A 115,343-nucleotide genomic window follows, 5' to 3' on the forward strand; every position below is an offset into this window, starting at 1 on the left:
TACACGAGGCCAGGTGCTGACTCAATTTTTAATTGAATCGATGACACTGACCTTCATAGGCGGTATACTCGGGATTTTGCTTGGCTGGGGAACATCGACAGTGGTCAGTTTTTTTGCCGGTTGGCCATCCTTAGTGTCTTGGCAAGTGGTCTTAGGCGGAGTATTGTTTTCGATGGTTATTGGTGTAGTCTTTGGACTTCTTCCAGCAAATAAGGCTTCTAAACTTGACCCGATAGATTCCCTGAGATATGAATAAGGAAAGATTAGAAAACTAGATCAAGGGTCTACACGAAGGTGTAGGCTTTTTCCTGTTATTGCCGTATAGTTATCTGTTTGCAGATTATGGGTAATGTGATAATATAATTACAGGAATATTCAGATAATTATTTGTGAAAAGTTTGAATTAGAATAATAGTAATTGAAGGAGTCGAGATGAGCATGGAGAGACTAAGTGTAGAGAGCAAAGGTTATTTTGGAGAGTTTGGCGGAAGTTTTGTTCCCGAGGATTTGCAAGTGGTAATGAACGAATTAGAAGAGCAATTTAATCGTTATAAGGATGACCCTGAATTTATAGCGGAATTCAAATACTACTTAAAAGAATATGTAGGCAGGGAGAATCCATTAACGTTTGCAGAAAATTTAACCAAACAAAATCAAGGGGCAAAAATATATCTGAAACGAGAAGATTTAAACCATACGGGCGCACACAAAATTAATAATGCCATTGGCCAGATTCTTTTAGCAAAACGAATGGGTGCCAAGCGAATTATCGCTGAAACGGGAGCAGGACAGCATGGTGTGGCCACAGCAACCGCATGTGCCATGTTTGGGATGGAATGCATTATTTATATGGGTAAACTAGATACGGAACGCCAAGCGCTCAATGTCTTCCGAATGGAATTATTAGGTGCGAAAGTTGTCCCTGTTGATAAAGGCCAGGGGCGTTTAAAGGATGCTGTAGATGAAGCTTTGGGTGATTTGGTGCAAAACTATAAAAATACCTTTTATTTATTAGGGTCTGCCGTAGGACCACATCCTTATCCGACAATGGTCAAGCACTTCCAGGCAATTATCAGCGAGGAATCGAAACAGCAGATCATTGAAAAGGAAGGAAAGCTTCCAACAGCGGTGATTGCGTGTGCTGGAGGTGGCAGCAATGCCATTGGTGCTTTTGCCCATTATATTGACGAAAAAGGCGTGCGCTTAATTGGGGTCGAACCAGCTGAGGCACCAACTTTGACGGAAGGAATTCCAGCGGTGATTCATGGCTTTAAATGTTTAACATTACTTGATGAAAACGGAGAGCCAAAACCAACGTACTCGATTGCTGCAGGGCTGGATTATCCAGGTGTTGGTCCTGAGCACAGCCATTTGAAAACTAGTGGGCGAGCAGAGTATGTTACAGTGACTGGGCAAGAAGCCCTAGAGGCATTTTTATTGTTAAGCAAGACGGAAGGAATAATCCCAGCGTTAGAAAGTTCTCATGCCGTCGCATATGCTATTAAGCTTGCGAAAGAATTATCTAACGAAGATGTACTAATTGTTAACTTATCAGGACGCGGTGATAAGGATGTTGAGCAAGTATTTAAGATGTTGAAAAAATAATAAAATTGATAAGGACAAGTCGATAAATGGCTCGTCCTTTTGTGTTTTTTCGAGGGGGAAGCAGTCCTTTACTTCACAGGCGTAATGGTGCCTGACACCATGTAAAGAGCCGCTCGTATAAATTATCAATTTGTACGAGTGGCTCTTTTTAGTATCGGGGGTTTAGAGAATGTTTCTCGGGTTAATTGAATATATTTTAAACACAAACAATCTATGGAATTTAGCTTAAAAAGGGGACATGTATGATAAGGAGCAAAATGAACTTTTATATTGACTTAAGCAGAGCAGGGGCAAGTTCTTTTTATAAACGGCTATTATTTATTTTTTTGGGTGCTACACTTGTGTCCTTATCCTTACAATTATTTTTGGTAGAAAATCATGTGATTGATGGAGGAATCATTGGCATAAGTATCCTACTTGCTCATATTACAAAAGAAGAAATAGGGTTGTTTTTGTTGGTATTAAACACCCCTTTTTTCCTCCTTGCATATCGGTTTCTGGGAAGAAGGTTTCTTTTGCTCAGCTTATTTGCCATCCTCATTCTTTCGTTTGAAACCTCTATATTCGATTCACTTCCAGTCCTCACCACCAATCCACTTCTAGTAATTGTCCTTGGCGGAATAAGTTTAGGACTGGGTGTCGGCATAACGATTCGATTCGGTGGATGTTTTGATGGAACAGAAGTGATAGCTATCTTATTTAGTAAACATTCTCCTTTTTCGATTGGACAAATTATCTTGTTATTTAATGTATTCATTTTCGGTAGTTCCATTTTCATCTTTGGGTTAAGTGAGGCCATTTACTCTTTAGCAACCTTTCTTATAGCCTATCGAACGATTGATCTCTCTATTCAGATCCAGTAATATGCACTTTCTGCTAGTTGGCTGACTTTCTATAGAAGAAGTCATTCACTTTGCGAAGGATAACCTTGCACCTTACTAGGAGCCAAAAGAAGTTGAAATCCTTGCTGAATTACCAAAATCATCTGTAGGGAAATTGCTTAGAAGAGTACTTCGAGATAAAGAGATTGCTAAGGTAAAAGCTTAAAGTAGGCAGCATGTCTTATTTTATGAAAAATGCCCATTCAGTTAGTGAATGGGCATTTTTTTTAATCATTATTGATTTTCTAAAAATTCTACTACTCTTTCATTTACTAAGTCATTTGCCTCGGTTACATAAATGTGGCCAGCACCTTTAATTGTCAAAAATTCAGCATTCGGAATTTTCTCTGCTAAGGTTACCCCATTTTGATAGGGAACCAATTTATCTTCATCTCCATGAATAACCAAGACAGGACATTTGATTTGGTCAATCTCGTTGGAGGTATCGTGAGCTAAGCAGGCTTGAAGCTGAAGAATATAGGCGTAAGGGAGAACAGGTATCTCTATTCTTCTTTGTATGTCCTCAGCTACTAATTCCCGTTGGTTTTCTATAAATGATTGACTGTATAGGATTGGAGCGGTAGCCCAAGCCATTTCTTCGGGTGTTGCAACAGCAGAACCCCTTGAAAGCATCAGCATTGAGACTTCTGCACTAGGTTGGACATGAGTCACGCCCCCAGAGGTTGTACAACCTAAGACAAGAGAACGGACCCTTGAAGGATACAATAGTGCTAATCTTTGGGCAATCATCCCACCCATAGAAATGCCATAGATGTGGGCTGATTCTACTCCGGCAGCATCCAAGACGCATATAGCATCTTCAGCCATTTTCTCGATTGAAAAGGGGGAATTTGGTTTGTCACTAAGACCTGTCCCGCGATTATCAAAAATAATTACTTTAAAGTGCTCACTGAGAGCAGGGAGAGTCCTGAACCAAGATTTAGAATTTAGTGATAACCCCATTATTAAAAGCAATGGTTCACCCTCTCCGTGAACCTCATAATAAAGATTGATACCATTCCCAGTAGCTATTGGCATTAATTCAATCCTCCTTTTTTAAAAGTAACGGTAAATTATATGATAATTTAACTAAGGAAAGAACATGGAAGAAGGGAGGAAAAATCCGGTACTAGCTGGGGAGTACCTGCTCTAGACATGTCTGAAGATAAATGGGACAAGGTAATGGATATCAACTTAAAAGCGGTTTTCCAATTTTTACTGGCTGTTGGAAAAATTATGGTCCAGCACTATTTTTAGCCTCAAATGCTTCTAACTATGTTTATGGCCATGTACTAGTTGTTGACGGCTGGACAACTGCCAGTGTACAGTGAAATAAGTAGATACTGACACTGACTAGTTAATTAAGAGGGATGTACATGGAGTCCACACATCAAGATAGAGATTCGTTTTATAAAAAAATAGAAACAGAAATGAATAAGAGAATCCATGCCTGCACAAATAATAGAAAATTCACCATTGCATTTGGAAATGCTATGGAAGCACATGTGAAGCAGTTAAAAATTCGCAAAAGATTAATAACCAGAAGGTTAAATCAGCTTGGCCTGGCAAATAAAGATGAAATAAGTGCTATTTCTGTAAGAATCGTAGATTATGAGGAAAAGTTAGATCTTTTAGATGAATCCATTTATTGGATGAACAAAAGACAGAAAGAGAATCGGAACAAGCTAAAAATGATTCGTGAATCATGGGGAGCCTTGCAAGCCATTTTGGAAAAGGAAGCAGGGGAAATCCACACTTGTAAACTAAAAAGCTTGGAAGAAGAGTTAATAGAGTTAAAACAATTATTTGAATTGAATTTGGAGGAGAATAAACATGACGAATAAAACTAAAAAAGTATTAGAATTAGAAAATCAAGAAGTAGAGGTTGACGAGGAACAAGATGCTTCAAGCTTAGATCTTCTTTGGAAGTTAGGATTTAAAGAATTAGATGCTTGGGAAGATTGCTTAAATAAACGAGATACACTTTTTTGGGAAGCATTCAAGAACTACGTGGAAAAGCTTAAACAGAATCAGGAAAATGCCCTCACCATTTCTGCGCAATTTGGGTTGGAACTGAAAGAGTGGGAGAAGGCAGCGCGCGAAGAATTACTTATGACAACTACTCCACTACAGCAGTTCTTTCCTGTGAAATCATATGAAGAAATTAACAAAGTTGTTGAGGACATTCAAAATAAAACAGCTCATTTATTATTAACCCCAACTCAAGCATTAATAACAGGACAATTAGATGCCTTAGATAAATATGTAGAAACCGTTGAACAGTATATCGCTTATCGAAAAAATGGCAGAGAAAAATATATTGAGAGTGTTAAGCAAACAAGCAATGTTTTATATGAAAATCAAAAAGTATTTGTAAATATGTTTGCTAAGCAAGTAAAATCTGCGATTATGCCATTTCAAAATTATATGAAGAACGTCAACGAGCAATCTAAATAATGAAAATATAGGAGTGGAAGTAATGTCGGATAAAGAAACTTACGATCCATTTGAATCTTTTTATAAGCTTAGTCTTTTATGGGAAAAATATATAAATGACTTTATCTATCATTGGACGGATAACAAGGATTTCATAAAAATGTCTAATACCGGAACGGAAATTAATTCTCGCTATCTTGAGGCACTCAAAAAGAATCAGGAAACACTTGCGAGTGTATTAAATCTACCAACGAAAAATGATATTGCTAACGTTGTAACCTTAACGGTCCAAGCCGAGGAAAAAATTGAGGCTCTTGAGGGACAAATCTGGGGTTTGCAGGATTCCATGAAGTCACAAACGAGAGAAATCGAGAGCGTTGTGGAAATTTCAAAAGAAATTATTAAATTAACAAAGCAGCTTAAAACAGAGTTAGTAAAAACAAAAAAAGAGCAAATAGAGACCAAAGAATTAAAGGCCGAACTCCAAGAAATGAAGTTTGAGTTAATGAAATTAACTAACTTTAAAGAAGAGTTTGAGTCATTAAAAGGTCTTCTTGAAAAGGACAAAGAAGTGGCACCAGACTTAGCCGGATCAGGGACATCGAAATAAAATGAAAGGGAGGGGTGAGCTTGGCAACAGAAGCACCGTTCAAGGGGAGCATTCCAGAATTTGATTTTCAAAAAGAAATGGACCGCTGGGCGAATGTGGTTAAACTTTTATCTGAACCTGAACCCAAGGTTGGTCAGACTCCAAGGACGAAAGTATGGAGAAAGAATAAATCAGTTTTATGGCATTACCCTGCCCGACAGAAAAAGTATGAGATTCCATTATTTTTTGTGTATTCGCTTTTTAATAAACCATACATTTTAGATATTGACCCAAAGAAAAGTGTGATAAAAAACTTAACTGAAATGGGCTATGAAGTGTATTTATTGGATTGGGGTACACCAGGCTATGAAGACAAAAAGATTGGTATCGATACTTATGTCGAGAAATATTTAAAAACGGCTGTTAAGAGGGCAATTCGCCATTCTGAAGCGGAGGAAATTACACTCTTTGGATATTGTTTAGGCGGTACGATTGCCTCTATCTACGCATCTGTAGCCGAAGAACCAATAAGAAATTTAATCGTAGCTACGGTTCCTATTGATTTCAGTACGTTTGTGGGGCCAGAAAAATGGGTAGAAGGTCTTGAAAATGGAGATTTTAACATCGATCATTTTCTGGATGTTTATGGGGTTGTTCCCCCTAAATATGTGGAATTGATGTTTAGAGCTATTGGATCGCCAATCTATTTTACCAATTATACCATGCTCTTAAATAGGGCCCACGATCACCGTTATGTTGAAAAATGGCGTCGGATGAATAAATGGACACTTGATCAAGTACCTTTTGCTGGGGAGGCCTTTAAACAATTTGTAAATGAATTAGTTAAAGGTAACAAGCTGGTTAAAGGGGAGTTAATGGTTGGAAATAAACCGGCCGATTTGAAAAATATTCGTGCCAATCTATTCGTAGTCTCAGGGTCTAGAGACAATTTAGTTTTAGAAGAGCAAAGTAAACCAATTATGGATTTAGTATCGAGTGAAGACAAAACGTATGTTTGTGTTGAATCAGGGCATGTTGGTCTTGCATTAACTGGTTTATTTGCAGGAATTGTTGATCAATGGGCATCTAGTCGTTCCAATCCTCTTTCTTAAATATAGTGTGGGGAAAGGAAAATATATTTTTCAGTAGGGCAGGTTAGGAGAGGAAGGTTGATCCCTCTACTCCTAACTTGCTCTTTTATGTTTGTTTAAAAATGTTCTCAGAACTTTGTTGAATTCATCCTTTGCCTCCAATTTAGCAACATGGCCAGTGTTCCTGAAAATGACAAACTCAGAGTGACGAATTTGTTTATGCATTAAGTACTGAATCCAAACAGGAATAACTGAATCGTATTGACCGCCAATAATTAAGGTTGGCACTTTAATCTGTGGGAGTAAGGTTAAGTTATTTACTTGTAAACAAGCCTCCATGGATTTAAAAAAGAATTTACGGTTTGGTTTGTAAAATTTGGAGAAGGTCTCGATATTTTCCTTGCTCCATGAATAAAGACAAACCTTCGCAGACCTTTCTGTGACCGCTTCAGGAGATTTATTTTCTCCTAGGGCTTTCCTGAAATTAATAATAAGCTTTCCGAGTAGCTTTGGAGCATAATGGAAAGTACTCACTAACATCAAAGATTGACACATTCCAGGTGCTTGACGATAAATTTCTTGTGCAACCATTCCCCCCATTGATAACCCGCATATGTGTGCACTTTCAATTCCCAGCTCTTTTAATAAATTAATAACATCATAGGCAAAGTTTTGTATAGATATCTCCCCAGGTGCAGTGTAATCTCCATGTCCCCGTAAATCAGGGATGATTAAGTCATACTGATTCGCAAATTCATACTGATTTGCCCATCCCTCCTTTACTTCACCTAGACCGTGAATAAAAACTAAAGGCTCACCTGCACCAAGCCGCAAATAAGGAACTCCGGAGTAACTTTTGAATATTTCACTCAACATTCATTCCTCCTAGTTGTATAATAACAACTGTTATTTCCAATATTTGAATGGTGTAAACGGGTATAAAAGTATGATTATTTTATTATATATGTAATTGTGGGAAAATATTACATATGGGTGTAAAGCACATATATCAGATTTCCTTGTCTCAATTGAAAACCATGGTCGAGTTTAAAGAGGAGAAAGTTTTTAGCTAAATTGGTGTTGTATTGGAGTAAAACTAGGCAGTTTTGAGTTATGATAAAAAGAATAAGGATGTTAAGTGAAAATGAGGTTCCCTAATGATAAAAAAGTATCTGACATTTCAAAAAAATAATGGAATTGCTCCGTATATTTGGACGGTTCTTGGCATTTTACCGTTTTACTTTATTTTTCAATCCCCCTCAACCATTGAAATAGTTGTGGGGATATTACTCACATTATTGTTCTTTATTCTTTACCGAATCGCGTTTATTTCTAAAGGCTGGCCTGTCTATTTATGGACGTTGATTCTGATTGGGATTTCTATCACTGCAACGAGTCTTTTCAGCTATGTTTATTTTGCTTTTTTTCTTGCTTATTTTATCGGCAATATTAAAGAAAGAATTGCCTTTTTAACTTTGTATTTTATTCATTTGTTTAGTACATCAGTTTCCATTAACTTCAGTATTGTCATGCAAGAAAAATTATTTCTTCAGCAATTGCCCTTTGTCATTATCATCTGGATTAGTGTCATCCTCCTCCCGTTTAGCATCCATAACAGGAAGGAAAGAGGTCAGTTAGAAGAAAAGTTACTGGATGCAAACAAACGGATTTCAGAGTTAGTTAAAATAGAGGAAAGGCAGCGGATCGCTCGGGACCTTCATGATACTCTCGGACAAAAGCTTTCACTTATTGGGTTGAAAACGGATTTGGCCCGAAAGTTAATTTCAAAGGATCCGGATCAAGCACGAAATGAATTAAAGGATGTGCAGCAAACAGCCCGAACCGCATTAAGTGAGGTACGTAAGATGGTATCATCAATGCGTGGAATCCGCCTAAGGGACGAAATTGTCCGTGTAGAACAAATCCTTCACGCAGCTGAAATTAATTTTAGCAGTGAAGGAGATTTCACTCCAGCAAAAGTTACGCTGCTAACAGAGAACATTCTAAGCATGTGTATGAAAGAAGCCGTAAATAATGTTGTCAAACACAGTGGTGCGAAATCTTGCTGCATAACCATTATTCAATCAATGCAGGAATTGGTAATGACCATTCGCGATGATGGAGTTTTTAAGTGTGAGAAAGAGACGATGCAAGGAGGCCATGGGCTGATTGGCATGAAAGAGCGCTTGGAATTTATTAATGGGAGTCTAGAAATTGTAACAAAAGAAGGAACCACATTAATCATAAAAGTACCAAACGATGTTAAACCAGGGATGGAAAAGGAGGAGAAAAATGATTAAAATCGTGATTGCTGAAGATCAACAAATGCTATTAGGCGCTTTTGGTTCACTTCTTAACTTGGAAGAAGACATGGAAGTGGTTGGAAAGGCATCAAACGGTGAAGAGGCCGTATCACTGGTAAAAAAATTCCAGCCTGATGTCTGTATTATGGATATCGAAATGCCTGGTAAGAGCGGTCTAGAGGCAGCAGAAGAACTAAAGGGCCTAGGCTGTAAAGTAATCATATTAACTACTTTTGCCAGAACCGGTTACTTTCAACGAGCGTTGAAAGCAGGTGTGAACGGGTATTTGTTAAAAGACAGTCCAAGTGAAGAGCTGGCAAGTTCTATCCGTAGTGTAATGTCAGGAAGACGAATTTATGCACCAGAACTTATGGATGATGTGTATGGCGAGGAAAATCCATTAACAGACAGGGAAAAAGAAGTGTTGGAGCTCGTTGCAGATGGTAAAAATACAAAGGAAATCGCAGAAGAGCTTAGTATCAAGACAGGAACGGTTAGAAACTACATCTCAATTATCCTCGACAAACTTGAAGTAAAAAACCGTATCGAGGCGATTACTCAATCCAAAGAAAAAGGCTGGTTTAAATAAGGAGTGAGTGAACGGTGTCAGGCACCGTTCATTTTTTGTTTCTTCATGGAAGACCCAATCCATTACCAAAAAGCAGCTAGGCTTCAGCTGCCGTTTGGTACTTATCAATAAAACCTTTGATATAATCAAAAACTTCTCTAGGACGTTCTTCAGGAAGGGCGTGTCCAGAATCTTTTAAAACAATGAGTTCTGAGTTGGTTAAATCCTTATTTAACTTCTCACCAATATTAAGGGGCATTGATTTATCATGATCCCCCCATAGTAATAAACAAGGTGTTTTTATTTGGTTAAGAATTTGGGCAGGCAAGTCTCCTTCGCGATCACGAATCATCCTTGTAAGAGCTACAAAAATTTCATCTGTTAAAAACGGTTGTAAGTAACCGTTAATCATTTCATCATTAATGATGGCGTGATTATAAAGTGCGTCCTGAAGATTCTTCTTTACCCCCGTCCGTGCAAACCAATATTTTACGAAAAGATGAAAATAGGGTAAATAACTTGTAATAATCAAAGGCAATTTAGAGCGTTTGAGATAAGATGAACTGCAGAGAAGTATAGCTTTGTCCGCGAGCTCTGGCATCATATGGAGGATATTTAAGACTATTTGTCCCCCCATAGAATGACCAATAAACGTCATTTTTTTAAGCCCTAATGATTCCGTAAGATTGATTACTGTTTGGGCTAAATTCTTGTAGGAATATACATAGCGGTTACATTTAGCGCTTTTCCCAAATGGGGGAAGGTCAATAGAAAGAACCTGGTACTCCTTTTTCAATAAAGAAATTAAATGGCGAAATGTGAAGGTGGAAGAAAGGAAGCCATGTAATAAAACAAACGTTTTTTCAGATGTTTGATTAGGATAAAACTCATAATAAACATTAATGTTATTTACTGATTGATAACCTGCTAAGACAGTTTGTTCCATCAAGATCTCTCACCGACTCCGTTAATAAAATAGATGAGTATAATGTTCCCTAAATATCGGTACATACACAAAAAATATTGCCAAAAAGAAAAACCCATAAATATCAGCAATTTATATAAATTTCAAAATAACAGTACAAACCACCTATAAGAATCTGATAAAATTTAATAAAAATGGTTATTTTTGGTGCCGCATCCATCCGTCGTGGACAAATGGAGAGAGTGTCTTTTTGTGGTGCCTGACACCAAATTAGGGGGGAACTTGGGTTGTCAATTATTGAAGCGTTTGATGTGGATAAGGCTTTTAATGGGCGTGATATTTTAAAGGGAGTTTCTTTTTCGATTAAGGAAGGTAGTATTATTGGGCTCCTTGGACCAAATGGAGCCGGGAAAACAACGATGATTCGTTTGTTAAATGGAGTAATTAATGCTACCAGCGGTAAGATGAAGGTAATGGGATATGATCCACAAACAGAGGGCGATGAAATCAGAAAGAGGGCGGGGATTGTAACGGAGAGTGCCGCTTTGTACCATGACATGAGTGCCTGGGACAATCTGGTCTTTTTTTCTAAAATCTATAATGCTTATGACCCAAAGCGTATCACTCATCTGCTGGAGCAATTTGAAATGATTGAGAAGAAGGACCAATTGGTGGGCACGTTTTCAACGGGGATGAAAAAAAGAATTACTCTTGCCAAGGCGTTGCTACATAAACCTACCCTTTTGTTCCTGGATGAACCCACAAATGGGTTAGACCCTGAAGGGATAAACGATGTGATTCATTACCTAAAAAAAGTAAATAAGGAAGAAAAGATCACGATTGTCATCTGTTCACATGTCTTGCATCAATTGGAGACTATTTGTGATACTTTCCTGTTTTTAAAAGATGGTCAAATCGTTGAGAAGGGAACTAGAAGCGAATTAGAGGATCGATATTTAACAGATGTTACTCTATTGGTTGAAACTGGTCTCTTGCCAATCGACTCCAATACATATAGGGGCTTTACTTACATTAGAAAAGATCGGCATAATATCGAGTTTAATCTTCCCTCAAAAAATGAAATTCCAGGTCTACTCAAGAGTATTCTGAGCGAAACGTGGATCCATTCGTGTGAAATTACCAATAGAAGTTTGGAGTCATTATATTTTAAAATAAGGGGTGAAAAGCATGAATAAGAGCATTATTGCGACCGTCGCTCAAAAAGATATTAAGAACACTTTTTCTTCCAAAAAGATATGGGTACCAATGATCATCCTTCCTTTATTTCTATGCATTTTACTCCCTGCAATATTTGCTTATGTTGGTCTAAATACAGAATTGATTGGGGAATCCTCAAAGGATCTAGAAAAACCAATCAATGCCATCATCAAGAACTTTCCGAATGAAGAGTTAAGAAATACCCTAGCTGAACTGCCAACACGTGGTTACAAATCGGTTTATTTTTTCTTAAACTTTATGATTATCCCGTTTTTCTTAATGACTGCTATCATCAATTCTATGGTCACTTCGTCGAACAGCTTTGCAGGGGAGAAGGAAAGAAACACATTGGAAACATTATTATTCGCTCCAATCACTGTTTCTGAATTGTTTTTTGGCAAGGTGATTGCTTCCTTTATCCCTACTATTCTCATAACGTTTGTGGCTTTTTTACTTAATGCCGTGATTGTAAATCTAATTACTTATCGAATTTTTAATGAAATTTTATTTTTGAATTCAACCTGGATGCTTTTAATGTTTTGGGTGATTCCAGCCTTAGTGATTTTTAATATTGTTTTGAATGTGCTAGTTTCCGCTAGAGTAAAATCTTTTCAAGAAGCTCAACAATTTGGAGGAATTATGGTTTTACCAGTAGTCGGCCTTATTATCAGCCAAGTTAGTGGGCTTTTCTTCTTAAGTCCACTAACCTTATTCTTAATTGGAGTAGGTTTACTGATTGCCAATGGCCTCTTGCTTAAACTAATCACCAAATTCAACCAAAGAAACACCCTATTTGAAAGCCAAATCCACTAAAATCCAAAATGTCTGCCCAAGGCGGACATTTGTCCTTTTGTGGTGCCTGACACCAATTATTCTTTTTTAAACATTTTTGCAAAATTTTTTTATTATTTTAAATAAAAATGTTTGAATTTTTAGAAAACTAACTGTATAATTAGAAAAAACGTAAGGAGTTGATTTCCATGGAAAAGAAATTACTTAATTCACCACAACATTCGGATGAGAATACAGATGCTGTTGTTGCAGAAATGTTTCTAAATAATGCCCTGCTAGAGTTTAGAAGGGAGAAAATCCGCAAGGAAATCGACCACACATTACTACACGGGGATAAGGAGTTATTCCTAAAATTAACAGAAGAGCTAAAAAAGATTTCTTAAGTTATCGATTAACGGGATTCCATTCTTTAAAAAAGAAGCCTATCCAATATACATGGATGGGCTTCTTTCTGTTTACATATAAATAGGTGTCCTTGAATAAAATCTAATTTTTATAAATGTTTCAATAAACAAGGAACCAATCCAATTGGATAGGTTCCTTTATTGGGGAATTCCTCACAAGTGATCATCTCAGTTATTATCGTCATCGCCGCTATGTCTGTTTTGATGAGCGCCGTCATCAGCTTTATTATCGTCATCACCGCTGTGTCTATTTTGATGAGTACCGTCATCCGCTTTGGTATCATCATCGCCGCTATGTCTATTTTGATGAGTACCGTCATCGGCTTTGTTATCGTCATCGCCGTTATCATCATCGCGCTCAACTCTAACTACTTTTCCGGATTCAGCATCGATCCTTACCTCTGCTTCACCCGTGCTCGTGTTTAGCTCAACTTTATATTCCATTCTACCATGCTCTAATTCTTGTTCAATTTCAACTACTGTTCCATTTACTTCACTAATTGCAATCTCTCTTGCTTTTTCCGCCGTAATAAAATTAGGATTAGTTGCTGCTGTACTTTTGCTGTCATCAGTTTCCACTTTAATAGTTGTTTTGCCTTGGTCATTTCCATTAACATTTGTACTTATTTTTTTATCTTCCTGATGGATAGAATCCTCAGCTCGTGTATCATTTTTTGAAGCCCCCACTGCAACGGCCCCGCCCAAGATTAATAACCCAGATAATGCACCAACAATAAATTTATTTTTCATTAAAAATTCCTCCTTTGTGTTTGTTTACTACACTTATAGAATATCCAGTGAAGATTAGAGCAAAAGGGGGAAAAACATTAGAAATTAATGAGAATTATCATTAGTGTAAACTATCTGTTCTTTACTTTAGTCATCGTCTTCCTTTTTATCGTCTTTGCCGCGTTGTTTAGAATCATCATTCTTTTCATCATCATCATCATCACTGCTGCGATCGTCCCATGAAACGGACATTACATTGCCTGTAATGGAATGTATTTGTACAATTGCTTCTCTATCATCCTGAGTCTCAACTTCGACAAGGTAGTAGGTTTGTTCGCCTTTTGTTTCCAGCCAAATATGTTCCACAATCCCATTCACTTGTTTCTTTGCAATATTGCGGGCCTCTTCCTCAGTAAGTCTCTTAGTGGAAGAAGTATTATTTTGTGTAGTAGTTGAGGAGAGAATCTCTCCAGTATGAGCATCCACTGTGAGTGTAGTTTGATTATTTCCTTCTTTTACGACTGCCTTGTAAATCGTTTCGTCCTCGCTGGTTATTTTTTCAAATGATGTAATCGTTCCTTTTACCTTGGCTAATATGATTTTTCTAATTTCATCTTCTGATTTAAATGTAACCTCTGGTTGATTAAGAGGTGGAGACTTCGTTTCTTTTTTGACAAATGACAGAACTTTTCCAGAAATCGCATTTAGTTCGATCTGATAAATAGTATCCTTTTTCTCTAAATCTATATGGTATTGCTGGTCAGTTAACTTAATTTGAATAACTGTTCCCTGATAGCGGTCCTGGACAAGCTTTTGTGCTGCCTGTTTTGATAGAATTTCAGCCGATGCTTCGGTCGGGCCGAACATTTGCCAACTAAAATAAATGAGAAAGGCAAAAATAAGAAAGCCAATTATCATCCAGAACCCAGTTTTTTTCTTCATGTTTTCACCTCACCACGTTAAGTACATTTATTTTCTAATATGAAGATTAGAAAATGCTGAGAAATGGATTAATTTTTATTAGTTTTAATGAAAAGAGTTGCCGTGGTTCCAACTCCTTCTTCACTTTCAAGGTGAATTCTGATACCAATGGCATCAGCAATTTCCTTTGCTAATGATAAGCCAAGTCCAGAACCGCCTTTTTTTCTATTTCTTGCTTTATCAACACGGTAAAAACGGTCAAAGACCTTTGGCAGTTCATCTTTTTGGACGCCGATTCCCTTGTCGGCTACACTTATAAATGCCTCATCATGCTTTATTCCTAAAATAACTGTAATGGCATCATCACTATATTTCCGTGCATTATCAAGAAAGATATACAGCAGCTGCTTTAGTTTCTTTTCATCCGTAACAACCGTTTTCTGTAAATTGTTTTTCTGCTGAAGATGTATTTCTCTATTATAAGCACTTTGAAAGGCCTTAACCGTTTGCAGCATAAAATCGCTAAGATTAAGCTCTGACATTTGGATATTCCACTGCTCGTGATGCTTAGCCAACAGTAACAGCTGTTCAGTCATGTCTTTCATGCGAACTGCTTCGGAATGAATCGCTTCAATCGATTCGGCAAAAAGCTCCGGTTCCTTTAATCCTCTCCGCTTTAAAAGACTTGCATAGCTCTCAATAATGGTTAAGGGGGTTTTAAATTCATGGGACGCATTCGAAACAAACTGTTTTTGTTTTTCGTAATTTGTTTCAAGTAAATCGATCATATGGTTAAAGGTTTCTCCCATTTGATAAAGTTCGTCCTTTGATTTTCCATCAAGCGTCAGCCTCTTGAAGCGGCCGCTCTGTCTAATTTCTTTCATGGTCTTAATCATGGATGTAACAGGGTTGGTAATCAGTTTACTGAGAATCCGGCTGGAAACAACTACAGGAATTAGTGCCAGAAGTGTCACCAAAATCAAGACAAGCCTCAGAATTTTTAAGTTATCAGTTGCCGGTTGAATGCTTTTAGTCACTTGAAGATTTGCGACACTTCCATCTAGTAAAATAATAGGCATAGACTCAAATGTATATGACTTTTTTTGAAAAACAATAAAAGTACTAACTTCCCCTTGATGAAACTTGGCTTTTCTTCCGATTAAAGCTTGCTCTGTGGGGCTTGTGACTGTTGATAAGGGTTTGTTATTTTCTGTGACAAATTGGATCATTCCATTGATAGGGACGTAAGAACGTAATAGTTCTCCCTCAGAAATGGAACCAAGTGATTTCCCAATATCATTTGTCGTTTTTTCCATTTCCTTTGCGGAGGTGTTTAATTCACTGTTGAGAATTAATTTGTTAAAGGTGTAATAAACAGATAGATTCATCACTATTAATAAGGCGGCAAATAACACGGCAGTATAAAAATTTATTTTATTGCTAAGTTTCATTTAGCTTCCTTTAAGACATACCCGACACCACGGACGGTATGGATTAATGCGGGCTTATTCTGCTGTTCTAATTTTTTTCTGACATATCGAATATAAACATCGACTACATTTGTGTCACCGATAAAGTCATATCCCCAAACAGCTTCCAAAATTTGATCTCGGTTTAATACTTGCCGCTTATTTGTTAACAAATAAACCAACAAATCGAACTCTCTAGGAGTTAATTCAATTTCATCTTCTCCACGAAAAACTTCCCTGGTTTTTGGATTTATTTTTAGGTCAGCAAATGTTAATAAACTCTCGTCTTCCTGAGGCTGTTCTACAGCTTTCACCCTTAAAGCAGCACGGACCCGCGCTAATACCTCTTCAATTTGAAAGGGCTTTGTTATATAATCATTTGCCCCATAATCCAGTCCTGACACTTTATCCTCAACCGAGCTTTTGGCAGTAAGTAAAAGAACAGGTGTGATTTGGTCGTTTACCCGTATCCGCCTGAGTAGTTCAATTCCGCTAATTCCAGGCAGCATGACATCAAGTAATACTAAATCCCATTTCCCCTTCTTGTATGCTTCAAATGCTTCAAGACCATCCATTACCTTTGTTACCACATATCCTTCGTACTCAAGTTCGATCTCAAGAAGCCGAGCGATCTTTTCTTCATCTTCAACCACTAGAATGGTTTCCTTTTTCATAGTGAGCCCCCTTAGAAATTGAATATTACTAATTTATTACACTTTTCCACAGCCAGTTAATAAATTCCTTTAATGATTGAAAAAAATATCGACCTGCAACCTCACAACAAGAGTGGTGCCTGACACCCTTTTCAAGTATGATAAAAAAAGAGAAAAGTTAAGGAGTGAATTGGTTGACACAACTTCATTTATACTGTAAAAAAATTCCTTTTACTTATTCAAGGTTTTTCAGTCAATATCGTGTACTGGCTGAGAAATACACCCATCATGTGCTGTTGGAAAGCGGCCGCGGCGGGCGCTACAGCATTGCTGCATTTCAGCCTGAGGCGATAATAAAAGGGAAAAACCATATGCTTGAAATTCAAAATGAAAATGGTACCGAGAAACAGGAAGGGAATCCATTACACTTATTGATGGAATATATGAACCGGTATCATGTCGATAAAATAGAAGGTCTTCCTAGTTTCCTGGGAGGTGCAATTGGTTACATAAGCTATGATTATGCTAGGTACATTGAAGTTCTTCCTGATCTTGCAACAGATGATTTACAAATACCGGAAATCTACTTTTATATTGTGAAAGAATGGTTTGTCTTTGATCATAAAGAAGAGATTTTGTGGCTTATGTTTTTAGCTGAAAATGACCAGGGGATGGAGGAGAAAATTTCCTTATGGGAAAAACAATGGATTCAAGATACCCCCTCCATTCAAACAAAAAAGCCTAGAGAAAGTAACTATAATAATCTAGAGGTTTCAATGACAGAAGATGAATTTATTCAGGCTGTTATCAAGATTCAAGAATATATTGGACAAGGCGATGTATTTCAGGTGAACCTTGCCGTCCGCCAATCAAAACCGATTGAAGTAGAAGCGCTTGAAGTTTATGAAGAATTAAGGTCCTTAAATCCATCTCCATATATGGCCTATCTACATACACCAGACTTTCAACTCGTCAGTGGGTCCCCTGAACTTCTCGTCAAAAAAGATGGACAAGAAGTAAGTACACGTCCGATTGCTGGTACCCGCTCTAGAGGCAAGAATCACAATGAAGACATCCAACTCGCCAATGAATTAATTGAAAATGAAAAAGAGCGTGCGGAACATGTGATGTTAGTGGATTTAGAGCGAAATGATCTTGGGAGGGTATGTAAGTATGGGACTGTCGAGGTCAATGAATTTATGGTCATTGAAAAGTATTCCCATGTCATGCATATTGTCTCCAATGTAAGAGGAGAATTAGCGGAAGACAAATCAAGCTTTGATATCATTGATTCTGTTTTCCCAGGAGGGACCATAACTGGCGCACCTAAAGTTCGTACAATGGAAATAATCGAGGAACTTGAGCCCGTTCAAAGAGGAGTGTACACCGGTTCTCTGGGCTGGATTGATTTTAGCGGCGATTTAGAATTAAACATTATTATCCGCACCATGCTTGTTAAAGATGGGATGGCACATGTGCAAGCGGGGGCAGGAATCGTTATTGATTCTAATCCAAAGCATGAGTACAAAGAATCGATGAAAAAAGCAGCGGCATTATGGAAAGCGAAAGAAATGGCAGAGGAGGTAGAGCAATGATATTTATGATAGATAATTACGATTCCTTTACCTTTAATTTAGTGCAATATTTAGGTGAATTGGGAGAAGAATTAGTGGTTAAGCGAAATAATCAAACGTCGATTGAAGAGATTACAGAACTACAGCCTGAATTCTTAATGGTGTCTCCAGGGCCATGCAGTCCAAATGAAGCGGGAATCAGCTTGGATGCGATTCAAGCATTCGCAGGGAAAATCCCAATATTCGGTGTGTGCCTAGGCCAGCAAGCAATTGCTCAGGCTTTTAATGGAGATGTTATTCGCGCGGAAAGGCTGATGCACGGGAAAACATCCGATATGTATCATGACGGAAAGACAATTTTTCGAGGATTGCCAAACCCTTTTCCGGCTACTCGATACCATTCATTAATAGTCAAACGAGAGACTTTGCCTGAATGCTTTGAGATTTCCGCATGGACAAAAGAAGGAGAAATTATGGCCATTCGTCATAAAGAGTTACCGATTGAAGGAGTCCAGTTTCACCCCGAATCTATTTTAACAACATCGGGAAAAGAGTTGTTACGTAACTTCGTCCATCACTATAAAAATATTGCTATTCAAAAGGGTTATTAAAAATGTTTATCCATTTAAACGGACAGTTTTTATCAAAAGAAGAGGCGATGATTTCCCCGTTTGATCATGGTTTTTTATATGGAATGGGGTTATTTGAAACCTTCCGGATTTATGAAGGACATCCCTTCCTGCTAGATGACCATTTAGAGCGTCTTAATCAAGGATTAGAGGTTCTAAACATCAGCTATCGTTTTGAGCGTGATGAAACGAATAAAATCCTGCAAGAATTATTAAAAGTAAACAGTTTGACCAATGCTTATCTAAGGCTAAATGTCTCGGCTGGTATAGGGGATATTGGTTTGCAAGTGGAGCCATATACTAACCCAAATATTCTTTTTTTGTCTAAACCATTACCTCAGGCAGAGGGATTAACAGAAAAAAAGGCAATCTTATTGGAACTGAAACGAAACAGTCCCGAAGGAAATGAACGTTTGAAGTCTCATCATTTTATGAACAATATCTTGGCAAAAAGAGAAATCGGACATACTGCAGATATAGAAGGGATTTTCCTAAATGAGGAAGGATACTTAGCAGAAGGGATTGTCTCTAATATCTTTTGGGTAAAAGGAAATGTCGTATATACCCCATCCGTACAAACTGGGATTTTAAATGGGATTACACGTCAGTTTGTTAGCGAATTAGCAACGAAACATAATCTGATTGTAGAAGAGGGGCTTTATTCCTTAGAACACAGCTTTGAGGCCGATGAGATGTTTGTCACTAATTCCATTCAAGAGATCGTCCCCATTTCTACATTTGAAGGACATGAATTTCCTGGTAAACGAGGCCAAATAGTTCAACTATTGCATCGTGAATATCGCCATTATTGTAAAAGTCTGTGGTCAAAGCATGGATTAAGGAGTGAATAACCTTGAAAGAAAAAATACTCGCTGAAATCCAAAAAATTGAAGAGCAATATGAAGTAAAAGTCTGTCTTGCCGTCGAATCTGGGAGCAGAGCATGGGGATTTCCATCCAAGGATAGTGATTACGATGTTCGGTTTATTTATGTCCACAAAAAGGACTGGTATTTGAGCATTGACCAAAAGCGAGAAGTGATCGAACTTCCAATAAATGATCTCCTTGATATCAATGGATGGGAAATACGAAAGGCCCTCAAACTGTTTAGAAAATCTAATCCACCACTGATGGAGTGGCTCCATTCGGGAATAGTGTATTATCAAGCCTTTTCCTTAGTAGATAAATTGAAAGCAATCCAGAATCAAGTGTTCTTACCACAATCCGCTCTCTATCATTACTTAAATATGGCAAAAGGCAATTTTCGTGATTATCTCCGTGGAGATCATGTGAAAATTAAAAAGTACTTTTATGTCCTTAGACCCGTTTTAGCTTGTATATGGATTGAAAGATACAATACAGTCCCGCCCATTGAATTTCAAACATTGGTAGAAGAGCTTCTTGATGAGGGGCAACTAAAGCAGGAAATCCTTACCTTGCTTGAAAGGAAAATCAGCGGCGATGAACTCAACCTTGAGCCGAAGGTTAATGCCATAAATGACTTTTTAGAAAAAGAAATCAATCGGCTTGAGGAATATACGAAAACCCTTAAAGTATCCAAAGCGGATATGACCCCAGTCTTGGATGATCTATTCCGAGATATTCTTGATGAGGTTTGGGCATAACCACCTCAGAATAAAAAAATGAATTACTTTGTGAGTCACTTTATATCAAAAGTGGCTTTTTGTTTTATATAATTATTAGCGGAATAATTGTGAGAGGTATAAAAATTCATAATTTCTGCAAATTTTTGTTGTAGAATACCTTTTGAAATAAAAATTTTTAGGAGGTAAATATGAAAAGTGAAAAATTGGTGGTAGGATTTGTTTTTTTGATCTTAATGCTAATGTTGTCTGCCTGTGCTAACAATAGTAATGAGAAGGGTTCTGATGATAATAAAAAAATGGACCATAATAGTACGGATATGGAACATATGGAACACTCAAGTTCAGGTGAGATTCCTAATGGTTTAAAGGAAAAAGCGAATCCAACCTATAAAGTGGGAAGTCAAGCTATTATCAATGCTGACCATATGGAAGGTATGAATAAGGCTAAAGCAACAATAGTGGGAGCCTATGAAACAACAGCCTACGCCGTTACCTATACTCCAACTACAGGTGGAGAAAAAGTGAAAAACCATAAATGGGTGATTCAAGAAGAAATTAAGAATGCTGGTAGTACATCATTAAAACCTGGAACGGAAGTTATCTTAGAAGCAGACCACATGGAAGGTATGAAGGGTGCCACCGGTACAATTAATTCAGCAGAACAAACAACTGTATATATGATTGACTACACTCCGCTTGATGGTGGAGAAAAGGTTACAAATCATAAATGGGTAACAGAAAGTGAACTTTCAACCAAATAAAAGGTATATATATTGATTTAAGGTGATCAAATGTACAGTATTTTAAGTCAATTTAGCTCGCTCGTAAGTAAACCGTTTACCAATATAGCCTATAGTTTAGAAGCATGGCCAATAGTCTTTGCGTTTATTTTAGGACTTATTGGGGCTCTTGCACCTTGTCAGCTAACTGGTAATATTAGTGCTGTAACTCTTTATGGAAACCGTTCTATTCAAAAGAAAATCGCTTGGAAGGATGTTAGCTTTTTCACTTTCGGAAAAATAGTAGCATTTTCTTTATTAGGTATTTTGGTGTGGTTACTAGGAAGGGAATTTGAACAAAATCTTACTTTATATTTTCCGTGGCTTCGGAAGATAATGGGGCCTTTATTAGTTTTTGTTGGCCTGTTTATGATGGGTTTTATCAAATTAACAGGAACTTTAAATCTATTAAAGGGATTAAATGTATACAAGAGTGAAAATCCATTCGGCTCTTTTATGTTAGGATTTAGTTTTTCATTAGCATTCTGTCCGACTATGTTTGTACTTTTCTTTGTCACCTTAATGCCTGTCGTATTGTCTAGTACTTATGGGTTTATTCTGCCCCCAATATTTGCAGTTGGAACCGCTATTCCACTATTGATTTTTATTTTTATCATCTGGTTCTTAGGTGGTAGTGGAGTGATAATGAAAAAAGGGAGAAAGTTTGGGATGGTGATACAAAAGATTGCTGGGATTCTGATGTTTCTCTTAGGAATTTTTGATACATTAACTTATTGGTCATTATAACAATAACAACAAAAAAACAACGAATGATTCATCGTTGTTTTTTTGTCATGAATAATTTCTAGTATTTGAAAATAGTGCTGGTACCAAATCTAAGGTTTTGATGAAGAGTGTGGCGAAAAATGACTAATTGGATCCTATATAAAAATATTCAAAAATCAAAACTAGGCAAATGTCCATCTTGCTCTAATGATTGCTCTTGTAGTGGGGGGAATTGCAAATGCAAATAGCATAATAAAAAATTAACATTTACATAGGGTAGGTGGGTATGGTAATATATAATTAAAGGAAAGATAATTATTAATAACCATCTTTCCAGTTCATGAAGTTATTGATAAGTTAATAACCACTATCTAAAGGCTTATAAAAAAATAAGTAATATGAAAGGGAGTTTATAAAATGGAAAAATTAACACTGAAGGTTCAAGGAATGTCATACGGACATTGTGTGAAAGCGGTAGAAGGAAGTGTCGGTGCTCTTAAGGGGGTTACTTCTGTAAAAGTTGATTTAAAAGCAGCACAAGTGGATGTTGAATTTAATAACCAAGAGGTTACATTAGATAAGATTAAAGAAACCATTGATGATCAAGGATACGATGTGAAATAAATAGTGAAAAGACGTGCTAGTTGATAGCACGTTCTTTTTACAAAGAAATATACCTCTATAGGGTATGAGGAGATGGCTTTAATGAGTCAAAATTTTAAGGAAAGCAATTTGAAAATAAGTGGAATGACCTGTGCGGCTTGTGCTACGAGGATTGAAAAAGGTCTAAGAAAATTAGACGGAATAGAAACTGCAAATGTTAATCTAGCCTTAGAGAGTTCGAATGTTAAATATAATCCAGAAAAAATCGATCTAAGAGAAATTGAAAAAAAAATCAAGGATCTAGGTTATGATGTTATAAATGATAAAAGTGATACAGGTGATCACCGGCAAAAGGAAATAGATAAACAATCCGGGAAGTTTATTTTTTCAGCAATCCTTTCTTTCCCACTATTATGGGCAATGGTTGGTCACTTTTCATTCACATCATTTTTATGGGTTCCAAAAATGTTTATGAATCCATGGGTGCAATTTGCACTGGCTACTCCGGTACAGTTTTTAATCGGGAAACAATTTTATGTTGGAGCCTATAAAGCATTGAAAAATAAAAGTGCCAATATGGATGTTCTTGTTGCTTTAGGTACATCAGCCGCATATTTTTATAGTTTGTATCTATCTGTACTTACTCTTGGAAGTATGGCGCATTCAGTAGAACTTTATTATGAAACAAGTTCTATTCTTATTACCTTAATTATTCTCGGGAAGCTTTTTGAAGCAAAGGCAAAAGGGCGTTCATCTGAAGCGATTAAGAAACTTATGGGTCTGCAAGCAAGGACAGCAACTATTGAAAGGTTGGGAATTGAACAGCAAGTTCCTATTGAAGAAGTTAAGGTTGGCAACATTCTGCATATTAAGCCTGGTGAGAAGATTCCAGTAGATGGAAAAATAGTAGAAGGTACATCAGCAATTGATGAGTCGATGCTTACAGGTGAAAGTGTCCCGGTTGATAAAAAAATAGGTGATGAAGTTATTGGTGCGACAATTAATAAAAATGGATTTTTAAAAGTGGAAGCAACAAAAGTAGGAAGAGATACGGCTTTAGCTCAAATTATTAAGGTAGTGGAGGAAGCACAAGGTTCAAAGGCTCCTATTCAACGCCTTGCGGACCAGATTTCTGGAGTGTTTGTCCCTATTGTTGTGGCTCTTGCTGTAATAGCATTCATAGTTTGGTATGTATGGGTAACACCTGGTGATTTTGCTAATGCTCTTGAAAAGATGATTGCTGTCCTTGTTATTGCCTGTCCATGTGCGCTGGGTTTGGCAACGCCGACTTCGATTATGGCTGGTTCAGGTCGTTCTGCCGAATACGGAATTCTGTTTAAAGGCGGCGAACATTTAGAAATGACACATAAAATTTCTACTGTTGTTTTGGATAAAACCGGTACAGTAACAAACGGAGCACCTGTTTTAACAGATGTTTTCACAAATCAAAATCAATCAGAGGAAGAATTCCTATCACTAGTTGGCTCAGCAGAAAAACAATCAGAGCATCCACTAGCACAAGCAATCGTTCAAGGTATTAAAGATAAGGGGATATCTTTAAAGAATGTAACGGAATTTGAAGCGATTCCTGGATTTGGTATAAAAGCAAAAGTGGATGGAAAAGAGTTGTTAGTTGGAACAAGGCAGTTAATGAGTAAGTTTAATGTACCTGTCGAAAATGCTTATGATCAGATGAGTGAATTAGAAAGGGGTGGGAAAACAGCGATGCTTGCTACTATAGATGGCCAATATGCAGGTATGGTGGCTGTGGCGGATACAATTAAAGAGACATCCAAAACAGCTATCGACCGCCTTAAGAATATGGGGATTGAAGTAATTATGATTACAGGCGATAATCAACAGACCGCAAAAGCAATTGCAGCCCAAGTGGGTATCGACACTGTCATTGCTGAGGTCCTTCCTGAAGGCAAGGCAGATGAAATAAAGAAATTACAGGCAGTAGGTAAGAAAGTTGTAATGGTCGGGGATGGAATCAATGACGCCCCAGCCCTTGCAGTTGCAGATATTGGAATGGCTATTGGAACCGGAACAGATGTTGCAATGGAAGCAGCAGATATAACGCTAATTCGAGGGGATTTAAATAGTATTGCTGATGCCATATTTATGAGTAAAAAAACAATCCGTAATATTAAGCAAAATCTATTTTGGGCGCTTGCCTATAATACACTTGGTATTCCAATCGCTGCTCTTGGATTCCTTGCTCCATGGCTTGCTGGTGCAGCAATGGCGTTCAGTTCAGTTTCTGTTGTTCTCAATGCATTACGTTTACAAAAAGTAAAATTATAAAGGAGAGCCATTTTGGCTCTTCTTTTTTTTCTATTAAAGCTAAAGTGATGAAAAATTGAGGTCAGATTTTACAAATCTATGAACAAATGAATAGAAAATCAATACTCCATATTATCTCCAATAAAAACGCATACAATCTGCAAATTTCCCCATTACATTAAACATATGAACATTAGATGCATAAATAACTTTTTGGAGGTGGAAAAATGAAGAATTTATTTTTATTTATATTTGCATTAGCATTTATCCTTTCATTCGATGTAACGGCATTTGCAGATGAGGGGCATTCTCACTGCCCCGATATTAAACAAGCAACAGAGAGATTATTCCTTTAGATCTTGCTGGACATCTGGCTCATAACCTTTTCCACATCTTCACTGAAGGTAAGGCAGTATGGTTTAATTCAATTAGATTATTTGGAGTAGATTCAACTCCATCAAGTTTAAGTCTCGCCTCAACTTCAACCGTACAAATGATTCAGTATCTAGTGATATTAATCGGGTTGGTAGGTACTTGTTATGTTGTGTACAGAATGGGTAGAGGTAAAATGACATCTTTTAAAGCTATGCTGCCATATTACGTACTAATGACGGTACTAGCAATCACTAATATTTATTTATTCTCCTTACCTATGATGCATAGGGTTTGATGTAGATAAAATATGAACCAAAATGGGGACGGGATTAATTAAAATCTGTGCAGAAGTTTTAGTTAATCCCTTCCCTTTTATGATTATTACTTGAAAACCCAACTTTCTAATGATAATTATTAATAAAAATCCCTCAATTTCTGTAAAAGTTCAACAATTATTCACAAGTTGGTCAGATAAAGATATTGTTATTAACCCTATTTATCATTATCATAGTATCGACAGTAGAAACTATTTTGCTTAAAGCTATAATTTAATTATTACAACAACGATTTTGATAAAGGGAGTGAGGGTTTGCGAACAAAACAGAATGCCAGTACATTACTAATAATCCTTGCCCTGTTTCTATTTTTATTTCCGTCTATTTCTTCAGCGCACGCCTACATAAAAAAATCTACACCATTGGAAAATGAAACAGTAGAAAAAGCACCGACCGAGGTAACGATAAAATTTGATGAATCAATCCAACCGGCCTTTAACTCCATTAAGGTGTTTGATTCGGAAGGTAATCGAGTCGATAAAAACAATGGGCAAATTGATCCAAAACAACCATCCATATTAAAAAGCGGATTAAAGAAGGATCTTCCCAATGGATCCTATCGAATAAAGTGGAAGGTGGTTTCAAGTGATGGCCATCCTGTCGAAGGAGTCATTCCATTTCAGGTTGGTGATGAAGGTCAAAATTCAGCTGCTTCCAATAAGGTAACAAAGGGTTACAAACCCAAGGCCGATCTAATCGTCATTCGTTGGCTTCAATATATTAGTAATGCCTGTTATGTCGGTCTAATCTTTTTTTATATGATGGTCATGCCCAAGAAGTTAAGGGAGATAGAATCAGTTGACAAGAAGTTCCGGAAGCTAATTAGTGCAAGTCTAACACTCCTATTCTTTAGCATCCTGTTAAGTCTGCCATTACAGGCAACGATTGAATCTGGTTTTCCATGGAGTGAAGTGTTCAGCTTTACATTATTAGAAAATATCTTAACGAACACGAATTATGGTCATTCATGGATTATGCAAATTGCCCTCCTCATTACTCTTGCTCTCCTTACCACTTTCATCGGGATGGCCGAGAGTACGAAACGAATCATTTTGTGGGCTTGTTTTATTTTAGGAAATGCCTTGCTATGGACAAAGTCTATGACTAGTCATGCCGCTTCACAACCGAATCAATCTTTAACGATTGCGATGGATTTTCTTCATTTATTTGCCGCATCGATATGGATTGGAAGTTTAGTTGGTTTTGTGGGCTATCTATCATTACGGAAAAATACAGATTTAAAACAAGATTATCTAAGAATGATAAAAAACTTCTCCAAATGGGGATTAATTATAGTTCTTCTCTTAACCTTTACAGGAATATATAGCAGCCTATTATATATTCCTAACCTTACAGCTCTGGTTCAAACAAACTATGGACAGGTATTAATAGGTAAAGTTAGTTTATTTGTCCTAATGGTTGTGCTTGCTGGGGTGAATTTTCTTAAAGGAAAAAAGGGAACTGCAAAGGGATTAGGGAGACCATTAAAGGGTGAACTTTTGATGGGTCTAATCATTCTTATTCTTTCTGTCGTGTTAACCAATTTACCAACAGCCATGCAGTCGCCGGGGCCGTTCAAGGAAACCAATAGAATAAATGTAGGCAAGCAAATTACACTGAAAGCAACCCCAAATATAATTGGAACGAATTTATTTGAAGTTACATTAAAAGACAAAGCAGGACAGCCTATCAAAGATATTGAACAATTACACCTAACGTTTACAATGCTCGAAATGGATATGGGAAAAGAAACAGTTAACTTAGCAAAAACGGCTGAAGGAAAGTACGAAGTGAAAGGGTTACATTTTACCATGGCTGGAGAGTGGAACGTACATGTACACGTTTTAACAAAGTCATTAGAAAGTATCGATACAGATTTCAACGTTTTAGTGGGAAGTCAATAAAAACATCTGAGGAGAGTTAATAATGAAAAAAATGATTGGCAGAATTTCAAAAGTATTTATTCCAGCAGTAATCAGCTTATTTTTCTTTTCAAGTATGGCAAGTGCTCATGTAACAGTGATGCCAAAAACATCTTCTACAGGGGCTTGGGAAACTTATACATTAAAGGTGCCAGTAGAAAAAGATGTAGCTACTACGAAAGTAACTGTCAAAGCACCAGCAGGTGTTGAAGTTATGTCTTATCAACCCGTTCCAGGCTGGACCTATTCATCTGAAAAGGATGCTAGTGGAAAAGTAAAAACATTCACCTTTGAAGCGACCGGGGAAGGGATTTTAAGTGGTCAATTCCAACAATTTGTATTTGTAGCGAAAAACCCTGAAAAGGCAACCAAAGCTGCTTGGGATGCTTTTCAATATTACAAGGATGGCAGTATAGTCGAATGGACAGGAGAAGAAGGGTCTGATTCACCCCATTCTATTACAGATATTGTAACAGCTTCCACCACGGATCAACATAGCAGTCAAACAACAGAACATAGTGATAAGACACAGTCAAAAGATAAGGAGAAAACGAAAACAGAAGTGACTAAAAAGAAAACGGAAACATCCACATCTTTATCACTAATTTTATCGGGATTAGCAGCGTTGCTTTCCTTCGCTGCACTGATTATCGCAATCCGAAAAAAATAAAACGTAAATAGAAGATGCCGTGTGCATCTTCTATTTTTTATAATGTTAAAATATGGTGGCTTCGTGGTCTTATTTATAGGGCAATACCTTGAGTTCGGCTATTTTTCCTTTTGATCGTTTCTACTAATGCTTTAAATAGTTTTAGTGAATGATGGAAAATTGGACTTTGAATGAATGTATAAAGGAAAGTAGCAATAAACACGGGTCCTCCTAATAATAAACCAATCAACAATACGAAGCTTTCTACAATAATGCGTGCTTGACTAACTGATAACTTAGTTTTATCAGAGATGGATAGCATAAAGCCATCACGAGGACCAGCACCGATTCCTGCTGCGACATACATCCCGCCGCCGACCCCTGTAATCATGATTCCACAGAGAAGAATGAGGTAATCAACCCAAGTACCCGTTGCTTTTGGAAGAATATCTAACCAGAGAAAAAAGTCCATGATAGGTCCAATACATAAGGCATTAAGGATGGTACCAATGCTAATATAACTCCTTGCTACAAAAAAGGAAATGATAATGAGGATCAACCCGCATATAACTCCCCAAGTTCCAATGGTTAATCCAAAATGTTGAAATAGAGCAACATTAAGTACCTCCCAAGGATGTAGTCCCACATATTTTACCTTAACAGCAATTGCATTTCCTAAGCCAAAAAAGGTTAGTCCCGCAAAAAATAATAAATACTGAACCAACTTCATCTTTCAGTTACCTCCACAAAACGTTCTGTTTTCTGAAAATTAAAACCTATCTTAAGATTCTAAAGTATGATGTGATAATAATCAATGATTAATTAGGGATATAGAATTGAATTCATTAGATTGATATAATTTAAATATGGTAGAATAGTTGAAATTTTTCATAGGATAGAGGGGATATCTATGCATCTCGTTGCATCAGAAAAAGTAAAAAAAATGTCGGCTAGTATTTTTCAAGAGGTAGCGAATCGAAAACTAAAAGCAATCAAAGCTGGTAAGGATGTCATTGATTTAAGTGTAGGAAGTCCAGATTTTCCACCGCCTTCATTTGTTGTGGATACATTGATCGATTCCGCCAGTGACTCAAGCAAATATGGCTACACCCTGACAGGGATACCTGAATTTAATCACGCGGTAAGTTATTTTTATAAGCAAAGATATGCGGTTGACCTTAACCCAGGGTCTGAAGTATTGCAGTTGATGGGGTCTCAGGATGGTCTAGCTCATTTGGCTACGGCTATCATTAATCCTGGTGATTATGTATTGGTACCAGATCCCGGATATCCTATCTATGAGGCAAGTGTAAATATTGCAGGCGGGATTATCTATCCGATGCCGTTATTAGCAGAAAACAAGTTTCTACCAATGCTTGAGGAAATCCCGTTAGATGTGTTAGATAAAACAAAAATGATGATAATCAGTTATCCTGGTAACCCTGTAACAGCTTTAGCGGATCAGTCATTTTTTGAAAAGGTAGTTGACTTTGCTAAGCATCACAATATTTTGGTTGTTCATGATTTTGCGTATTCTGAGTTAATTTTCGATGGGAATCCACAACTTAGTTTCATGTCTGTCCCTGGGGCAAGGGAGATTGGAATTGAATTTAATTCCCTTTCGAAAACTTTTAATATGGCTGGATGCCGGATTGGTTATGTCGTTGGCAATGAGCAAGCCATTGACATCTTGGCTTCATTTAAATCCCATATTGATTATGGAGTCTTTTATCCGATCCAAAAAGCAGCAGAAAGGGCGTTAACTTCAGATTTTGCTTTTCTTAAAACACAGGTGAATGAATATGAACTCCGTCGCGATGTGTTGATTTCTGGGCTTGAAAAAAGCGGTTGGCAAGTGGCTAAGTCTCCGGCAACCATGTTTGTGTGGGCAAGAATCCCTGCAGGCTGGAAATCCCGTGAGTTTGCCTTTGAATTGATTGACCAAGCTGGAGTGGCTGTCATTCCTGGTGATGCGTTTGGAAACCAAGGTGAAGGCTATGTTCGGATTGCAATGGTACAACCACCAGAACGACTCTCCCAAGCGGCTGAACGAATTCATGAATTCCTATTGGAATATTCAAGAAATAAGTAAAAAGCTAATATCATCTGTGATGGGGATATTTTTGGCAAAATGCTTCTGGCCTCTTCTATAAATAATAAATTCTACATATATTTTTTAAAAGACCTTCTGTTGCAAGAGGGTCTTTTACTTTGAAAATGAAAGAGGGATAAAATGCTAAGCGATTTACAACATTTAGAATTAGATATCCCGATTGAAGTGATTTGGGACTTTATTCGAGACGAAAACAATTGGGCACCGCTTGTACCTGGTTATATTCAACATGAAAAGATAAATGAACGTCAAATCAGTTGGGAATTTAAGAGCGATCTTGGCGTAATGAAAAAAAAGGTTAGTTTATTAATAGATATTAAAGAGTGGAATGAACCATCAAGGGTATCTTTTGAATTAAGACGTTCAAATGAAAAACATTTAGGTGAGGGTTATTTTGAAGCAAAAGCTTTAAATAAAAATAAAACTCGTGTAACGGGCTTTCTAGAAATCAATGCATCAGGACCGATGGGATCATTAGCTAATTCCCTTTTCAAAAAAGCACTCCAAAAATCGGATGATGAGGTAGCGTCAGTCATATCTACTAAGTTAGAAGAATTTCATCGCAGGTAAAAAAATTAAGATAAACTTAAGCAACCAATGATAAAGTTAGTCCAAATTCCACTATCACCCAAGATAGAGGACAGGAGGATTAACGATGAAACAATTAAAACCAAACAAAGTCCTAAATGTAATGCTTGTTATTTCACTGGTATGGGTGGGAGCTGAGTCATCCATACCATCTGCCTATGCTGAAACGAACCCTACAACAGTTCAAGAAAACCAACTAGCGAGCACTCTTTCAAAATTAGAAATTGAAGGAATGGAGCTCGATCAGAAATTCACTGAAAATTTATTTGAATATACTGCCACAGTTGGCAACGAGATTGAAAATATAAATTTATTAGTAGATAGCTCTAATACAGATTCATCGATTACGATCAACGGTCAGGAAATTGTCAATGGGACAACAGGGACTTATGCGCTTCAAACAGGTGAAAATAAGTTTATTTTATCTGTAAATAATGGAACTGGTTCATCAAATACCTATACCTTGACTGTAATAAGAGAGAAAAATGCGAATAATTTCTTGCAAAGTATTGAACTATCAAAAGGTGAGTTATCACCCAAATTTTCTACAGAAGTTAATGACTATAAGGTTAATGTTCCAAATGAAGTTCCTGCCATTACAGTTAAACCGACAGCGATAGAAGCAACATCAACAATAAAGGTGAATTCTACTATAGCAGGGAAAGATGGAGTGGATGTTTCGCTTCCCGTTGGTCAGTCAGATATCATTATCACGGTAACAGCTGAAAATGGCACGAATAAGATATATACCATCCAAGTTACAAGAGCGAAGGCTTCGGAAGATAAGACAGTGGAAGATAAGCCAGTGGAAGTCAAAGCACCTGCAGCAAATCAGAACAATAATCCAGTTTCTATACAGCCAAGTACAAGAACAAATAATCGACCTAATTCTGTACAGCCAACATCCCAACAGCAAAGTTCCTTAAATACTGAAAAAGTAAGTAAAGCATTACTTTCTTCACTGTCAGTGTCTGAAGGAACATATGACAGCGCGTTTACAAGCGATGAGTTTACGTACCATGTGACGGTTTCAAGTGATGTGGATGAAATAACACTAGAGCCGATTGCAAAATATAGCAGTTCTGAAATATTGATTGAAGGCGGCACGAGCAAAATAATTAAACTGGAAAATGACAAGAAAACAATTATTTCTGTCGTCGTTAAGTACGATGATGATGATCGAAAGACATATGTGCTTGTGTTTGATAGAGAATCTTAAAATAAATAACACTTTAGATACACCTAAAAAACCTGCATATCGCAGGTTTTTTTCGTATAATTGAAAATTTATAAAAAAAAAAGAAAACTTATTTTTAACACGTCCTATAAAATTGTGGTATATTAATAAATAAAAAATTTAGCGAATTCTGAGATTAAAGGAAGGTGGCATTATGACAACAGAAGTAAAAGTAAATGACAGCAGTCTTCCGTTGCGGCGTGATGTAAAATTACTGGGTAAAATGTTAGGAGATATTCTAATTAATCACAGTGGTTCTGCATTATTTGATAAAGTGGAAAAAATACGTTTAATGTGTAAAACATTAAGAGAAAATTTTGATCAATCAATTTATGATGCCTTAAAAGAAGAAATTTCTAGTCTAGATGCTCCGATGAGGAAACAAGTTATTCGAGCATTCTCAATGTATTTTCATTTGATTAATGCAGCGGAACAGAACCATCGCATGCGTAGAAGAAGACAGTACCAACTTCAAGAGGAAACGGTTGTCCAACCTGCTTCGATTGAAAGTGCGATTCTTTTGCTTAAAGAGAAGGATATTGAAGAAGATGTCATTCAAGATACCTTAAATACTTTATCTCTGGAGCTTGTAATTACAGCTCACCCAACAGAGGCAACGAAACGGTCCATACTTGAAATTCAGCAGCGAATTGCTGAAATTCTTAAAAGTCTCGATCACCCTTTATTAACAAGTAGAGAAAGAAAAAAGCTTGAAGAAAGTTTGTTTAATGAAGTTTCAATACTTTGGCAAACCGATGAATTACGACAAAACAAGCCTACTGTTATAGACGAAGTTCGAAATGGTTTGTATTATTTTGATCAAACTCTTTTCGAAGTTCTGCCAGAAATTCATCAAGAAGTGGCTGAGGGTTTAGAAAAGAACTTCACAAATACACAATGGGAAGTTCCTAATTTCTTGCGTTTTGGTTCATGGATTGGTGGGGACCGGGATGGAAATCCAAACGTTACACATGATGTCACTTGGGAGACATTGAAAAAACAAAGAAGACTCGTCTTAAAAAAATATAAAAAAGCTTTAGTGGAATTAATGAAACGATACAGTCATTCCACTTCAAGGGTAGAGGTAAGTAATGATCTTCTTACATTAATTGAGCAAGAAGATACATACTTAACTGATGACCAAAAATGGCCAAATAAAGGTGAAGCATACCGCCGAGCATTTGCAATTATTATTGAACGTGTAAAACAAGTAGGTAAAACGGACTTAGGCTATAAATCTGCCGATGAATTATTAGAAGACTTGAATGTGATTAAAAGGAGTTTGAAAAAGCACCATCCATCAGCTCATGAATTAAAGATTATTCAAAAGCTGATCAGACAAGTACAATTATTTGGGTTTCATTTAGCTACACTCGATATTCGAAATCATAGCGGCGAACATGAAGCAGCCATGACAGAAATATTGCGCAAAGTCAGTATCACCGAAAATTATGCGGATCTGTCTGAAGAAGAAAAACTAAAAATATTGCAAAATATCTTATTAGATCCTCGTCCACTGTTATTACTAAATGAAGACTACTCTGCGGAAACACAGGAAATGATTAAAGTGTTCCAAACGATTAAGAAGGCACACGAAGAATTCGGAAGGCGGGCTATTTCCGTTTATCTTGTGAGCATGACAAAATCTCCAAGTGATTTGCTTGAGGTACTTGTGTTTGCGAAAGAGGCTGGGATTTATCGCCTTCACGCAGATGGCACTTTAGAAAGTCATTTACATGTGGCTCCATTACTGGAAACAATCGACGATTTAACAGCTGGACCAAAAATAATGGAAACACTTTTCGAGATGCCTGTCTATCGTAATCATTTGCAAATATTGGGGGACCAGCAGGAAATCATGCTTGGCTACTCAGACGGAAGCAAAGATGGTGGTACCTTGACAGCAAACTGGAAACTATATAAGGCTCAAATTGAAATTCATGAAATGGCGAAAAGGTACCAAATCGGCCTAAAGTTCTTCCATGGCCGTGGTGGTTCGTTAGGCCGTGGCGGCGGTCCATTAAATAAAAGTATCCTGTCGCAGCCGGCTGAAACGATTGGAGATGGTGTCAAAATTACCGAGCAAGGTGAAGTTTTGTCTTCAAGATATTTGCTTGAGGATATTGCCTACCGTAGTTTAGAGCAAGCAACCTCCACGTTACTTTTAGCCGTTGCACATATATCTAAAGAAGCAGAGCAAGGTTATCAACGTGATCCAATTTGGGTTGAGACGATTGAAGAAATCTCAAGCTTAGCCTTAACAAAATATCAATCATTGGTGTTTGGTGATCCAGATTTCCTTACCTATTTCACTGAAGCAACACCACTAAGAGAGCTCGGGGACTTAAACATCGGCTCTAGACCGATGAGCAGAAAAAATCAAGGACGATTTGAAGATTTACGGGCTATTCCTTGGGTATTCGCTTGGACGCAAAGCCGCCAACTGCTTCCTGCATGGTATGCAGCCGGAACTGGTTTAGCAGGTTTTGCAGAAAAGGGAGAACAAAATTTGAATATTCTCCAGGATATGTATGAAAAATGGCCGTTTTTCCAATCAACGATTGATAATTTACAAATGGCATTAATGAAAGCAGACATTACGACGGCCAGAGAATATTTATCACTTGTTGAAGACCAAACGATTGCTGAAAGAATATTTACTAATATTCTTGAAGAATTTGAAAGAACCAAAGAAATTCTTCTTAGAATTACAGGAGATAAAGAATTGCTTGATCATACACCAAATATTAAGGATTCAGTATATAGAAGAAATCCATATGTCGATCCGTTAAACTTTTTACAAGTAGAGTTAATAAAAGAACTGCGAAATCAAGGTGGATCTAACGAAGACCTATTAATTGAGGTTTTGCTAACCATCAGTGGAATATCAGCTGGATTACGGAATACTGGTTGATTTATAAAAGTAAGCCATAAATTCTTTTTCAAAAAGGATTTATGGCTTTTTTATTTAGGTGGAAATTTATGAAAAATTTATGAAAAATTTATGAAAAATTTATGAATTCTTTAAAAATGAATGGTTACTCATTCATTTTTACGCTAAATTCGACATTTTTCGATTTATCCAACGTGCTATATTTTAACCAGAAGAGAGAAGGAGTGAAATTCCACGTAATTATAAGGAGATACAAGTCTATTTTTAGTTAAATCAATGAAAAAGGAATGAACTTGGAGGGAATATTACATGGCAGTTGAAGAAAAGGTAGTACATGAAAAACATCTAATCATTTCAATAATCGATACGTTAGCAAATAATGCAGTGAAAGCACTTGGCGAATTCCGTACTTATAACCAAGAGATGGTTGATGAAATTGTCAAACAAATGGCTCTTACTGCACTTCAAAATCATAAGAATCTTGCAAAATTGGCTATAAATGAAACAAGAAGAGGGGTTTATGAAGATAAGGTATTCAAAAATATGTTTGCGACTGAGTTCATTTATAACAATATTAGAGACATGAAAACAGTGGGTGTAATCAACAAAAACGAAAATGAAGGAATGGTAGAGATTGCTGAGCCAGTAGGGGTGATTGCTGCTGTTATACCAATAACAAATCCAACCTCTACTGTGATCTTTAAATCATTGATTTCACTTAAAACAAGGAACCCAATTATTTTTGCGTTCCCGCAGTTTGGTCAAAAATGTTGTACGGAGACGGCGATATTACTGAAGGAAGCAGCCATTAGGGCAGGTGCACCAGAGAATTGCATACAGTGGATTGAAGTCCCTTCACATGAAGCGTTTCAGACCTTAATGAAGCATCCAAAGGTTTCTCTCATTCTAGCAACGGGTGGGCCAAATCTAGTAAAGGCAGCTTACAGTTCAGGTAAACCCACACTTGGAGTTGGTGCAGGTAATGTACCTTGTTATATTGAAAAAACAGCTAATATCAAACGGGCTGTTAACGACATTATCCTGTCGAAAACTTTTGATAACGGGATGATCTGTGCTTCTGAACAGGCATTAATTATTGATCAGGAGATTTATGATGAAGTGAAACAGGAAATGATTATAAATAATTGTTATTTCCTTAATGAAGAAGAACGATTAATGGTGGAGAAGGTTGCCATTTTTGAAAAAACGAATACCATTAATCATTTAATTGTCGGGTTACCTGCCACAATGATTGCCAAATTGGCAGAGGTGAATGTTCCTGAAAATACCAAGATTCTTATTGCAGAAATAGAGGGTGTAGGGCCAAAATATGCGCTCTCATGTGAAAAATTAAGTCCGATTCTTGCCTGTTACAAGGTTAATAGTTTTGCAGAGGGTATGCAAATTGCTGAAGAAACCTTGGAATATGGTGGTCTTGGGCATTCAGCATCTATTCATACCGCAGACCAATGTTTAGTAGATTTGTTTGCACTACGTATGAAGGCAGGGCGAATCATGGTCAATACACCATCGACACATGGTGCAATCGGGGATATTTATAATACATCATTACCGTCATTAACAATCGGATGTGGTACTTATGGAGGGAACTCTGTGTCACAAAATGTAGGAGCACAAAATCTCATAAATATTAAAAAGGTGGCAAAAAGAAGAACATTTACCCAGTGGTTTAAAGTACCATCGCAAATTTTCTTTGAAAAAAATTCAATCCAAATACTCGCGTCTATTCCAGGAATGTCAAAGGCATTCATTGTCACAAGCAATAGTGCTGTCAAAAATGGCTATGTAGACAAGGTTGTTTACTATCTAAACAAGAATCATAGTACAATCCAATTTGAAACATTCTCCGAAATTGAGCCTGATCCTTCCATTGATACTGTAATAATTGGTGCAGAGCGGATGAGAAGATTTCAGCCAGATTGTATTATCGCTCTTGGAGGAGGCTCTGTGATGGATGCCGCAAAAGCGATGTGGCTATTTTACGAACATCCAGAAACTGATTTTCATAGCTTAACACAAAAATTCTTTGATCCTAATAAAAGAGTTGTTAAATTCCCAACTCTACGTGGTAAAGCAAAATTTGTTGCGATTCCAACAACATCCGGAACGGCTTCAGAGGTCACAGCCTTCTCTGTTATTTCAGATAATAAAACAAATATAAAATATCCACTTGCGGATTTCCAATTGACACCGGATGTAGCCATTATCGATCCACAGTTTGTTATGACGGTTCCGAAGCATGTTACTGCTGACACCGGGATGGATGTGTTGACACACGCGATTGAATCGTATGTTTCCGTATTGGCCAATGACTTTACAGATGGACTTGCATTAAAAGCCATTCAACTTGTCTTTAAGTATTTGCCCATAGCTTACCGAGATGGAAGTAATGAACTTGCCCGTGAAAAAATGCACAATGCTTCTACAATAGCAGGGATGGCTTTTGCCAATTCCTTCCTTGGAATTAACCATAGCCTTGCTCATGTTTTAGGGGCTGAATTTAATATTCCACATGGACGCGCCAATGCGATTCTTTTACCTCATGTAATCCGTTACAATGCTGCCAAACCAAATAAGTTCATGACATACCCTAAATATGAAAGTTTCATAGCCGATGAACGGTATGCGGAAATTGCTAAAATGCTTGGGCTTCCTGCGGGTACGACAGAGGAAGGTATTGAAAGCCTAGTCCAAGCAATTATTAAATTAACGAAGGAACTAGAAATCCCGATGAGTATTGAAGCATGCGGAGTCGGTAAAGAAGTATTTGAAAGTAAAGTAGACGTTCTCGCAGAACGTGCATTTGACGATCAGGATACGATTGCAAATCCAAAACAACCATTTATAGGCGAACTTGCAGAAATTTATCGTCAGGCCTTTAGTGGTATATAAAAAGGAAGAAATAAAAAGTTCATGAAAAGGATGCGAGTAGGATGTCTGAGAAAAGAGAAATTGAAAAAGAACAAGAACCTATCCTTGAAACCATTAATAAGGAGGCTGAACAAATTAGAGAAAAAGAGGTGAGCGATTCACAACTATCAAGCCTAGACATTCTCTGGACCAATGCATTTCATGAATTAGACGAATGGGCCAAGCGTGCAGACTTCCGAGATGAGGTATTTCTAAAAGAGGCCATGTTTTTTGCGGATAACATCCAGAGGAATCAAGAAAACATAAAAGATATGGAAGAGAAATTTAATAAGGAATTTACTAAATGGGAAAGGACCGCAAGAGAGGAATTTTTGATGTCCACCACTAGTCTGCAGCATTTCTTTCCACTTAGGTCATACGAAGAAATCAATGCCAAGATAGATCAGATTCAAAAAAGAATCACATCGATTCTAAGTACACCTTGCCAAGTTATTAGCAAAAATCAAGCAATGGATAAATATCTTGAAACGATTGAGCAGTATGTGGCTCTTAGGAAAAAAGGCAGGAAGCAATATATCAAGGCTGTTAAACAAGTTGGAAACCTAATCTTTGAAAATCAAAAAGGCTTTGTCAATCTATTTGCACGACAAATTAAACCGTTGATTTTTCCATTTAATAAATACTTGGAGAAAGAAGTAGAGATTACAAATTCCTAAATAAGGAGGCAAAAAGCATATGACAAAGGATAAAACCAATGATCCATTGCAAGGATTTAGACGAATAAGTGAATTGTGGGAACGACAATTGAATGGCATGCTATACATGATGACTGACAATAATGAATTCGTTCGACTTCTTAAGGTTGGGACAGACAGTCATGCAAGATATATGGAGCGGTTAAGAAAGAACCAAGAACTCATAGCGAGTGTAATAAATATTCCAACCAAAAAAGATATTGCAAATGTAGCAAAATTATCTCTTCAAACCGAAGAAAAAATTGATATTTTAGAAGAACAGGTTTGGAATTTACAGGATAGTTTAGAATCCTTAAATAAGGGAAACGTAGCAATGTTTCAAGAAATGGTGACGATTATAAAACAGATGAAGGCTGAATCAGCTTTCATTCAAACAGAGTTTCAAAATTTAAGACAAGAAATCTCTCAATTAACAGAGATTAAACAGGAACTTGCCGCCTTGAAAAATCTTGTGCAGCCAAAGCAGACAAAAGACAGGGAAAATGTGCTTGTTCTGACTGGTGCTGGCAGTGAGGATGGAAGGGGCTGAGAATGATGATTGCTAATGCACTAGGAAATATTTCATTAGTTGATTTGAAAAAGGAATCTTTAAGATGGGAACAAGTCTATAAAGTCTTAACAGAACCGAAACCAGATATTGTTTCAACACCGAGAGAAATTGTTTGGAAAAAAAATAAATCAACATTATTTTTTCATCCTGCTAAAGAAAAAATATATCAAATCCCTGTGTTTTTAGTCTATTCACTGCTAAATAAATCGTATATTTTAGATGTCGGGGAAGGAAGTAGTGTAGTAGGAGGATTAGCGGAAAGAGGATATGATGTTTACTTCCTTGATTGGGGTTCTCCTGGTTATGAAGATAGTGATATCACTCTTGATAATTATATCCTTGATTATTTGGAAAATGGAGTCAAACGTGCGTTACGGCATTCCGGTGCAAAAGAAATATCGATGATTGGCTATTGTTTAGGAGGTACAATTGCCGCTATTTTTACCTCACTAACAAACTTGCCTATTAAGAATTTAGTTCTTGCAACGGTACCAATTGATTTCAGTATAGGAATCGTTCCTGATAAATGGTTAAAAGGACTTCAAAAAGGGACAATTAATTTTGATCGATTGTCTGAGGTTTATGGTGTGATTCCATCTGAAATCATGTATGGAATGTTTAGAGGACTTTCACCCGTCTACGTAAGTCCATGGGTAAACCTGATCTCCCGTGCACATGATGGTGAATATGTTGAAAAATGGCGGCGGATGGACAGGTGGACAAAAGACTCCGCATCATTTTCAGGGGCTGCTTTCAAACAGCTATTTAATGATTTCTATAAAGATAACAAACTCCTAAAAGGAGAGCTTACAATTGGCGGCAAGAAAGTAGATTTAAAAAATATCCATTGTTCATTCTTTGTCTTCTCAACATCACGAGATACTTTGATACTAGAGAAACAAAGCCTCCCTGTTATTGACATGGTTTCCAGTGAAGATAAAACGTACGAAGTATTTGAAGGTGGACATGTTTCTCTAGCCTTAACCGGAAAGTTTGCCATTTTTGCGGACAAATGGCTCTGCTCACGATCACAAGAAATTTAGGAATTTCTTTGTTAAGAGAGGAAAAGGTAATAGCAGGAAAGAACTCCCATCCTTCCTGCTATTACAAGTTATGAAGCAGTTTTTTGTTGAGTTAGGAAAGTCCTTAAGAGTTTATTAAACCGGTCTTTTGCCTCCAATTTGGCCAGATGGCCGGTATTTCTCATAATGATAAACTCTGAATGTGGAATCAACTTGTGCATCCAAGCCTGAATCCAAACAGGCAAGACGGAGTCGTATTGACCTCCAACAATAAGGGTCGGAACATCTACCCTCGGTAATAACGATAAATTATTTACCTCAAAACATGCTACTAATGAGTCAGCAAATATCTGAGGTTTTGGTTGGAAAAACTTATTGAATTTTTCAAGCGTGTCCTTATTCCACGAATAAAGTGCCATTCGTGCAGCATAATAAGAGTGCTCTTTCATGTATGAAATCTGCTGGAGAAGTTCTTTTCTTGGTTCAAATAATACACATTTCAGTTTCTTAGGAAAATAATGAAATGAACTAATTAACAGGAGAGTGCGGCAGCGTTCAGGTGCCTGTCGGTAAATCTCCTGTGCAACTGCACCACCCATTGACAGACCCAAAATATGAGCGCTTTCAATTTTTAATTCCGCTAATAACCCGAGTATATCTAAGGCAAAGTTTTTTATTGATATTCCTTCCGTCTTACGGCATTCTCCATGACCACGTAAGTCAGGGATGATTAACTCATACTGATCAGCCAATTCAAATTGGTCTTCCCACCCTTCTTTTACTTCACCTAATCCATGGATCAAGACCAACGGATCGCCTGTACCTAAATGTATATAAGGTACTCCCAATTCACTAATTCTTGCTTTTTCCATTTCACACCACCTTTTTAGTATTATTTGTCTATTGTCAAATAGAGGGAAGTGTAGACACCAACTTTTTAACTTTTACTCATAAATATTTGTTGAGTTGACAAAAAATTACTCATAGGTGTAAAATACATATATATAGAATGAGGTGATGAAGATATGGTGAATCAGGACAATCAAACGATTAATCCATCAAAAAATTTTGTGCTGCCATTTATTTTATTGCTTCTTAGCAGGGTGTCACTTCATGGGTATGAACTTAGCCAGAAGCTAGAGGCATTCGGGTTTAAGACGCTTGACCAGGGGAATTTATACAGACTGTTAAGACAACTAGAAAAGGACGAGCTTCTATCTTCAGAATGGGATACAAATGGGAGCGGTCCTGCTAAAAGAAAATATTCAATAACCCACGCCGGAGTTACATACTTAAAGGGTTACGCCAATCAATTAGAAACATATCAATCGTTATTAGATCAATTTTTCAACATGTATACCAGTTTCTTTGAGCTCTACATTCCTTCGTTCCATAAGAAGGATACAATAGAGAAAGACAATAATAAAAAGAGGAGGAAAGACGATGGCACAGAAGAAAAGTGAAACGGTTCAGGCTACTAAAGAAACAAATGTACCAACAGTAGAAGAATCGATGGCCGTAGGATCATTTGTAAACACATTTTGGGATCAATTTGAGCTTTCAAGTGAAAGGGCAAAACAGTTTCGGGAGAATAGAGAAGATGCATACATTAGTGCATTAAAAGAGGTCATTAATTTTAATAAACAATTTAGAAAATCAGTTGCGAGTTTGTATCAACAGTCGAAAAAAACAAATAAGGAAATGGTTTCTGAACTAATGCAGCAATTCTCATTCGGTAAAGAAGAAATCAAGGATGATTTACCAATGAACGAGAGAGAAGAACTTAAAAAACAGATTTTAGATGTTTCTGGACAAATTGAGAAATTAGCATTAACACCAATTAAATCAGTTTTCCATATAGTTGACCAGTTGGAAGATAATTTTGAAAAAAATGCAGAATCAAGTGTTGCAATTGGTCGTGACCAGAGTAATGCATGGCAAAAGGTTGGGAAGGAATATATTAAATTAGCAAGAGATACTCATTTAAACATTATTGATCGAAGCAAAGATAGTCTTAAAGAATTTGTTAAGATGCAGTAGCTACTATTTATCAATTTCTAAGGAGAATCAACTGCATTGAGTAAAATAAGTATCCATTGCATTTCATAAGAACCACAATCTCTTTTCTTAAAATTATAGAGATTGTGGTTCTTTTTATTTGTTGAAGGAATTCAAATATAGAATTATTATACATTTAATTGACTTATAACCAATAATTGCCATTGAAATATAAATGTAATAATAATATTACTCATTTGACAAAGATAGTTGATATACTTTTAGTTGGGACAAAATAAGATGATATTGGAAAGTTTGTATGAAGATTGACCTACATAATTAGATCTCATAGATTTGTGAATTGGTAATTACATAGGATTTTTGTCGTGTTACCTAGAAATTAAAATACATAATTCGTCTTAGATGCTTGATGTCTATTTTAAGAAGGCAGGGGAACCAATTTGAAAAAGAAGATAATCGCACTATGTACGACCATTATTATGGGACTCGGGAGTGTTTTCTCTAGTCCAGAAGTATATGCGAAGGAAAATAAACTTAAAAGTGTCCAGGATCAGCGATCAGGTCTTCAAACAGATATTTCAAAAGCAAATATAGAAATTTTTCAAGTCCAAGATGAATTAATTAAACTAGTTGAACAAATTAACAGAGTTGAGCAAGCCATTAAAGATAATAATAAAATGATTGTTCAAACAGAGGAAAACGTAAAAGCCTCACAGTCCCAAGTGAGGGATCTTCAGGAAGAAATAACAACCATTCAAGAGAGAATTAATAAACGCAATGAAATAATAAAAAAACGTGCCTTATCGCTTCAAGAAAGTGGTGGTCAGGTTAGCTATATACACGTTTTTCTAGGTTCTTCAAGCTTTAGTGATTTTGTAGAAAGACTTGGTGCGGTTGCTTCTATGGTGGAAGCAGACCAAGATCTAGTTAAACAGTATAAAGAGGATCAGAAAGAAGTCCAAACTAAACAATCTTCAGTAATGAAAAAGTTAACCGAATTGCAAAATATGAAAACGGAACTTTTAGGGATGCAAGAACAAATATTAGAACAAAAAGAGCAAAATGACGCTTTAAAAGCAGAACTTAAGATGAAAGAGCAGGAAAAACTTTCTGAGAAAGCAGATTTACAACAGAAAGATGGGACACTAGCAATAAAAGAAGCGCTATTATTAAACGAAGCCCAAAATTCTAAGGGGACGGATAAGAATAATGAAACCGTAAATGTGAATGTTCCTTTACCTACAACCACCAATGAAACCATTAATGTGGTCATTCAAGCTGGAGAAAAATATATTGGGAACTCCGTTTATGTATTTGGAGGGGGAAGAAACTCTTATGATGTCGCCCATGGTAGATTTGATTGTTCGGGATTTGTTGCGTGGGCTTTTAGACAGGCTGGAATTAAAGTGGGCGCTCATACAGATCTCCTAAAAAATACTGGATCAAGAGTTACCCTGAGTGAAGCACGTCCTGGAGATCTAGTATTCTTTGACACTTATAAAATTGATGGACATGTAGGGATTTACCTTGGCGGAGGTAAATTCATTGGTTCTCAAAGTTCAACCGGAATTGCCGTTGCAGATTTAACGCAAGGATTTTACAAAAAGAAGTTTAATGGGCGTGTTATGAGAATCATAAACGACTAACAATATAAAGAAAAAACACTGAATGTGGCAATACTTTAACGCCGCATTTTTCCTTTGGAAAAAAATACATGAAACTAATTTTTGAACGCCTGCGTTAATAATAATGGAGTGTAAACTGGAATTTAAAAAATATTGCATTGTTATTGTTTAATGAGTAAAATGGATGAGTTATAAATTTAATCACTTACAATACTTTTGCAACAAGGTTAGGAGATTGTCAGAAATGGAACTACTTATGATTATTAAAGCTATTATTCTAGGGCTGGTAGAAGGATTAACCGAATTTGCACCAGTATCATCTACTGGGCACATGATTATCGTGGATGATATGTGGCTGCAATCCGAAAAGTTTTTAACACAGCATGGAGCAAACACATTTAAAGTCGTTATCCAACTTGGTTCCATATTGGCGGTTGTTGTCACCTTTAAAGATCGCTTTATTGATTTATTAGGGTTAGGGCGCTTCAAAAAACAAGCAGATTCAGGAGAAGGACAAGGCCGTCTAAAGCTTTCTCAAGTAATTGTGGGATTAATACCTGCCGGTGTACTAGGCGTCCTTTTTAACGACTATATTGATGAGCACTTATTTTCAACTGCAACTGTTTTAATTGGCTTAGTTATTGGGGCGATTCTAATGATTCTTGCTGATATTTTAGGTCCAAAACGTCCGAAAGTGCAAACAGTTGATCAAATTACTTATAAGCAAGCATTCACTGTCGGTTTGTTTCAATGCTTTTCACTTTGGCCAGGATTCTCTCGTTCAGGGTCAACGATCTCAGGAGGAGTTCTGATGGGGATGAGTCACCGTGCTGCCGCTGATTTTACCTTTATTATGGCTGTACCAATCATGGCCGGCGCTAGTTTTCTCTCTTTATTAAAGAATTGGGAATATATGACCTTGGATGCCCTCCCCATTTTTATTGCAGGATTTATTAGTGCCTTTATTTTTGCTCTTTTGTCTATACGCTTTTTCCTAAAGCTTATTAACAAAATAAGATTATTACCATTTGCCATTTATCGTATTGTGCTGGCAATCATGCTTTATTTCATATTCTTCTAAAATTGGCCTATAGAATGAATAAACTGGCAGTGGGAAACGTATCGTTTCTCCACTGCTGTTTTTTTGTATATATACTCAAATAGATTATGATAAATCCGGAAAGTCACTGATGATCCCTTCTACATGGAAACTTTTAAGCGTCTTTAAGTCATTCTTCTTATTAACAGTCCAAATCATTGTTTTAAAGCCATGGTGGTGAATTCTTTTAATCATCCGCTTATTCACCATGGTTATTTTGGGATTTACATACGACACATAGCTAGAAAATGACTTTAAATTCTTATTCGAAATCATCTTCACACCGGCGTTTTTAACCAAAATGCCAATTGGAATGGTGGGCAGAAGGTCATGAAACCGTTTAAGTGCACTACGGTCAAAGGATTGAACAATAATTTGCTTGTCAACGGATGTTAACTCTCTTTTTTTCAGTTCCTCCGCAAGTTTTTCCTCCATTAAGGGATAGAGTGAGGGTTTTTTTAATTCAATTAAAAAGCCAATTTTCCCAGCAAACTCCTCAAATACTTCAGAGAGAGATGGAATCTTCTCACCCGCAAAATTACAATGAAACCAACTTCCTGCATCAAGACTTTGAATTTCTTGTAAAGTAAAATCCTTTACTTTCCCTTTCCCATTCGTTGTCCTGTTAACGGTTGGATCATGTATCACAACTAATTCACGGTCTTTTGTCATCTGAATGTCAAGCTCGAGGTAGTCGACACCTAATTCTACGGCTTTCCTAAAGGATGAAATTGTATTCTCTGGACAGTAGCCTGCCGCACCTCTATGACCAATTTTCAAAGGGGAGTTTTCTTTCTTTTTCTCACAAAACCGTGTTATTGCTCGTAATATTATCATGATAAATATTAATAAAAGCGTAGCAGCATTCCTCAAGTTGGGGCCCCAATCTATATTTATTTGTGAACATGGTATGAAAAATAGAAAAGAATGTCAATTGGGAGAGGATAAAATTGTAAAAAATTTTTTTCTGAAGGCTAATATCCTTTAGTGTACTTGATTTTTTACTTAATTATGGGCTTCTTCTTTTTTTTTTAAACTGGGTAATTTGGATATGTGTCTATCGCACATTTTTAACCAAGTGAATAGGATATATGGAATTAAGAAAAGGAGGTAATGTAAATGTCAGGTGCAGCTGGTGGCTACGGCGGCGGATTTGCCCTATTAGTCGTTTTATTTATTTTGTTAATCATTATTGGGGCTTCATGGTGCTATTAAGAAATTGACTTAGATAAAAAGGAGGTCATGAAAAATGTTTGGTTATGGATATGGCGGATGCGGATACGGATATGGCGGATGCGGTTACGGCGGCGGATTTGCTTTAATCGTAGTATTATTTATCCTCTTGATTATTGTCGGTGCAGCTTGCTTTAGATAATACTATAAAAAAGAAGGCCCGCTTGTTTAATCAAGCGGGTTTTCATCTGAAAAAGCTCGTTTCCATTTACTAAAAGCATCTAATTCAGTGGAGATTTTCTTTACCGTAAAGCCAATTAGAGCTGCATCATCAAGGATGCCAAGACCAATAATGAAATCTGGTACTAAGTCAAGTGGTGAAACAAAGTAAAGAAGGGTACCAATGACAGAAAGAATTGTGCTGGGTGAGACATTTTTATATTCACCTTTTGAATAGGCTTTAACTAATTCAAAAAATAATTGCAATTTTTCCCAAACTTCTCCTAAACTTCCTTTTTTCTCATTTGCCATTTTTATTGCTTTGTTAAGCAATCCCTCTGTTTTTTGCGGGTTGCGAAGGTATTCTTTTGCTTCATTAGAATATTTATGCTGCTCTTTTTCAAAAATCTTAGTTTTACCGAACAATTCATTCACTTCCTTTTTGTGAAGTCCATGCTTAGTTTACCACCAAATGAAAAAAACATTAGATGATTCATCATAAATGAAAACCAGGTGCCCTCTTAGCAGCACCTGGTTTTCGTAGGTTATATTTATACTAAGACCATATTATCACTTATGGTTGCCGGTGTTCCCCAAACTATTTCTTCAATCTCAGAGCCTTCAAGTGTTTCTTTCTTTAATAATGCATCGACTAATTGTTGATACTGATATTGATGGTTATTAATAAGACTCTCTGCTTTTTGTAAAGCTTTTTCAAATAGCTCTTGCATCTTTTCTTCTTTATCTTGTTTATTGAAGGTCAATGTAAATCCTTCTTGAAGCATACCGGTATCTACCATTTGTTCGATAATTTGTTTTGCTTGCTGAACGTCGCCACTTACGCCGATGCTGTGTTCCCCTAATTGCATTCTCTCAGCAACCCCGCCAGCTAATACCATTGCGACGCGCTCTAACAAGTCACTGGTTGTAGATAAATGCAATTCTTTTGGAATTGGTGCAACATACCCGAGCGCCTCACCACGAGGGATAATAGTTGCTTTTCTTACTGAACCCGGCTTCGTTAACGATGCTACAATGGCATGACCGGCTTCATGAATGGCGACCCTTCGTTTTGTATCATAATCTTGTAAAGACCGGGAAGTGCTCCCTAAAATCGTTCGATCAAGGGCATAGTCAATGTCTTCCTTTTGTATCATTTCTTGGCCGTTCCGAACAGCTCTTCTACTTGCTGTTTCGAAAAGCGATTGGAGTTCCGCACCTGAAAAGCCTGAAGTACTTTCTGCTAATTCATCTAATTGTGCAAGAGCATCCTTGTCAAATGATTTATCTTTAGCATGTATTTCAATAATCTCTCTTCTTCCTTTTGTATCTGGAAGTGGTACATGGAAAGAGAAGTCGATTCTTCCTGGACGAAGGAAGGCTTCATCCAACATGTCTTTTCTATTTGTGGCAGCAATAAAAAGAATGCCATCATTTGAATGTCCGCCATCAAGTTGCACAAGTAATTCTGTTAAGGTTTTTTCGGCTTCCTCACCGCCATGTGCCTTTCTTTTTGCAGCTAAAGCATCGACCTCATCAATGAATATAACGGCAGGACCTTGTTTTCTGGCTGCTTTGAACAATGAGCGAACTCGGCTTGCCCCGACTCCAATAAACATTTCATTAAAGGACGAACCGCTTGCTGAAAAGAAAGCCGCCTTTAATTCATGGGCAATGGCTTGGGCCAGTAAAGTTTTACCAGTACCTGGCGGACCGTATAACAGAATTCCTTTTGGTGGTTTAATACCTAATTTGGAAGCTCGCTCCGGTTCCTTCAACGTCGAGAGTGTTTGTAAGATTTCTTCCTTCATTTCATCTCCGAGGCCACCTACATCTGTAAAACTAATGGAGGGAAGGATTTGGGACTTGGATACACTATTTTTCATTGAATTATTTAATCCAAAGCCGCCCTTTGTTTTTTGAAGCGAGAATGCTGCCCCAGCCAACAGAAGTATAACGCCGCCTAATATCCATTTTCCATATTTACTGCTCTTTGAATATGAGTATTCGATATTATATTTAACAACCAACCTATCTACCATTTGGCTGTTTGGTGGGACATGGGAAAGATATACTGTTTCACCGGCATGAATATAAAGACTTCCATCGGGTTTTTCAGTTATACTAACAGTTTTTCCTTGTTGGGCTTGAATGGTTTTCTCAACAGAAGAGAATGGTATAGCTACTTCATTATTGGTAGTTTGAATAATCCAGACGATTCCTGCAATAACTAATATTAACGCTGCTATGAGCGGAATAAACTTAGAAACTTTTTTTATACTTGGCTTCAATTTTCTTCATCTCCTTCAACAGAGTTCTACTCTATTATAAAGGGGTTTCCAGAAAAATGGATGTGGGAATCGTTGGGAAACGAAAATGCCTGCATCAAAAAAAAACCAGCACGATTTTTTATAAATGTGCTGGTGTGGTTTATAAAAGCTACGATAATAATCGAAGATGTGGAATGATTGGCAGTAATACACTTTGAGCAATTGCCCCAATACTGGCACCGATACAGGATGCTTTATTCCATTTAAAAACATGAACTTTTTCATCTTGTCCTTCAAACAAGAATAATAATTGGGCATCTTCTTCAGCGATTCCCATTTTTTTATAAGAAATCTTGTTTTCGTTGAGGATAATTTCAAAGGCTTTATGCAATAAATTCAGGGTCTGCTGATCGATTTTAGTAATATCCAAGTCATGTACCTCCGATGTGTTATGTACTCACGGTACTTATTTTTCATCATTACCGCTTTCTTTCATTATATTCTTTATGCTCTCCGGGTTAAAGAAATATTGCAAAGTTTCCGTTTGAGAGATAAGATTGAAGTTATGGACAAAAATTTTTATTGTCAAAAGAGAGGAAAACGAAATGGGTAACAATTTTAAAGAAGATGTATTGTCACGCCGGACATTTGCGATTATTTCCCACCCAGATGCCGGAAAAACTACGCTAACTGAAAAATTATTATTATTCGGAGGCGCTATTCGAGATGCGGGAACTGTAAAAGCGAAAAAAACAGGAAAGTTTGCAACTAGTGACTGGATGGAGATTGAAAAGCAACGGGGAATTTCCGTTACCTCCAGTGTCATGCAATTTGACTATGAAGGATTCCGAGTTAACATTTTGGATACTCCTGGACACCAAGATTTCAGTGAAGATACGTATCGGACATTGATGGCTGTAGATAGTGCTGTAATGATCGTTGATGCTGCCAAGGGGATAGAGGCACAAACACTCAAACTATTTAAAGTATGCCGGATGCGCGGGATTCCTATTTTCACATTTATGAATAAGCTCGATCGCCAGGGCAAGCCCCCCCTTGAACTGTTAGCAGAATTAGAAGAGGTTCTTGGCATAGAATCATACCCGATGAACTGGCCGATTGGGATGGGGAAAGAATTCCTTGGAATTTATGACCGTTTTAACAATCGAGTGGAACAGTTCCGTGTAAATGAGGATGACCGTTTTATACCTTTAAATGATGACGGAGAAATTGCTGGTGACCATCCGCTAAAAGATTCCGGACTTTATGATCAAACGCTAGATGAAATTATGCTTCTCAACGAAGCGGGGAATGAGTTTTCACCTGAAAGAATTGCTGCAGGTAACTTGACACCAGTATTTTTTGGAAGTGCGTTAACAGCCTTTGGAGTTCAAACATTTTTAGAGTCATACTTAAAGTTTGCTCCGCCGCCAATGGCGCGCAATTCATCCATTGGAGAAATTGATCCGTTAGGGGAACAATTTTCAGGTTTTGTGTTTAAGATTCAAGCAAATATGAATCCTGCACACCGAGATAGGATTGCCTTTGTACGTGTGTGTTCTGGGAAATTTGAGCGGGGAATGACAGTGAATATTCCGCGTTTGAATAAACAAATCAAGCTGTCTCAATCAACATCATTTATGGCAGAAGAACGGAATACAGTCGATGAAGCGGTAAGTGGAGATATTATCGGGTTATACGACACAGGCACATATCAAATTGGTGATACTTTAACTACTGGAAAGAATGATTTTCAATATGAAAGACTGCCGCAATTTACTCCAGAATTGTATGTCAGGGTTTCAGCTAAAAACGTCATGAAGCAGAAGTCCTTTTATAAAGGAATTCAGCAACTGGTTCAAGAAGGAGCCATTCAGCTATATAAGACAGTTAAAATGGACGATTATTTATTAGGTGCCGTGGGTCAATTACAATTTGAAGTGTTTGAGCATCGGATGAGAAATGAATATAATGCCGAGGTTTTAATGGAAAGAATGGGTTCAAAAATTGCTCGGTGGGTTGATAGTGAAACGGTTGATGAAAATTTATCGAGTTCTCGTTCAATGTTAGTTAAAGACAGATATGATCATTATGTATTTTTGTTTGAAAATGACTTTGCTCTCAGATGGTTTCAAGAGAAAAATCCATCGGTTAAACTTTATAATCCAATGGACCAACATGATTAAGATTGGTGGCGGAATAGAATCCGTCACTTTTTTTCTTTTATTAAAACTGAAAATTCAAACTAATTACCCATGGACGAATCTTTTCTTAGGACTTTACAATGATTACAATCGTCTTGATAAAGACTAAGGAGGAGATAAGTTGGAAAAAGGCTTCTTTTTTACTGGGTTTCCTGGGTTCATATGTAATCAATTGATTCGCGAAGTATTAAAAAGCAAACAATTGAATGTTTCTGTTTTTGTCCTAGTCCTGCCTGATATTGTTGAAAGAGCAAAAAAAGAATCGGAGGCTATAATAGCGGAATTTGGGTTAGATGAGTCCACCTTCAACATTATTGTTGGAGATATAAGAAAATCGTATCTTGCTATTACAGAACAAGAACAAGAAGTTTTACAACACAGGGTTACCCATGTGTTTCATCTAGCAGCCATTTATGATTTAGCCGTTCCAAGAGAAATTGCTCAAAAAGTGAATGTTAACGGAACAGAAAACGTAAATGAATGGGTACAAAGATTACCAAACATAGAAAGATATATTTATTTTAGTACTGCCTATGTGGTCGGAAATAGAGAAGGTACTCTTTATGAAACGGAACTTATCAAACCAACGAGTTTTAAAAATCACTATGAACAAACAAAATATGAAGCAGAAGTTTTGGTGGAAACTTTAAAAAAAGAAGTACCTGTTACCATCATTCGCCCGGGGATTGTCAAAGGCCATTCCGATACGGGAGAAACCATTAAATTTGATGGTCCCTATTTTATTATGAACTTCTTAGATCGGTTAAAATTTCTCCCTCTCATCCCTCGACTAGGAAAAGGTGAAGCCTATGTGAACCTAGTTCCAATAGATTATATTATTCAAGCCACTACGTATTTAAGCCAATTAGACAAAGCTGCTGGAAAGACGTACCATCTAACAGACCCTCATCCCTATCGTGCTTCAGAAATATATGAAATCATGATGCAAGAAATGCTAAACAAACAGCCAAAAGGAATGATACCATTAACTCTAGGAAAATGGTTCCTTTCAATTAAATCGATTCGCAAATATCTAGGAGTAGAGAAAGAAGCATTGGATTACTTTACTTGGAAAGGACAATTCGACTGCACACAAGCGGTCGCAGATTTAAGGGAATCGGGGATTGCCTGTCCTGACTTTAAAGATGGGATTGAACCCATGACATCATTTTATTTACAACAAAAAAATAACCCAACTTTTCAAATTAATATTTTATAACAGGGGTGATGACTGATGGATGCCATTCAAGAAAAGCTTAAAATAATTGCCCCAGCAACAGGAGAGCAGTTGGGGGAAATTCCTGAAACACCTGTTAGCGAAGTCGATATCTTTTATCATAGGAGTAAAACAGCGTTTAAGCAGTGGAGTAATCTGACGATGTCTGAAAGAGGGATTTACCTATTAAAACTTAAAGATATTATCGTAGAGCAGATGGAAGAGATAGCAAAAACAATCGCTGCGGACACTGGAAAAGTGGTAACGGAGGCTTTAATAGCTGATATCATGCCAACCCTTGACAGTATTGATCAGATAATAAAGCATGGGGAGAAAATTTTACAGCGTCAAGAAGTAAAAACGCCTCTTTTATTGATAGGTAAGAAATCATTTATTGAATACATGCCGAGGGGAGTGGTTTTGGTAATTTCGCCATGGAATTATCCATTCCAATTGGCGATGGTCCCGATGCTTAGTGCTTTGGCCTCAGGGAACACAGTGATAATAAAACCATCAGAAGTAACTCCACTGGTAGGCAAATGTATGGAGGAACTTTTTGCTAAAGCAGGCTTTCCTATGGTAGTTGTTCAAGTTGCACATGGTGGAAAAGAGATAGGGGCAGCTTTTACAAATGGGAAACCAGATTATATCTTCTTTACAGGGTCTGTCCGAACTGGGAAAATCATTCAACAAGTTGCTGCAAAACATCTTATTCCAACAACGCTAGAACTTGGTGGTAAGGATCCAATGATTGTATTTGCAGACGCTCATTTGGAACGTGCGGCAAAAGGGGCAGTGTGGGCTGCATTTACTAACAGTGGTCAAGTATGTATGAGTGCAGAAAGGCTGTATGTTGAAAAGTCAATTTATCCTAAGTTTCTATCCCTATTAAAAAAAGAGATTTTAACCTTAAAACAGGGGACCGATGAAGATGACGATGTCGGTTCGATGACCTTCCCGGCTCAAATAGAAATCGTAAAGGATCAGTTAGAGGATGCATTGAGGAAAGGCGCAAGACTAGAGACCGGTCTATTGCCTGAGAAATGGGATAGTGGAATGTTTTTACCGCTAATGGTAGTTACAAATGTGAACCATGAAATGAAAATAATCCAGGAAGAATCCTTTGGACCTCTTCTGCCGGTCATTCCATTTGAGAGTGAAGATGAAGTAATTAGTCTTGCAAATGATACGGTTTATGGATTAAATGCAAGCGTTTGGTCAAATGATCATGTAAAAGCGAGAAGAGTATCCTCTAAACTCGTATCAGGGGCAGTGGTTATAAATGACGCAATTATTAGTATTGCCAATCATGGCCTTCCCTTTGGAGGGGCAAAACAAAGTGGAATCGGCAGGTACCATGGGGATGCTGGGTTAAGAATTTTTTGCCATGAAAAAGCCATTGTCGAGGACACCGGCCGGAAAAAAAGTGAAATTCATTGGTATCCTTATCAAGGAAAATTCCCATTATTTCTTCAACTTTTTAAAAGTTATTTCCAAACCAATCGAAACTGGATTAAATTTTCACAAACCTACCTACGCATCCTCAAAAAGAATTAAGTTGGGAAAAATAATTGAATATCCGCTATTTTTTGGCATAGATGGATAAACTAAGTTAAGTTATTTTTAGCTTGAAAAATATGCCATGAGAAGCGGGACTGTACGATGAAAAAGATGAACAAACTTGAAGCTGTTTTTTGGAATATTGCTTTTCCTGGTTTTAGTCAATTGTTAATGGGTCAATATATCAAAGGAATATTGTTTGTTGCATTAGAAGTAATGATCAATGCAAATAGTCACTTTAATTCGGCAATAATGTATAGTTTCTTAGGAGAAATTAACAATGCAGAGAAGGTACTTAATTATCAATGGCTTATGTTTTACCCGTGTGTCTATTTGTTTTCCTTGTGGGATGGTTATCGTTCAGCTATGTCTGAAAATGAAAAATACTCGTTTTTTCCGTTTGTCTTCGGTGCCTATTTTGTTACTGTAGGATTAATGGTATCACCTAAGGTTACAATTTTTCAAATTCATCCTGGTCCAGTCTTTTTACCGATGCTGTTTTTAATTCCTGGATTGCTGATTGGTTTTTTAATTAAATTTTTATTTTCTTTAAAGCTTAAAAATTAAAATTACTTATAAAAAGCTTCAAATCAGGATATTCTGGTTTGAAGCTTTTTATTGGGAAAATTTTTAAAAAATGAACCCCCACAAATTGCTGGAGATGTAACGTAATTATGTAGTGAAAATAAGCTTTTTATACATTGGGAACAAGATAAAAGGAAGTGGTATGGGAAATAAAAAATATAAATCGAGGAAAAAGAAAAATATATAAGCGCTATAACAATAAACAGGAAAAGATAGCCATTGTTGGGGCTATTTTTTAAAAATGCTTAACCCCAAAAAAGTCCAAGATAACACTCGTATGTTATAATTGGTCGAATAGAGGTGAGCATATGCTAGGTTTATTGTTTATGGCCAAAAAGAAAAAGAAGAACACCTTGGAAGAAACGGTTCTTCTGATTCAACAAGGTGACCATGACTTACTTGACGAAATTATTAATTCCTACAAACCATTTATAGCTAAAACAGTATCTTCTGTATGCAAACGATATATCTATGAAACCGATGATGAATTTAGTATTGGTCTCATCGCATTCAATGAAGCGATAGAGAAATATTCAACAGAGCGTGGGAACTCCTTATTGAGTTTTTCCGAAGTCATTATCAAAAGAAGAGTAATTGATTATATTCGTAAGCAATCCAAAAATCAACATTTAAGTTTTGACTTAACCAATGATACTAACGAAGAAGAAACAGCTGGAACAATTATTGTTAACGAACTCTCATTAGATGATTACCAAAAAAAGAATGATGAACAATTAAGAAAGGATGAGATTGTTCACTTTCAGAAATTATTAACTACTTTTGATTTAAGTTTTTCTGACTTAGTTGAGAATTCACCTAAGCATGTCGATGCGCGCAAAAACGCAATTATAGCTGCAAAATTGTTAGTAGAAAACGTAGAATTAAAAGAAATGTTATTTACTAATAAACGTCTTCCCATTAAACAATTAGAGAAAATGGTAGATGTCAGCAGAAAGACGATTGAACGAAATAGGAAATATATAATTGCCATTGCACTTATTTTATCTAGTGATTATGTTTATATGAAAGATTATATAAAGGGGGTGCTAGACACATGAAAAAGGGAATTATAATGGAAATAGATGAAGAATTCCTAACGCTTATGACCCCTGAAGGTGAGTTTTTGCATACCAGAAGGCAAAATCAGCCCTATGCAATTGGGGAAGAAATTCACTTTTTTCCAATAGATCGTGTTAAAAGTTCAAATCCTTTTAGTTGGTTTAATAGCATTTTTAAATTTAAACCGGTTTTGGTGCTAGTGGCTGTGTTCGTTATTTTGCTAGGCTCATTTTTCCCTATGTATCAAAGTAATAAAGCATATGCCTATATGTCCATTGATGTTAATCCAAGTATCGAACTTGGTGTGAATAAGAAGATGCAGGTTGTTGAGATTACAGGATTTAACAAGGACGGTAAAAAGATTGTCTCGCATCTGACTAACTGGAAAAAGAAAAATGTTTCTGATTTAACACAAACGATTTTAGCTGAAATGAATAAAGAAGGTTATTTGAGTACAAATGATCACGTTATCATATCCACAGCTCGAACCAAAAGTCCGGAAGAAAATGTGGAAAAGGAACTTAAAGCGAACATTGAGGAGATTAGAGCATCAATTGAAAAGCAAAATGCTGAACCAACAGTTGTTAACGCCTCAAAAGAGGAATTAGTAGAGGCTCATAAACGTGGTATTACTACTGGTAAAAACTACTATACCGAAACCAAAACTGCCTCTAAAGAAACTAGTGATGTGAAAACAAAATATAAAAAGGAACAAACTGCTAGTAAAGCTAAACAATTGAAACCTGATGACTCTACTCCTTCAGGAGCAATAAAAAAACGAACAGAAACTAAGGCCCTTCAAAATAAGGTATTTGCAGAAAATAAAAGGCAATCAGAAAAGAAATGGATAAATGGAAAATTTACTCCACCCGGACAATTGAAAAAGATAGATGAAAAGCAAATAAAGCAAAAACAAGAGCGCTCTAAAAAACAGAATAATAATCAAAAAGAAAATAAGGAAGAGAACAAAAAATCATCGAACCAAGAAAAGTCTAAAGGGAAAGACAGTCATAGAGATCCCGGCAAAGAAAAAAAGACAGAGAACAAAAAATCATCGAACCAAGAAAAGTCTAAAGGGAAAGACAGTCATAGAGATCCCGGCAATGAAAAAAAGGCAGAGAACAAAAAATCATCGAACCAAGAAAAGTCTAAAGAGAAAGACAGTTATAGTAATCCCGGCAATAATAACAATGAAAACCAGTGGAAAAATAAAGAAAAAGAAATAGTGAAACATGATGACAAAAAAAGTAAAAAATCTTCTGGAAAACATAAGAGTAATCAGAAGGATAAATAAAGTCCGGAAATCATTCCGGACTTTTTCCATATCTATGAAGTTATTGTTGTTGTCCTGATAATTGTGCTTGTGCTTGTTGGACAAGGCGTTTTGTAATTTCCCCGCCTACAGATCCATTTGCTCTTGAAACTGTATCTGACCCTAAATTGACTCCAAATTCTTGGGCAATTTCGTATTTAACTTGATCTAAATATTGTTCAATCCCAGGTACTAACAACTTGTTACTGCTATTAGCCATATAAATCAGCTCCTTTATTTTCAATACAGAGATAATTTTACCTCTGTATAGGTATTATTAATTTATTTTGTTGTTTTATAAGTGGAAATGTTTTTCGTTATTGGATATAAATTTATGAAAAACAAAAAAAGAGCCAAACGGCTCTTTCCGACTATGCCTTCACTGCCTCTAATAAGAGGTCAACGATGTGAACACCTCTCATTTTCTCAGAGAGTCCTTCCTTTTCAATCCCAACCTTTACTTGTAATAGGCAGCCTGGGTTAGCAGTTACAATTGTGGTAGCATGGGCATTTTTTGCTTGGACCATTTTGTAATCAAGCATTTTCATCGACATTTCTGATTCGATAATATTATATATGCCTGCCGAACCACAGCAACGGTCTGCATCTTTCATTTCAACATATTCTGTACCTTTAATTGATTGCAGAAGGAGCCTAGGTGCAGATGCAGTTTTCATCACATTCCTTAAATGACAAGAATCCTGATAAGTAATTATCTGAGATGGAAGTTCTAATTTTACTCTTTCATGGAACTTAACTGAAACTAAAATTTCTGACACATCTTGAATTTTTTCTGTAAATTTCTTTGCTCGTTCACTCCACACTGGGTCTTCCTTTAATAAGTGATTATAACCAAGTAAGAATGCGCCACAACCGCCGGCATTCGTAATGATAAAATCAACATTTAAATCCTCAAAGGCTTTGATATTTCTCTTGGCAAGATCTTTTGAGCCACCCTTTTCACCATAATGACCGTGCAGGGCACCACAACATGTTTGCTCCTCAGGAATAACAATTTCACAGCCAGCTAGCTGTAGTAATTTGATGGTAGCATCATTTGTTTTCATAAACATGGAGTCCATCAAACAGCCGCTAAAGAAGGCAACTCGGTGTGTTTGTTTTCCAATTGGTTCTGCATGAACCGGTCTATTTTTCAGTTCTTTCATCGTTGATACTGGAGGTAGTACTTTTTCCATTAGGGTTAGATGCTCAGGCAAAATACCTAAAAATCCAATTTTTCTTGCCATAGTTTGTAAACCAGATCGTTGGTAAAACCCAATTAGCCCTGTCACATTTTTCATTCGCTTTGGATGTGGGAATAATCCTTCGAAAACAGTTTTTCTAACGATACTAGTCGATAATGAGTACTTCTTATTCTGACTGACAATATCACGTGCTTCTTCGAGCAAATGGCCATACTTTACTCCAGATGGGCAAACAGTTTCACATGCCACGCAGCCGAGACATAGGTTAAGTGAACGCTCAAAATCTTCATCTGGTTCAATTAAACCATCTGTAACAGCCTTCATTAAGGCGATTCTGCCTCGCGGTGAATGTGATTCTTTATAGCCTGACTCAATATATGTGGGGCACGCAGGTAAACAAAAGCCGCAGCGCATGCAATTTAATAATTCATCTTCATTCATTCTCACTTTAAACTGTTCTTGGATGATTTCTTTTTCTTTCACAGTTGTCATTTTGAAACCACCACGCGGTTATTGTCTTCTGTGGCTAACACTGTTCCTTGGCCGGAAACTACTACGCGCTTTCTATAACTTTTAGCAAAAACCTTTCCAGGATTCATAATATTATTTGGATCCAATGCAAGTTTGATTGCTTTCATAACAGCGATACCTTCCTTACCGAGTTTCCATTCTAGATATGGTGCTTTCATAACACCGACTCCATGCTCACCTGTAATGGTTCCGCCAAGTTCAACTGCTTTTTCAAAGATTTCGGCAAATGCCATCTCTACACGTTCCATTTCTTCGTGATTTCTGGCATCCGTGGGGCATGTAGGATGGAGATTTCCATCACCTGCATGGCCAAAAGTACAAATTTGCAGATTGTATTTGTCAGCAATGTAATTGATCGCGTTCACCATTTTCGCTAGTTCTGACCTAGGGACAGTAGCATCTTCAAGTACAGTAGTTGGCTTGAGTCGTGCAAGTGCAGAAAGAGCTGTGCGCCTTGCAGCAGCTAAGGCTAACGCTTCTTCTTCTGAAGATGCTACTTGCACAGAGACGGCACCTTCCTGCTCACAAACCTTGATGATTTTTTCAATATCACGTTCAACGACTTCAGGTGAACCATCTTGTTCGATTAATAGAACTGCTTGAACGTCAGTAGGTAAACCAATTTGAGAATAGTCTTCGACTACCCTAATCGTAGGTTGGTCTAAGAACTCAAGTGTGATAGGAATAATTTTATTTGCGATAATTTTAGAAACGGATTTGGCCGCAGCTTCTAAATCTTGATACAAGGCTAGCATCGTTTTCTTGGTTTCAGGCATAGGGATAAGCTTTAAAATCGCTTCAGTGATGATTCCAAGAGTTCCCTCCGAGCCCACCATTAAACGAGTTAGGTCATAACCCGCGACATCCTTTGCTAGTTTTCCACCTGTTTTGACGATATCCCCGTTTGGCATGACAACTTCAAGACCAATCACATAATCCCTGGTGACCCCATATTTAAGTCCACGTAATCCACCAGAGTTTTCATTAATAGCTCCACCAATCGTGGCAATTTTCATTGAACCTGGATCAGGTGGATAAAAAAGTCCTTTTGCTGAAGCAGCATTAGCTACATCGAGACAAATGACCCCAGGTTGGACAGTAATCGTTAAATTTTCTTCATCTAAATCAACAATTTTGTTCATGTGCTTGAAAAGAACAACTACGCCACCTTCAGTCGGGCATGTACCTCCACAAAGATTTGTCCCAGAACCTCGTGGTACGATTGGAACTTTATATTCATTACATACCTTAACAACTTCAGAGACTTCCTTTGTATTCCTTGGGCTGACAACCGCATCTGGCATTGCCTGCAAATTTGGTGTTGAATCATAGGAATAAACAAGTCTTTCGGTTTTGGCATCATCAAAATTTTCCATTGAAACAATGCTGATTAATTTGTCTTTTACTACTTTGGAAAGCATTCGGTTTCCCCCATTCACTGAATACGCTTACAAGTTAAAAGATTTTATGTCCTAAATTAAGTATAAAAAAAACAGGCGACTGCCTGCTATGGATAAACATCTAAAAAATCTCAATAATATTTTTAAATTTTTGTTTGTTCATCCAAAAAGAGAATTCCTAGATAGAGCGTAACTAAATCATGAATATTATTAGGGGTTAATTGTGTTAATTCCTCAACTTTTTTTAAACGGTAGTGGAGGGTATTGATATGTATATGTAATGTATTAGACGTATTCTTTAGCGAATGATTTTGCTTAAATAATTCTTTTATGGTTTCTAACAGTTCTGTTTCTTTTAAAAGGGGTCCAATGGTTCTTAAAATAAAATCAGCTTTGGTTTTGGGATTTATTTCTTCAGAAATCATTTCAAGTGTCAAATCTTCATCGAAGATAATTGAGGCATTTATCTTTGCTATTTTCAAGGATCTTTCGGCTTGTCGATAGGAATTACTGATTTCCTGGGAATCCGCTGCCTGACCAACACCAGCAATCGCTTGAATCCCAAAATTGTTTGTCAAGAATTGAAAAAATTGCTTTAAACGTCTATCAATACTTTCCCGTGTCGGCTGATTAGAGCAATTTATGAGTAATACCATCCTATCGTTGCCGGACCTGGCAACAACTTCTTTTGTATTTTGCTGAAACCTATTAAAAATTGTTGTCCAACTATCTCTGGATAGTGGTGCGTTTACCCCGATAAATTCAATAATTACAACCATTCTTTTGACTGCTATGTCAATTGATAGAAGCTTAGCTCTGTCTAAGAAAGAGTTATTCCACTCTTTGTCTTGGACCCAATCCATTATGAATGATTCTACTGCTCGGGTATGCCATTCAAACTGTTCAGCATAATAATTTTCACTAATAAGGAGTTCAGTCATTTTTCGGATTACTTCACCAAAGGGGGTAACTTTATTTGGTTCGCCAGTAATTCCAATTACTCCTATCACATCATGTTGAAAGAAGATCGGTAAATTAATCCCAGCCTTTACACCAGATAACTTTAATTGGTCTTCATGTGTAATAATCATCCTTCGTTTTTGTTGTAATGCGATCAATGCTCCTTCATGGAAAGACCCTACTCTACCGAGGTCTGTACTTGCAATGATATAGCCTTCCGTGTTTACAACAATAATATCTTCACCAATTAACTTATGGACTTCTTTGACAATTTTTTCAGCTAATTCAGGTAATATCAAGGGTGACACCTCCAGGAACAACTGCTTATATTATAGCAGTGTTTGTCTGCAGGTTGTTTGGTAAAAAAAATACTCTGGATGTATCACCCAGAGTTTGGTAGAAATTATGAACTTAATCGCTTCCTTGACTTACATCTTTTGAAGGGTGCATAAAAGGATATGCTTGCGGTTTCTTTTTACTTTCCAATAACTCACGGTTTTCACTTGTGTTCCAGCCAATATCATTAGTCGGATGAACCCATTCATCTCCCGCCATAATCGAAGGATCGGTATCCTTTGTCCAGTTTTCTAAAGGAGAATTAGGAGAGGCATAAATACTGTCACCAATTGTAACACCATGTTTATTAACAAAGGGAGGTTCCATTTTTATTCCAGTACCCTCAAAGCTAGGGGCACTGATTTGATGAGGCATCGTTTCATTCAAGCTCACTGGTTCGGCGGAATGTGCATTTTTCGCTTTTTTCATTTTCAAATCACTCCTGTTTTTTCTTTATTTTCTGCGAGTAGGGCAAATTTATTTATGAAAAAAAAGGAAAGGAATGATTACCTTTAGTTTGTTCAAAACTATGGTAGTAAGGTTACACTAATTTCAGGGAGGATTATTTGATGGCAAAACGTAAAGCAGAATTTGATGCAGTGGAAAAATATACAAAAACACCTCATAAAAATGTTCAGGAAAGTGAATTTTCAGCAGAATTTACTGATAATAACAATGCGATTAGATTTCAAAATCGAAATTCAAAATTAGGGAAAAAGGGAAGAGGTTAATGAAAAGCCGCCGTAAAACCCCACCACGTATTCCTACTGAAGAATTCAGCATCGAATTTGGAGATGTTAACGGCACAAAATTATATGATATTTTGCAGGTGACACAACAAGAGAAGAAAAATAATAAAAAGAAATAAGCCGGCAACGCCGGCTTGTTATTTTTCTAAATATGAAAAGATAAGTGTTCGACTGTTCATAGGGTCAAAATAAGCTAATAGACAGGAGGGGTGTTTAGAAATTTCCCCAGTTGTTTGGAACTCTAATAAATCAAAAGAGAGTTCTTCAAGCATCGTATGTTTATATAGCTCTTTTTCATCGAGACCAAGTTCAACAAACGAATGTCCTAAAATAGATGGGTGTTCGGAAATTTGCTTGTAAATTTGTGTTCTTTTTTCCTTATTAAAGCTTGCTTCCCACCAAGGTTTCCTCGGTTTGAATTTGTGCTTCAAGAGGTAATCATATTTCATCAGCCCGACAATAACATCAAGGTCGGCAACATCCCGGTGTTCTAAAAAGGCAAGCAGTCTTCGAAATAGGTCTTCTAGTTGATGACCAATTCTGGACCAGCCTTGGCTTTCCCAGAAAGAACCAAATTCTTGAAAGAAGTCAAACGGTGAAGGAAATACATTGGTTATTAAATATTCCACAGTAGCATCCATCCGATGGTCATTCCAGTACTTTTCCAACACATCCTCAACCTGCTTAATTCTAACGATATCGTCGAACGAGAGGACATTGTTGCTTAAGATTTCATAGGGAGAATGATCCATGTATATATATTTGTGGTCATCTGCCCGAAGCCTTACTCCCGTTCCTCTGAGCATTTTTAGAAAACCTAATTGCAGCTCTTCCGGACGGAGCTCAAATACATCATTGAAAGTCTTTCGAAAAGAAGCGTAATCTTCTTCAGGTAAACCAGCGATTAAATCAAGATGCTGGTCGATTTTTCTACCTGACTTTACCATTGAGACTGTTCGTGTCAGTTTCGAAAAATTTTGTTTTCGCATCACGAGTTCATTGGTAAAGTCATTGGTGGATTGAACACCGATTTCAAAGCGGAAAAGACCTTTGGGTGCCTCTTGATTAAGAAATTCAATTACTTCAGGACGCATGATATCTGCTGTAATTTCAAACTGAAAGACGGTTCCAGGGAGATGTTCATCTATTAAGAAACGAAACATTTCCATTGCATAACTCCTGCTAATATTAAAGGTACGATCGACAAACTTTATTGTTTTTGCCCCATTAGCCATTAAATAGCGTATTTCTTCTTTAATTTTTTCACGATCAAAGTAGCGGACACCCACCTCAATCGATGACAAGCAGAATTGGCAGCTGAATGGACACCCACGGCTAGTCTCAATATAGGTGACCCGTTTGCCTAAATTGGCGATATCTTCAGGGAAACGATAGGGTGAAGGTAATTCCTTTAGGTCCAACTTATTCATTTGGGGAGTAATGACAATTTGCTGATTCTCACGTAAGGCAATTCCAGGTACTTTTTTAAAGTTATGATTATTTTGGATTGCAGTTAGCAATTGTTTAAAGGTTTGTTCACCTTCACCCATAACAATAAAGTCCACCTCAGGTACTTTTTCCATCCATTCACGTGTGTCATAAGTAACCTCAGGTCCGCCTAGAACAATAATTAGCGAAGGGTCCACTTTTTTTAACAGATTCACCACTTTAATGGTTTCTTCGATGTTCCAGATATAGCAGCTAAATCCAATCACATTCGGTTTTTGTTGATAAAGATCTGTCACAATATTTAGGACGGGGTCCTTGATGGTATATTCTTTGATTTGTATATTAAAATCTGGTGATGCATATGCTTTTAAATAGCGAATCGCTAAGTTCGTATGAATAAACTTAGCATTCAAGGTTGAACAAATAACATTCATATAAAAACTCCTTTGCAAAAATGAAAACAATATTTTATTATAGCCTAGTTTAGACAAAAAAAGAAGCAAACCATACAAAAGACCCAAGCCGGTTTGGCATGGGTCTTAACTAATAAAATTATTAAGGAATCATAAAACTGAGGAAATGACTCTGAACAAAGGTCATAATTCCAATAATAATCACTAGGAAGAAACTGTGTTTGACAGTAAAGCGGAACAATTCGGATTCCTTTCCTGCAAGACCAACAGCGGCGCAGGCAACGGCTATTGATTGTGGTGAAATCATTTTTCCGGTTACTCCGCCTGAAGAGTTAGCTGCCAGAGCTAATACCGGATCCATACCAATGGATGTTGCTGTGATTTTTTGCAGGTTACCGAATAATAAGTTTGCAGAAGTATCAGAACCAGTAATGAACACACCAAGCCAGCCAAGGAAAGGTGAGAAAAACGGAAATAGTAATGAACCTGTTTTGGCAAGTGTCATTCCAAGAGTAGTACTCATTCCAGATGCATTCGTAACATAGGCAAAACCAACAACTGCGGCGATTGTAATGACTGGATATTTTAATTCATTAATTGTTTCGCCAAAGGTAATAGCCCAATTTTTCCAGGAGATGCCGACAATGAATTTTGTTAAAATCGCCGCAATTAAGATCGCTGTACCTGCTGCTCCAAGAAGTTCCAATTTATAAATTGCTGGGATAGGAGCCCCAGCGGTGTTAATGATTTTATTATTTATTAATGGCACATTTGGAATATATGTAAGTGCATGCCCAATCGAATTAACTGCTTTTAAGATGGCGTTTGCACCCTCATAATGACCAGTTAATGCAAGCTTAACGGTAGGCATACCCCATAATGTAATAATTGCTGTTAACAATAAGAAAGGGGACCAGGCCTTGAAAATTTGTCCACCCGTATGCATTACATCTTGTGTTTTAAGTTTTCTTGCTGATGTAGCAGCAAGTTCTTGCTCAGAGGCAAATCGGAAGATTGTTTTTGGCTTCCAGAATTTTAAGAAGATTGCAAGTGCAAATAAGGAAACTAAAGCTGATAAGATATCGGGAAGTTCTGGTCCCATAAAGTTAGAGGTAAAATATTGAGTCCCAGCAAATGCTACTCCTGATACAAGAATTGCTGGCATGACTTCTTTTGTTTTCTTCCAGCCTGCCATGATAAATACTAGATAGAATGGGATAAAGGCTGATAGAAATGGCAATTGGCGGCCTACCATTTTGGAAATCTCCGTTGCTGCAATACCAGTGGGTCCTTCCATGGCAATAATCGGTGCACCAATCGCTCCGAATGCAACAGGTGCAGTATTAGCAATAAGACAAAGCCCTGCAGCATATAAAGGATTAAATCCTAAACCCACTAAAAGCGCTGCGGAAATGGCAACAGGTGCACCAAAACCTGCGGCACCTTCAAGAAAGGCTCCAAAGGAAAACGCTACCAATAATGCTTGTAAACGGCGGTCCTCCGTAATAGAAACAACAGAAGTTCGAATAATATCAAATTGTCCTGTCTTTACAGTAAGTTTATAGAGGAATACTGATGTAATGATAATCCAGCCAATGGGCAGCATACCATATACAGCACCTTGTGAGGCAGACATAAATGCCATTCCTGCAGGCATTTTATAGGCAAAAATGGCAATCAATAAGGCTATAGCTAGTGTAGATACCCCTGCAAGATAGCCCTTCATCCGTTTAATTGCTAAAGCCCAGAAAAAGTAAAGAATTGGAATTAGTGCAACAACAGCAGATAATGCGAGATTATCTCCCACTGCTGTAAAATTTTGAGTAAATGTCATAACAGCTTAATCCCCCCGAATTAGCTTTTTTTGATTTTTCTCCAAGTAATAATGTCTACCCTCCTTTAAATAAGCAATCGCTTACAAGTGGTGACTAGGTCATCAGATGACTAGATGTCTCCTGCTTCTAAAATGAATTATAGGGACGAAATGGAAGAAATTCAATCTTTTTTTAAAAAATTTGCATTATTAAATATTATTATGTAGCAAATAGTAGAATATTGTTTACATTGATGAAGTAGATTACATATGCAGATTTTTGTAAAAACTGTATAATAAAGATGCGTCTGAGAATTGAATGCTTGTTAGGGGCTGGGCCGGTGAATTATAAAAAAATAAAACCAAAAAAGATATATGAGGAAGTAGCAGAGGTCATTTATGAAATGATTCGGACAGGTCAGGTTAAACCTGGAGAAAAACTTGATTCGGTCCAACAGTTGGCAGAAAATTTTCAAGTAGGCCGCTCTGCCATCCGTGAAGCGTTAACATCGCTCAGAGCGATGGGTCTCGTTGAAATGAAGCAAGGTGAAGGTACTTATGTAAAGGAATTTGAACCGGAGCAAATCACCTTTCCACTATCAACAGCTATTTTAATGAACCAAGAAGACATTGCTCAATTATTAGAGGTTCGTAAGATTATTGAAATTGGTACGGCAGCAGCTGCTGCTAAAAAAAGAACGAGTCAACATTTAGCAATGATGGAGGAAGCACTTGAAGAAATGAGGAATGCTCAAGGGAATGAAACACTTGGCGAAAAAGCTGATCTTCAATTTCATCTTGCTCTTGCTGATGCCGCGCAAAACCCTTTGTTGCTTAGCTTGATGAATCATGTTTCTGGATTAATGGAAGAAACCATGAAAGAAACAAGACGTGTTTGGCTTTTTTCAAAACAAACCACAGTGGAACGTCTTTATGATGAACACAAGGATATATTTGAAGCTATAAAAGAGCAAGATGAAGAAAAAGCTAGGAAGTTTATGCTTGTGCACCTAGAAAACGTTGAAGCTGTATTACAAAAATATTTTCAATCTGCGAATTTTACAAGTTAACTTACTGTACATTGACTCCCAAAAACATGCACCCTCCAAACTAATTTGGAACGCATGTTTTTTAAAATTTTCTTTTTTTTGCTGGAAGCACTTTCAATAGGGACTACTTTTATTGTAGTATGAATGATATAAAAATCTATTTCTTTTTTTTATTCAGTCGTCAGATGACCAGTTCATCAGTAAAACATATGAAAATCTGAAATGTAGGAGAGGAAGACAATCATGAAGGTTACACTTTTTGCAACTTGTATTGTAGATATGTTCCAAAGTAATGTAGGAAAGGCTACCGTCGAACTCCTTGAGAGGCTCGGTTGTGAAATTGATTTTCCTGAATCGCAAGTTTGTTGCGGGCAGCCGTCATATAATAGTGGTTATGTGAAAGAAACAAAAGAAGCTATGAAACGGATGATAGACACATTTATCGATGCTGAATACATAGTCTCTCCATCAGGTTCCTGCATAACCATGTTCCATGAATATCAGCATATTTTTAAGGGAGACCCCGTTTGGGAACCAAAGGCAAAAAAACTTGCTGAAAAGTCATTTGAACTTACGCAATTTATTGTTGATGTCTTGAAAATTGAGGATGTCGGTGCCCGTTTTGAAGGAAGTGTAACCTATCATACCTCCTGTCACATGACAAGATTGTTAGGTGTGAAGAAAGCTCCGATGATTCTATTAAGTAATGTAAAAGGGCTGAAGTTTACTGAATTGCCTGGGAAGGAACAATGTTGTGGTTTTGGGGGGACTTTTGCAGTAAAAATGGCCCAAATTTCAGAGCAGATGGTGGATGAAAAAGTCCGTCATGTGGAAGAAACTGGTGCTGAGTATCTAATCGGCGCCGATGTAGCCTGCTTGATGAATATCGGCGGAAGAATTGATAGAGTTGGTAAGCCAATCAAGGTAATGCATATTGCTGAGGTATTAAATAGCCGTTGATGTTTTTAGCATTCGAGTTTAATAAATTTTAATAAGGATGGAGGAATTAATGATGGCAATGAAGATTAGCACGGATCAATTTAAAGAACGTGTTGATAAAGGAATTCATGATGACTTCATGCGCGGTGCCGTTGCTGGAGCACAGGACGGTATGGGTGTAAAAAGAAGAGTCGCCGCTGAGGAACTAGGAAACTGGGAAGAATGGCGCTCGCATGGGGAAGAAATCCGACAACATGTACTGGAAAACTTGGATTATTATTTAGAGCAATTAAGTGAGAATGTTGCCAAGCGTGGCGGACATGTATTTTTTGCACAAACTAAGGAAGAAGCAAATGAATATATCCAAGGAATTGTAAAAAAGAAGGAAGCCAAGAAAATTGTTAAATCGAAATCGATGGTAACTGAGGAGATCAGTTTAAATGCAATGTTGGAGAAAGAAGGCTGTGAGGTTATTGAAACAGACCTTGGCGAATACATTCTTCAAATTGATGATCATGATCCACCTTCTCATATAGTTGTACCTGCGTTGCATAAAAATAAAGAGCAAATTCGTGATGTGTTTACGGAGAGGTTAGGTTACACAAAAACATCAAAACCAGAAGAATTAGCTTGGCATGCCCGTGAGATGCTTCGCAAGGAATACCTATCAGCGGATATCGGAATTACTGGCTGTAACTTTGCTGTAGCCGAAACAGGATCTTTTAGCCTAGTTACGAACGAAGGAAATGCTGATTTAGTAACAGCATTACCTAAAACACAAATTACAGTTATGGGAATGGAAAGACTGGTTCCAACCTTTGAAGAGATGGAAGTTTTAGTTAGCTTACTAACGAGAAGTGCGGTAGGTCAGAAATTAACCAGCTATATTACTGTGTTAACAGGACCACGAGAAGCATTGGATGTCGATGGCCCAGAGGAATTTCACCTTGTCATTGTTGATAATGGAAGATCCAAGATACTTGGCGGGGAATTCCAGTCTGTTTTGCAGTGTATCCGCTGTGCTGCCTGTATTAACGTATGCCCCGTTTATCGACATGTGGGCGGACACTCATACGGGTCTATTTATTCCGGCCCAATCGGTGCAGTCCTATCTCCATTATTAGGCGGATACGACGAATTTAAAGAGCTCCCATACGCTTCAACACTATGTGGTGCTTGCACAGAAGTATGTCCAGTAAAAATACCGTTACATAACCTTCTACATAAACACCGAGAAGTCATTGTCGAAAAAGAAGGAAAAGCACCAATATCCGAAAAACTATTAATGAAGGCTTTTGGATTAGGGGCAGCCTCTCCAATTATGTATAAGATAGGATCTAAGATGGCACCCGCTGCCATGAACCCTTTTACAGTGGGTGAGAAGATTACTAAAGGACCAGGTCCATTGAAGGCTTGGACAGATATTCGTGATTTTCCGGCACCAAATAAAGAGCGATTCAGAGATTGGTTTAAAAACCGTGAAAAAGGAGGCAAATAATCATGGTTGGGACGATTCACAATCGAGATAAATTTCTAAACCAAATAGCGGGCCGTCTGGGGCGGCCACGTATTTCCTCTCCGGTTGAAAGGCCGACCTGGAAATTCCAGCCCCAATATGAAGTATTGAAGGATGCTACACAAGATGAATTGTTAGAGGTACTTAAAGAGCAATGTAAAAAAATTCATACAAGCCTCTATGTAACTGATAGAAAAGATTTATCTTCAGTCCTTAATGAAGTAGTTTCAGGCTTTGGCGGCGGTCCGATTGTAACTTGGAAAGATGAACGCTTTTCCATGTGGGGACTAGATGCCCTTTTAAAGAAGGAATGGCCAACACAGAATATAGAAGTTTACGAGTGGAATCATAGCAAGGGGAAACAAAACATTGCAAAAGCTGAAAAGGCCAATGTGGGGATTACTATTAGTGAAATAACACTAGCTGAATCCGGAACGGTCGTATTGTTTAGCGATGAGAATAAGGGAAGAACTGTTAGTTTTCTACCTGTAACTTATATCGCACTTATACCGAAAAGTACACTAGTACCGCGGATTACGCAAGCATCTCAAAAGATGCGGGAGATTCATAAGAAAACTGGTCATGTTGCTTCATGCATCAATTTTATTACTGGACCGAGTAACTCTGCCGATATTGAATTGAATCTTGTCGTTGGAGTGCATGGACCAGTAAAGGCATCGTATATTGTTATTAATGATTTATAAATATTTTTAGAGGTCTGTACCATAATCGGGTGCAGGCTTTTTTTATACAATTCTGTTATACAACAATTTTGAAGCTGTTATATAATTAAAAACTATCTTAAAAATCATATATACTAGCTTTTATTTAATAATAAATTTATGTGTTATAAAAATTTTTTCTCTGTGTTTGACTTTTATCACAGATTAATAAAAATATTCGTTTTACAATAGTTGAGGGAAAGAAATTTTATTATACGAGATGTCTAGCTACAGCGCCTAGGGGCTCGGGGTCATAAGCCAATCCGTCGAGAAGGTCAAAGATCAACCTTCCCGCCGGCTCGTCTTATGCCTGTCGCCCCTGGTCAAGGCGCTTTCGCTTTTCAAGTTAGGGAGGGACATTATGTCTATTTTACCGAAAAAAAATGAACTGGGATTTTTTGAAATTCGTCTTGAATCAATTGGCGGGTTAGGTGCTAACCTAGCTGGAAAAATGTTGGCGGAGGCAGGGGTTTTAAGCCTGGGCTTGAAAGGATCCAATTTTTCATCCTACGGGTCAGAAAAAAAGGGCTCTCCAGTAAAGAGTTTTATCCGCTTCTGTGAACCAGCTGTGGAAATTAGAGACCATAGTCCAATTGAACAGCCACATATTGTTGGAGTTTTCCATGAAGCCTTATATAGAACGGTAGATGTTGTTAGCGGATTAAATGCTGATGGAATCGTTCTCGTTAATACAGCGAGGGAATTTGATGAAGTAAAAAAAGATTTACAATTAGAATACGGAACACTTGCCATAATAGATGCTCTATCCATTGCCGTTGAGGAAAAAACGAAAGTAAATACAGCCATGCTAGGTGCACTATATCGCATTTGTGACTTTTTAGATCCAGAATCAATGAGAGATGTAATTAGGAAAACGTTCACAAAGAAATATCCTCATCTTGTTGAACCAAATATTCGTACATTTGACCGAGGTTATAATGAGGTTCAATTTAAAACATACCAAGTACCAGCCGAGGCGGAAGGTAAATCTTTTACACGCCCGTTGCCATTACTTGGATACATGACCCAGGAAATTGGTGGGGTCATGGTTTCACAAGCTAATAGTATTTTTAAAGATTTAAGCGGTTCACGCCAAGGATTCCTTCCAGAATTCCAACAAGAGAAATGTATTAACTGTGCTGCATGTGATAATGTTTGTCCGGACTTTTGTTTTGTTTGGGAAGAAGGAGAAGATAAGCGAGGCAGAAAACAAATGTTCCTTAAAGGTATTGATTATCAATACTGCAAAGGCTGCCTAAAATGCGTGGAAGCCTGTCCAACAGATGCACTTGGTGATCTTCGTGAATTGCTTGGGTATGCAGATGACCACCGCGTTAAGCAAAACTTTCCGTATATTGCAGGAGGGGTCCAATAATGTCTATTTTAGAAGATAAATTAACAGCAAAAAGTATAGCAGAACAAATTTCTACTTTTGAATCAGGGAATGAGATGGCTGCAATGGCCGCAGCACAAATCAATTATCATATTATGGGGTACTTCCCAATTACACCGTCCACTGAGGTTGCTCAATTTTTAGATCAAATGAAAACACGTGGAGAACATGATATTAAGCTGATTCCTGCAGATGGTGAGCACGGTTCCGCTGGGATTTGCTATGGTGCAGCAGCAACAGGTGCACGGGTAATTAATGCAACAAGTGCAAATGGATTCTTGTATATGCTTGAGCAAATGCCAGTCCAATCAGGTACTCGTTTTCCAATGGTTATGAATCTTGTTACGCGTGCTGTCAGTGGTCCATTAGATATTCGCGGTGATCACTCAGACTTATATTACGCTTTAAATACGGGCTGGGTAATATTAACAGCAAAAACACCGCAAGCTGTTTATGATATGAATATTATGGCATTAAAAATTGCGGAACATTCTAAAGTCCGTTTACCTGTTATTGTTGCTTATGATGGATTCTTTACTTCCCATCAAAAGCGCCGGGTTGAATTCTTCAAGGATTGCAGTGTTGTGCAGCAATTTGTAGGTGAGTGCCCAACAGATTACAACTTTATCAGGGATTTAAGTAAACCAGTAACGATTGGTGCGCATATGAGCGGGGATGATTTCCTCAATAATCACTTCCAACAGTCAGAAGCAATGTATAATGCTGGTGAGGTATTTAAAGAAGTAGCTGAAGAATACGCTAAGCTTTCGGGAAGAGAATATCCTGTACTAGATTTATATAAAATGGAGGATGCAGAAGTAGCTTTATTTCTATTAAACTCTGCTGCAGAATCTGCTAAAGATGTTGTGGATCAACTTCGTGAAAAAGGAATAAAGGCTGGTGTGATCAGCCCGAATATTATTCGTCCATTCCCAGCAAAAGAAATTCGCGAAGCTCTTAAGAATGTAAAATCATTATTAATTGGGGAACGCGCGGATTCCTATGGAGCCAATGGTCCTAACCTTACACATGAAGTGAAATCTGCACTTCAAGATGACAAAGACAACAAGACGATTGTGTTAAGTCGCGTTTTTGGACTTGGCGGTAAGGATTTCTATGCAAGTGATGCAGAGGCTTTCTTCGATATGGCATTGGATACACTGGAAAAAGGCTATGCCGAAAAGCCATTTGATTACTATGGACATGTCCCTGGCAATCCTGAGAAAATTCTTAAGCCAGTCATTTTACCACAACATGGTGATGTCTTTAAAACCGGATTAATCGATGTGAGAATGGATGAAGAAACAAATAAATTAAAAGTGAAAATTCCACCACTTCGGGCCTTAACTGGTAAACCAAAACGAATTGCATCAGGTCATGGTGCATGTCCAGGCTGCGGAATTTTTGCTGGTCTTGAGTTGTTCTTTAAAGGAATTGAGGGTGACATCGTTACTCTATTCCAAACAGGCTGTGCGTATGTAACAACTACATCCTATCCAAGCACATCCCATAAGCAAACAATGATGCATAATTTATTCCAAAACGGTGCTGCAACATTATCAGGTACTGTTGAAGCGTTCATGGAATTAAAACGCCGCGGTGAAATTCAGGTATCCGATGATGCTACATTTGTGATGATTACTGGCGATGGCGGAATGGATATCGGTATGGGATCAGCTATCGGTACAGCTCTTCGTGGTCATAAGCTAATTATGCTTGAATATGATAATGAGGGCTACATGAATACCGGCTCACAGATGTCTTATTCCACGCCAATAGGTCATATGACAAGTACTTCAGGTGTAGGAAAAACACAGCGCGGTAAGGCTTTCCATCATAAAGATACAGCACAAATAATGGCTGCTACGAATATTCCATATGTATTTACTGGTTCCGAGGCATTCCCTCAGGACTTAGTGAAAAAGGGTGCAAAAGCACAATGGTATGCACAAAATGTAGGAACAGTTTATGGGAAAATTCTCATTACATGCCCGCTTAACTGGAAATCCGATGACCGTTTTGGCACAACCATTGTGGAGGCTGCGGTAAACTCTTGTTTCTTCCCGCTTTATGAAGTCGAACAGGGTGTTACAACAATCACTTACAATCCAGAAGAAAAGAATAAACGAATTCCACTCTCGGATTGGTTAAAGTATATGGGTAAAACCAAACACCTTCTAAAAGAAGAGAACAAGCCAATGTTAGAAGAGTTTGAAGCTGAAGTTGAGAAAAGATGGCTGCGTCTAAAAGCAAAAGATGAAAATCCAATGTTGTAAATAGAAGAGCCTATAAAAAACACTTCCTTTGGGGAGTGTTTTTTATAATTATTGACATGGCTAATCTAATTTGATATATATCTAATTAGATGATTGTTGAATAATTAAAAAAGCGAGGTAGGACATTGATCCAGTTAGATAAAATCGTATCTTTTTATAAAACAATGGGAGACCCTACAAGAATTCGGATTGTGGCCATATTGGCGAAAGGTCCACTCCATGGTCAGGCGATTGCTGGAAAGCTTGGCTTGTCTGCTCCAACGATTACACATCATTTAAAGAAATTACGGGAAATTCATGTTGTTTATGACAGAAGAGTCAAGAACACTATCTACTTTTACCTAAATGAATCACTGATAAATCAGCAGGCAAAGGTGTTTACAGAACTGTTAGAAAAAAAGGGAGAGGAGTTGGATGAAATGGTTGAGTCCAGTCTCGAGAGACAAAAAATCATCGAAAATTTCTTTACGAAAACCGGGAAACTAAAAAATATTCCAGCACAACGAAAAAAGAAATTAATCGTATTTGAACACTTGATACGCGGGTTAAAAATGGGTGAAAAGTACGAAGAAAAACAATTAAATGAGTTTATAAAACAATTCCATGACGACTATGCAACCATTCGCCGGGAATTTATCATAAATCACTATATGTTTCGTGAAAATGGTATTTATGAACTAAATCCAGAAGAAATGTGGGCAAAAATTGACTAGAAAAGCAATCCGAAGTGGATTGCTTTTCTTAGCTATACTAGCTCTTTTACAGTTACGATAAATGATGTTAGGTCCTTAATTTCTTTTCGTTGTTTAATAAGGATTTTTCCGAGCTCTATCGTTTTTTGTTTAGCAGTGATTCTGGTTTGCTCGTCCTTAATCCCATCTAAATCTGCAACATGAGCAAGTCCAATGGTTCTTCTGATTAATTCACAACCGGCAAACCCAAGGGAATCCTCAAAATACTTTGTTAAATGGAAATTTAAGAATGAAGAAGTTTTTACTGCAGCCTCTTTATTTTCTGTATTCCATAGAAGTGTATATTGTTCTTCAAATACATTCCATACCGTTTCAATGTGATGGATGAAAAGGTCACGTTTTTCATCATTCACAATTACTTGAAAGAGTAAATTCGCAAATACTTGACCGATATCAAAGCCAGCAGGTCCGTAGAAAGCAAATTCAGGGTCAATTACCTTTGTTTCAGAATTACCAGCAAACACACTTCCAGTATGTAAATCACCATGCAGGAGGGCTTCAGCCTCTGTTAAAAAGCATTTCTTCAAGACATTTACATGAAACTTTAGTTCATCGTCATGCCAAAGAGCTTCGACCGCGGGACGGAGACTATCTTCAAATTCGTTTGTATCTGCATCAATAAAAGGGTCGGTAAAAATCAAATCCTCGGTGATTTTGCATAATTCTGGATTTATAAATTGGCGGACACGTTCTTTTTTTACTCCAGGGCCTAATCCGTAATCCGAGGTGTAGAATAATGTCTTAGCCAGATATTCCCCCAAATGTTTAGCAATTAATGGATAGGTTTCACCCTTAATAAAGCCAGTTCTAGCAATCAAAAGATGGGAAAGATCCTCCATAATAGTTACAGCAAGTACATCATCGGTGAATAATACTTTAGGAACATAATCAGGAGAGATTTGCCCGAATATTTTTAAGGCATCTGCTTCAATCTTTGCTCTTTTCAGTGTTAATGGCCAACTTTCACCAACTACTTTTGCATAGGGGAGAGCTTGTTTGATAATAATACTTTTTCCTTTCAAATCTTCAACAATATGAAAAACAAGATTGAGATTTCCGTCGCCAATCTCTTTGCAGGAGAGTTTAGCATGCGCTGGAAAAATATTTAATTCAAGTGCAAGTTCAACAGCACTCTCGTTTGTTAAGGGTTGATATGTTTTCTGTTTTAGTAGACTCATAATGGATCCTCCTTGTTTTTTGGAGGCTTGATCGTGCACTCTGGCACAAAAAAGCCTCTTTCTCATTTGAAAGAGGCTCGGGAAGACAGTTAGTCTATCGCACCTCTCATCTCTCAGAAAGATAATCCTTCTGTTGGAATTAGCACCGTGCCTTACGGGGATTACTAAGCGCTAAAGCGCTCTATTATCCAATGGGTTTAAGGTCGGTTGCTGGGCTTCAAAGGGCCAAATCCCTCAGCCAGCTCATGATAAGAGAATATTTATTTAACTGGTAAAAATCATATCAACAATAAAATAATATTGTCAATATTTTTTGAAAATTAATTATAGTATTCTGGTTTTCTATCTGTGAAAATAGGGATTTGTTTGCGAATCTCTTTGACTAAGTCCATCTCAATTTCAGCTGATAAAATTTCTTCGCTTTCACCAGCTTCCGCGATCACCTCACCCCATGGATCGATAACCAACGAATGTCCTGCGAAATGGTTATTTGGGTCATGACCGGAACGATTACAGGCGATGACGAAACATTGATTTTCAATTGCTCTTGCTATTAATAGGGCTCTCCAATGAGACAAGCGCGGCGCAGGCCATTCAGCTACTACAAACAGTGCTTCAGCCCCTTCTGATGTATGTGCACGAATCCACTCAGGAAAGCGAATGTCATAACAAATGGTCCCTGCAAATTTATTATTTTCAAATTGAAAAAGTCCTTTTTGCGATCCTGCTTCTAAATAAACATGCTCATCCATTAGCTTAAACAGGTGAAGTTTACTGTACTGGTGAACAAGTTCACCCTCCTTATTGACGATGAGCAAGGTATTTTTTATACCGTTTTCTTCCCGGTTAGCTACAGATCCGCCAACAAAATTCACTTGGTATCTTTTTGCTGCCTTTTGAAGGAATTCAATTGTCTTACCAGCATGATTATCAGAAATTTCATTAAGACGAGTTAAGTCATACCCCGTTGTCCACAGCTCTGGTAGAACAATGATATCGGGCTGGTCAGCTGCAGCCTTTTCAATGAGTCTTTCAGCAGATTGATAGTTTTTATTTGGATCACCAAAAGCAATATCCATTTGTAAACATGAAATTTTTAATTTCACGAATCTTCACCTCGTTTGAACTTTCAGAATTTAATCTTTACAAGCTGTTATAAAAGTTATATCATTTGTGACTAGAATTTAACAATAGAATAACTTTTAATAAATTATTAAAGCAGGTGAGAACCATGAAACAATTTCCATCATCAGAACTATTAAACAGTCTTCCTAAGCAGTTTTTTGCTTCACTTGTTAAAAAAGTCGGCGAATATATTTCACAGGGGTATGATGTGATTAATTTAGGGCAAGGAAACCCAGATCAGCCAACACCAGCACATATCGTAGCAAAACTTCAGGAAGCCGCAGTGAATCCTTTAAATCACAAATATTCTCCCTTCCAGGGGCACAGTTATTTAAAACAGGCTGTGGCTGATTTTTACTTAAGGGAATATGATGTAACCATTGATCCGAATAAAGAAGTGGCCATCTTGTTTGGTGGTAAAGCGGGTCTTGTCGAAATTCCCCAGTGCTTATTAAATCCAGGCGATACCGTCCTCGTACCCGATCCAGGCTACCCGGATTATTTGTCAGGGGTTGCACTTGCAAAAGCCGAAATGGTTACGATGCCGCTAAGGGAGGAAAATAATTTTCTACCGGATTATGGTGAGTTGAATGGGGATGTTTTAGATAGAGCAAAATTAATGTTCCTCAATTATCCTAATAATCCAACTGGTGCGGTAGCTACTCATGAATTTTTTGAAGAGACAATCAAACTGGCGAGTGAACATGATATTTGTATAGTCCATGATTTTGCTTATGGTGCCATTGGGTTTGATGGAAAGAAACCAGTGAGTTTCCTGCAGTCTCAAGGAGCAAAGGAAGTTGGAATTGAAATTTATACATTATCAAAAACTTATAATATGGCAGGCTGGCGTGTTGGTTTTGCGATTGGGAATGAGAGCGTCATTTCCGCTATTGAACTTTTACAAGACCATTTGTATGTCAGTTTATTTGGAGCCGTTCAAGAAGCTGCTGCAGAGGCATTAACGGCATCTCAAGATTGTGTAAAGGAATTAAACGAGTTGTATGAGCGAAGAAGGAATGTTTTGATTGATGGGCTTCGTTCCTTAGGTTGGAATGTCAACGCACCAAAGGGATCCTTTTTCGCGTGGCTTAAAGTTCCTGAAGGCTATTCCTCTACGGAATTTGCCAATATTCTCCTTGAACAGGCCCATATTATGGTTGCACCTGGAATTGGATTTGGTGAATCTGGAGAGGGGTATGTTCGGGTGGGATTACTTTCAACAGAAGAACGATTAGCCGAAGCCGTCGAAAGAATTAGTCGTTTAGAAATATTCAGTTAAATCGATTGACATTTTATTTTTTTCTTGCGATAATGCAAATTAAAGTTAAACACATTAATAACTTAATAAAATACGAATCGTTTTCTTATCAAGAGCAGGCGGAGGGAAAAGCCCAATGAAGCCCGGCAACCGACTTAAATCTAGTTTTAAGCACGGTGCTAATTCTTGCAGCAACAAGGCTGATAGATGAGAAGATGTTAGTTTGCGGCTAACCTCTTCTTTGTTGAAGAGGTTTTTTATGTTTGAATAAAAGGAAGTGTTTTTATAATGACTGAAATTATTGCTACATATCTACTAAATAACGAAAAGAAACCATCCAATAAGGCAGAAGAAATTGCCCTTGGATTGACAGTTGGGTCATGGACGAATCTGCCTGAATTAGAACAAAACCAATTGCGTAAACATAAAGGAAGAGTCGTTTCAGTCGAAGCGAATCCCACAGTAACAGAGGAGCAAGCAACGATTAAAATTGCCTATCCAACAATAAATTTTTCTAATGATATTCCCGCTATATTAACCACCGTTTTCGGTAAACTTTCATTGGATGGAAAAATCAAATTACTTGATTTGCAATTTGATGAGGGATTAAAGAGGCAGTTCCCTGGTCCAAGATTTGGGATTGATGGACTAAGGGAGAAATTAAACGTTAATAATCGACCATTATTAATGAGTATCTTTAAAGGTGTGCTCGGGAAAGACCTCACGTTTTTAGTCGAACAGTTAAAACAACAAGCCCTTGGTGGTGTTGATTTGGTGAAGGATGATGAAATCCTATTTGAAAATGAATTAACACCATTTGAAAAAAGAATTATCGAAGGGAAAAAAGCACTGCAAGAAGTATATGACCAAACAGGACACCGCACTTTATATGCTGTAAACCTAACAGGCAGAACTTCGCAGCTGAAAGAAAAAGCAAAAAGGGCTGCTGAGCTGGGAGCAGATCTCTTATTATTCAATGTTTTTTCCTATGGGTTAGATGTGCTTCAGGAATTAAGAGAGGATGATGAGATTGCATTGCCGCTAATGGCACATCCTGCTTTCAGTGGTGCAATTGCATCATCTCCTGTGTATGGAGTTTCCTATTCATTATTACTTGGTAAACTGCTTCGATATGCCGGTGCTGATTTGTCATTGTTCCCATCGCCGTACGGGACAGTTGCATTAGAAAAACCCAAGGCACTGTCGATTGCTAATGAATTAACAAGTGAGGACAGCTTTAAAAAGTCCTTCCCAGTGCCATCAGCTGGAATTCACCCTGGCTTAGTTCCATTGTTAATAGGTGATTTTGGTATTGACTCGTTCATTAATGCAGGCGGTGGAGTACATGGCCATCCAGACGGTGCCCGTGGCGGCGGTCTTGCATTCCGACAAGCGATTGAAACTAATCTCCAGGGCAAGTTATTGGCTGAAGGGGCTGAAAACTATCCTGAACTAAAACTAGCACTAAAGCTATGGGGAAATGCAGAGGTAACAGTATGACAAAACCTGTAATCTTTTGTGACTTTGATGGAACCGTAACGGAAAGTGATAACATCATCCGAATGATGGAAGAATTTGCTCCTCAGGGATGGGAAGACATTAAAGATCAAATTCTCACTCGCCAGATTTCCATTAATGAGGGAGTAGGAAAATTATTCTCCTTATTACCTAGTCAATTGGAGGGAGAGTTGACTGCATTTGCAATTGAGCATGCAAAAATCCGCCCAGGATTTAAAGAATTTGTAGAATTTGCGCATAAAGAAGAGATTCCTTTATATATTGTAAGCGGTGGGATTGACTTTTTTGTTAATCCAATATTAGAGAAGTTTGGACCATTTGATGGTATTTATTGTAATGAATCTGATTTTTCAGGTGAGAGAATTAAAATTCTTTGGCCGAATGAATGCGATTCGTTATGTGACAATAATTGTGGCTGCTGTAAGCCGAGTATTATTCGAAAGCTAAACCATGAAAACGATAGTTTCAAAATTGTCATTGGAGATTCAGTCACAGATCTTGAGGCAGCGAAACATGCTGACTTTGTATTAGCAAGAGATTTACTGCAGGAGAAATGTGAGGAATGGGGCATTAATCATCGAGGATTTAGTACGTTCTTCGAATGTATCGAGGAAATTAAAAAAAGAATTGAGGTGGGGGAACTAAAATGTTAAAGGAAAGATGGAATGAATTAGCAGATGTAAAAGATGAACTTGCAAATCGGGACTGGTTTATGGGTACGAGCGGTAATCTAGCGATAAAAGTAAGTGATCATCCACACCAATTTTTGGTGACAGCTAGTGGTAAGGATAAGCGGAAACGTACGGATGAAGATTTTTTACTTGTTGATGAGTTTGGTCACCCTGTCGAAGAAACACATTTGAAACCCTCAGCAGAGACACTTCTTCATGTTGAAATCTATCGTAAAACGAACGCTGGATGCAGTCTTCATGTTCATACAATTGACAATAATGTTATATCAGAAATATATGGTGATCAAGGTGAGGTCACCTTTAAAGGACAAGAACTAATCAAAGCATTTGACATGTGGGAAGAGGATGCAACATTAAAAATACCGATCATTCGCAATTATGCACATATCCCGACACTTGCGGCTAAATTTTCTGAACATATTTCAGGAGATACAGGTGCAGTGTTAATACGCAACCATGGAATTACGGTATGGGGGAGAACTGCTTTTGAAGCGAAAAAAATCCTTGAAGCTTCTGAGTTTTTATTTCGATATCAGTTACGCTTATTAGAACATAAACCATATCAATTATTAAAGTAGTATAACCTACAAAAGTGGAAAGGAAGAATAAAAATGGCATATATTACATTTCAAAACAAAGAAGATGAAATTCACGAACAAGGAAGGGTAGCAAGTTTCCTTGAATCACAAGAAGTTATTTATGAAAATTGGGATATTAGCAAACTCCCATCTGAACTGGTAGAAAAGTATCTGTTGAGTGAAGAAGAAAAACAAGAAATTCTAAGTGCTTTTGCTGAAGAAATCTCAGATATCTCTGCTAGACGAGGTTATAAAGCACAGGATGTCATTTCCTTGTCAGAAAATACTCCGAATTTGGATGTCTTGCTGACAAATTTTAAAAACGAACATCATCATACAGATGATGAAGTTCGTTTTATTGTCAGTGGTCACGGTGTATTTGTCATCCAAGGAAAAGATGGTGAGTTCTTTGAGGTACATCTAAATCCTGGCGACTTGATTTCTGTCCCGGAAAATACGAGACACTATTTTACCTTAGAAGAAGACAGAAAAGTTGTCGCAGTTAGAATCTTTGTAACCTCTGAAGGATGGGTTCCGATTTACGAGAGATTAGAAGTTCAATAATAGTAAGAGAAAAACTGGCTGTCGTTAACCGCAGCCAGTTTGATTGTCAAGAAGTGTATTTTTCTTGGCAATTTTTTTTATCAGGATTTAATAATTGATTGTTTCTGCGAATGGGCCTGTTGATTTCCGCTCCGGGCACTCGCTTTCCGCGGGGAGGTCCGGGAGCCTCCTCGGCGCTTTGGCGCCTGCGGGGTCTCCCGTGACCTCTCTATCCCGCAGGAGTCGAGTGCCCTCCGCTCCAATCAACAGGGTGTCAAATCAACCCAAGTATTGCCACACACTTTTGCTCCTCTTTCTTTATTTGTTGCAATCTTTATTATATTTTTGCAGGCTACAATATGGAGAACCTATTCATTCATCGCTAAAAACATATTCCTATTCACTTTGGTTAGATTCGTTTGGCTTAAACATTGAATTCTTAATATTTATTGAGTTGCAGACCTTTATTGATACACATGTTGATTGGAGCGGAAGGTGCGAAGACTCCTGCGGGAGTACGGGGCAGGTGAGACCCCGCAGGAGCGCAGCGACGAGGAGGCTCGCCGTCACGCCCGCGGAAAGCGAAGCACCTGGAGCGCAAATCAACAGACTTGTCGCAAAGCCCTAAAGAAAAAAGATAATACTGGAATAGGGCTTCTGTGAAAAATGGGGAATTTTGTCGCAAAATCGATATATTCCATGAGGAAATTGTCGAAAAACAAAAGAAATAGAATGTTTTGTCTACTTTTGCGAATGTGTTTACTTTTATCAAAATTCTTGTCATAATTCATCAAGTAGTCTAAATTTTAGTGGTTTACAGTAATTGGGTAATAGGTAGGGGGATACACATGTACGAGCATTGTAATAACCATAATGAAATGATTGAAAAGATAAAGGAAAAAAGACAACTAATGATTAATAGTGCCAACTCACTTGGGTTTACGAGTGAAGTAACGATCAAATATAGTCAAGAGCTGGATGAATTAATAAACGAGTATCAAAAGGCCATGAAAGGATCCTCCAGGCCAAATGATGAAATCAAGTTTGCTTTTAAACAGATGATTATGATTTGGCCTAAAATATTGGTTTAATAACAATTCGAAAAAATCCATATCGATTTGGCCCCGTTTAAAATCCTATGAAAAAATATCAATAATGTACACCATGACCAGCAGTCCCATGATAAATGCATAGGTGGACACCCGCTCATTTCCGTCTCCATGGCTTTCAGGTATTAATTCCTTATAAATGATAAAGAGCATAGCTCCGGCTGCAAAAGAAAGCCCATAGGGTACAAGACCCTGAACATAGGATGTCAAAAAATATCCTAATAATGATGTAACGATTTCAATGGCTCCCGTTAAGGTCGCTATAATGAAGGCCTTCCACTTACTAATCCGCTGATTAATTAAAAATAAGGCGACAAGAAGGCCTTCCGGTGCATTTTGAAATCCAATTGCCAGAGCGATAAGATTTCCAGTATCGCCCTGCTCCGATGCGTAGCTGACGCCAACTGACAATCCTTCAGGAATATTATGCAGAGTAATCGCAGAAATAATTAAAAGAGCTTTCTCGTCAAATTGAATTCCAGTTTTGTTATGCTGTAAGTCTATATGAGGAATATTTTTTTCTAATAGAGTCAGCGTCCATACTCCAAGACAGATTCCTACAAAAAGTGATGCAAATCCACCGTATTTCAATGCCTCAGGGATCAAACCTATCGTAGAAGCTGCCATCATAATACCAGCACTAAAGGCTAATAAAACATCCTTCCAACGATGTGTAATAGAATGTTGAATAAAAAGAATGATTAGTGCACCTGCCCCAGTAGATAGCGCCGAAAGTACACTGCCAATAATAACCTCATTCATCACATATTTCCTTCCTAATCCAATAATCCAAAACAAGACATCTACAAAATTAGACATGAACTGTGATTTTTATCATTGTTTATATCTAAATATTTCATATAGTTATATTAGTACTATTTATCAAATATTTACATCACGATTAACTACATATCTTACCACAACTTGTCATAACTTCAAATTGTTAATACTTTTAACACTACCTCTTAGATACAGCACAAAGATTTGTTTGGAATCTTTTAATCATCACTAGTTTAAGTAAAATCCAGTAAGAAAATTAGAAATCTATCATTGTTTGGTACTATGCTTCTGTTGCGATACATATATCGTTAATAAAAGCATTTTTCAACCATAAGGGAGCAAACGCTTTCACTAATTCTAGAGATCATATGGAGGAGGGAAATTCCTACATGCATATTGTCGTATGTGTCAAACAAGTACCCGATACAAAAATTATTAAAATCAACCCAAAAACGAACACACTCGACCGCCGCAGTGCACCTGCCATCTTGAACCCTTACGATGCCCATGCTGTTCAGGAAGCGGTAAAAATCAAGGAAAAAACTGGGGGGACCATTTCCGTTTTATCAATGGGTCCGCCGCAAGCGACTGATATCATTAAAAAAAGTGTAGAAATAGGTGCAGATAAAGGATATCTCATTTCAGACCGTGCCTTTGCAGGCGCAGATACACTGGCAACTAGTTACGCTCTTTCAAAAGCATTAGAAAAAATCAATAAAGAACACCCAGTAGATATGATTATTTGTGGAAAGCATGCAATCGATGGTGATACAGGACAAGTTGGGCCCGGAATCGCAAGAAGAATGGATATCCCGCCAATAACCAATGTAATTGAAGTGTCTGAGGTCAATCAGAAAGAAAAGACAGTACTGATAAAACGAAAATTAACAAACGGCTATGAGTTAATTCAGTCAGAAATACCTTGCTTATTAACAGTTGAAAAAGAGATTAATGAGATTGAGTATTCACCAATGCCCAACATGATTAAAGCTGCAAGGTATGAACCTACTATATGGGCAGTAAGTGACTTTGAAAATGTTGAACGTTCGCAGCTCGGACTAAAAGGATCACCAACAATTGTAGGGAAAATGTTTACACCGCCTCGTCCAGAAGGTGGAAAGAGACTAGAAGGTGCTGCCGATGAGCAGGTTAAGCAACTTATGGACCTTTTGATGGAGAAGAAGGACCTATTAACAATCCAGACAGCTAAATAATAAGTTGCAATTTTTTGTCAAGGGGGGAATTTAACATGAATCTAGACGATTATCGTGGAGTCTGGGTATTCATTGAACAAAATGATGGTAGGGTCGAAGGCGTTTCTCTAGAATTACTAGGTGCCGGAAGAAAGTTAGCGGATAAATTACAGGTCCCATTAGCTGGCTTTTTACTTGGTCATGAAATAAAACCATTGGAGAATAAAATCATTTCCTATGGCGCAGATATTGTGTATATGGTTGATCATCCTGTTTTAAAGAATTATCGTACAGAATCATATATGAAGGGCGTAATGTTCCTCGCTGAAAAATACAAACCAGAGATAATTCTTTACGGTGCAACCCCTAACGGGAAAGATTTAGCAAGTGCTGTAGCTACAGATTTAAATACAGGTTTAACGGCAGATACAACCATGCTAGACGTGGATATTGATAATAGATTGCTAGAAGCAAGCAGACCTGCCTTTGGCGGTAATATTATGGCAACTATCCTTTGTAAAAAACATCGACCGCAAATGGCAACAGTGAGACCAAAAGTAATGAAGGCATTAGAACCAGAGTCAGGGAGAACAGGCAAAATCATTGAGGAAAAAATATCACTTCAAGAAGAAGATATGCGTACAAAGGTATTGCAAATTGTGAATGACGTAACAAATAAAGTCAATTTAGCCGATGCCCATGTCATCGTCTGTGGTGGAAAAGGATTGGGGGATTTGCAAAACTTCCAGCTACTTTATGAATTTGCAGAGACAATTGGAGCAACCGTTGGTGGAACACGTGATGTTGTTGAAGCTGGCTGGCTCCCGCATCACCTTCAAATTGGTCAAACAGGTGAAACAGTTACTCCAAAAATTTATTTTGCCGTTGCCTTATCTGGAGCCATTCAGCATGTTGTTGGTATGAAAAATTCTGATTTAATTATTGCGATTAACAAAGATCCCAATGCACCTATTTTTGATGTTGCGACATATGGAATCGTTGGAGATGCCCTGGAAATCATTCCAAAATTAATCGAACAATTTAAGCAGCTAAGATCTGTAAAAGGCGGTGAAATGAGTTATGTCTGAAAAATTTGATGTGATTGTCGTTGGTGCTGGACCAGCAGGTACTTCATGTGCGCTCACCTGTGCAAAAAGTGGACTAAGCGTTTTACTACTTGAAAGAGGGGAATACCCTGGGGCTAAAAACGTAATGGGCGGGGTTTTGTACCGTAAGCAAATGGAAGAATTAGTTCCTGAATTTTGGAAGGAAGCACCTCTGGAACGACCAGTTATTGAACAGCGTTTTTGGATGATGGATAAAGAATCTGTTGTTCAATTTGGTTACAAAGGTCTCGAATGGGGTAAAGAACCATATAATAATTTTACAGTCTTACGCGCACAGTTTGACCAATGGTTTGCCAAAAAGGCAGTAGATGCAGGTGCCCTCCTTATAAATGAAACGGTAGTAACTGAATGTATAGTTGAAAACGGCAAGGTCGTTGGAGTTCGTACTGACCGTCCAAATGGTGAGGTGTATGCGAATGTCGTTGTGCTTGCAGACGGGGTTAACTCGCTCCTTTCAAAACAGTTAGGCTTCCACAAAGAATTTCGACCAGATGAAGTTGCTTTAACAGTAATGGAAGTGATTAATTTACCAAAAGAAAAAATAAATGATCGTTTTAATTTGGAAGATAATCAAGGGTGTACGATTGAAATCTTTGGTGATTCAACAAAAGGAAACCTCGGAACAGCGTTTGTATACACCAATAAAGAAAGCTTAAATATTGGGGTAGGTACAACACTATCGAGTATGATCAAGGCGAAAATAAAGCCATATGAGCTCCTAGACTACTTAAAAACTCATCCCATGGTAAAACCAATGCTCGCTGGGGGAGAATCTGCTGAATATCTTGCCCATCTTATACCAGAAGGCGGCTACCGTTCCGTTCCTAAAGTGGCTGGAAATGGAGTTATTGTCGTTGGAGATGCAGCACAGCTGGTCAATGCGATTCATCGTGAAGGTTCGAACATGGCGATGTCATCTGGAAAAATGGCAGCAGAAGCTGTAGTCCAGGCACATAGTCGTGGAGATTTCAGTGAATCAAGCTTAAATAGCTATCGTGAGGCACTGAATAGTAGTTTCATAATGAAAGATTTAGAGAAATATAAGGATGCTGCACATACCTTTGAGAAATATCCACAATATTTTAATGAATATGTTCCAATGATGAATAAAGCCATGAGCAAATTCTTTACCGTTGATGGAACACCAAAGCGGGAAAAACAAAAACAAATCATGAAGAGTGTGACATCCGAACGTGGAACTATACGCGTGATACAAGATATTTATCGAGCTTGGAAGGCGGTGAAATAATGTCAACGAAAAATATCGAGGAAAAACAGTATCTCCTCCGTTTTAAATGTGATACAAAATCTCATTTGACCGTACTGGATCATGACGTCTGCATGACAAAATGTCCCGATAAACTTTGTACAGTATTTTGCCCTGCTGAGGTTTATAAGTGGGAAGGAACACGCATGCAGGTAGGCTATGAGGGCTGCCATGAATGCGGAAGCTGCCGGATTGGCTGCCCATATCAAAATATTAAATGGGAATACCCTAAAGGCGGACATGGAATTGTATTTAGGTTAGCCTAAGTTTCAAATGAAAAAGTGCTGTCTGCAACATGCAAACAGCACTTTTTTTATGTAGATTTTTCATTTTTACTATATGTGGGTTATTTCACAAATGAGGGTAAAAAGAAGGTGAAGCAGATGGTAATTTGTTAGGGGTTAGCTTATTTTCTCTAAAAGCGTTGCTGAAGAAAGTCTATCGTTTTTGCCTGCTGTAACTAGAGATGATGCAAATGCGTTTGCATGATCAATTAACTCCATATTTGGAGAACAATAATATGGATTTTTCCAATTGAAGTCTCCTTCACAATCAGCAGGGTATATACTTACTTTCCAATGAAAAAATATTTTTGTCTGTGGGAGTTGAACCCCTTCTACGGCAATCAGCCAATGGGTTGAAGGTGAGTTCGCATAGTATGCACTGGATTCCTGTAAGGCAATTTGGTCATTTACACCAATGGGGATTAGTGCCTTTTGATAAAAGTCGTGATAATTTGGGGTTTTCATTTCTTTTCCCTCCCTAATATTTGTCTACCTCTATTATATGAAACATTTAATCTTTTTTTGTGTGATAAATGTTAAAATTATTAAAAAAATTAGTGAGCTTTCATTAAACTGACAAAATTTCATTAATTGATTCACAATTTTGCAAAAATGTGAGCAAAGTCACTACATTGACTACTGGTTGATTTTATACTTGTACCAATAAAAGTGATTGAGGTGATTGTTGATGAGTGGCTGTATGAGTGCGTTTGGAGGCATGCCCCAAGCTGAACTAAGTAAAGGACTTAAGCAATTAAAAGGTGAACACCCTCCGTTATTAAAGCAATTAAATGATATGTACGAGTTAACACAAAAAATTGATCAAGAAATTGATATTGAGGCTAATTTTTCCGCATTAATTACCATCGTAAAGGAATTTAAGGCGGCATTAGACCCCCATTCAGAAAGAGAAGAAGGCGTTCTTTTTCCGATGATGGGTGTTTATATAGGAACAACATCAGGACCTATTGCTGTAATGGAGTATGAGCATGACCAAGCGAAATCCAAAATTGGAGAATTTCTTACGAATGCAGGAAGTGAACCGGGGGCCATTGAAGAAAAGAAACAAGCAGCACAACTAGTTCAAAGTGCTTACTTTATCTTAACAGAGCATTTCTCCAAAGAGGAAAATGTTTTATTCCCAATGGCGGAAAGAATGCTTACCGACGAGGAAAAGGAAGAATTATTTCAAAAAATCCAGGAAATATAAAAGGATGGGCTCCGTGCCCATCCTTTTATATTTCCTGCCTATTCCAATCCAAAATCTTTTTATCGGTCGGAAGAAGGAAAGCTATTATACCAAGTAATGGCAGCACTCCGAGCCATCGTATCATTGATTGCAGTCCAATCCAGTCTGCAATATAACCAAGGCCCACAGAACCAATTGCCCCCATTCCAAATGCAAGGCCAACTGTTAATCCTGACATCGTCCCAATTTTACCTGGGACTAATTCTTGAGCGTATACTACCGTAACTGAGAAACTAGTCATTAAGATAAATCCAGTCATAATCAGGAAAATAAACGCCAGAGTGGGCGGTGCATATGGAATTAAAATAGAAAAGGGAACGGTCGCTAACATTGAGATAGAAATGATGGTTTTCTTTCCAAAACGATCTGAAAGTGGACCTCCGAAAAAAGTACCGACTGCGCCCGAAACTAAAAAAGCGAAGAGGAAGAGCTGAGACTGTTTAATCGTTAAGGAATATTCCTTAATTGCATAAAAAGTATAAAAATTTGTAATCCCAGAAGTATACCAAGTTCTTGCAAAGATTAATAACAGAATAAAAACTAATGTAGTTTTTACTTCTTTCGTTAACCCTGTATTCGTTCCTGCACTAGATTTCTTTTTCTTTACTACATTTGGAGAAACTAATAATCTCTGATTATACCAATTAGCGATATAGACCAATAAGATTACCGCAAGTGCAGCTACAACCGTAAACCAGGAAGCCCCAATTTGCCCCAGTGGAACTAATATTAACGCTGTAATTAAAGGGGCTAATGCCTGCCCTGTGTTACCGCCGACCTGATATATTGATTGAGCCAATCCACGGCGATTTCCCGCTGCCATATAGGCAACTCTAGAACCTTCTGGATGAAATACTGCTGACCCAAGACCGATGAAAAGAACTGATAGTACGATCAATCCAAAGCTTGAAGCAAATCCTAATCCAAGAATACCGACTAAAGTGAAAGTGAGCCCAACCGGCAGTGCATAGGGCAATGGTTTTTTGTCGGTAAAAAATCCAACAATAGGTTGCATAACGGACGAAACCATATTTAAGGAAAAAGCAATTATCCCAAGTTGAGTGAAACTCAGTCCCATTGATTTTTCCAGAATAGGAAACATTGCAGGGACGACAGCCTGAATGGCGTCATTTAATAAATGGCATAATCCAATAATAAATAAAATTTTATACATGGTTGCTTCAGAAGTATTGGGTGTGCGTGATGGTAAAACTGCTTGTTGACTCATAAACATCCCTTCTTTATTAAAGTAGTTAGTAAATATTTGCTAACCTTATTTTACTATCGAATGAAGGAAATAAGAAATATTAATTCTTTATTCAATAAAAATTCTTATCTCTTCTTTGTTGGGTAAATTGACAACTCGTCAAAAATTTTTTATAATAATCTTGAAATCAAGATATTTATAAGATCCGGTCTCTTATATAGATAAAATTATTTTATAATATAGGCTGTGTTATTTTTGGCACTCTGTTGATTGGAGTGGAGGGCACGAAGACTCCTGCGGGAGTACGGGGCAGGGGAGACCCCGCAGGAGCAAAGCGACGAGGAGGCTCCCCGGCACGCCCGTGGAAAGCGAAGTGCCTGGAACGGAAGTCAACAGACAAGTTTAACACAGACAATAATTAAAGGATGAGTTTTTTATGGAAAATAATTCAACTGCTAATTCATTAAAGCTTTTTATCGTCCTTTCAAGAGCATATAAAGCTATTAACGAACATGTAAATAAAGTAATCCAGGCTAACGGGTTAAACCCTACGGAATTTGCCGTTCTGGAACTTCTGTATCATAAGGGTGACCAGCCCATGCAGCAAATTGGCGGGAAAATCTTGCTTGCAAGTGGGAGTATAACTTACGTGGTCGACAAGCTAGAACAAAAAGGGATGTTAAGAAGAATTGCCTGTCCGAAAGATCGCCGTGTCACTTACGCACAAATCACAGAAGACGGGAAAAAATTTATTCAGGATATTTTCCCTGAACATGCAGAGCAAATCAATAATCTCATGTCATCGCTTGGTGAATCTGAAAAACTAGAGGCGATTGACTTGTTAAAAAAACTGGGAATCCCTGCTGGTAAATTCTAATACGGCCATTTGGTCGTATTTTTTTTGTTGTCAGGAATGTTAGCCGATAGTATATAATATAATTAGGTTGGAATATTTTACAAAGGGGTTGTTTCGATGGGGTTTGAAAACTATACATACATACGACCAAATTTAGAAGAAGTAACAGAAAACTTTAATTCTGCAATTGAGAATTTGAAAAATGCAGCTACACTAGAAGAACAAAACGCGGTAATGAATGAAATTAATAAACTAAGAAATGACTTAGGGACTATGTTTAACCTTTGTTATATCCGTCATTCAATTGACACGAATGATGAATTTTACAAGGAAGAACAGGATTATATGGATGAAATTCAACCTGAAGTTGAAGGGTTAGTGACAAAGTATTATCAAGTACTGGTTGATTCTAAGTTCCGGCCTCAACTAGAAGCAAAATGGGGGAAACAGCTTTTTGCCCTTGCCGAAGGACAGTTGAAGACATTCAAACCGGAAATTGTTCCTTTACTTCAGAAAGAAAATCGGTTGTCAACCGAATATACGAAGCTAATGGCATCTGCAAAGATTGATTTCGAAGGGGAAGAAAGAACTCTAGCCCAATTAGAGCCGTTCGCTCAATCAACTGACAGAGAAATGAGAAAAAGAGCAAATGAAGCGAAATTTGGCTTTATGGTTGAACATGAAGCAGAGTTTGATCGCATTTTTGATGACCTTGTTAAAGTAAGGACTGAAATCGCTCAGAAACTTGGTTTTAAGAACTTTGTTGAACTTGGTTATTATCGAATGATGAGAACCGATTACAATGCAGAAATGGTTGCCAATTTCCGTAATCAAGTTAAGGAATATATTGTTCCAATTGCAACAAAATTAAAGGTGCGCCAACAGGAAAGAATCGGTCTCGATAAGCTTAAATATTACGACGAATCTTTTAATTTTCAAACTGGAAACGCCACTCCAAAGGGCACTCCGGAATGGATTATTGAAAATGGGCAGCAAATGTATGAGGACCTTTCACAAGAAACTGGAGCATTTTTTCAATTTATGCAAGAAAATAATTTGATGGATCTTGTGGCGAAGAAGGGAAAAGCCGGCGGTGGCTATTGTACTTTTATTGAAAATTATAAAGCACCTTTCATTTTTTCAAATTTCAACGGTACATCTGGAGATATTGATGTTCTAACACATGAGGCTGGTCATGCATTCCAAGTTTATTCGAGTCGTCAATTTGAGATTCCTGAATATGCTTGGCCAACATACGAGGCATGTGAAATTCATTCAATGAGTATGGAATTTTTCACTTGGCCATGGATGGATTTGTTCTTTAAGGAAGACACCGATAAGTACAAGTTTTCTCATCTAAGTGATGCCCTGTTATTCCTGCCTTATGGGGTTTCCGTTGATGAATTCCAACATTGGGTCTATGAAAACCCAGAAGCTACACCAAAAGAGCGAAAGCTTCAATGGCGTGAAATTGAGAAAAAGTACTTACCTCATAAAGATTACGACGGAAATGAATACCTAGAAAATGGCGGCTTCTGGCAGCGTCAAGGCCATATCTATAATTCACCGTTTTACTACATTGATTATACACTTGCGCAAATTTGTGCCTTTCAATTCTGGAAGCGCTCCAGAGATAATCAAGAGGAAGCATGGGCAGACTATGTGAAGCTATGCAAATTAGGCGGTAGTATGTCATTTACTAAGTTAGTTGAAGCGGCGAATTTAATCTCGCCATTTGAGGCTGGTTGTGTGGAATCGGTAGTGGGTGTGATTGAAAATTGGTTAAACTCTGTAGATGATAAAAATCTATAAATAAAAAAAGCGAAGCCAGTCTAGAATTTCTAGAATGGCCTCGCTTTTATTTATTTAACCACAGTAACATGAGAAACAACTTTTAGCTCATCTTCTTCAACAATAGCAGTTAATCTTGTAACCTCTGGCTGCTCTAAGATAAAATCCGCTATTTTATCTTCAAGCTGCTCTTGGATGACACGGCGGAGAGGGCGTGCCCCGAAAGCTGGATGGTATCCAAGCCTTGCAAGTTTTTCTCTTGCTTCTTGGGTCACCGTTAATTCAATCTTTTGTTCCGTAAGCGTTTCTTGTAATTCATTAATCATTAAATCGACAATATAAAGGATATGCTCTTTGCCTAGTGAATTAAACTCAATGATACTGTCGAAGCGATTCAAGAATTCAGGTTTAAAGAAAGTGCCAAGTGAGTCAAGGATACTAGCTTCTTCAATCGCCTCGTTTGTACCGAATCCAACATGGACGGTCTTGTGGCCCACGCCAGCATTGCTTGTCATAATGATTACGGAATCCTTAAAGCTGACAATTCTTCCTTGACTATCCGTCAGGCGCCCATCCTCAAGAATTTGCAGGAAAAGATGTTGAACATCTGGATGTGCCTTTTCAATTTCATCTAATAGAATAATGTTGTAAGGGTTTCTGCGTACTTTTTCTGTTAGCTGTCCTGCTTCTTCGTGACCTACATAGCCAGGAGGTGAGCCAATCAATTTAGAGATACTATGTTTTTCCATGTATTCACTCATATCAAGGCGAATCATCGAATCCTTAGAGCCAAATAGTTCTACGGCAAGTGTTTTAGTTAATTCTGTTTTACCAACTCCGGTTGGTCCAACAAATAAGAAGGAACCGATTGGACGATGTTTTGATTTTAAGCCGGCACGACTGCGTCTAATTGCTTTAGCTACTTTTTTTGCAGCTGTTTCCTGGCCGATAACCTTAGATTTTAGATTCTCTTCTAAAGATTTCATTTTTAACTGTTCATCTTGTTGTAGCTTTCCAACTGGAATACCTGTTTTTTCTTCGATGATTTCTTGGATATGAGATACATCCACAAGGGGTCTCTCCATACCTGAAACCATATTTAATGCTTTTTCAATTTTGGCTTCTTCATCGCGAAGAGTAGCTGCCTTTTCATAATTCTCGTTTTTCAGTGCCTCTTCTTTTTCAACACCAATCTCTTTTAAGCGCTGTTCAATTTGTTCATTGTTTTGATAATCTGAAATAAGATTTAATTTTGAACCAGCTTCATCCAGCAAATCAATGGCCTTGTCAGGTAAGAAGCGGTCCTGGATATATCGATGTGACAATTGAACACAGGCAAGAATCGCTTGATCGGAATAGGTCACTTGGTGATAATCTTCATATTTCTTTTGTATCCCTTTTAAAATATCAATTGCAGCCTCTGGTGTTGGTTCAAGAACTTGAACGGGCTGGAAGCGTCGTTCTAAAGCGGAATCTTTTTCGATTTGTCGATACTCTTTAAGTGTGGTTGCACCAACCACTTGAAGCTCACCGCGGGCCAGGGCAGGTTTTAAGATATTTCCTGCATCCATTGAACCCTCAGCGGAGCCAGCACCGACAAGTAGGTGAATTTCATCGATGAAAAGAATAATATTTTTCCGGGCTTGTAATTCTGAAATGAGTTGTTTCATTCTCTCTTCAAATTGACCGCGGATTCCTGTATTGGCAACAAGGGAAGCGACGTCCAATAAATATACCTCTTTATTACGTAATTTGCCGGGAACATCTCCTTCTGCAATCTTCTGTGCAAGACCCTCAGCAATCGCCGTTTTTCCGACTCCTGGTTCACCAATTAATACTGGATTATTCTTATTCCGTCTATTTAGAATTTCGATGACACGCTTTACTTCTCCATCGCGGCCAATAACAGGATCAATTAAACCTGCTTTGGCCATTTGAGTTAAATTTCGTCCAAATTGATCAATAAAACCACTATGTCCGCTTTTTCTCCCAGGTTGTGTAACAGGTTGACTGCTGTCATCCTTACCAGGGGTTGTATTAGACATGAAAAAGTTTTCAAATGGGAAACCTTGGAAATTGCTTATATTTTGACCAAATCCGGCTCCAAGGGTTTGCGTTTCTTTTAAATAACATTCATGACAGAGTTTGATTTCCTTACGCTGTCCATTAATTATCATGTTTAATTGTATGTTTGCATTATTCTCATTACATTGTTGACAAAGCATAAGTAAATACCCTCCTATTAAAAAATTAAATTTTATAGTTTGACTTTGACTATATTTGACCTTATGACGATAGTATACTCTGACCTTTTTTGACTTTCAAGTGATTTGTTTTGGTAATGCTTTCTAATTAAGGAAAAAAGCTCGTCTTTGTTTGTCCTTATCATCATATATTGATGATAAGGAGGAGATGATGTGAAGAGGGAATGGACACAAGCATTTCAAATAGCTGCAGTCTATGTAGGGACTGTAGTAGGGGCTGGCTTCGCCACGGGAAAAGAAATCGTTGAATTTTTTTCACGGTTTGGTTTCTTTGGCTTAATAAGTATAATAATGAGCGGATATCTCTTTATTTCATTGGGGTCGAAACTAATGAGAATGGCTGCACATATAAATGCAAAATCCTATCAAGAGTTTAATGAGTATTTATTTGGCAAATGGCCAAGTCGTGTCATTAATATCTTTATGCTTTTTATGCTTCTTGGAGTTAGTGCAGTTATGCTTTCAGGAGCCGGGGCCGTGTTTGAGGAACAGTTAGGTTTGCCGAAAGCAGCCGGCGTTTTCTTGACCATTTTTTTATCCTTTTTGGTCATGTTAGTTGGAACAAAAGGTCTTTTTGCAGTTAATACGTTTGTTGTTCCTCTTATGATAACTTTCAGCCTAATATTAATGCTCTTTTCAGTGCAAATGCCCCACTTTATAGATAAATTGCTATTTATTCCGCATGCGGATGATGGCTGGAGGAGTGTCATCGCCCCATTTTCGTATGTTGCATTAAATCTTGGTCTATCTCAAGCAGTTTTAGTGCCAATTGCTACTGAAGTGAAGGATGATTGGACGATTAAATGGGGAGGAATTCTTGGAGGGGCTGCTTTAACTATAATCTTAATTGCCAGTCATTTTTCGTTAATCATGCTCCCTAGTTTAGAAATATATAACATCCCAATGGCCATTGTCATGAAAAATTTAGCTCCTTTTTTATTTTGGATTTTTGTTCTCGTTATTTATGGAGAAATTTTCACCTCTGTGATTGGAAATGTCTTTGGACTCGATCGGCAGTTAAAACAATACTCGTCTATTCCGACAATCCTATCTGTAACGCTCATTTTTGTTGTTTCTTATCTGATCAGCCTTGTAAATTATGGTACGCTGCTCTCCTATTTATATCCTTTATTTGGGTATATTTGCATGATTTTTTTTGTTTTACTTTGGATAAAGCCATTACCAACAAGTGTCAGAAAATAAAAAAAGCAGTTGTTCAGGAGAGCAACTGCTTTTTAATGCAAAGGTAAGAAAATAAACATCATCAAGTCAAAAATGATATGAGAAACAATCACCAAAGGCATGCTCTTTTTCCATAGATACAGATATCCCCAAACTACACCAGAAATAAAGGCCGCAAGAACTAATAAAAATGAGCCTGCATAAATATGGACGGAAGCGTACAGGATTGACGCTACCAAAATACTGAACCCTGGCTTAAACATCTTGCTCAATCTTTTTTGAATAAAACCTCGCCAGAAAAGTTCTTCTCCTGGGGCTGCAACTAATACAAGGGCAAGATATTGCCAAAATATTGTAGGAGCAAACCATTTATATAGGTTCTTAAGACTTGTATCATAGGGTAGATGCAGTATCTTCATTCCACGGATCCCAAGCCAAAAGATACTATATAATATTAAACCAGTTAGTGCCCCAAGAAAAATATACTGAATAAGGGATAAGTTATCATCCACCTCTTCTTGAAACATAGCATAAGCGATTAAGATTAGAATCGAACCAGCAAAAATATACCAAAAGATCGCTTTATCATGAAATGAAAAAAATAAAAGTATATGTGCAATAATTAAACCAATCAATATGCGCGGGTCTTGGAAGAATTTCTTCATTACGCGATCTCCTTTTTAGAAAACATAAAATTTATTTTATCAAATAAGTTTTTCAAATGGAAATCATTACATCTCTAATTTTACTGTTTCGTTAGGTTAGAACATAAAGAATAGAAAAAAATAAAAAAGGAAGGGAGTGAATGAATTGAGCAAATCAAAAAGTGAACAAGAAAGAGAATGGACAGTCCGGAAACAAGATCAAAATCCACATGGAAAAGTAAAAACAAAAAAGCAATTGGCAAATGAAGCTGGAAAGGGCCAATAACTAAGGTCAAAAAAGAAAAGGCAGCCTTAATGAGGACTGCCTTTTCTAGTATTCTATTATTTTAATAAGCGCTTTCTTTTATAACTTTATAGTTTTTGTGATTGACAACAGTTCGCTGATCCAATTCTAAATCACGATAATTATCCATAACTGTTAGGTCGACAATGACAGAATTTTCATTTACCTTTTCAACAATCCCTTTCAAGCCACCACGGAATTCTATGATATTTCCAACTTCTGCTTTTCTCATAATGTCTCTCTCCTTTGCCTCAAAAACTATAAATAAAATCCAGTTAAATAACAGTTTGCACTACTTTTTTCGTTTCGTAAAGCCTTTTATTTGACAATTATGTTAATTCTTTATTAACAATATAATTATATGAGAAAAAAGGCAACAAAAGAATCGGAAACGCTTTCAATTATCGTGAAAGAAATTTACAATGTTGGCTTAAGGAAATGCGGTTGCGCTAAAATAAAACTAGGTAAAGGTGGTGTTTGGAATGACGGAAGAAATGATTACAGATATTTTGGATCGCCTTATGACAGGAGAACTTTCAGAGTATTATGTCACTAACGATCAGTTTATGGAATTTCGTCAGGTGCTGGTGAAAAGAACAGATTTTAAGCATTTCCGCGGGATTGGTCAAAGGGGCGGAGATGTATTGTATCAATATCTAAAAGAACCAAGAAGTTAATGACTAACTCAGAAGAACTCTTAATAAGGGAGTTCTTCTTCTATATATCAATAAAAATTTGGATAATTAAAAAGCTGTCGAAATTATGTTGAAGGTTTTTGGTTGTTTTATTAAAATTTGATTGTTTTTGACAGATTTGTGACATAAAATATAAATTAGCTTTTTCAGTTGTTTGAATAGCAAGAAAATGATATTCTATCAATTGTATGAACCAAAACATTATCATCAGAGTAAATAATCATTACATGTTTGTTTCTTTTTTGGAAAAAATAGCTGAAAAGAGATGATTTTACTCTTTAGTTAGTTATCGATTTAGTTGACTAAATGATGAGAAATGTTTATTTTTAATGAAGCAAGTTTGAATCTTATATAAATACTAAAGGAGTTTGATTAGCATGTCAGAAAAGCAATTTAAAATAGTCGCAGAAACAGGAATTCACGCTAGACCAGCAACTTTATTAGTCCAAACAGCAAGCAGATTTGATTCTGAGATTCATTTAGAATATAAAGGTAAAAAAGTTAACTTAAAATCAATTATGGGCGTTATGTCTCTAGGTGTTGGCCAAGGAGCTGATATTACCATTTCAGCAGAAGGAAACGATGCAAACGATGCATTAAATAGCCTTGAAGAGACATTGAAAAAAGAAGGATTGGCAGAATAATGACTTTTTTACAGGGAATAGCCGCATCAAACGGGATTGCTATTGCAAAAGCATACCGTCTTGTTGAGCCAGATTTATCTTTTGAATCTAGAACAATTGATGATGCTGCTGCAGAGGTTGACCGTTTCCGCATGGCAATAGAGAAATCTAAAACAGAACTCGAAGCAATTCGTGACCGTGCCAAAGTAGAGCTTGGAGCTGATAAAGCAGCGATTTTTGAAGCACATCTACTTGTATTAAGTGACCCTGAATTAAATTCACCCATTGAAGATAAAATTCAGTCTGAAAAAGTAAATGCTGAATCTGCATTAAAGGAAACAGCAGATATGTTCATTATGATGTTTGAACAGATGGATAATGAATATATGAAAGAACGTGCAGCAGATATTCGTGATGTAACGAAGCGTGTATTAGCTCATCTATTAGGTGTGCAGCTTGTTAATCCAAGTATGATTGCTGAAGAAGTGATTATTGTAGCTGAAGACTTAACGCCTTCCGACACAGCACAATTAAACAGACAATTTGTCTTAGGATTCACAACAAACATTGGTGGACGTACCTCACATTCAGCCATCATGGCTCGTTCAATGGAAATTCCAGCGGTAGTTGGAACCAAGGCAGCGACAGAGGAAATCAATAATGGAGATCTTGTCATTGTTGATGGACTAAAGGGCGAGGTACATATTAACCCAACACCTGAGCTTGTTGAACAGTACCGTAAAATTCATAACGAATACGAAGTTCAAAAAGCCGAATGGGCCAAGCTTGTCAATGAACCAACTGTAACAAATGATGATCACCATGTTGAATTAGTAGCCAATATAGGAACTCCAAAGGATTTAAAAGGAGTTATTGAAAATGGCGGTGAGGGTGTAGGTCTTTATCGGACTGAATTCCTCTATATGGGAAGAGATCAACTACCAACAGAAGAAGAACAGTTTGAATCCTACAAGGCTGTTTTAGAGGGTTTAAATGGTAAGCCAGTGGTTGTTCGTACCCTAGATATCGGTGGAGATAAGGAACTTCCTTATTTGGATCTACCAAAGGAAATGAATCCATTTTTAGGCTTCCGGGCAATTCGCTTATGTTTAGAAGAGCAAGGCATCTTCCGAACTCAGCTTAGAGCACTGCTACGTGCTAGCAACTATGGAAACTTAAAAATCATGTTCCCAATGATTGCAACTCTAGATGAGTTCCGTGCTGCCAAAACGATTCTTGAAGAAGAAAAGCAAAAACTACTTGCAGAAGGTCAGAAAGTTGCCGAAGGTATTGAACTTGGTATTATGGTTGAAATCCCGTCAACGGCTATCTTAGCGGATCAATTTGCAAAAGAAGTAGACTTCTTTAGTATCGGTACAAATGATTTAATTCAATATACAATGGCTGCAGACCGAATGAATCAGCGTGTTTCTTACTTGTACCAGCCATATAGCCCATCCATTTTACGATTAGTAAAAATGGTTATTGATGCATCACATGCACAAGGAAAATGGACAGGTATGTGTGGGGAAATGGCAGGAGATGAAACAGCCATTCCAGTTCTCATCGGACTTGGACTTGATGAATTTTCAATGAGTGCTACATCCATCTTAAAAGCTCGTTCTCAAATCAGGAATTTGAAAAAATCTGATATGGAAAAGCTTGCCCAAGAAGTTTTAAATATGCAAACAACTGATCAGGTTATCGAAGCAGTTAATGCTGCTACAAAGTAAATATTAGAAACGGAAAGACCGGCTAATGATTAGCCGGTCTTTTTGTGAATCATGCCTATATTTTTTTGATTTTTCATATTATTTATCTTTTTTATTATCGATTTTTGAGTATAATAACAAGTGAAACCTAATACCTATTTTTTGACAGTTCTTTTGAATGATTAATAGACAAAAATAGGAAAGTTATTAGGTGAAAATTGTACATAATATAGTAGTAATGGTGGAGGTGAAAGGAAATATGGAACAAAAACCTGTACATTATGATGGAAGTTCACAACTAGGTCAAGCAACAAATGAGACATTGGTTAATGAACCATTCCAAATGACTGATGAAATGAGAAGTAATATTGGTCGAAACCCTTACTCCCTAGATACAAATGAATAAATGATGTAAGAAAAAGGATTTGTCTTCGGGCAAATCCTTTTTGATTATTTTCCTACCTTTTAACTGATAATAATATTGTCATTATTCAAATGAAAGGTGGAGTATGAATGGTACGCGTTTTGTATATCACGGCACATCCTCACAATGAAACACAGTCCTATAGTATGGCAGTAGGGAAGGCTTTTATTGATAGCTATAAACAAGTTAATTCCGGTGATGAGGTTATACATCTAGATTTGTATAAAGAAAATATACCTCATATTGATGCTGATGTTTTTAGCGGCTGGGGGAAGCTCCGTTCCGGTCAAGGCTTTGATGAACTAACAGGAGAAGAAAAGCAAAAAGTCAGCCGTCTTAACGAGTTAAGTGAGCAGTTTGTAGGTGCAGATAAATATGTATTTGTCACGCCTTTATGGAACTTCTCGTTTCCACCCATTATGAAGGCTTATCTTGATTCAGTAGCAGTTGCAGGAAAGACTTTTAAATATACGGAAAAGGGTCCAATAGGACTATTGACGGATAAAAAAGCCTTGCATATACAAGCAAGAGGTGGATTTTACTCAGAGGGGCCTGCTGCGGAGATGGAAATGGGACACCGTTATATTAATGTGATGATGAGTTTCTTTGGAGTTCCTTCCCTTGAAGGGTTGTTTGTAGAAGGTCATAATGCCGTGCCTGACAAGGCACAAGAAATTAAAGAAAATGCAATTGCAAGAGCAAAAGATTTGGCACATACCTTTTAAAAGTATCTCTAGTTTGTGGATAAGAGGCAGAATAAATCTGTCTCTTTTTTATGAACTTTTACCAAGTATTCCCTCGATTTATCCTGTATACTAGTAGTAGATTTATGAAGGAGGAATCGAACACGATGGAGTTGAATTTAACTGGTAAAACAGCTTTGGTTGTTGCTTCTAGCCAGGGTCTAGGGTTTGCAATAGCTGAACGTTTAGTAAAAGAGGGAGCAAATGTTATGATTTCTGGACGTGAGGAGGAAAAGCTGAGACAGAAAGCAAGTCAGCTTGAATCTATCGGTATAGGAAAAGTAGCCTACCAAAAAACTGACATAATGAATGTTAAGGATATTAATCAGTTGGTAAAAGTAACCTCAGATACATTTCAAAGAATTGATTTGCTAGTAAACAATGCTGGAGGTCCTCCAGCAGGTTCGTTTGAAGAATTAACAGATGAAGAATGGCAGAATTCCTTTGAATTGAATTTATTATCCTACGTTCGAATGATTCGTGCAGCATTGCCCTATTTAAAACAACAAGGCGGGAAAATTCTTAATATCGCATCTACTTCAATTAAAGAACCGATTCCGGGATTAATTCTTTCAAACACTTTCCGGACTGGTATTGTTGGACTTTCAAAGACACTAGCGTCGGAGTTAGCACCATATAATATTTTAATTAATACCATTGCACCTGGTCGAATTGCAACGGACCGCGTGAATCATTTAGATCAAGTAAACGCAGATAAATTAGGGGTTGACAGGGAAACAGTTGCATTAAAGGCTAAAGAAGGAATTCCCTTAAAGAGATACGGAACTCCTGAGGAATTTGCAAATGTTGCGGCATTCCTGTTATCTGATGCTAATTCCTATATGACAGGCAGTTCATTTTTAGTAGATGGAGGGATGATCAAAGCAATCTAGAAACAAAGTTTTTTCCTATATTAACCTTTCTTTACGTTTATTACCGATGTATTTTGGCTATGGTAAAAATATTAAGGGAGTGTTATTACATGCTGAAAAATATTCGATTAATGACTGTTTTGCTCTTGGTTCTATGTGGGTCCATGCTAATGAGTGGCTGTGGTTTACTTTTTTCCAATGAATTAATTGTCAATCGTTATGCAGATGCTTTGTTGACAAAAAATAATGAATTACAGTTCCGTTTTCGAATTAACAATGAAATATTATCAGGGCAGCAATTATATAAAGTGAAAGTGACTATTCATGATGATAAACTAGCAGCCGCAATTGGTAAAAGAGAAATAGTTTACGGCGAAGATCAAGTGTTAAACGGTGAATATTTAGAAGTAAAAGGAAAAAGCGAAAAATATATTTTTATGGACCCGCTTCCTCTAAAAGAAGATTTACATATTCATGAGCTTAAAAACATGATTGAAAAGGATAATGCCGTTTCAATTGAAGTATTTAATAATCAAGAAGTATTCGGCCGTGCCTATCTAACAAACTTTTCATCAGAGTTGTAAATTATGATTATGTTGGAATGAAAAAGGACAAAATAAAGTTGTGCATAATATTGGAGATGGAGCACAAAGACCGGAGCGATTGGGACGCTCCGGTTTTTTTTTGGCAAATTATTAATGTAAAATGCTAAAATAAATAAGAAAATTAACATGAGAGGGATGATGATGTTGCTTACACCAGAAGATACGGTAATTGGTTTTATTGGTACTGGGGTCATGGGAAAAAGTATGGCAGGGCATTTATTAAATGCTGGATACTCCTTAGTTGTTTATTCAAGGACAAAGGAAAAAGCACAAGAACTACTAGATCAAGGTGCAGAGTGGGCAGCAACACCCAAAGTGGTGGCTGAAAAGGCATCGGTAACATTTACAATGGTAGGTTATCCAACCGATGTGGAGGAAATATACTTAGATGAAGATGGCTTAATCTATAATGGAAATCCAGGTAGTTACTTTATCGATATGACAACCTCCTCCCCTTCACTTGCGCATAGAATTTATGAGGAAGCAAAGAAAAAAGGTATTCAGGCTATAGATGCACCAGTATCTGGTGGAGATGTGGGAGCGAAAGAAGCTAAGCTCTCAATCATGGCCGGAGGTGAAAAGGAAGCTTTTGAAGCAGTGCGGCCTATTTTAGAACTGCTAGGAACTAACGTAGTTTATCAAGGTAAACCAGGTGCAGGTCAGCATACAAAAATGTGCAATCAAATTGCAATTGCTTCAAATATGATGGGTGTCTGTGAAGCGATTATTTATGCTGAAAAAGCAGGTCTGGACCCTGAAAATGTCCTTAAAAGTATAACCACGGGAGCTGCTGGCAGCTGGTCGTTGAGTAATCTTGCTCCAAGAATGTTAGCAGGAAATTTTGAACCTGGTTTTTACATAAAGCATTTTATTAAGGATATGAAAATCGCGATAGATGAAGCGGAACGAATGGAGATGGAAGTACCAGGCCTCTCCTTAGCGAAGTCTTTATATGATCAATTAGCTGAAAGAGGCGAAGAAAATAGCGGCACACAAGCACTTTATAAATATTGGATGGCTAAATAGTTAATGAATAAATTCCTCCTCTCTTCTTGAAACTATAAGAGAAACCTTGAATTAGGAGGAATTGAAAATGGCTAAACGGACAAAAAAGAATGACGCGAAACAAAAAAACAAAAAGGGGTTTGATTCTGCAGTAGCAAACGAGGAATTCGCGACTGAGATAGGTTCAGCAGCGGCAAATCAAGCTCATAAAGAAAAGGCAAAAAAAGAAAAGGCACCTAAAAATGATGGGAAATACAAAGGGCAGTAATACTTACATCTTAAGACCCTCACATTTAATGTGAGGGTCTTAAATTTTCCCTATTTCAAGTTTTTTAAAAAGTGTTCTAGCCGGTTTAAGCCAAGCTCTAATAATTCCATCGAACAAGCAAACGATAAACGGAAATAGCCTTCTCCATATTCTGAAAAAGCACTGCCTGGAACAACAGCTACTTTTGTTTCTTGAACAAGCTTAAGGCAGAAATCAAAGCTGCTTAAGGAAATGGTTTCAGGGATTTTTATAAAGAAATAAAAAGCACCATCTGGCTTGATTACATCAAGTCCCATAGCAGATAAACGCTTGAAGACATATTCTCTTCTTTTTAAATATTCCTTTTTCATCACAAGCGCATCATCAATACCTGTTGTTAATGCTGCATAGGCTGCCTTCTGAGCAATGGAAGTGGCACAAGAAATATTATATTGATGAACCTTTAAAATATGTTTTGCGATGCTATCAGGTGCAAATAAAAGGCCGATCCTCCAGCCCGTCATTGAATGGGATTTTGATAAACCATTAATGAGGATGGTTTGTTCCTTTAGAAAGGCAGCAATTGACTTATGTGGCTGATCATAGGTAAGCTCGCTGTATATCTCATCTGCCAGGATAAAGATATTTTTATTCTTAAGATAATCTGCTATTTCTCTTAATTCTGATTCTGAGAGACTCACTCCCGTTGGGTTAGAAGGGTAGGGAAGTACAATACAGCGGGTTTTCTCAGTAATAAAGGGTTTAATCATTTCTAAAGTAAAGCGAAACTGATTTTGTCGAATATCGACATGGACTGCGGTGGCTCCCATCATATTAATAATTGGTTCATAACCAGGATAAATCGGCCCCGGTAGTAGAACTTCAGAACCTTCTGTTAAAATAGTCCGAAAAGCAATGTCGATTGCCTCGCTTGCCCCAGCAGTAACAATAACCTCTGATTCAGGTTTATAATTCAAGCCATATTTAATTTTAACGAAATTACAAGCAGCTTCCCTTAATTCTATCGTTCCTGCATTATGGGTGTAAGAAGTGAAGTTTTGCTTTATCGCATCAATACCGGCCACTTTCACATGCTCTGGAGTAGGAAAATCAGGCTGCCCAATCGTAAAGGAAATTAAGTCATCCACATCAGCTACCATATTGAAAAACTTTCTAATTCCGGAGATTTCGATATTTTTTACGCGTTGATTGATTAAATGCTCCAACATTGTCCATCCTTCCGAGTGAGGCTCAATTTCTTTTTATGTATAAAATGATTATAGACTATTTTCGGGTGAAGATTCTACCAAACAGGAATGAAAAAAAAACGATCTGAGCTCTCAGACCGTTTTTATGGGTGGGGGTGTTTATAACAAATTATTGTGTCTTAGTAGCCATATTCCCAGTCAACTTCGTCCTCGTGCCAAAATACAGGGGACACAGAACCAAAGTTAACAAATTTATCTTCGAGTTTGCAATGACATTGTTCGCAGCCACACTGTTCTTTAATCTCTTCATAAATAGAGTGATCTACATCTTCAATAAATGTAACCTTTTGTTCCTGAAAAAGAATCGCAGTTCCTTTCATTGGTTAAGCACCTCTTTGAATGATTTATCTTATAACTGTATTGTAAAACTGCTGTGAATACGCGTCTATATTTTAGTGATATTGTTCACAAAATCATCACGAAGCTGTTGCGAAAAAGGACAGATTTTCAAAATGAAAAAGCCAGGAGACCTGGCTTCAAGAGTATCTTTCACCTAATTTTTTGAAAATGGGCTTTTGATATGTTTTGCTCTTTTTATTTTTCGGTGGCATTTGATCGAGATTTGAGATACCAGTATAAAGTTGAAGTAATGCTTTTGCTGAATTAAGGGAAAGTGTTGCTTTTGGATTTCTTACTCGTTCGTCTAATTTCCCAAAATGAGGTAGATTAAGAAAGTCAGTTTTCGTTGGAGGCATATGGAATGTGTACCTTCCACATTCAACTAGCACGTCGGATTGCTGTTGACTATTTCGCGGATTTTCAGAAAAATGGAGACCCACTTTTTTCGCTTTACCTTCGATAATTAATTTCTTTAGTGTTTCCTGTTTTAATTTGTACAATAATTTGGGATTAGGTGCAGTTTTGGCATGGCGATTCACAATAAAGATAGCTTGTGCGAGGTTGTCGATGGTTAGATTTAAATTGATTAGGGGGCCTTTCTGATCACGATTCAAAATATGTTCTCCTTTCAGTTGTATAAAACATTTATATTATACCTTTTTTATAAAGAAAAAGGAATATAACGTTAATTTCATTGTAAAATATAAATAATCGAATGTACAAACATTATTGTAAAAAATAAGACCTTTTTATAATTTAAAAAACTCCTAAGCTAAAATTGAGAAGGAGTTTTTCTTTGCTTACTTTTCGGGTTTAAGCGTAAAAATAGTTAACTCAGGTTTTGACAAAAAGCGAAAGGGGAGACGAGTGGTTCCGATCCCTCTGTTGACATAAAGTGAAAGGGGGGAATCGTCACCAACTGAATAAAGACCCTCTGGGTATAATTGGCCAAAGGGAGGAGTCACAAGTGCTCCCAAAAATGGGATTTTAATCTGTCCCCCATGACTATGGCCACTAAGCTGCCAATGGACCGGATATTGTGCCGCAGTTTCTGCAAGATCAGGGGCATGGGATAGTAATAGATTAAAAGTATTTTGAGGCACATTTTTCAAAGCCAATGGAAGATTGGGATTTCCTAACATCGCATCATCAATTCCGAGCAAATAGATCATGCTTCCATCGCTCATTTTAACTTGAGCTGATTCATTTAAAAGTACGCTGAAATCAGAGTTAATCATTATATTTCTGTAAATATCAGAACCATATCCGCCATGATCATGATTTCCAAAAATGCAGTATTTTCCAAGTGGCGCATGTAAACTCTTTAAAATCGGCATCAATTTATTAATTTCGGTATATTGATTGGGCTCGTCCATTAAATCTCCAGTAAACAAAATAATATCAGGTTGAAGACTATTAATTTTTTTTACTAATTTAGTAAATTGGTGAAGATTATATTGAAAACCTAAATGAGTATCACTAAATTGAACCAGTTTTATCCCATCAAAGCTTTTCGGGATTAGTGGATGTTTTATTTGAAGTTCTTGTATATCAAGTAATGAAGGCTCAATTCGATTGGCATATAGAAATCCACCCGAACTTAATCCAAGAAGGGTAAGGATTGAGCCAAATGATCGTCTTAAAAACGTTCTCCTCGTCTGTTTTTTACCCATTTTTTCTACCAGCCTATCTTTTATTTACCTAAAAAAAGTAGAGTCTTATGTATTTTCATTAAAAACGATAAATAATGCAAGTGGAAAGGTACTTTGTATGTGTTTATTCAAAAAAAGATAAAATATTCATAAAAGCAGCCAAAGTTGGCTGCTCTCTTAATGATAACTAACGGCTCGGCTTTTTAATGCTTTCCAAGATGATATAAATTGTTGTTTACCAACCCGTACTTTTTTTCTACCCGAAAGAGGGTCATTCAAGTAGACATAATTTTTGTCATACCCTACTAAGACGACTGCATGTAAATCAAGGGGAGTTTTAATATATTGGTTCCCGTGGTACCATCCCTCCCAACGGTCAGGCAGGCGGTAATCCCCGGTTGTCCATACTACGACAGGATATCCAGCAGATACATGCTCTAATACTTGATCGAAGGGCTTGTTTGTTAAATTAACCGCCCTTCCAGGAAGCTTTTGGTTGATTAGGGCAATCATTGGTTTGTCAAATACAGCATAGCCTGCTCTACGGCCAGTCATATCCCCAACAAAGCCATCAGCAGGGTTTCCCCAACGTAAAATATCACCCTTTGGTGATTTTATCAACGGATCTAAATCCTTCCGAACAGATCGGTAAAGGTCGATTTTGCTTGTTTTTACCCCAGCATAATTTAACACCATTGCAAGACTTGTGACTTCACAACCATATCGTAACTCAGGATTTTGCTTTATTAACACTACATTCACCATAGCAGAATCTTTTTTCCTTTGGATGGTAGTAACCGACTTACTGTTATTAACTTTATTTTTAACATTTATCACTTGCTCATTTACATCGTTAATATTGTATGGAGTACTATTTAACTTAGCTGCTGAAGAGTTGGGTGTCCTCTCTTCTACTGTTACTGAAGAGAGAGGCTGTTTAATTTCAATGTTGTCATTGGTATCAGCATCAAAGTGACTACATCCAAACATAGGAAGGATCATGGTTAATAAACAAAGTCTTTTCAAAACATATCCTCCTTATTAAACAACTTGGGTATAGGATATGATTGTTTCTAGGCGGCTATAATGGTATCCTTTTGGAAAAGAACGATAAACCTTACATAAGCGTATGGTATAATAAGAAAAAAAATTTTGGAGGTACTTGGATGGATGCTTTGGAAATACTATCGGATCTTGAAAATGTATTTCCCTATTTTCAACCGATTTTTAGTGCCGATGAACAAAGTGTAATTGCCTATGAGGTATTAGGGAGATATAAGTCTGAAGAGAATATCATTAGTTTAGGAAACTTTTTTCAGGATGATCAAATTCCTGATGAATATAAATACGAAGTAGATTTGATATTAGTTAAAATGGCGCTAGAAAAAGCACTGACCCTAGATGAGGATGTAAGTATATTTTTAAATAGACATGCTGATTTATTAATGTACGGGCATGGTGAGCCTTTCTTACAAGAACTGCTTTCATTTGAAAAAAAAGGGTTCAATCTCACTCGAATTGTCCTTGAAATATCTGATCGGAATTATTCTGGGGATTTAAACCAATTTGATCACTTACTGCAATATTATCGAACTTATGGGATAAAAATAGCCATTGCAAGAATTGATAGTGAAAGTCATTATTTTGAACGGATTGGGCAACTGGAACCAGATATTTTGAAAATTAACTTACAGGCTTTAAAATCAACATCAACAGGAATAAATTTTAACGATGTATTGTTTTCGTTATCCCTTTTGGCAAGGAAAATAGGTGCAACCCTCTTATTTGAGAATATTGAGATGAGTTATCAGCTGCAATTTGCATGGAAAAATGGCGGCCGCTATTATCAGGGATATTATTTACATCCGCCAGCACCTGAATTTATTCAACCTGATTTGTTGAAAGAACGCTTGAAAGATAAGTTTCATGACTTTATTTCCTATGAAAAAAAGAAATTAGAGGCCGTTTATACGACGGCAGAAACCTTTCAAGCTAAGGTCCAAGAGATTGTGATGAAAAACAGGAATGGAACATATCAAACCCTTTTTCAGGCTCTAATAAAAGAATTAGACCAGATAGCCTTTAGGATGTATGTATGTGATGAGGATGGCTTCCAAAAATCTGTTAATATTTTCAAGGGGATAGATGGATGGATTGAACAAGCAGAATACATTTTAAAGAACTGGAGCTGGCGGCCATATTTTTTAGAAAATATTATTAAAATGAGAAATGAGCGAAAAGGGATCTTATCTGACTTATACTCTGATATAGAAACTGGAGAAACCATTCGTACTTTTTCTTTTCCTATGAATGGGGATGATTATTTGTTTATTGATATTGCCTATCAATACTTATTCCAAAACGACCAATTACTTTAAAGGATTGAATGAATAATACCCCAAATTCGTTCATATAGAAAAAATTACCCTATTTTTTTATTTTTACTTGGACAAATGGTCGGTGTTATTTTATTCTTTTAATATTGGCATATTTAAATGCGACTGGAAAATTATGAAAGTCATCCACTCGGATAGAAAAATGCTAAATGAGAAATATAATTGTAGATGTTTGTTTGGTTGGAAAGGAGTCGAAGCATATGTCACAGCTTCAAGGTATATTAACAAGGTTAAAAAATCTTCAGGAAACAGCAAATAGTGGTGAACCAGCACAACGCTATTTCGAAGTAAACGGAGATCGAAAGTGTCAAGTAACATTTCATCCGAAAACGGAGACATTTGAATTAGAAGTATATAATGAAAAGGAAAAACCAAAACGTTATCAATTTGATAATATTGATATGATTACAATTGAAATTTTTGATTTGATTCAATAAGGAACCTTAAGGGTTCCTTTCTTTTTCATGTCGTGCACAATGGTGGAGGAGGCGGAAACGTTCCCAGCGTTACGGTGCCAAAATTAGCACAGACTCCTGAATACTATGGTAGAATGTAACTGTAGAAAAACAAATTTGAGGAGTTACGGTTATGATCAGTCTTCCTAACGATGAATTTTTAAAATTAACGATAAAAGAATTAATGATCCCCTCTGAACGGGTCGCGCATGTGCAAATTGGGAATAACCTCGAACATGCCTTATTAGTTTTAACAAAGAGCGGTTACACGGCGATTCCTGTGTTAGATCCCCATTACAAACTTCATGGGTTAATTAGCACACCAATTATTATGGATTCAATTCTAGGATTGGAACGAATTGAGTTTGAACAACTTGAGAAAAAACGCGTAGAAGAGATTATGAAAAGCTCGGTACCGCGCGTGAAAATTTCTGCATCTATAAAAAAATGCCTTGAGTTACTTGTTACTCAACCTTTTTTATGTGTAGAGACTGAAGATGGTTATTTTGAAGGGATTTTACCAAGAAGCACTTTATTAAATCAATTAAATAAAATAATTAATAAATTTCAAAACAGTGAAAAATGATGCTTTTAGGCTCCCGAAATGGGAGCTTGATTTTTTTAAAGTTTGAGGTGGTTATATGAGTATTCCTACTGGTAAGATTACCAAAGAAAGTTCACAAAGAAAGCAAACAAAAAAACCACTAGTATTAGCATCAGTGATGTTAGCAATGTTTATGGGAGCGATTGAAGCCACGATTGTTTCCACTGCCATGCCGGCAATTGTGGCTGACCTCGGCGGGTTTACCCTGTATAGCTGGGTATTTTCAGCTTACTTGCTAATGAACTCTGTAACCGTTCTCATCTATGGGAAATTATCGGACTTATTCGGGCGGAAACCCATTCTTACAATTGGTATTATTATCTTTTTAATCGGATCAATTCTATGTGGATTTGCTACTTCCATGAAAATGCTGATTATATTTCGTTTGATTCAAGGGTTTGGCGCTGGGGCTGTTACATCAATCGCGACAACCATCGTTGGTGATATCTACACTACTGAAGAAAGAGCGAAAATTCAGGGATATCTATCTAGTGTTTGGGGTATTTCAGCAATTACAGGACCAGCTGTTGGGGGCTTACTTGTTCAATATGTAAGCTGGCATTATGTTTTCTGGATTAACATTCCACTTGGGATTCTTTCATTAGTGGGACTCTGGATGTTTTTACATGAAGAAATCAGCAAGAAAAAACATGAGATAGATTATCTTGGTGCTCTATTGATGACATTTACGATTTCTTCCCTGATGTTTATTCTTGTCGAAGGTGGAAGTCGCTTTGCGTGGGGTTCTTGGCAGACACTAAGCTTATTTGTATTTAGTGCTTTAACATTACTTGGGTTCGTGCTTCAGGAAAGCCGTGCTAAGGAGCCGGTTATGCCATTTGCAATATGGAAGGAACGTTCGATTCTTATCGCTAACACAACCTCGCTAACAACGGGTATTATGTTAATTGGAATCTCGAGCTTGTTACCAACATTTGTCCAAGGTGTGATGGAACAAACACCTATTGTCGCAGGATTTACATTGACAACGATGTCAATAGGCTGGCCTATAGCATCCACTCTTGCTGGACGATGGCTGATTACCATTGGGTATCGAAAAACATCAATAATTGGCGGGGTGTCCTTAATCATCGGCAGTATCGCTTTTGTGACGATGTCAGCATCATCTGGGCCTCTATGGGCAGCGGTGGGTTCATTTTTGGTAGGATTAGGAATGGGCTTAACATCCACAGCATTTATTGTCTCAATTCAAAGCACTGTCGGTTGGGAACATAGAGGAATCGCCACCGCATCTAATATGTTTATGCGAAATCTTGGAAATACAATAGGAGCAGCATTACTAGGAGGTATCCTAAATAATCGGCTAAGTCAGTATTTCAGCCAAAATGGACATCCCTATTCAGTGGATGATGTCAATATCCTCTTAAAATCGACGGAACGTGACCATCTCTCTGAATCAGTGCGAAGTATCTTGCAGAATGGATTGACCCATTCCCTGCACTTTGTTTATTATGTTGTCCTTGCTTTTGCTGTTATTAGTTTACTATTAATATTTTTTATACCGAAAAAGATTGATAGCTCTGTGTAACTTTCACAGGGCTTTTTTTAAGGAGTGGTCAGTTTGTCCTCATTATCTGAATTTCAGCTATTATCTGTATTGGCCCAGGAAATGAATATGCGAAAGGCGTCTGAACGACTATTTGTTTCACAACCCGCCCTTTCACAACGATTGCAAACGATTGAAAAAGATTGGGGAACTAAACTATTTATTCGCTCACAAAAAGGTTTAGCACTAACTCCTGCTGGTGAACATGTTATTCAATTTGTTAATGATGTGCTTACCAAGCAAGAAAAGGTCCGTGAAACTATCTATTCTCTTCAATCAGGGGTGTCAGGCACTTTAAAAATTGCTGTTGCATCGATTGTAGGGCAAAACTGGCTTCCGCAAGTGTTGAAGAAATTTATTGATAGATATCCTCAAGCCAAAATTTCATTAGTGACCGGATGGAGCAGCGAAATTTTAAAATCCTTGTATGAGGATCAAGCTCATATTGGAATTATTCGCGGAACCCCTGATTGGAAAGGTGTTAAGGTCCACCTTTTTAATGACCCTTTCTATTTAGTTGACAGGGAAATTACTAGTCCTGAACAAGTGTTACATACGGATCGCCCGTTCATTCAATTCAAAAGTGACTCAAATTATTATCAAGAAATTCAGGATTGGTGGATGCGAAATTTTAAGACTTCACCAAAAAGGACAGTAGTCGTCGATCAAATTGAAACCTGTAAACAAATGGCCTTTAATGGTATCGGTTATGCCATACTACCAGCGATAACATTAACGAAAACTGACAGGGATATTTTCAAAATACCGCTTGTTGATGAGAATAATCACCCCTTAAAACGTGATACATGGCTACTGGGCTATGAATCAGCCTTTCAACTAAAGCAAGTTAAAGCTTTTGTCGAATTAATTAAGGAATATATCGCAGAATCTTCAGAAGAATAAGGTGGTTTTTCTTGTTTTCAGTTCTTTTGTTTGATAAAGTAATTTTTAGTAACGACAACAATAGGGGGCCTTCAAATGAAAATGATGGATGCAAATGAAATTATTTCTTTTATTCAAAACAGCAAAAAATCTACACCAGTAAAGGTTTATGTAAAAGGTGAATTAGAAGGAATAGATTTTGGTACTGATACAAAAACCTTTATTAATGGGAATACCGGTGTTCTTTTTGGTGAATGGTCTGAAATTAATGAAATATTAGAAGCGAATAAAGCGAGCATTGAAGATTACGTAGTTGAAAATGACCGCCGTAATTCTGCAATTCCTTTACTAGATATGAAGCATATAAATGCGCGGATTGAGCCAGGAGTCGTTATCCGTGATCAAGTTGAGATTGGGGATAATGCTGTTATTATGATGGGATCTGTTATCAATATTGGTGCAGTGATTGGCGAAAAATCCATGATCGATATGGGTGTTGTCCTTGGCGGTAGAGCAACAGTAGGGAAGAATTGTCATATTGGAGCTGGAACAGTATTAGCGGGGGTAATCGAACCACCATCTGCTAAACCCGTTGTAATTGAAGATGACGTTCTTATTGGAGCAAATGCCGTTGTCCTTGAAGGGGTAAGAGTTGGACAAGGTTCAGTAGTTGCTGCAGGTGCAGTAGTTACTCAAGATGTAGCGCCATACACAGTTGTAGCTGGAATGCCTGCTAGGAAAATAAAAGATATCGATGAAAAAACGAAATCGAAAACAGAAATTATGCAAGAACTTCGACAACTATAAAAGTGGTAGCGCCTAGGCGCTGGAGCTAGATAGTAAAAGACGAAGCGTGGATTCTTTCCACGCTTCTTTTATAGGGAGGAAAGGTAATCAAATGAATCATTTTATCAAAATCCGCCGTGACCTTCATCAAATCCCAGAACTAGGATTCCAAGAGTTTAAAACACAGGCATACATATTACAATATCTTGAGTCTTTGCCACAAGACCGAATGACAATAAAGAAATGGAAGACTGGCTTGTTTGTTAAGATCCACGGTATAAATCCTCATCAAACAATTGGTTACAGAACAGATATTGATGGATTGCCTATAAGTGAAGATACAGGCTTACCCTTTTCATCTACACATAATGACAAGATGCATGCTTGTGGACATGATTTTCACATGAGCATCGCTCTTGGGGTACTTACTTATTTCACAGAAAATCCAATTAAAGATGACCTTTTATTTGTTTTCCAACCGGCCGAGGAAGGACCTGGCGGAGCGGAACCAATGTTAAAATCAGAAGAAATGCAAGAATGGAAGCCTGACCTAATTTTTGCCCTACATATCGCACCAGAGTATCCCGTTGGTTCAATAGCATTGAAGGAAGGGTTATTATTTGCAAATACCTCTGAATTGTTTATTGACCTTAAAGGCAAGGGGGGGCATGCAGCAAGACCACACGAAACGAATGATATGGTGGTTGCCGCCTGTTCATTGGTCAATCAGCTCCAAACCATTGTTTCGAGAAATGTTGACCCATTAGATAGTGCTGTGATAACTATTGGGAAAATTACTGGAGGCACAGTCCAAAACATCATTGCAGAAAAAGCCAGACTTGAAGGAACGATTAGATCGCTTTCAGCTGAATCAATGAAAAAGGTTAAACATCGCATTGAAGCAATTGTTAAAGGAATCGAAGCAGGCTTTGAATGTGAAGCCTCCATCGATTATGGTTCGATGTACCATCAAGTATATAACACTGAGTTGATCACAAGAGACTTTATGAAATATATTCAAGAAGTAACAGATGTGGATGTCATTGAGTGTAAGGAAGCGATGACAGGTGAAGACTTTGGTTATATGCTTAAAGAAATCCCAGGGCTTATGTTTTGGCTTGGTGTAGAATCACCATATGGTTTACACCATGCAAAGTTAAATCCACATGAAGAAGCAATTGGTGTAGCGATTAAAGTTATTTCATCTTATTTTTCTCATCTGGGGAATAGATAAGTAGGCGGATTATTTTATTCTGATTCGCAATCATGATAAAATTAAAGAAGAATTAAAAGGGAAATTGTTACATATCGTCGATTTATTCTGAAGCAAATAGGGTAAACTTATGAAGGGGAAATAGGGTTATAATTGATAATAATTGTTTAATTAAATTAATTATAATTTAATATTGACTCGAAATAAGTTCTGTCCTATAATTAGTATTGTGATAAAGGATAGCAAATGAGAATTGCTATAAACACTTAATATTTGGAGGGATTTGAATGCCTGAACGTATGGTAGGTAAACAAGCACCACGCTTTGAAATGGATGCTGTATTACCAAACAAAGAATTTGGTAAAGTTAGTCTAGAAGAAAACATGAAAAACGATAAGTGGACTGTATTATTCTTCTATCCAATGGACTTTACATTTGTTTGTCCAACTGAAATCACAGCATTATCAGACCGCAATGAAGAGTTTGATGATTTAGATGCAGTTGTTGTTGGTGTATCTACAGATACTATTCATACTCACCTTGCTTGGATCAAAACAGACCGTAAAGAAAATGGTCTTGGCGATTTAAATTACGCGTTAGCAGCTGATACTAACCATGTAGTAGCGCGTGACTATGGTGTTCTAATTGAAGAAGAAGGGATTGCGCTTCGTGGATTATTCATCATCAGCCCAGAAGGTGAATTAATGTATTCTGTTGTTAACCACAACAACATCGGCCGTGACGTTGATGAAACTCTTCGTGTTCTTCAAGCATTACAAACTGGTGGTCTTTGCCCAGCTAACTGGAAGCCTGGACAAGCTACATTGAACGTATAATTAGTAGAAAATAGATTGACCTAACCTATTATAGTGTTAGGTCTTTTTAATAGGAGGAAATCTAAATGAAATTACGTGAACCAATGCCAGAATTAACTGGGGCTTCTGAATGGTTAAACGGTGAAGTAACCAAAGGAGACCTTATCGGTGAAAAACCAACATTAATCCATTTTTGGTCGATCAGCTGTCATCTTTGTAAAGAAGCGATGCCTCAGGTAAATCAATTCCGTGATGATTTTAAGGACAAGTTAAATGTGGTTGCCGTTCATATGCCGCGTTCTGAAAACGATTTGAATATCGAAGAA

120 protein-coding genes and 2 riboswitches (2 of these 122 only partly in view) are annotated in these 115,343 nt (G+C 37.3%); of the genes, 87 read left to right on the forward strand and 33 right to left on the reverse strand.

From position 1 onward, the window contains the following. The 3 genes from BR30_RS0118045 to BR30_RS0118055 all read left to right on the forward strand — a co-directional run. A protein-coding gene (locus BR30_RS0118045) for an ABC transporter permease (RefSeq protein ID WP_026566192.1) crosses the window boundary here: on the forward strand, positions 1-256 show its 3' portion. The gene continues 938 nt to the left of window position 1, outside the view; the window shows 256 of its 1,194 coding nt (coding positions 939-1,194); the start codon falls outside the window, past its left edge; the stop codon is at positions 254-256. A 182-nt stretch (positions 257-438) separates the two neighbouring features. Next, positions 439-1,605: a tryptophan synthase subunit beta gene (gene trpB, locus BR30_RS0118050; protein ID WP_026566193.1), complete on the forward strand. Its 1,167-nt coding sequence runs from the start codon at positions 439-441 to the stop codon at positions 1,603-1,605. Between the two features lie 242 nt (positions 1,606-1,847). After that, positions 1,848-2,468 (forward strand): YitT family protein, encoded by a 621-nt coding sequence (locus BR30_RS0118055; RefSeq protein WP_026566194.1) that lies wholly within the window; start codon positions 1,848-1,850, stop codon positions 2,466-2,468. 252 nt (positions 2,469-2,720) lie between these two features. On the opposite strand, the gene BR30_RS0118060 is transcribed toward BR30_RS0118055, so the two are convergent. Beyond that, the gene (locus BR30_RS0118060) at positions 2,721-3,524 is read right to left on the reverse strand and encodes an alpha/beta fold hydrolase (protein ID WP_026566195.1); all 804 of its coding nucleotides are present in this window, start codon (positions 3,522-3,524) and stop codon (positions 2,721-2,723) included. A 131-nt stretch (positions 3,525-3,655) separates the two neighbouring features. On the opposite strand from BR30_RS0118060, the gene BR30_RS38010 reads away from it, so the two are divergent. The 5 genes from BR30_RS38010 to BR30_RS0118085 are packed head-to-tail and all read left to right on the forward strand — an operon-like array spanning position 3,656 to position 6,623. Next, positions 3,656-3,817 (forward strand): hypothetical protein, encoded by a 162-nt coding sequence (locus BR30_RS38010; protein ID WP_231507747.1) that lies wholly within the window; start codon positions 3,656-3,658, stop codon positions 3,815-3,817. Between the two features lie 45 nt (positions 3,818-3,862). Next, entirely contained in the window at positions 3,863-4,330 is a 468-nt protein-coding gene (locus BR30_RS0118070; protein WP_026566196.1) for a hypothetical protein, read from the forward strand. Next, a complete protein-coding gene (locus tag BR30_RS0118075) occupies positions 4,320-4,943 on the forward strand; it encodes a hypothetical protein (RefSeq protein WP_026566197.1) in 624 nt (207 codons plus the stop codon). The genes BR30_RS0118070 and BR30_RS0118075 overlap by 11 nt, the downstream gene beginning before the upstream one ends. Before the next feature lie 22 nt (positions 4,944-4,965). Next, on the forward strand, positions 4,966-5,532 hold the full coding sequence (locus BR30_RS0118080) for a poly(R)-hydroxyalkanoic acid synthase subunit PhaR (protein ID WP_026566198.1): 567 nt from the start codon (positions 4,966-4,968) through the stop codon (positions 5,530-5,532). Between the two features lie 20 nt (positions 5,533-5,552). Then, positions 5,553-6,623, forward strand: a complete 1,071-nt coding sequence (locus BR30_RS0118085) for an alpha/beta fold hydrolase (protein WP_051633675.1) — start codon at positions 5,553-5,555, stop codon at positions 6,621-6,623. Positions 6,624-6,695: 72 nt separating this feature from the next. Here the strand turns inward: BR30_RS0118085 and BR30_RS0118090 are convergent, their stop codons facing one another. Further along, the gene (locus tag BR30_RS0118090; protein ID WP_035445730.1) at positions 6,696-7,478 is read right to left on the reverse strand and encodes an alpha/beta fold hydrolase; all 783 of its coding nucleotides are present in this window, start codon (positions 7,476-7,478) and stop codon (positions 6,696-6,698) included. Positions 7,479-7,759: 281 nt separating this feature from the next. On the opposite strand from BR30_RS0118090, the gene BR30_RS0118095 reads away from it, so the two are divergent. Continuing rightward, positions 7,760-8,902 (forward strand): sensor histidine kinase, encoded by a 1,143-nt coding sequence (locus BR30_RS0118095; protein WP_026566201.1) that lies wholly within the window; start codon positions 7,760-7,762, stop codon positions 8,900-8,902. Next, on the forward strand, positions 8,895-9,494 hold the full coding sequence (locus BR30_RS0118100) for a response regulator transcription factor (protein ID WP_026566202.1): 600 nt from the start codon (positions 8,895-8,897) through the stop codon (positions 9,492-9,494). The genes BR30_RS0118095 and BR30_RS0118100 overlap by 8 nt, the downstream gene beginning before the upstream one ends. A 76-nt stretch (positions 9,495-9,570) precedes the next feature. Here BR30_RS0118100 and BR30_RS0118105 read toward each other — a convergent pair whose 3' ends face one another. Continuing rightward, entirely contained in the window at positions 9,571-10,419 is an 849-nt protein-coding gene (locus BR30_RS0118105) for an alpha/beta fold hydrolase (RefSeq protein WP_026566203.1), read from the reverse strand. 266 nt (positions 10,420-10,685) lie between these two features. On the opposite strand from BR30_RS0118105, the gene BR30_RS0118110 reads away from it, so the two are divergent. The 3 genes from BR30_RS0118110 (at position 10,686) to BR30_RS0118120 (ending at position 12,791) form a co-directional block, all read left to right on the forward strand. After that, positions 10,686-11,594 carry an ABC transporter ATP-binding protein gene (locus BR30_RS0118110; RefSeq protein ID WP_035445731.1) on the forward strand — a complete coding sequence of 303 codons (909 nt, stop codon included), beginning with the start codon at positions 10,686-10,688 and terminating at the stop codon, positions 11,592-11,594. Continuing rightward, a complete protein-coding gene (locus BR30_RS0118115) occupies positions 11,587-12,429 on the forward strand; it encodes an ABC transporter permease subunit (protein ID WP_026566205.1) in 843 nt (280 codons plus the stop codon). The genes BR30_RS0118110 and BR30_RS0118115 overlap by 8 nt, the downstream gene beginning before the upstream one ends. 167 nt (positions 12,430-12,596) lie before the next feature. After that, on the forward strand, positions 12,597-12,791 hold the full coding sequence (locus tag BR30_RS0118120; RefSeq protein ID WP_026566206.1) for an IDEAL domain-containing protein: 195 nt from the start codon (positions 12,597-12,599) through the stop codon (positions 12,789-12,791). Between the two features lie 189 nt (positions 12,792-12,980). On the opposite strand, the gene BR30_RS35335 is transcribed toward BR30_RS0118120, so the two are convergent. The 4 genes from BR30_RS35335 to BR30_RS0118140 form a co-directional block, all read right to left on the reverse strand. After that, positions 12,981-13,562 (reverse strand): PepSY domain-containing protein, encoded by a 582-nt coding sequence (locus tag BR30_RS35335; protein WP_026566207.1) that lies wholly within the window; start codon positions 13,560-13,562, stop codon positions 12,981-12,983. 126 nt (positions 13,563-13,688) lie between these two features. Next, positions 13,689-14,483, reverse strand: a complete 795-nt coding sequence (locus BR30_RS35340; protein WP_026566208.1) for a PepSY domain-containing protein — start codon at positions 14,481-14,483, stop codon at positions 13,689-13,691. Between the two features lie 68 nt (positions 14,484-14,551). Further along, the gene (locus BR30_RS0118135) at positions 14,552-15,913 is read right to left on the reverse strand and encodes a sensor histidine kinase (RefSeq protein ID WP_026566209.1); all 1,362 of its coding nucleotides are present in this window, start codon (positions 15,911-15,913) and stop codon (positions 14,552-14,554) included. Then, on the reverse strand, positions 15,910-16,605 hold the full coding sequence (locus tag BR30_RS0118140; protein WP_026566210.1) for a response regulator transcription factor: 696 nt from the start codon (positions 16,603-16,605) through the stop codon (positions 15,910-15,912). Before BR30_RS0118140 ends, BR30_RS0118135 begins: the two co-directional genes overlap by 4 nt. A 173-nt stretch (positions 16,606-16,778) precedes the next feature. Here BR30_RS0118140 and pabB point away from each other — a divergent pair, with 173 nt between their 5' ends. The 11 genes from pabB (at position 16,779) to BR30_RS0118195 (ending at position 28,089) form a co-directional block, all read left to right on the forward strand. Beyond that, positions 16,779-18,179 carry an aminodeoxychorismate synthase, component I gene (gene pabB / locus BR30_RS0118145; protein WP_026566211.1) on the forward strand — a complete coding sequence of 467 codons (1,401 nt, stop codon included), beginning with the start codon at positions 16,779-16,781 and terminating at the stop codon, positions 18,177-18,179. Next, positions 18,176-18,769: an aminodeoxychorismate/anthranilate synthase component II gene (gene pabA / locus BR30_RS0118150; RefSeq protein ID WP_026566212.1), complete on the forward strand. Its 594-nt coding sequence runs from the start codon at positions 18,176-18,178 to the stop codon at positions 18,767-18,769. Before pabB ends, pabA begins: the two co-directional genes overlap by 4 nt. A 2-nt stretch (positions 18,770-18,771) precedes the next feature. Further along, positions 18,772-19,638: an aminodeoxychorismate lyase gene (gene pabC, locus BR30_RS0118155; protein ID WP_026566213.1), complete on the forward strand. Its 867-nt coding sequence runs from the start codon at positions 18,772-18,774 to the stop codon at positions 19,636-19,638. Positions 19,639-19,640: 2 nt separating this feature from the next. After that, on the forward strand, positions 19,641-20,411 hold the full coding sequence (locus BR30_RS0118160; RefSeq protein ID WP_026566214.1) for a nucleotidyltransferase domain-containing protein: 771 nt from the start codon (positions 19,641-19,643) through the stop codon (positions 20,409-20,411). Positions 20,412-20,581: 170 nt separating this feature from the next. Then, on the forward strand, positions 20,582-21,154 hold the full coding sequence (locus tag BR30_RS0118165) for a YdhK family protein (RefSeq protein WP_026566215.1): 573 nt from the start codon (positions 20,582-20,584) through the stop codon (positions 21,152-21,154). Positions 21,155-21,184: 30 nt separating this feature from the next. Beyond that, complete coding sequence (locus tag BR30_RS0118170; protein WP_026566216.1) at positions 21,185-21,919, forward strand: urease accessory protein UreH domain-containing protein; 735 nt, start codon at positions 21,185-21,187, stop codon at positions 21,917-21,919. 396 nt (positions 21,920-22,315) lie between these two features. Next, entirely contained in the window at positions 22,316-22,522 is a 207-nt protein-coding gene (copZ, locus tag BR30_RS0118175; protein ID WP_026566217.1) for a copper chaperone CopZ, read from the forward strand. Positions 22,523-22,603: 81 nt separating this feature from the next. Further along, positions 22,604-24,808 carry a heavy metal translocating P-type ATPase gene (locus tag BR30_RS0118180; protein ID WP_026566218.1) on the forward strand — a complete coding sequence of 735 codons (2,205 nt, stop codon included), beginning with the start codon at positions 22,604-22,606 and terminating at the stop codon, positions 24,806-24,808. A gap of 206 nt (positions 24,809-25,014) precedes the next feature. Then, positions 25,015-25,143 (forward strand): hypothetical protein, encoded by a 129-nt coding sequence (locus BR30_RS38480; protein WP_269320621.1) that lies wholly within the window; start codon positions 25,015-25,017, stop codon positions 25,141-25,143. Positions 25,144-25,751: 608 nt separating this feature from the next. Further along, positions 25,752-27,401, forward strand: a complete 1,650-nt coding sequence (locus BR30_RS0118190) for a copper resistance CopC/CopD family protein (protein ID WP_026566219.1) — start codon at positions 25,752-25,754, stop codon at positions 27,399-27,401. Between the two features lie 22 nt (positions 27,402-27,423). Beyond that, positions 27,424-28,089, forward strand: coding sequence for a YcnI family copper-binding membrane protein (locus tag BR30_RS0118195; RefSeq protein ID WP_026566220.1), 666 nt, complete (start codon positions 27,424-27,426; stop codon positions 28,087-28,089). A 73-nt stretch (positions 28,090-28,162) separates the two neighbouring features. Here BR30_RS0118195 and BR30_RS0118200 read toward each other — a convergent pair whose 3' ends face one another. After that, positions 28,163-28,798, reverse strand: a complete 636-nt coding sequence (locus BR30_RS0118200) for a YczE/YyaS/YitT family protein (RefSeq protein ID WP_026566221.1) — start codon at positions 28,796-28,798, stop codon at positions 28,163-28,165. A 180-nt stretch (positions 28,799-28,978) separates the two neighbouring features. On the opposite strand from BR30_RS0118200, the gene BR30_RS0118205 reads away from it, so the two are divergent. The 8 genes from BR30_RS0118205 to BR30_RS0118240 all read left to right on the forward strand — a co-directional run bounded on the left by BR30_RS0118205 (position 28,979) and on the right by BR30_RS0118240 (position 40,139). Beyond that, entirely contained in the window at positions 28,979-30,160 is a 1,182-nt protein-coding gene (locus BR30_RS0118205; protein ID WP_035445732.1) for an LL-diaminopimelate aminotransferase, read from the forward strand. 141 nt (positions 30,161-30,301) lie between these two features. Continuing rightward, positions 30,302-30,751: an SRPBCC family protein gene (locus BR30_RS0118210; protein WP_026566223.1), complete on the forward strand. Its 450-nt coding sequence runs from the start codon at positions 30,302-30,304 to the stop codon at positions 30,749-30,751. Positions 30,752-30,836: 85 nt separating this feature from the next. Continuing rightward, positions 30,837-31,988: a cadherin-like beta sandwich domain-containing protein gene (locus tag BR30_RS0118215; RefSeq protein WP_026566224.1), complete on the forward strand. Its 1,152-nt coding sequence runs from the start codon at positions 30,837-30,839 to the stop codon at positions 31,986-31,988. 172 nt (positions 31,989-32,160) lie between these two features. Next, a complete protein-coding gene (gene ppc, locus BR30_RS0118220) occupies positions 32,161-34,920 on the forward strand; it encodes a phosphoenolpyruvate carboxylase (RefSeq protein WP_197032356.1) in 2,760 nt (919 codons plus the stop codon). A gap of 288 nt (positions 34,921-35,208) precedes the next feature. Continuing rightward, entirely contained in the window at positions 35,209-37,812 is a 2,604-nt protein-coding gene (adhE, locus tag BR30_RS0118225; RefSeq protein ID WP_026566226.1) for a bifunctional acetaldehyde-CoA/alcohol dehydrogenase, read from the forward strand. 41 nt (positions 37,813-37,853) lie between these two features. Next, on the forward strand, positions 37,854-38,507 hold the full coding sequence (locus BR30_RS0118230; RefSeq protein WP_026566227.1) for a hypothetical protein: 654 nt from the start codon (positions 37,854-37,856) through the stop codon (positions 38,505-38,507). Positions 38,508-38,526: 19 nt separating this feature from the next. Beyond that, a complete protein-coding gene (locus BR30_RS0118235; protein WP_026566228.1) occupies positions 38,527-39,075 on the forward strand; it encodes a hypothetical protein in 549 nt (182 codons plus the stop codon). 2 nt (positions 39,076-39,077) lie between these two features. Then, a complete protein-coding gene (locus tag BR30_RS0118240) occupies positions 39,078-40,139 on the forward strand; it encodes an alpha/beta fold hydrolase (RefSeq protein ID WP_051633676.1) in 1,062 nt (353 codons plus the stop codon). Between the two features lie 68 nt (positions 40,140-40,207). Here BR30_RS0118240 and BR30_RS0118245 read toward each other — a convergent pair whose 3' ends face one another. Next, entirely contained in the window at positions 40,208-40,990 is a 783-nt protein-coding gene (locus BR30_RS0118245) for an alpha/beta fold hydrolase (protein ID WP_026566230.1), read from the reverse strand. A gap of 153 nt (positions 40,991-41,143) precedes the next feature. Here BR30_RS0118245 and phaQ point away from each other — a divergent pair, with 153 nt between their 5' ends. The 4 genes from phaQ (at position 41,144) to BR30_RS0118265 (ending at position 44,843) form a co-directional block, all read left to right on the forward strand. Further along, on the forward strand, positions 41,144-41,581 hold the full coding sequence (gene phaQ / locus BR30_RS33935) for a poly-beta-hydroxybutyrate-responsive repressor (RefSeq protein WP_035445734.1): 438 nt from the start codon (positions 41,144-41,146) through the stop codon (positions 41,579-41,581). Further along, positions 41,562-42,158, forward strand: a complete 597-nt coding sequence (locus tag BR30_RS0118255; protein WP_026566231.1) for a hypothetical protein — start codon at positions 41,562-41,564, stop codon at positions 42,156-42,158. Before phaQ ends, BR30_RS0118255 begins: the two co-directional genes overlap by 20 nt. 419 nt (positions 42,159-42,577) lie before the next feature. Continuing rightward, complete coding sequence (locus BR30_RS0118260) at positions 42,578-43,783, forward strand: coiled-coil domain-containing protein (RefSeq protein WP_026566232.1); 1,206 nt, start codon at positions 42,578-42,580, stop codon at positions 43,781-43,783. A 223-nt stretch (positions 43,784-44,006) separates the two neighbouring features. Beyond that, positions 44,007-44,843 (forward strand): undecaprenyl-diphosphate phosphatase, encoded by an 837-nt coding sequence (locus tag BR30_RS0118265; protein WP_026566233.1) that lies wholly within the window; start codon positions 44,007-44,009, stop codon positions 44,841-44,843. A gap of 84 nt (positions 44,844-44,927) precedes the next feature. On the opposite strand, the gene BR30_RS0118270 is transcribed toward BR30_RS0118265, so the two are convergent. Next, the gene (locus tag BR30_RS0118270) at positions 44,928-45,698 is read right to left on the reverse strand and encodes a glycerophosphodiester phosphodiesterase (protein ID WP_081825551.1); all 771 of its coding nucleotides are present in this window, start codon (positions 45,696-45,698) and stop codon (positions 44,928-44,930) included. A gap of 282 nt (positions 45,699-45,980) precedes the next feature. On the opposite strand from BR30_RS0118270, the gene BR30_RS0118275 reads away from it, so the two are divergent. Both BR30_RS0118275 and BR30_RS36055 read left to right on the forward strand, forming a co-directional pair. Further along, positions 45,981-46,076 carry a YjcZ family sporulation protein gene (locus BR30_RS0118275; protein ID WP_026566235.1) on the forward strand — a complete coding sequence of 32 codons (96 nt, stop codon included), beginning with the start codon at positions 45,981-45,983 and terminating at the stop codon, positions 46,074-46,076. Positions 46,077-46,110: 34 nt separating this feature from the next. After that, complete coding sequence (locus BR30_RS36055) at positions 46,111-46,236, forward strand: YjcZ family sporulation protein (protein WP_081825507.1); 126 nt, start codon at positions 46,111-46,113, stop codon at positions 46,234-46,236. A gap of 26 nt (positions 46,237-46,262) precedes the next feature. Here BR30_RS36055 and BR30_RS0118285 read toward each other — a convergent pair whose 3' ends face one another. The 3 genes from BR30_RS0118285 to BR30_RS0118295 form a co-directional block, all read right to left on the reverse strand. Then, positions 46,263-46,679: a YkvA family protein gene (locus BR30_RS0118285; protein WP_051633677.1), complete on the reverse strand. Its 417-nt coding sequence runs from the start codon at positions 46,677-46,679 to the stop codon at positions 46,263-46,265. Positions 46,680-46,804: 125 nt separating this feature from the next. Beyond that, positions 46,805-48,544, reverse strand: a complete 1,740-nt coding sequence (locus BR30_RS0118290; protein WP_026566237.1) for an AAA family ATPase — start codon at positions 48,542-48,544, stop codon at positions 46,805-46,807. A gap of 148 nt (positions 48,545-48,692) precedes the next feature. Further along, entirely contained in the window at positions 48,693-48,953 is a 261-nt protein-coding gene (locus tag BR30_RS0118295) for a hypothetical protein (RefSeq protein WP_026566238.1), read from the reverse strand. A 175-nt stretch (positions 48,954-49,128) separates the two neighbouring features. Here BR30_RS0118295 and BR30_RS0118300 point away from each other — a divergent pair, with 175 nt between their 5' ends. From BR30_RS0118300 to BR30_RS0118325, 6 genes are all read left to right on the forward strand, one after another. Beyond that, entirely contained in the window at positions 49,129-50,709 is a 1,581-nt protein-coding gene (locus tag BR30_RS0118300) for a peptide chain release factor 3 (protein WP_026566239.1), read from the forward strand. 139 nt (positions 50,710-50,848) lie between these two features. Beyond that, positions 50,849-51,946 (forward strand): SDR family oxidoreductase, encoded by a 1,098-nt coding sequence (locus BR30_RS0118305; protein ID WP_026566240.1) that lies wholly within the window; start codon positions 50,849-50,851, stop codon positions 51,944-51,946. A gap of 15 nt (positions 51,947-51,961) precedes the next feature. Then, a complete protein-coding gene (locus BR30_RS0118310; RefSeq protein ID WP_026566241.1) occupies positions 51,962-53,500 on the forward strand; it encodes an aldehyde dehydrogenase family protein in 1,539 nt (512 codons plus the stop codon). Between the two features lie 105 nt (positions 53,501-53,605). Next, positions 53,606-54,070, forward strand: a complete 465-nt coding sequence (locus BR30_RS0118315; protein ID WP_026566242.1) for a hypothetical protein — start codon at positions 53,606-53,608, stop codon at positions 54,068-54,070. A 326-nt stretch (positions 54,071-54,396) separates the two neighbouring features. Continuing rightward, positions 54,397-55,146, forward strand: coding sequence for an RNA polymerase sigma factor SigI (gene sigI / locus BR30_RS0118320; protein ID WP_026566243.1), 750 nt, complete (start codon positions 54,397-54,399; stop codon positions 55,144-55,146). Beyond that, positions 55,143-56,441 (forward strand): anti-sigma factor domain-containing protein, encoded by a 1,299-nt coding sequence (locus tag BR30_RS0118325; protein ID WP_026566244.1) that lies wholly within the window; start codon positions 55,143-55,145, stop codon positions 56,439-56,441. The genes sigI and BR30_RS0118325 overlap by 4 nt, the downstream gene beginning before the upstream one ends. A 40-nt stretch (positions 56,442-56,481) precedes the next feature. Here BR30_RS0118325 and BR30_RS0118330 read toward each other — a convergent pair whose 3' ends face one another. The 5 genes from BR30_RS0118330 to BR30_RS0118350 form a co-directional block, all read right to left on the reverse strand. After that, on the reverse strand, positions 56,482-56,679 hold the full coding sequence (locus BR30_RS0118330) for an alpha/beta-type small acid-soluble spore protein (RefSeq protein ID WP_026566245.1): 198 nt from the start codon (positions 56,677-56,679) through the stop codon (positions 56,482-56,484). Positions 56,680-56,830: 151 nt separating this feature from the next. Beyond that, positions 56,831-58,156 (reverse strand): (Fe-S)-binding protein, encoded by a 1,326-nt coding sequence (locus BR30_RS0118335; protein ID WP_026566246.1) that lies wholly within the window; start codon positions 58,154-58,156, stop codon positions 56,831-56,833. After that, positions 58,153-59,616, reverse strand: coding sequence for a glycolate oxidase subunit GlcD (gene glcD / locus BR30_RS33940; protein WP_051633678.1), 1,464 nt, complete (start codon positions 59,614-59,616; stop codon positions 58,153-58,155). The genes BR30_RS0118335 and glcD overlap by 4 nt, the downstream gene beginning before the upstream one ends. Positions 59,617-59,738: 122 nt before the next feature. Next, the gene (locus BR30_RS0118345) at positions 59,739-60,854 is read right to left on the reverse strand and encodes a CdaR family transcriptional regulator (protein ID WP_026566247.1); all 1,116 of its coding nucleotides are present in this window, start codon (positions 60,852-60,854) and stop codon (positions 59,739-59,741) included. Between the two features lie 112 nt (positions 60,855-60,966). Further along, positions 60,967-61,320, reverse strand: coding sequence for a DUF3905 domain-containing protein (locus tag BR30_RS0118350; RefSeq protein WP_026566248.1), 354 nt, complete (start codon positions 61,318-61,320; stop codon positions 60,967-60,969). A gap of 140 nt (positions 61,321-61,460) precedes the next feature. Between BR30_RS0118350 and BR30_RS37385 the strand changes: the two genes are divergently transcribed. Together BR30_RS37385 and BR30_RS36825 are read left to right on the forward strand one after the other, a co-directional pair. After that, entirely contained in the window at positions 61,461-61,622 is a 162-nt protein-coding gene (locus BR30_RS37385; RefSeq protein ID WP_197032357.1) for a hypothetical protein, read from the forward strand. Continuing rightward, a complete protein-coding gene (locus BR30_RS36825; protein WP_155928718.1) occupies positions 61,622-61,759 on the forward strand; it encodes a hypothetical protein in 138 nt (45 codons plus the stop codon). The genes BR30_RS37385 and BR30_RS36825 overlap by 1 nt, the downstream gene beginning before the upstream one ends. Before the next feature lie 18 nt (positions 61,760-61,777). On the opposite strand, the gene BR30_RS0118365 is transcribed toward BR30_RS36825, so the two are convergent. Then, complete coding sequence (locus BR30_RS0118365; RefSeq protein WP_026566249.1) at positions 61,778-63,523, reverse strand: B12-binding domain-containing radical SAM protein; 1,746 nt, start codon at positions 63,521-63,523, stop codon at positions 61,778-61,780. Between the two features lie 121 nt (positions 63,524-63,644). After that, positions 63,645-65,336 (reverse strand): L-lactate permease, encoded by a 1,692-nt coding sequence (locus tag BR30_RS0118370; protein WP_026566250.1) that lies wholly within the window; start codon positions 65,334-65,336, stop codon positions 63,645-63,647. A gap of 320 nt (positions 65,337-65,656) precedes the next feature. On the opposite strand from BR30_RS0118370, the gene BR30_RS0118375 reads away from it, so the two are divergent. From BR30_RS0118375 to BR30_RS0118405, 7 genes are all read left to right on the forward strand, one after another. Continuing rightward, positions 65,657-66,385: a FadR/GntR family transcriptional regulator gene (locus BR30_RS0118375; protein ID WP_026566251.1), complete on the forward strand. Its 729-nt coding sequence runs from the start codon at positions 65,657-65,659 to the stop codon at positions 66,383-66,385. A gap of 222 nt (positions 66,386-66,607) precedes the next feature. Further along, entirely contained in the window at positions 66,608-67,324 is a 717-nt protein-coding gene (locus BR30_RS0118380; protein WP_026566252.1) for a (Fe-S)-binding protein, read from the forward strand. Between the two features lie 52 nt (positions 67,325-67,376). After that, the gene (locus BR30_RS0118385; protein WP_026566253.1) at positions 67,377-68,801 is read left to right on the forward strand and encodes a LutB/LldF family L-lactate oxidation iron-sulfur protein; all 1,425 of its coding nucleotides are present in this window, start codon (positions 67,377-67,379) and stop codon (positions 68,799-68,801) included. Between the two features lie 2 nt (positions 68,802-68,803). Next, positions 68,804-69,523, forward strand: a complete 720-nt coding sequence (locus BR30_RS0118390; RefSeq protein WP_026566254.1) for a LutC/YkgG family protein — start codon at positions 68,804-68,806, stop codon at positions 69,521-69,523. A 379-nt stretch (positions 69,524-69,902) separates the two neighbouring features. Continuing rightward, positions 69,903-70,916 (forward strand): 2-oxoacid:acceptor oxidoreductase family protein, encoded by a 1,014-nt coding sequence (locus BR30_RS0118395; protein ID WP_026566255.1) that lies wholly within the window; start codon positions 69,903-69,905, stop codon positions 70,914-70,916. Then, positions 70,916-73,210 carry a thiamine pyrophosphate-dependent enzyme gene (locus tag BR30_RS0118400; protein ID WP_026566256.1) on the forward strand — a complete coding sequence of 765 codons (2,295 nt, stop codon included), beginning with the start codon at positions 70,916-70,918 and terminating at the stop codon, positions 73,208-73,210. Before BR30_RS0118395 ends, BR30_RS0118400 begins: the two co-directional genes overlap by 1 nt. Before the next feature lie 128 nt (positions 73,211-73,338). Continuing rightward, positions 73,339-73,923: a DUF2087 domain-containing protein gene (locus BR30_RS0118405; protein ID WP_026566257.1), complete on the forward strand. Its 585-nt coding sequence runs from the start codon at positions 73,339-73,341 to the stop codon at positions 73,921-73,923. 32 nt (positions 73,924-73,955) lie between these two features. On the opposite strand, the gene mtnK is transcribed toward BR30_RS0118405, so the two are convergent. Both mtnK and BR30_RS0118415 read right to left on the reverse strand, forming a co-directional pair. After that, positions 73,956-75,140 (reverse strand): S-methyl-5-thioribose kinase, encoded by a 1,185-nt coding sequence (mtnK, locus tag BR30_RS0118410; RefSeq protein ID WP_026566258.1) that lies wholly within the window; start codon positions 75,138-75,140, stop codon positions 73,956-73,958. A gap of 103 nt (positions 75,141-75,243) precedes the next feature. Continuing rightward, a riboswitch (SAM riboswitch) is annotated at positions 75,244-75,395 on the reverse strand. 65 nt (positions 75,396-75,460) lie between these two features. Continuing rightward, positions 75,461-76,246, reverse strand: coding sequence for a carbon-nitrogen family hydrolase (locus tag BR30_RS0118415; protein WP_026566259.1), 786 nt, complete (start codon positions 76,244-76,246; stop codon positions 75,461-75,463). A 125-nt stretch (positions 76,247-76,371) separates the two neighbouring features. On the opposite strand from BR30_RS0118415, the gene BR30_RS0118420 reads away from it, so the two are divergent. The 6 genes from BR30_RS0118420 (at position 76,372) to BR30_RS0118445 (ending at position 81,948) form a co-directional block, all read left to right on the forward strand. Further along, positions 76,372-77,547: a pyridoxal phosphate-dependent aminotransferase gene (locus BR30_RS0118420; RefSeq protein ID WP_026566260.1), complete on the forward strand. Its 1,176-nt coding sequence runs from the start codon at positions 76,372-76,374 to the stop codon at positions 77,545-77,547. A gap of 82 nt (positions 77,548-77,629) precedes the next feature. Continuing rightward, positions 77,630-77,740: riboswitch (SAM riboswitch) on the forward strand. 74 nt (positions 77,741-77,814) lie between these two features. Further along, positions 77,815-79,026, forward strand: coding sequence for a 2,3-diketo-5-methylthiopentyl-1-phosphate enolase (mtnW, locus tag BR30_RS0118425; RefSeq protein WP_026566261.1), 1,212 nt, complete (start codon positions 77,815-77,817; stop codon positions 79,024-79,026). Further along, positions 79,023-79,697 carry a 2-hydroxy-3-keto-5-methylthiopentenyl-1-phosphate phosphatase gene (locus BR30_RS0118430; RefSeq protein WP_026566262.1) on the forward strand — a complete coding sequence of 225 codons (675 nt, stop codon included), beginning with the start codon at positions 79,023-79,025 and terminating at the stop codon, positions 79,695-79,697. Before mtnW ends, BR30_RS0118430 begins: the two co-directional genes overlap by 4 nt. Continuing rightward, a complete protein-coding gene (locus BR30_RS0118435; protein WP_026566263.1) occupies positions 79,691-80,314 on the forward strand; it encodes a methylthioribulose 1-phosphate dehydratase in 624 nt (207 codons plus the stop codon). The genes BR30_RS0118430 and BR30_RS0118435 overlap by 7 nt, the downstream gene beginning before the upstream one ends. Positions 80,315-80,347: 33 nt before the next feature. Next, positions 80,348-80,878 carry a 1,2-dihydroxy-3-keto-5-methylthiopentene dioxygenase gene (locus BR30_RS0118440; RefSeq protein WP_026566264.1) on the forward strand — a complete coding sequence of 177 codons (531 nt, stop codon included), beginning with the start codon at positions 80,348-80,350 and terminating at the stop codon, positions 80,876-80,878. A gap of 827 nt (positions 80,879-81,705) precedes the next feature. Further along, positions 81,706-81,948, forward strand: coding sequence for an aspartyl-phosphate phosphatase Spo0E family protein (locus BR30_RS0118445; RefSeq protein WP_026566265.1), 243 nt, complete (start codon positions 81,706-81,708; stop codon positions 81,946-81,948). 45 nt (positions 81,949-81,993) lie between these two features. On the opposite strand, the gene BR30_RS0118450 is transcribed toward BR30_RS0118445, so the two are convergent. Next, positions 81,994-82,728, reverse strand: a complete 735-nt coding sequence (locus BR30_RS0118450; RefSeq protein ID WP_026566266.1) for a ZIP family metal transporter — start codon at positions 82,726-82,728, stop codon at positions 81,994-81,996. 407 nt (positions 82,729-83,135) lie between these two features. Between BR30_RS0118450 and BR30_RS0118455 the strand changes: the two genes are divergently transcribed. Genes BR30_RS0118455 through BR30_RS0118470 form a run of 4 tightly spaced genes read left to right on the forward strand, consistent with a single transcriptional unit; the run spans position 83,136 to position 86,599 of the window. After that, positions 83,136-83,960 carry an electron transfer flavoprotein subunit beta/FixA family protein gene (locus BR30_RS0118455; protein WP_026566267.1) on the forward strand — a complete coding sequence of 275 codons (825 nt, stop codon included), beginning with the start codon at positions 83,136-83,138 and terminating at the stop codon, positions 83,958-83,960. A gap of 35 nt (positions 83,961-83,995) precedes the next feature. Beyond that, entirely contained in the window at positions 83,996-85,027 is a 1,032-nt protein-coding gene (locus BR30_RS0118460) for an electron transfer flavoprotein subunit alpha/FixB family protein (RefSeq protein WP_026566268.1), read from the forward strand. After that, positions 85,020-86,315, forward strand: a complete 1,296-nt coding sequence (locus tag BR30_RS0118465; RefSeq protein ID WP_026566269.1) for an FAD-dependent oxidoreductase — start codon at positions 85,020-85,022, stop codon at positions 86,313-86,315. The genes BR30_RS0118460 and BR30_RS0118465 overlap by 8 nt, the downstream gene beginning before the upstream one ends. Then, the gene (locus BR30_RS0118470; protein ID WP_026566270.1) at positions 86,315-86,599 is read left to right on the forward strand and encodes a ferredoxin family protein; all 285 of its coding nucleotides are present in this window, start codon (positions 86,315-86,317) and stop codon (positions 86,597-86,599) included. The genes BR30_RS0118465 and BR30_RS0118470 overlap by 1 nt, the downstream gene beginning before the upstream one ends. A 135-nt stretch (positions 86,600-86,734) precedes the next feature. On the opposite strand, the gene BR30_RS35345 is transcribed toward BR30_RS0118470, so the two are convergent. After that, complete coding sequence (locus BR30_RS35345) at positions 86,735-87,082, reverse strand: hypothetical protein (protein WP_051633679.1); 348 nt, start codon at positions 87,080-87,082, stop codon at positions 86,735-86,737. Between the two features lie 223 nt (positions 87,083-87,305). Here BR30_RS35345 and BR30_RS0118480 point away from each other — a divergent pair, with 223 nt between their 5' ends. Next, the gene (locus BR30_RS0118480) at positions 87,306-87,827 is read left to right on the forward strand and encodes a hemerythrin domain-containing protein (protein WP_231507749.1); all 522 of its coding nucleotides are present in this window, start codon (positions 87,306-87,308) and stop codon (positions 87,825-87,827) included. Between the two features lie 25 nt (positions 87,828-87,852). Here the strand turns inward: BR30_RS0118480 and BR30_RS0118485 are convergent, their stop codons facing one another. Next, on the reverse strand, positions 87,853-89,094 hold the full coding sequence (locus BR30_RS0118485; protein ID WP_026566272.1) for an MFS transporter: 1,242 nt from the start codon (positions 89,092-89,094) through the stop codon (positions 87,853-87,855). Between the two features lie 245 nt (positions 89,095-89,339). Between BR30_RS0118485 and BR30_RS38015 the strand changes: the two genes are divergently transcribed. The 3 genes from BR30_RS38015 (at position 89,340) to BR30_RS0118495 (ending at position 91,741) form a co-directional block, all read left to right on the forward strand. Beyond that, the gene (locus BR30_RS38015; RefSeq protein ID WP_155928722.1) at positions 89,340-89,495 is read left to right on the forward strand and encodes a hypothetical protein; all 156 of its coding nucleotides are present in this window, start codon (positions 89,340-89,342) and stop codon (positions 89,493-89,495) included. A gap of 14 nt (positions 89,496-89,509) precedes the next feature. Beyond that, positions 89,510-89,950, forward strand: coding sequence for a MarR family winged helix-turn-helix transcriptional regulator (locus BR30_RS0118490; protein WP_026566273.1), 441 nt, complete (start codon positions 89,510-89,512; stop codon positions 89,948-89,950). A 96-nt stretch (positions 89,951-90,046) separates the two neighbouring features. After that, complete coding sequence (locus tag BR30_RS0118495) at positions 90,047-91,741, forward strand: M3 family oligoendopeptidase (RefSeq protein ID WP_026566274.1); 1,695 nt, start codon at positions 90,047-90,049, stop codon at positions 91,739-91,741. 50 nt (positions 91,742-91,791) lie between these two features. On the opposite strand, the gene BR30_RS0118500 is transcribed toward BR30_RS0118495, so the two are convergent. Continuing rightward, positions 91,792-93,945, reverse strand: coding sequence for an ATP-dependent Clp protease ATP-binding subunit (locus BR30_RS0118500; protein ID WP_026566275.1), 2,154 nt, complete (start codon positions 93,943-93,945; stop codon positions 91,792-91,794). Between the two features lie 192 nt (positions 93,946-94,137). Between BR30_RS0118500 and BR30_RS0118505 the strand changes: the two genes are divergently transcribed. After that, complete coding sequence (locus BR30_RS0118505) at positions 94,138-95,187, forward strand: YkvI family membrane protein (protein WP_026566276.1); 1,050 nt, start codon at positions 94,138-94,140, stop codon at positions 95,185-95,187. Positions 95,188-95,219: 32 nt separating this feature from the next. Here BR30_RS0118505 and BR30_RS0118510 read toward each other — a convergent pair whose 3' ends face one another. Beyond that, on the reverse strand, positions 95,220-95,831 hold the full coding sequence (locus BR30_RS0118510) for a CPBP family intramembrane glutamic endopeptidase (protein WP_026566277.1): 612 nt from the start codon (positions 95,829-95,831) through the stop codon (positions 95,220-95,222). A 145-nt stretch (positions 95,832-95,976) separates the two neighbouring features. Here BR30_RS0118510 and BR30_RS38020 point away from each other — a divergent pair, with 145 nt between their 5' ends. Next, positions 95,977-96,096: a DUF6254 family protein gene (locus BR30_RS38020; protein ID WP_222127323.1), complete on the forward strand. Its 120-nt coding sequence runs from the start codon at positions 95,977-95,979 to the stop codon at positions 96,094-96,096. A gap of 61 nt (positions 96,097-96,157) precedes the next feature. Here the strand turns inward: BR30_RS38020 and BR30_RS0118520 are convergent, their stop codons facing one another. Then, entirely contained in the window at positions 96,158-96,346 is a 189-nt protein-coding gene (locus BR30_RS0118520; RefSeq protein ID WP_026566278.1) for a YkvS family protein, read from the reverse strand. A 250-nt stretch (positions 96,347-96,596) separates the two neighbouring features. On the opposite strand from BR30_RS0118520, the gene BR30_RS0118525 reads away from it, so the two are divergent. The 9 genes from BR30_RS0118525 to BR30_RS0118565 all read left to right on the forward strand — a co-directional run bounded on the left by BR30_RS0118525 (position 96,597) and on the right by BR30_RS0118565 (position 103,061). Then, positions 96,597-96,791, forward strand: coding sequence for a hypothetical protein (locus tag BR30_RS0118525; protein ID WP_026566279.1), 195 nt, complete (start codon positions 96,597-96,599; stop codon positions 96,789-96,791). A gap of 395 nt (positions 96,792-97,186) precedes the next feature. Beyond that, positions 97,187-97,453, forward strand: a complete 267-nt coding sequence (locus BR30_RS0118530; protein ID WP_026566280.1) for a phosphocarrier protein HPr — start codon at positions 97,187-97,189, stop codon at positions 97,451-97,453. Next, a complete protein-coding gene (gene ptsP / locus BR30_RS0118535; protein WP_026566281.1) occupies positions 97,453-99,165 on the forward strand; it encodes a phosphoenolpyruvate--protein phosphotransferase in 1,713 nt (570 codons plus the stop codon). Before BR30_RS0118530 ends, ptsP begins: the two co-directional genes overlap by 1 nt. A 238-nt stretch (positions 99,166-99,403) precedes the next feature. Continuing rightward, entirely contained in the window at positions 99,404-99,550 is a 147-nt protein-coding gene (locus BR30_RS37390) for a hypothetical protein (protein ID WP_197032358.1), read from the forward strand. Positions 99,551-99,657: 107 nt separating this feature from the next. Further along, positions 99,658-100,293, forward strand: coding sequence for an FMN-dependent NADH-azoreductase (locus BR30_RS0118545; RefSeq protein ID WP_026566282.1), 636 nt, complete (start codon positions 99,658-99,660; stop codon positions 100,291-100,293). A gap of 125 nt (positions 100,294-100,418) precedes the next feature. Continuing rightward, entirely contained in the window at positions 100,419-101,204 is a 786-nt protein-coding gene (locus BR30_RS0118550; RefSeq protein WP_026566283.1) for an SDR family oxidoreductase, read from the forward strand. Positions 101,205-101,293: 89 nt separating this feature from the next. Then, positions 101,294-101,767: a hypothetical protein gene (locus BR30_RS0118555; protein ID WP_026566284.1), complete on the forward strand. Its 474-nt coding sequence runs from the start codon at positions 101,294-101,296 to the stop codon at positions 101,765-101,767. 162 nt (positions 101,768-101,929) lie between these two features. Further along, complete coding sequence (locus BR30_RS0118560) at positions 101,930-102,814, forward strand: NAD(P)-dependent oxidoreductase (protein WP_442852984.1); 885 nt, start codon at positions 101,930-101,932, stop codon at positions 102,812-102,814. 67 nt (positions 102,815-102,881) lie between these two features. After that, positions 102,882-103,061, forward strand: a complete 180-nt coding sequence (locus BR30_RS0118565) for a hypothetical protein (protein WP_026566286.1) — start codon at positions 102,882-102,884, stop codon at positions 103,059-103,061. Between the two features lie 50 nt (positions 103,062-103,111). Here the strand turns inward: BR30_RS0118565 and BR30_RS0118570 are convergent, their stop codons facing one another. The 5 genes from BR30_RS0118570 to BR30_RS33950 form a co-directional block, all read right to left on the reverse strand. Then, positions 103,112-104,266 carry an aminotransferase A gene (locus BR30_RS0118570; protein ID WP_026566287.1) on the reverse strand — a complete coding sequence of 385 codons (1,155 nt, stop codon included), beginning with the start codon at positions 104,264-104,266 and terminating at the stop codon, positions 103,112-103,114. A gap of 161 nt (positions 104,267-104,427) precedes the next feature. After that, positions 104,428-104,628 (reverse strand): hypothetical protein, encoded by a 201-nt coding sequence (locus BR30_RS0118575; RefSeq protein ID WP_026566288.1) that lies wholly within the window; start codon positions 104,626-104,628, stop codon positions 104,428-104,430. 156 nt (positions 104,629-104,784) lie between these two features. Further along, positions 104,785-105,261 (reverse strand): YkyB family protein, encoded by a 477-nt coding sequence (locus BR30_RS0118580; protein ID WP_026566289.1) that lies wholly within the window; start codon positions 105,259-105,261, stop codon positions 104,785-104,787. A gap of 186 nt (positions 105,262-105,447) precedes the next feature. Further along, the gene (locus BR30_RS0118585) at positions 105,448-106,320 is read right to left on the reverse strand and encodes a metallophosphoesterase (RefSeq protein WP_026566290.1); all 873 of its coding nucleotides are present in this window, start codon (positions 106,318-106,320) and stop codon (positions 105,448-105,450) included. Between the two features lie 156 nt (positions 106,321-106,476). Next, complete coding sequence (locus BR30_RS33950; RefSeq protein ID WP_035445735.1) at positions 106,477-107,325, reverse strand: C39 family peptidase; 849 nt, start codon at positions 107,323-107,325, stop codon at positions 106,477-106,479. A gap of 140 nt (positions 107,326-107,465) precedes the next feature. On the opposite strand from BR30_RS33950, the gene BR30_RS0118595 reads away from it, so the two are divergent. From BR30_RS0118595 to BR30_RS0118635, 9 genes are all read left to right on the forward strand, one after another. Next, positions 107,466-108,677, forward strand: coding sequence for an EAL domain-containing protein (locus tag BR30_RS0118595; protein WP_026566291.1), 1,212 nt, complete (start codon positions 107,466-107,468; stop codon positions 108,675-108,677). Between the two features lie 218 nt (positions 108,678-108,895). Next, positions 108,896-109,132 carry a YkuJ family protein gene (locus BR30_RS0118600; RefSeq protein ID WP_026566292.1) on the forward strand — a complete coding sequence of 79 codons (237 nt, stop codon included), beginning with the start codon at positions 108,896-108,898 and terminating at the stop codon, positions 109,130-109,132. Between the two features lie 151 nt (positions 109,133-109,283). Then, positions 109,284-109,736 (forward strand): cyclic-di-AMP-binding protein CbpB, encoded by a 453-nt coding sequence (cbpB, locus tag BR30_RS0118605; RefSeq protein ID WP_026566293.1) that lies wholly within the window; start codon positions 109,284-109,286, stop codon positions 109,734-109,736. A 55-nt stretch (positions 109,737-109,791) separates the two neighbouring features. Next, entirely contained in the window at positions 109,792-111,303 is a 1,512-nt protein-coding gene (locus BR30_RS0118610; protein WP_026566294.1) for an MDR family MFS transporter, read from the forward strand. A gap of 33 nt (positions 111,304-111,336) precedes the next feature. Continuing rightward, positions 111,337-112,224, forward strand: coding sequence for a LysR family transcriptional regulator (locus BR30_RS0118615; RefSeq protein ID WP_026566295.1), 888 nt, complete (start codon positions 111,337-111,339; stop codon positions 112,222-112,224). 75 nt (positions 112,225-112,299) lie between these two features. Beyond that, positions 112,300-113,010: a 2,3,4,5-tetrahydropyridine-2,6-dicarboxylate N-acetyltransferase gene (dapD, locus tag BR30_RS0118620; RefSeq protein ID WP_026566296.1), complete on the forward strand. Its 711-nt coding sequence runs from the start codon at positions 112,300-112,302 to the stop codon at positions 113,008-113,010. 91 nt (positions 113,011-113,101) lie between these two features. Further along, complete coding sequence (locus BR30_RS0118625; protein ID WP_026566297.1) at positions 113,102-114,223, forward strand: N-acetyldiaminopimelate deacetylase; 1,122 nt, start codon at positions 113,102-113,104, stop codon at positions 114,221-114,223. Between the two features lie 266 nt (positions 114,224-114,489). Then, a complete protein-coding gene (locus tag BR30_RS0118630; protein ID WP_026566298.1) occupies positions 114,490-115,038 on the forward strand; it encodes a peroxiredoxin in 549 nt (182 codons plus the stop codon). A 65-nt stretch (positions 115,039-115,103) separates the two neighbouring features. Next, positions 115,104-115,343, forward strand: partial view of a TlpA family protein disulfide reductase gene (locus BR30_RS0118635; RefSeq protein WP_026566299.1) — the 5' portion only. It continues 216 nt past the right edge of the window; only the first 240 of its 456 coding nucleotides appear in the window; the start codon lies at positions 115,104-115,106; its stop codon lies off the right edge, out of view.

This window comes from Bacillus sp. UNC41MFS5, assembly GCF_000686805.1.

Excerpts from the sequence above, each read along its gene's own strand:
- trpB (WP_026566193.1), top strand. The coding sequence starts at position 439 with ATGGAGAGACTAAGTGTAGAGAGCAAAGGTTATTTTGGAGAGTTTGGC.
- BR30_RS0118055 (WP_026566194.1), top strand. The coding sequence starts at position 1,848 with ATGATAAGGAGCAAAATGAACTTTTATATTGACTTAAGCAGAGCAGGG.
- BR30_RS0118060 (WP_026566195.1), bottom strand. The coding sequence starts at position 3,524 with ATGCCAATAGCTACTGGGAATGGTATCAATCTTTATTATGAGGTTCAC.
- BR30_RS38010 (WP_231507747.1), top strand. The coding sequence starts at position 3,656 with ATGGGACAAGGTAATGGATATCAACTTAAAAGCGGTTTTCCAATTTTT.
- BR30_RS0118070 (WP_026566196.1), top strand. The coding sequence starts at position 3,863 with ATGGAGTCCACACATCAAGATAGAGATTCGTTTTATAAAAAAATAGAA.
- BR30_RS0118075 (WP_026566197.1), top strand. The coding sequence starts at position 4,320 with ATGACGAATAAAACTAAAAAAGTATTAGAATTAGAAAATCAAGAAGTA.
- BR30_RS0118080 (WP_026566198.1), top strand. The coding sequence starts at position 4,966 with ATGTCGGATAAAGAAACTTACGATCCATTTGAATCTTTTTATAAGCTT.
- BR30_RS0118090 (WP_035445730.1), bottom strand. The coding sequence starts at position 7,478 with ATGTTGAGTGAAATATTCAAAAGTTACTCCGGAGTTCCTTATTTGCGG.
- BR30_RS0118095 (WP_026566201.1), top strand. The coding sequence starts at position 7,760 with ATGATAAAAAAGTATCTGACATTTCAAAAAAATAATGGAATTGCTCCG.
- BR30_RS0118100 (WP_026566202.1), top strand. The coding sequence starts at position 8,895 with ATGATTAAAATCGTGATTGCTGAAGATCAACAAATGCTATTAGGCGCT.
- BR30_RS0118105 (WP_026566203.1), bottom strand. The coding sequence starts at position 10,419 with ATGGAACAAACTGTCTTAGCAGGTTATCAATCAGTAAATAACATTAAT.
- BR30_RS0118115 (WP_026566205.1), top strand. The coding sequence starts at position 11,587 with ATGAATAAGAGCATTATTGCGACCGTCGCTCAAAAAGATATTAAGAAC.
- BR30_RS0118120 (WP_026566206.1), top strand. The coding sequence starts at position 12,597 with ATGGAAAAGAAATTACTTAATTCACCACAACATTCGGATGAGAATACA.
- BR30_RS35335 (WP_026566207.1), bottom strand. The coding sequence starts at position 13,562 with ATGAAAAATAAATTTATTGTTGGTGCATTATCTGGGTTATTAATCTTG.
- BR30_RS35340 (WP_026566208.1), bottom strand. The coding sequence starts at position 14,483 with ATGAAGAAAAAAACTGGGTTCTGGATGATAATTGGCTTTCTTATTTTT.
- BR30_RS0118135 (WP_026566209.1), bottom strand. The coding sequence starts at position 15,913 with ATGAAACTTAGCAATAAAATAAATTTTTATACTGCCGTGTTATTTGCC.
- BR30_RS0118140 (WP_026566210.1), bottom strand. The coding sequence starts at position 16,605 with ATGAAAAAGGAAACCATTCTAGTGGTTGAAGATGAAGAAAAGATCGCT.
- pabA (WP_026566212.1), top strand. The coding sequence starts at position 18,176 with ATGATATTTATGATAGATAATTACGATTCCTTTACCTTTAATTTAGTG.
- pabC (WP_026566213.1), top strand. The coding sequence starts at position 18,772 with ATGTTTATCCATTTAAACGGACAGTTTTTATCAAAAGAAGAGGCGATG.
- BR30_RS0118165 (WP_026566215.1), top strand. The coding sequence starts at position 20,582 with ATGAAAAGTGAAAAATTGGTGGTAGGATTTGTTTTTTTGATCTTAATG.
- BR30_RS0118170 (WP_026566216.1), top strand. The coding sequence starts at position 21,185 with ATGTACAGTATTTTAAGTCAATTTAGCTCGCTCGTAAGTAAACCGTTT.
- copZ (WP_026566217.1), top strand. The coding sequence starts at position 22,316 with ATGGAAAAATTAACACTGAAGGTTCAAGGAATGTCATACGGACATTGT.
- BR30_RS0118180 (WP_026566218.1), top strand. The coding sequence starts at position 22,604 with ATGAGTCAAAATTTTAAGGAAAGCAATTTGAAAATAAGTGGAATGACC.
- BR30_RS38480 (WP_269320621.1), top strand. The coding sequence starts at position 25,015 with ATGAAGAATTTATTTTTATTTATATTTGCATTAGCATTTATCCTTTCA.
- BR30_RS0118195 (WP_026566220.1), top strand. The coding sequence starts at position 27,424 with ATGAAAAAAATGATTGGCAGAATTTCAAAAGTATTTATTCCAGCAGTA.
- BR30_RS0118200 (WP_026566221.1), bottom strand. The coding sequence starts at position 28,798 with ATGAAGTTGGTTCAGTATTTATTATTTTTTGCGGGACTAACCTTTTTT.
- BR30_RS0118205 (WP_035445732.1), top strand. The coding sequence starts at position 28,979 with ATGCATCTCGTTGCATCAGAAAAAGTAAAAAAAATGTCGGCTAGTATT.
- BR30_RS0118210 (WP_026566223.1), top strand. The coding sequence starts at position 30,302 with ATGCTAAGCGATTTACAACATTTAGAATTAGATATCCCGATTGAAGTG.
- BR30_RS0118215 (WP_026566224.1), top strand. The coding sequence starts at position 30,837 with ATGAAACAATTAAAACCAAACAAAGTCCTAAATGTAATGCTTGTTATT.
- ppc (WP_197032356.1), top strand. The coding sequence starts at position 32,161 with ATGACAACAGAAGTAAAAGTAAATGACAGCAGTCTTCCGTTGCGGCGT.
- adhE (WP_026566226.1), top strand. The coding sequence starts at position 35,209 with ATGGCAGTTGAAGAAAAGGTAGTACATGAAAAACATCTAATCATTTCA.
- BR30_RS0118230 (WP_026566227.1), top strand. The coding sequence starts at position 37,854 with ATGTCTGAGAAAAGAGAAATTGAAAAAGAACAAGAACCTATCCTTGAA.
- BR30_RS0118235 (WP_026566228.1), top strand. The coding sequence starts at position 38,527 with ATGACAAAGGATAAAACCAATGATCCATTGCAAGGATTTAGACGAATA.
- BR30_RS0118240 (WP_051633676.1), top strand. The coding sequence starts at position 39,078 with ATGATGATTGCTAATGCACTAGGAAATATTTCATTAGTTGATTTGAAA.
- BR30_RS0118245 (WP_026566230.1), bottom strand. The coding sequence starts at position 40,990 with ATGGAAAAAGCAAGAATTAGTGAATTGGGAGTACCTTATATACATTTA.
- phaQ (WP_035445734.1), top strand. The coding sequence starts at position 41,144 with ATGGTGAATCAGGACAATCAAACGATTAATCCATCAAAAAATTTTGTG.
- BR30_RS0118255 (WP_026566231.1), top strand. The coding sequence starts at position 41,562 with ATGGCACAGAAGAAAAGTGAAACGGTTCAGGCTACTAAAGAAACAAAT.
- BR30_RS0118265 (WP_026566233.1), top strand. The coding sequence starts at position 44,007 with ATGGAACTACTTATGATTATTAAAGCTATTATTCTAGGGCTGGTAGAA.
- BR30_RS0118270 (WP_081825551.1), bottom strand. The coding sequence starts at position 45,698 with ATGATAATATTACGAGCAATAACACGGTTTTGTGAGAAAAAGAAAGAA.
- BR30_RS0118275 (WP_026566235.1), top strand. The coding sequence starts at position 45,981 with ATGTCAGGTGCAGCTGGTGGCTACGGCGGCGGATTTGCCCTATTAGTC.
- BR30_RS36055 (WP_081825507.1), top strand. The coding sequence starts at position 46,111 with ATGTTTGGTTATGGATATGGCGGATGCGGATACGGATATGGCGGATGC.
- BR30_RS0118300 (WP_026566239.1), top strand. The coding sequence starts at position 49,129 with ATGGGTAACAATTTTAAAGAAGATGTATTGTCACGCCGGACATTTGCG.
- BR30_RS0118310 (WP_026566241.1), top strand. The coding sequence starts at position 51,962 with ATGGATGCCATTCAAGAAAAGCTTAAAATAATTGCCCCAGCAACAGGA.
- BR30_RS0118315 (WP_026566242.1), top strand. The coding sequence starts at position 53,606 with ATGAAAAAGATGAACAAACTTGAAGCTGTTTTTTGGAATATTGCTTTT.
- sigI (WP_026566243.1), top strand. The coding sequence starts at position 54,397 with ATGCTAGGTTTATTGTTTATGGCCAAAAAGAAAAAGAAGAACACCTTG.
- BR30_RS0118325 (WP_026566244.1), top strand. The coding sequence starts at position 55,143 with ATGAAAAAGGGAATTATAATGGAAATAGATGAAGAATTCCTAACGCTT.
- BR30_RS0118330 (WP_026566245.1), bottom strand. The coding sequence starts at position 56,679 with ATGGCTAATAGCAGTAACAAGTTGTTAGTACCTGGGATTGAACAATAT.
- BR30_RS0118335 (WP_026566246.1), bottom strand. The coding sequence starts at position 58,156 with ATGACAACTGTGAAAGAAAAAGAAATCATCCAAGAACAGTTTAAAGTG.
- glcD (WP_051633678.1), bottom strand. The coding sequence starts at position 59,616 with ATGCTTTCCAAAGTAGTAAAAGACAAATTAATCAGCATTGTTTCAATG.
- BR30_RS0118350 (WP_026566248.1), bottom strand. The coding sequence starts at position 61,320 with ATGAAAAAAGCGAAAAATGCACATTCCGCCGAACCAGTGAGCTTGAAT.
- BR30_RS37385 (WP_197032357.1), top strand. The coding sequence starts at position 61,461 with ATGGCAAAACGTAAAGCAGAATTTGATGCAGTGGAAAAATATACAAAA.
- BR30_RS36825 (WP_155928718.1), top strand. The coding sequence starts at position 61,622 with ATGAAAAGCCGCCGTAAAACCCCACCACGTATTCCTACTGAAGAATTC.
- BR30_RS0118365 (WP_026566249.1), bottom strand. The coding sequence starts at position 63,523 with ATGAATGTTATTTGTTCAACCTTGAATGCTAAGTTTATTCATACGAAC.
- BR30_RS0118370 (WP_026566250.1), bottom strand. The coding sequence starts at position 65,336 with ATGACATTTACTCAAAATTTTACAGCAGTGGGAGATAATCTCGCATTA.
- BR30_RS0118380 (WP_026566252.1), top strand. The coding sequence starts at position 66,608 with ATGAAGGTTACACTTTTTGCAACTTGTATTGTAGATATGTTCCAAAGT.
- BR30_RS0118385 (WP_026566253.1), top strand. The coding sequence starts at position 67,377 with ATGGCAATGAAGATTAGCACGGATCAATTTAAAGAACGTGTTGATAAA.
- BR30_RS0118390 (WP_026566254.1), top strand. The coding sequence starts at position 68,804 with ATGGTTGGGACGATTCACAATCGAGATAAATTTCTAAACCAAATAGCG.
- BR30_RS0118395 (WP_026566255.1), top strand. The coding sequence starts at position 69,903 with ATGTCTATTTTACCGAAAAAAAATGAACTGGGATTTTTTGAAATTCGT.
- BR30_RS0118400 (WP_026566256.1), top strand. The coding sequence starts at position 70,916 with ATGTCTATTTTAGAAGATAAATTAACAGCAAAAAGTATAGCAGAACAA.
- mtnK (WP_026566258.1), bottom strand. The coding sequence starts at position 75,140 with ATGAGTCTACTAAAACAGAAAACATATCAACCCTTAACAAACGAGAGT.
- BR30_RS0118420 (WP_026566260.1), top strand. The coding sequence starts at position 76,372 with ATGAAACAATTTCCATCATCAGAACTATTAAACAGTCTTCCTAAGCAG.
- mtnW (WP_026566261.1), top strand. The coding sequence starts at position 77,815 with ATGACTGAAATTATTGCTACATATCTACTAAATAACGAAAAGAAACCA.
- BR30_RS0118430 (WP_026566262.1), top strand. The coding sequence starts at position 79,023 with ATGACAAAACCTGTAATCTTTTGTGACTTTGATGGAACCGTAACGGAA.
- BR30_RS0118435 (WP_026566263.1), top strand. The coding sequence starts at position 79,691 with ATGTTAAAGGAAAGATGGAATGAATTAGCAGATGTAAAAGATGAACTT.
- BR30_RS0118440 (WP_026566264.1), top strand. The coding sequence starts at position 80,348 with ATGGCATATATTACATTTCAAAACAAAGAAGATGAAATTCACGAACAA.
- BR30_RS0118445 (WP_026566265.1), top strand. The coding sequence starts at position 81,706 with ATGTACGAGCATTGTAATAACCATAATGAAATGATTGAAAAGATAAAG.
- BR30_RS0118450 (WP_026566266.1), bottom strand. The coding sequence starts at position 82,728 with ATGAATGAGGTTATTATTGGCAGTGTACTTTCGGCGCTATCTACTGGG.
- BR30_RS0118455 (WP_026566267.1), top strand. The coding sequence starts at position 83,136 with ATGCATATTGTCGTATGTGTCAAACAAGTACCCGATACAAAAATTATT.
- BR30_RS0118460 (WP_026566268.1), top strand. The coding sequence starts at position 83,996 with ATGAATCTAGACGATTATCGTGGAGTCTGGGTATTCATTGAACAAAAT.
- BR30_RS0118465 (WP_026566269.1), top strand. The coding sequence starts at position 85,020 with ATGTCTGAAAAATTTGATGTGATTGTCGTTGGTGCTGGACCAGCAGGT.
- BR30_RS0118470 (WP_026566270.1), top strand. The coding sequence starts at position 86,315 with ATGTCAACGAAAAATATCGAGGAAAAACAGTATCTCCTCCGTTTTAAA.
- BR30_RS35345 (WP_051633679.1), bottom strand. The coding sequence starts at position 87,082 with ATGAAAACCCCAAATTATCACGACTTTTATCAAAAGGCACTAATCCCC.
- BR30_RS0118480 (WP_231507749.1), top strand. The coding sequence starts at position 87,306 with ATGAGTGGCTGTATGAGTGCGTTTGGAGGCATGCCCCAAGCTGAACTA.
- BR30_RS0118485 (WP_026566272.1), bottom strand. The coding sequence starts at position 89,094 with ATGAGTCAACAAGCAGTTTTACCATCACGCACACCCAATACTTCTGAA.
- BR30_RS0118490 (WP_026566273.1), top strand. The coding sequence starts at position 89,510 with ATGGAAAATAATTCAACTGCTAATTCATTAAAGCTTTTTATCGTCCTT.
- BR30_RS0118495 (WP_026566274.1), top strand. The coding sequence starts at position 90,047 with ATGGGGTTTGAAAACTATACATACATACGACCAAATTTAGAAGAAGTA.
- BR30_RS0118500 (WP_026566275.1), bottom strand. The coding sequence starts at position 93,945 with ATGCTTTGTCAACAATGTAATGAGAATAATGCAAACATACAATTAAAC.
- BR30_RS0118510 (WP_026566277.1), bottom strand. The coding sequence starts at position 95,831 with ATGAAGAAATTCTTCCAAGACCCGCGCATATTGATTGGTTTAATTATT.
- BR30_RS0118520 (WP_026566278.1), bottom strand. The coding sequence starts at position 96,346 with ATGAGAAAAGCAGAAGTTGGAAATATCATAGAATTCCGTGGTGGCTTG.
- BR30_RS0118525 (WP_026566279.1), top strand. The coding sequence starts at position 96,597 with ATGACGGAAGAAATGATTACAGATATTTTGGATCGCCTTATGACAGGA.
- BR30_RS0118530 (WP_026566280.1), top strand. The coding sequence starts at position 97,187 with ATGTCAGAAAAGCAATTTAAAATAGTCGCAGAAACAGGAATTCACGCT.
- ptsP (WP_026566281.1), top strand. The coding sequence starts at position 97,453 with ATGACTTTTTTACAGGGAATAGCCGCATCAAACGGGATTGCTATTGCA.
- BR30_RS37390 (WP_197032358.1), top strand. The coding sequence starts at position 99,404 with ATGGAACAAAAACCTGTACATTATGATGGAAGTTCACAACTAGGTCAA.
- BR30_RS0118545 (WP_026566282.1), top strand. The coding sequence starts at position 99,658 with ATGGTACGCGTTTTGTATATCACGGCACATCCTCACAATGAAACACAG.
- BR30_RS0118550 (WP_026566283.1), top strand. The coding sequence starts at position 100,419 with ATGGAGTTGAATTTAACTGGTAAAACAGCTTTGGTTGTTGCTTCTAGC.
- BR30_RS0118555 (WP_026566284.1), top strand. The coding sequence starts at position 101,294 with ATGCTGAAAAATATTCGATTAATGACTGTTTTGCTCTTGGTTCTATGT.
- BR30_RS0118560 (WP_442852984.1), top strand. The coding sequence starts at position 101,930 with ATGTTGCTTACACCAGAAGATACGGTAATTGGTTTTATTGGTACTGGG.
- BR30_RS0118565 (WP_026566286.1), top strand. The coding sequence starts at position 102,882 with ATGGCTAAACGGACAAAAAAGAATGACGCGAAACAAAAAAACAAAAAG.
- BR30_RS0118575 (WP_026566288.1), bottom strand. The coding sequence starts at position 104,628 with ATGAAAGGAACTGCGATTCTTTTTCAGGAACAAAAGGTTACATTTATT.
- BR30_RS0118585 (WP_026566290.1), bottom strand. The coding sequence starts at position 106,320 with ATGGGTAAAAAACAGACGAGGAGAACGTTTTTAAGACGATCATTTGGC.
- BR30_RS0118595 (WP_026566291.1), top strand. The coding sequence starts at position 107,466 with ATGGATGCTTTGGAAATACTATCGGATCTTGAAAATGTATTTCCCTAT.
- BR30_RS0118600 (WP_026566292.1), top strand. The coding sequence starts at position 108,896 with ATGTCACAGCTTCAAGGTATATTAACAAGGTTAAAAAATCTTCAGGAA.
- cbpB (WP_026566293.1), top strand. The coding sequence starts at position 109,284 with ATGATCAGTCTTCCTAACGATGAATTTTTAAAATTAACGATAAAAGAA.
- BR30_RS0118610 (WP_026566294.1), top strand. The coding sequence starts at position 109,792 with ATGAGTATTCCTACTGGTAAGATTACCAAAGAAAGTTCACAAAGAAAG.
- dapD (WP_026566296.1), top strand. The coding sequence starts at position 112,300 with ATGAAAATGATGGATGCAAATGAAATTATTTCTTTTATTCAAAACAGC.
- BR30_RS0118625 (WP_026566297.1), top strand. The coding sequence starts at position 113,102 with ATGAATCATTTTATCAAAATCCGCCGTGACCTTCATCAAATCCCAGAA.
- BR30_RS0118630 (WP_026566298.1), top strand. The coding sequence starts at position 114,490 with ATGCCTGAACGTATGGTAGGTAAACAAGCACCACGCTTTGAAATGGAT.